Here is a 115,343-nt window from a genome sequence, read left to right on the forward strand (position 1 = left end):
CACCCTCTCTTTCGAAGGTAGTTCGATCTTTCAGTTACCGCCTTACTTTTTGTTTTTCTCCAAAATGGCATTCGCATCTTTGCGGAATTTGGCTGCCGCTTCTTCTACCGTTGTTTTCTTATACAAGATCTGCTCACTCGTCGCTTTTAACAGCTTCTCAATTTCGATGGAACCTACTGGATTTGGAGGATCCATTTGACTGCTGTTTTGTTCAGCCCACGCCACATAATCAAAGATTTTAACTTCATTCGGTGATAAGAGTGGCTTCAGCGCTTCCTTCACTTTGGAAGAAACAGGAACGCCGCGGTCACCTTTAATCAATTTGTTCGCTTCAATATCATTCACGAAAAAGCTGATGAATTTCGCTGCTTCTTCTTTTTGCTTGGAGTTATTCGTTACTGAGAAATACATACTTGGCTTCAAGAATAGACCTTTATTACCGTTACGGCCGGGAAGCGGAAATAATTCAAGCGGACGATCTTTAATCAAATTGGCGACGGCTAGGAATTGATTAGACCAACCGTTTCCAGTAATTGCGTTGCCCAGCAAGATTTCATCCTCTTCTGCTACGCCTTTCTTCTGTGATTCTTTGTCGAGTGAAAGGATATAGCCGGCATCGTACCATTTCTGATAACGCTTGAAGTAGTCGACAAGTGGCTTATCATCTGAGAAACCAAGAGCCGTTCCATCCGCATTGTACATTTTTTGATCGATCGTTCTGAGATAATACGGGAAAAACACTTCATGACGGACACCGAAACCGCCTATTTGTTTGCCAGCCGCTTTTGCTTTAGCAGCTATCGCATCATAATCTTCCCAAGTCCAATCTTTTCCTGGAACTGTGATTCCTAGACTTTTGAACGTATTCACATCTAACGTTGTATTTAGCGCGTTAACCCCTAAGTTCATAGCCACAAGTTTACCTCCGACTTCACCGCCGGATAGCGCATTAGGGCTGATTGAAGTAACATCGAGAAGGCCATTTTTCGTATACGGTGTGAGATCAGCTAACTGATTTTTTCCACCATACTGTGAAAGGTAAGAGATATCCATTTGGATAACATCAGGTAATTGGTTTGCCGAAGCCTGAGGCGCAAGCTTTTTCCAATAGTCGTCAAATGGTGCGTATTCCGCTTCAATTTTTACATTCGGGTGCTGTTTCTCATAAAGCTCGATAACTTTCAACGTGTAATCGTGACGTGCCTGCCCTCCCCACCAAGCAACGCGAAGCTTAACAGGATCTTTACTTGGTGCGGTACTCGGTGCTGTCGTTGCCGTTTTGGACGGTTCGCCGCTAGCTGCTGTTGTTGACGTTTTAGTGCCAGTAGAGCAAGCTACAGCTGTGAACATCATAGAAAGCGACAGAGCTAAGGTGAAAACTTTTTTCATCTCTATTCCTCCCCTAAATGAGTCGATCGAATTTGGGTAACGCTTACATATTTATTATCCAACTTTCGGAAGGAAAGATTAATGCAGAAAATAGTGGTGTTTGTTCAAAAAACAGTGAACATTGATTCCAATCTCAAAACGGGCTACCTTAACTGGCATTCGTCCATACATTTCATATGCCATTGAAATACAATAGTCTATCTTAATGCAGAAGGGAGCGATATGAAATGGGTTATGCTGCAGGAGGTTGTTGTTATGGTGGTGGTATAGGTACAAGTCAAGGTGTTGTCTTGGTACTCTTCATTCTATTGGTGATTATAACAAGCGCATTTGTATGGTAATTCGCAACACACCATAAATAGAATGCAACATTCAGAGAAAGTAAAATGAATGCCATTCAACCCAGTCTTCCCCCCAATCTCTCCACTTGTCTTTATTGATATATTGGCTAATGAGGAGTCCTCAAAAAACGATGAAAGGAGTGACTAAATATGGGATATCCAGCAGCAGCAACAACAGCAGGTTACGGCACTAGTTCAGCAGCAGTATTGGTTCTCTTTATTTTATTGGTTATTATTACAATGACTTTTGCATGGTAATACGACGTATTCTGTAAAAATAAAATTCAGATCCACAGCAATCGCTGTGGGTCTTTTTCTGTGATTATTTACATAAAAAAAAATAAAACCTATTCCACTTTTCTTACGTAATACTGTTTATGCATGACATTCTTTCAGGGTTAGGGAGGTTTCTTGCTTATGACAACGACACTCAATCTTCACCAAACCGCTTCGATCCGGGACGCTATCTCCATGTTGGTCTGGTATTTACGAAAGAAGCGAAGAGCGTAACATGACTCGTATCCCTACGAAATAAAATACATCCGGATAAACAATTATGACGCCCACAGCAGGACGCTAGTGTTTATCGAGGTTGATTGGAAAAAGGCTGCTCCTCTGAAGAATTTCTTCTAGAGATGCAGCCTTTTTACTGTATATAAGGAATGAGCAGCTATATCAAGTAAAAAGTGAACAAAAACCGTCCATGCCTGGACGGTCTATCTTCGTTAGCTTTTCAATTTACAGTGCTGCACCCTTACCGCCATCAATATTGACGGAAGTGCCTGTTACGTAGGAAGCTGCCTCCGAGGATAAGAAGGTGATCACATTAGCCGCTTCCTCCGCATTCCCAATCCGGCCGAGCGGAATGTCATGCTTTGGATCCGATGCATATTCCTCCCAAGTCTTTTCTGGCGCCTCCCGCTTCCAACCTCTCTCAATCTGGTCGCTGCGAATTTTCCCAATGCAGACAGTGTTCACACGAATTTGGGCGGAAGCCAGGTCTTTGCTCATCGCATTCGTTAATGCAAGACCTGCGGCACGGCTGACCGAAGTCGGCAGCGAAGAAGCGGGCGGTGTTTTGGCTGCAGAAGTCGTTAAATTCACGATAGAGCCGCCTCCTGCTTGACGCATGTAAGGAATCGCATAACGGGAGCAATGAATGGCTCCAAATAATTTCAACTCAAGATCTTGCCGCCATAATTCCGTGCCTACCTGTTCAAATGGCTGTGCAGCAGACGCACCTGCATTGTTCACCAGAATATGTAAACTTCCAAATCGCTGAACGGTTTGTTCCACGGCGCGCTGACAGTCGGCCTCCGAGGTCACATCGGCTTGAATCGTCAGCACCTCACCCTCTGTCAAATTAGCAATATGGACAGCGGCTTCTCGAAGCTGTTCCTCATTCCGCGCGAGTATCGCAACTTTGGCTCCCTCTCTCGATAAGGAAATCGCTGTTGCCAATCCAATACCTTTACTTCCCCCAGTAATCAAGGCTACCTTACCCTGCAGTCCCAAATGCATCGCACCCTCGCTTCCTTTCCTTCAATTCTTAGTTGGGTATTTCAATAATTCTAGCATACTCCTATTCCACTTATTTTTTCAAATTTCAATGGATTCAAGGATAAACGACTCCGTCGTCCTTCTGGGACGAGCGCGTTTGTCAAGGTAGATGCGAAGCAAAAGTATAAAACTTATACTTTCTTATCTGTTAAAAAAAGAGGAGCCTAGGCTCCTCCGATTAAACTGATAAGTTTGACGCACTATTCATTCAAATAAACAGCTTTGCCTGTACGTGCAGACTCATAAATCGCCTCAAGAATTTGTGAAACGACAAAAGCTTGCTCTGGCGTCACTACAGGATCTGTATCATTTTCAATGGCTTTAATCCATGTACGCATTTCCAGATCCGCATCGCTTTCCTTAGCGCCGTCATAGAAAGCAACACCGCCTGCTTTCAGGTCCACCTCTGTTGTAAATAAGCGGCTATGTTTCTCGCCGTTGATGCGAAGCCCGCCTTTCATATCGGCTCCGCCTTCTGTACCGCTTAATGAGCATTTGGCTTCGTCGACTTCAAGCGTATTCAGTGCCCAGCTGGATTCCAGCATAATCGTAGCGCCGTTTTCCATAACGATCATACCGAAGGCAGAATCCTCAACGGTGAATTTACTCGGATCCCAAGGCCCCCAAGCATTGGCGGCATTTTCTTTTTGGGACAACTCATGGTAAGACGTTCCAAGCACCACTTTCGGCTTGTAGTTATTCATCATCCAAAGCGTTAGATCCAAAGCATGTGTACCGATATCAATGAGCGGTCCTCCGCCTTGCTTCTCTTCATCCAGGAATACGCCCCATGTTGGAACTGCACGACGACGAATGGCATGCGCTTTCGCGAAATAAATCTCGCCAAGCTCCCCTTCCTCACATACGCGCTTCAAATGCTGACTATCAGGACGGAAACGGTTGTTGTATCCGATAGTTAGCTTCTTGCCTGTACGCTTAGCTGTTTCAACCATGCGCTTAGCATCCGCTGCTGTCTTAGCCATTGGCTTCTCACACATTACATGCTTGCCAGCTTCAAGCGCAGCAATGGCAATTTCGGCGTGTGAATCATTCGGAGTTAACACATGAACGATATCAATAGTAGCATCTAGCAAAAGCTCTTTGTAATCCTCATATACTTTAGCGGCTTTGGAGCCGTATTTCTCAGCAGCAGTTTCAGCCCGCTCTTGCACGATGTCACAGAATGCGACCAGTTCAACGTTCGAAAGCTTCTTCAAACTTGGCAAATGCTTGCCGTTTGCAATGCCTCCACAACCAATAATACCAATACGGAAAATACGTGACATGTGAAATACCTCCAGAGTAGTGTTTAGTTTTGAGTTAATTAGGAAGTTCGATAGCGACTTCGCGTTTAATGAGCGATGAGCGAATGATGCCATCAATGATTGCTTGATTGCGAACGATTTGCTCGCCAGGAATCGGGGCTGGTTTGCCATCCCGCACAGCCTCTACGAAATCGCGGACTTTCTCGTTAAACAAATTCAGCTTATGATCAATCAGCGGAATTTGGCTTTCCGTGTGATGTCCACGAACGTCGTGGAAATAGGCAATGGAACCCACATTTCCGTCGAACACCCCGCTCCATGGCCCTTTACCAGCTGGCGTTACTTTGAGTCCACCATCGGTACCAAGGAATAAAGTTGGTCCTAATGTATCCATATGCATCGCCCATGAAATTTTGAAATTCAGCACGAGATCGTCTTCAAAACGAATCATCGCAACGCCGAAATCTTCCACATCGAATCGACTAGCTTCGGTATGATATAACGGATTCGTTCCAAAATAGTTACTGCTGTAAGCGGATACGGTAAGCGGTTTTGGATAACCCATCGCATTCAGAGCCATATCGAGTGAGTAACAACCGATATCAGCCATTGCTCCGGCTCCAGCGATTTCCTTGCTAATAAATGTACCGCCAGGCATGCCTCTGCGGCGTCCTCCGCCTGTTTCTACATAATAGACCTTACCAAGTTGACCGGACTGAACCACGTCCTGAATAATCTTCATATTAGGATCATATCTCGGTTGGAAACCAACATTGAGCATGAAGCCCGTTTTCTTCGCCGTTTGCGCCATCTCGATTGCTTCTTCCAGCGTGACAGACATCGGCTTTTCCAACATAACGTTTTTCCCAGCCAGTAAAGAATCTACAGTCGTCCGATGGTGAGCCACATTAGGTGTGCAAATGCTTACCCCATCAAGATCTAATTCCAGCAGCTGCCGATAATCATCAAAGGCTTGTGCAGATGGAATTTTCCAAAAATCAATGAATTGTGCCGCTTTGCCTGGTACCGCATCCGCTACCGCTACAATCTCTACGTCAGCAAGCTCACGATATGCTCTTACATGGGCGCCAGCAATACCGCCGCCTCCAATAATGCCGATCTTCAACGTTTTGTTCATTGAGATTACCTCATCGCTATGTGATATTAAGACATCTATCATAAATGTAGCATAGGAATACCGATATTTTTAGTCTAACTTTAGGACAATCAGGTTAAGAAATTACGACATAAAAAAACCAGACGGTGTTAACCGCCTGGTTTAAATGTTTCTACGATGACAAGCTTCCTCCTGCTTTCCTTTGCGCATCCTCCAAATAACTTCTGTAGGTTTGCTCATCCGGATGATCACGGGTTAAATCCTCATAGTAACGAGTGACCTTCTGAAAATAATACGAATACACATCTTGTATGGGGACAAGTCTGTAAGGATCCCAACGATAGGTTTCAACATGGTAAGCCTGATCCCGTTCATGCACCCACAGCGCTATTTCGCAAAGGCCGTCTCTTCCATCTCGGCCAGGCATATCTTCAATTTCCAGATGGTTGTAGAAAGTTCCCGGAGGAATCAGACGCTGGAAACCGGTTTGTGTCCACTGCACGATATCGAGCTCGGAGGAGGATTCACGCTCATTTTGCCAGCCAATAACCAGATCCCAACCTTCTCTTCGTGAGACAGGGGCAGCCGCGAAATCCGTAATTGCTTGGGTTCTACCCGTAGCAGCAGAGGCGATTGGAAACCAGTTACCGGAATAGTTTTTCAACGAAAACAGATACTGATTGTCTAAATATCTATACAAGGCTGTGATTTCAGGGTGACCATCGCCATCTACATCCGCATAAATAATAGCCGCAGGGCTCCCCTCCCTCTGCAATACGACAACCTCGGCTTCCTGAGGTATACAGCTTCTGACGACGGAATGGAAATCAATTGGGGTCAAACTCATCGTTATCCCTCTTTTCGCATCATTCTCAACTAAAGTATATGCGGCAGAGAACTTGGCCCATGAGTGGCAGTCAACAACATATCGATTATTGAGGTGAGCCTCTGGCGGGTTTTTCTTACAAAATACTCTTACGCAGTGCAGAAGATAAAATATGCAGCTCTTCACGATATTTGGTTACCGTTCTACGTGAAATTCGAATGCCCTCTTCCGATAAGATTTCTACAACCTTTTGATCGGAATAAGGCTGTTTCTTATGTTCCTGTGAAATGAGTTCTTTGATTCTAATCTTGATTGTTTTGATAGACGTTAGTTCACCAACATCCGATTGCAGCCCCGAGGAAAAGAAATATTTTAGCTCAAGCACTCCATAGGGGGTACGAATGTATTTGTTTTGTACCGTCCTACTTATCGTAGATTCATGGAGGTCAAGTTTTTCGGAAATCATTTTTAAGGTTAAGGGCTTCATGCCACGTTCGCCGATCTCTAAAAATGTCAGCTGTTCTTCAAATATAGCCCGAATGACCCGGTACAGGGTCATCTTCCGCTGCTCCAAGCTGCGCACAATCCAATCGGCTGTTTTCCATTTTTCTTTCAGAAAGGAAACCGCTTCTTTACAACCAGCATGCTGGATTTGGCTATAATAGTCTGTATTAACTGAGGTCTTGGGGACTGCGCCCGCATTCATTTGGATCACGATGTTCCCGTGTTCTTTATAAATGGTAGCATCGGGAATGATATAAGATTCTTCGATCCAGCTGAAGGCCATACCAGGTCGGGGATTCAAACTACGAATGTAGGTGACAATCTCCTTCACTTGTACGAGTGTTACACCTAATTGCTGCGCAATCTTATCCAGCTTCATCTGAGCAAGCTGCTGCATATATTGGCTGACCACTTCAAAAGTACCGCGTGGCGCTTCCGGATCCCTAGAAAACTGCAGCAATAAGCATTCCTGTAAGTCTCTCGCTCCTACACCCGGCGGATCCAGCGATTGTAGACAAGCTAGCGCTTCTTCGACAACCTCTTTAGGCTTATTCAAAAACGAGCTTACCTCCGTAATAGAGAGGGGTAAATAACCTCTATCGTCTAAATTTCCTGCCAGATAGGCTGCTGTCTGATATAAAACATCGGAAACCCCTGCTATCCGCATTTGGCTGAGAAGCCACTGTTCCAAGGTTTCCTCCCTCGCCTTTGCCTTCCATAGTGGATCTGTCATTGACCCCGCCATTTGTGAAGATTTACTCGGTTTCAAATAAGAACTTGTGAAAGATTCGATGTCCAGTATGGGGTTTTCCAAGGCTTGCTCTTGGAGGTACTGCGACAACTCATAGCTTGATAATTGTAATATATGAATGGACTGTTGCAGTTCAGGAGTCATCGTTAGCTTTTGGCTCTGCACTTGCGTTAGACTATAGCCTGTTCTCATACCTAGTTCCTCCTTGAGTTTTGCCTTGGCAGCACTTTTCTTGATTCTATTTTGAAAACGCTTACGATTATTATAAATCTATTATAGCTCTATTTTAACCCATTTGGCTTATGGTAACATCCTACAGTTCAACGACTATCAAATAAATGTTGATCTATTGTAAAACACAAAGAAATCTCTCCTTCTACGAAAGAGAGATTTCTTTGCATGCGTTGATTATAGTCCTCTATATGTCTGCTCAGGCACTCCCGAGGTGGTACTCATGCATCTGATGCACGCATTGGATGAAACGAACCGTCTGAGTTTGCGCCCTCATAACGACCGAATGTGTCTCTGCACGACCGCCAAATAGAAATTTAACGCCAGTCAGGAAGTCTCCCGAGGTTACACCAGTTGCAGCGAAATAAATGTCAGATTCGCCAACTAACTCGCGCATTCCAAGCACTTTGGATGGATCAACAATCCCCATTTCCTTGCACCGCCCTATCTCATCTTCATTCTCTGGGAGAAGCCGTCCTTGAAATTCGCCTCCCATACAACGTAGTGCAGCGGCTGCGAGCACCCCTTCCGGCGCGCCCCCGGAACCCACGTGTAAATCAATGCCCGTCTCTGGGAAAGCTGCTGCCATAGCACCCGCGACATCACCATCATTCAGTAAATGAATTTTGACACCTAGCGTCCGTAAAACAAGAATTTTATCCGCATGTCTTTTGCGATCCAAGATGGAAACGGTCAGCTCTGTTATCTCTTTTTGTAACAAAAGAGCAGCCTTTCTAATCGTTAATTCGAGGGGGTCATCCAAATTCAATTTGCCAACCAAACGCGGCCCTACTGCCAGCTTCTCCATATACATATCCGGTGCATGCAGCAGGTTCCCTTTCTCAGCTATGGCTACCACGGAAAGGGCATTGCTCCTGCCACTAGCTACAATATCGGTACCTTCGAGCGGATCAACAGCCACATCATATTCGGGACCCAACCCATTTCCTAAAGACTCACCGATGAACAGCATCGGGGCTTCATCCATCTCACCTTCACCAATGACAACCGTTCCACGGAAAGGAATGGAGCTAAAAATAGAACGCATAGCAGAAGTTGCTGCCTCGTCAGCGCTGTGTTTATTCCCTTTTCCCGTCCAACGTGCGGACGCTAAAGCTGCAGATTCTGTTACTCGTACAATTTCCAGAGACAAATCTCTTTGCATACATCATTCACCCTTTCTATTAGGAAATGTGGCTTCCTGGCTATCTGTCTGCTAGAATCAGACCAGCCGTTTCTTCAATGGCTTTCTCACTTACATCGATGATCTTACAACCAAGCTCACGATATAATTTCATTGCGAATGCCAGCTCTTCTTCGACTCGCTCCCCTGTCGCATATTTAGCGCCAAAAGGAAGTCCGACCGCTTTCAGACGTTCCGTACGAATACGCACCAGATGTTCGGGACTCATCGTCAAACCAATCAATTTACTCGGGTCTAGCTCATATATAATTGCTGGCGGCTTTACCTCAGGAACAAGCGGGTAATTCGCCACCTTATAGCCTTTGTGCGCCAAATAAATACTGAGTGGCGTTTTAGAAGTTCGGGAAGGTCCAATTAAAACAATCTGCGCTTGCTTCATAGCGCTTGGGTCTTTGCCATCGTCACTGTTTACCGTGAACTCGACCGCTTCTACCCGTTGATAGTATTGTTCATCTAACTGATAAAGCAGACCGACTTTCCGCTTCGGGGAACCCTTAAAGGTATCTATGAAAGCCTGCATCATGGGTCCCATGATATCAATGGCATTTACACTTAAACGTATGGCTTCCTGCCGCATCATCTCTCTAAGCTCAGGTAATACTAGCGTATAAGCAATGAAACCATCCACTTTCGCTGCCTCTTCGACTAAAGCACGTACTTCATCTTCCGTTCGGATAGATCCGAAACGCCTGACTTGCACTTGGCTTGCATTAAATTGGCGGATCGTTGCTTGTACGACAGTATTTGCCGTTTCCCCCACTGAATCCGAACAAACGAAAATCGTATGGATCTTCTCTCCCACTTACACTCCCCCTGATTAAGTCCCCAGCGCTACATCAAGCAGCAATTTGGTCATTGTTGTTTTCGTAATTCGGCCAACCACTTCACCTGGCTCTTGATCAGCCTCACTCTTAACCACAGGCAGCCCATCCACTTGATGATGAATCATTTTCCGCGCTGCTTCTAATACACTGTCATCCGGGTTTACCGTCACAACATTCGGGTGCCTTGTCATGACTAGTGAAACTGGCATCGAATTTGCCGTCGCCTGCCCAAGCGTAACCTTTAGCAAGTCCTTCCGTGTAACAATACCAGCTAAAGCTCCCTGCATATTCACAATTATCAAGCTTCCTACATTTTCGAGAAATAGAGTTACAACAGCATCGCTTACGGTGACGGTTTCCCTAAGTACAATAGGGATTCCCATAACATCCTTTACTCTTACAGCTTCTATATGTTTGAATGGTGAATCTACTTCAAGAGCAGCCGTTCCTAGGAAATAACCAACCTTTGGTTTGGCATCGATATAGCGAAGCATAACCAAAACTGCAAGGTCGGAACGAATGGTTGGACGGCTAATTCCAAGCAATTCAGCAATTCGCTCCCCTGTAATAGGTGCATGCTTTTTGACGAGATCGATAATTTCCATCTGTCGGGATGTAAGCTCTATGATGTTTCCCTCCTTTCCTAATTCATATCGTACCTATTCTAACACATCTCAATTTCGTTTCAGACCTTTGGTCCAGCAGCGATGATACGTTCATCGACACCCGCGAATTTATTGAAGTTGTGGATAAAACGCTGCGCTAATTCCTTCGCCTTGACGTCATATTGACTTTGATCTTGCCAAGTGTTCCTTGGCAGCAAGAGCTCACTCGGAACCCCTGGTACCGCATCAGGACATAATAGACCGAAGAAGGGAGCTTCCGTGAACGTTGTCTTCTCCAAGCTGCCGTTTAAAGCAGCTGTAACCATCGCTCTTGTATACACTAAATTCATACGTTCGCCTTCGCCGTAAGAACCGCCAACCCAACCTGTATTAATGAGGTACACGTTGACCTTATGTTCTTCGATCTGACGACCCAGCATCTGTGCATAAACGTTAGGACGAAGCGGCAGGAATGGCGCCCCGAAACAAGTAGAGAATGTGGCTTCTGGTTCCGTAACTCCACGTTCCGTACCTGCAAGCTTGGACGTGTAGCCAGACAAGAAATGGTACATCGCTTGTTCTTTCGTCAGCTTGGATATTGGAGGCAGAACTCCGGAGGCATCAGCCGTCAAGAACATGATGACATCAGGGTGTCCGGCGGTTCCCGGAATCTTCACTCCAGGAATGTATTCTAAAGGATAAGCTGCACGTGTATTCTCCGTAATCTGCGTATTGCCGTATTCGGCAACGCCACTCGTAGGATCAAGCACCACATTCTCCAAAACAGTGCCAAATCGGATTGCCTGCCAAATCTGCGGTTCCTTCTCCTCGGTAAGGCCAGCACATTTTGCGTAGCATCCTCCCTCGAAATTAAACACACCCGTTTCCGACCAGCCGTGTTCATCATCGCCAATGAGACGGCGATTCGGATCAGCCGAAAGTGTCGTTTTCCCCGTGCCAGATAACCCGAAGAACAAGGCTACTTTTCCTTCTTCACTAACATTGGCCGAGCAATGCATGGGTAGAACATCTTGACCAGGCAAGATATAATTCATAACGCTGAAAATGGATTTCTTCATTTCACCCGCGTACTCCGTACCACCAATTAGTACGATCTTTTTCTCTAAAGAGAGGCAGATGAAAGTTTCTGACCGGGTACCGTCGACGAGTGGATCGGCTTTTAAGCCAGGTAACGCAATGACTGTGAACTCAGTCTTATGTGCCATCAGTTCAATCTCACTCGGACGAATAAACAGTTGTCGGGCGAACAAATTGTGCCAAGCATACTCATTGATAACTCGAATCGGCAGCCTGTACGCCAAATCTGCTCCTGCAAAGCCATCAAAGATGAACAATTCTTTCGTCGCCATGTAGTCTTGCGCTTTTTGATATAGCCGCTCGAACTGCTGCTCCGACATCGGCTGATTCACAGCTCCCCAATCGATATGATCAGTTACTGAAGCTTCATTTACAATGTATTTGTCCTTGGGAGAACGCCCTGTATACTTACCAGTGTTCACTTGAAGCGCTCCGGAGGACGCGAAAGTTCCTTCTTTACGCTCGATGCTCATTTTCGTTAGTTCTGACACTGACAAATTGTAGTGGGTAGCACTTGCTCTTAGCTGTTCAACCTTTAGTTCTATGCTCATTCTCCCATTCCTCTCATCCTTAAGGCTTTATATATAGTGTGTTCTATTTATTATATAGTGTACATTATATAACGAAAAAAGTGAATATAATATTGTTTATAGCACATAAAATAATTTTTTATCACTATTCGACACAAATAATACACAATAATATAAAAAACTCTCCTTTCACCCCAACGGAAGGAATGAAAAGAGAGCCCCATAATAAGATGCTTTATAAATTACTGAAAAAAGACAATGCCCATAACACCCGCAAATACGATGACCATAAATGGATGCAGCTTATATTTAATAATGGCCAGAAAGGCACCTACCGCAATAAGTACCGTCGCAATTTGGTCCCAAGATATTTGGTACTTCACTGGACCAAACCCCGACCACCCGAAGTGTATCGCTGCAAAAATGATAAAGCCCGTTACGACCGGTTTCAAACCATAGAAAGAAGATTTAAACCATTTATTCGTATGCCATTTATACAAAAAAGCGGCTAATAAGATGATAAGTATGAGTGAAGGTAACACCATTCCTAGTGTAGCTGCAATAGCACCAGGCACACCGGCTGTATGAAAACCGATTAAAGTGGCACTATTCGTTGCAATCGGTCCCGGTCCTGTACCTGCTAAGGATATAACGTTATTAAAATCATCTGAAGTAAGCCATTGATGCCTCTCGACCTCATGTTGAATAACAGGCATCATGGCGTAACCGCCACCGAATGAGATCATGCCAATTTTAAAGAAAGTAATAAATAAACTTAATAGCATATATCCACCTCATTCCTCAAATCCCGTCTGCAAAGTAATAGTCGGCAGCACGATTGCTTTTGTCCCTTGACATAGAGTCTTCTTGCCTCTTAATAGGATTCTTCATTCCCCAACGTTGTTTCAGGAAAACAACCACAATCCCGACCAATAGTCCGAAAATAATCATAATAATAGGTGATATCGGCATGAAAAGCAGCAGAAGAACGGTACTAACTGCGGCTATTAGCGTCATTTTATCTATAATAGAGGATTTCGCCATTTTGTAAGCAGCGGCAGCGATTAAACCTACGATAGCGGCATGAATACCTTCCATAATAGCTTGCATCTTAGGATAACTTTGAAGGAATGTGTAAATGATACTAAGCAGTATCACAATAAAAAAAGTAGGAAGCGTAATGCCGATGACGGCTGCTACTGCTCCTCTTATTCCTGCCAAATGATACCCTACTAAAGCTGATACATTAACGCCTACACCACCCGGAGCGGCTCCCGAAATAGCAAGCAGTTCCGACATCTCATCGTCTGTCATCCACTTGTTCGTAACGACAACTTCTCTTTGGATGGCAGGCAGCATGGCATAACCACCACCGAAAGTGAGTGGACTGATACGAAGAAACGTCCAAAAAATACGTAGTAAATGACGAAAGTTATTCATCGGCATGTTGGTTGACCTCCCCTGCACTTAGTTCTATTTTGAACTAAAGACAGTGAATTGTCCAATCAAAAGATTTAATATTTTCTGTAATTATCCCTTATAATGCAAGATTAACGTCTAATTTAATCCCGATCATCCCGATTAATACTGTAAGTTTAATTTATTTTGGTTGAAAGGTAGGCGTTCATCTGCTATCAGGGTAAGTTTTCTACAGGAACAACCTTATCATCACCTATTAAAAGGAGTGAATATTCATGAGCCGAATGATTCAAGCCTATTTTCACACTGAAAATCAAGCCGAAGATGCAAAGGTTCTACTGTTGAAGTATAGTCCGGAAATACTCGAAGTTGGCAGATTACCAGATGGCTTCAATGGCACCGGACGTGTACTGCTGCCGTTCGTAGACGGAGTTGGAACCGGTGGAGAAACCAATTTGAACAATGGTGTTGGAATTGTTGGTCTGATGCCAACAGTCGAGACTCATTCTTCGGAAGCCTATAGGGATGAGGATGAAGATGCTCTTCATTACGTACTTTCAGCCAAAGTCAGCGATGCCGATTATCCGGCAGTTGTTGATCTCCTTCGCCGCAATCATGCGCATATGGAGAAAATCGATTAAGACAAAAAAAATGCGTTTTCTACAGTTGTAGGGAACGCATTTTTTTGTCTATTCCACATAAATATTTCGGTCGCTTTTCATTTCATGGTACAAAGACTAGTCGCTATCCCGCCTGCTGTAATTGTAAGGATGGAAAGCAGGAAAGTTTCAGCCGAAAGCAGTAGTCCTCCAAGGCAAATAATCAAACCATCGATTATAAAAATAATTATTCCCACATTAATAGGAACCCATTTTGAAAAATATTGAGCCAACAAGTCCGTCCCTCCGGTACTAGTTTCATAACGCAACATGATTCCTATTCCTGTACCCACAATAAATCCACCGATCAAGGAACTGCTGAATGGTGTTAAATCCACATAATATAAGAAAAGATTCCGGTATGGCCCTAAAAAATCAATAACGAATGAAGAAAAAAATAACCCATAAATGCTGTTGTAAAACATATCACTGAAATGAAACCACACCAACATAAAAATAGGAATGCTGCACAAAAACATAATAAGTCCCACTTTGAGTCCAAATAAATAATTGATAATAAGAGCAATTCCAATGAGCCCGCCGTCTAGTATCTTAAAAGGCATCAGAAAAAAATTGATCCCCATTGAAATCAGTAAACCCCCCAAAATGATTGCTGCATTTTTTTGTAACGAAGGCAAACAAACCAGCTCCTGTAAAAGGCTTGTCTGATTCATATGCTGTTAACTGAAATAAAAGAATCTTTCGAAATAAAAAAAAACGGCTGACGCCGTTCTTGGACGAGTGTGTTTGTTAAGGTTGATGCAAAACATCTCACACGCGGGGGAATCGTTCCTGATAAGAAATTATTTGGCGGTAGGGAAAACTCTAGCTACGATCTCTTTAAACTGTTCAACAAAACCTGCAACAGGTCTTCCTTGTTGGACATCAAGTACATAAGTATTGAATCGGTCCGCCAATTCTGGACTTGTTGAGACGTAAACATTCTGAATATTCGGATCCGTTGCTCTGACTTTATTGGCAATTTGGTCTTCTATATCACGTGTTAATTGTTGCTCGTTTTTTAGCAAAGCTGCAACATAGGCTTTTCTTTTGGTTACAAGCACATTTGCTTGCTTTACGCTGTCTAGCTCAGTAATTTTAGCTGCCGCTTCCTTCGCTATTTGGATGCGATTATCCTCATTACCTGGTTGTTGTACTTGTTGCTGTTTGATTGAGGTATCTTGCTGTTTTTGGGTAATTGGTTTAGCTGTGCAGCCTGATAGTAAAATGGACATGGTCACAACAGTTAAAATCAAAACTTTGTGAGAACCTTTGGTTATAAACATCTTACACCCCTTATCTGTTTTATGCTTTATGTGTTTGTGTTTAGTATGCTTTACCAGTCATATTCATATTCATCATTTGGAGTAAATCGATTCAATGTAAAAAACCTAGCGGAATTCCGCTAGGTTTTTGCTATCCCTATTCTTGCGCTCTTCATTTGCTGTTTCTTAATTGCATAATTCGTGATATACACCCCAACCACGATCCAAATAGCCCCTAAAAGATGATACATCCTTAACGCTTCCCCCGTAAAAGCAGTTGCAAAAATGGCACTGAACATCGGAATCAGATTCAGAAAACCCGCACAACGCTGAGGTCCAGCTAGCTCAATGGCACGATTCCAGCTCAAGAAAGCTACAATTGAAGCAAACAAACCAATATAAATAAGTCCTGTTACAAGAGGTGGACTCCAATCAACGTGTGACGATTTCAGCGTCCATTCCACTGCCGAAAGCGGAAGCAGCAGCACCAAGGCCATAGTCATTTGAATCAGTAAAAAAGGACTGGATGGGAATCGTCCTGACATCTTCTTCATACCTACCGAATATAGAGCCCAACACAGAACGGCCACTAGCATGAACAGGTCGCCTTTGTTAAAGGAAAGACTTAACAGCGTGGACACACTCCCCCGACTAATAATCCAGCTCACACCAGCCATGGACACCAAAATTCCAGGCAAAGCCGACCAAGCGAAGCGCTCTTTCATAACTAACCAGGTTAAAAGTACAACCATGATAGGTGTGGCCGAATTCATTAATGATGCATTAATCGAACCCGTATATTGAACTGCCACATAGGTTAACGTATTGAATCCGGCCACACCGGTTGCGGACAAAAAAAGGATCATTTTCCAGCTGCGGAGAAATTCAGTTCTTAGCTGCCAAGCCTGCCTACCGAAGAAAGGAAGAAGACAAATAAAAGCAATACTCCAACGTAATGCAGCCAGTGTTATCGGTGGAATGTGAAGGACAAGCGCCTTGCCGGCAACAAAATTGCCTCCCCATATACATGTGGCGAGAACTAGCAGAATGTAGGGGGACTGTTTGATCATATAAACTCGAGCTCCTTTTTTTGTAAAACTGTTCGTTCAATCACTTATTCATTCATCATGATAACATATGATTCACCCCACATGGCGATGTATGGAAAATAAGACTCCTCATTGGGATAGTTTCCGTGAAGTCGAATAACGAATTCGAAAAAGAAACATAATAAAGAATGGAAATATTGGGCAATCCTGAATCACAGCGAGGAAGGAGATCGATAAGCATGAACGGAGACTTGAAGAGTGAAACTAGTCTGCTAGAGCAGACTTTGCAATTGCTCTGCGATTGCTCAGATTTATCTCATTTGCATCTCCCGCTGCAGCAAATCGATATCATTTATTTCGGTCACCTTGTCAGTTCAGAGGCCCTAAGAAAAGATGCCTTAGAGCCCTTTAATAATAAAGATGCTGATATGGTCGCTATCCTGAGCCAATCTTCCTATATAACGAAGCTGCAAGCAAGCGAACTTGTTACAGGCATTTTGACTGGAAATATCGCTATTTACTATAAAAATAGAGGTTACTTGCACGAAGCTTACGCGCCTGAATCTCGATCCATTCAAAATTCAGAGACAGAAGGCGTCATTAATGGTCCCATGGACTCATTCACCGAGTCGTTAAGTACGAATTTGTCTTTGATAAGGAGGCGTATCAAGGACCCTGGTTTAAAAGCAATTACCTACACGATCGGTACAAGAACAGGAACGACGATGGTTCTCCTCTATTTAGAGGATCTTGCAGAACCAGCGCATGTGGAGATGTTAAGTGAAATGATTGAAAACCTTGATATCCAAACAATCTATGATACGAATACACTTGTGCAGCATTTAACACCCAACAAACTTGCGATATTCCCTCAATTCCTAACAAGTGTTCGACCTGATCATATGGCAGACAAGCTGACAAGCGGCAAAATAGTGGGGTTGCTTGACGGGAGTCCAGTCGCATTCAGTGCACCAACCTCGTTTATTGAATTTTTCTCATCACCTGACGATTATTATCAGCCATGGGCTGTTGCCTCTGCGGTTCGTATTTTACGGTTCATTGCCTTATTCATCACACTTTGCTTCACTGCATTTTATGTATCTATAGTCACTTATCATTATGAAATGATTCCATCGTCCCTGCTGTTAAACTTAATGGAATCCCGCAATAAAGTGCCGTTCTCCCCTCTTATAGAGGCCATTGTTATGGAAATGACGATTGAGCTTCTTCGCGAAGCAGGTGCGCGTTTACCTACCAAAATCGGTCAGACCATTGGTACCGTCGGCGGGATCGTCATCGGACAAGCGGCCGTTCAGGCTGGCATTACAAGCAATATCCTCATTATCTCGATAGCTATTTCAGCTATCGCTTCCTTCGTCATACCCAGCTATATCATGAGTTCTTCCATCCGCTTGCTCCGATTTGTGATCATTATACTGGCCGGTCTCCTCGGAAATTTCGGCCTCGTGTTTGGACTCAGCTTGATTATGATTCAGCTTTCTGGGTTTAACATGTTCGGCATCTCTTATTTATACCCAATTGCACCGACAAAACCAAGTCGTTGGTTAGAACTCATTATCCGAGCACCCATTCAGATTTTGACCAAGCTTAAAAAGCCTACCTCCAATAATCCGAACGAATGAAGGAGACACTCATGCGTGCTAAGCTTCCATTTTATCAGACGACCATTATGGCAAACTTTGCTCAAACCGGTGTCGTCATTATCAGCCTTCCTCGGCTATTATCTGAGAATATCGGTACAAATGGGTGGGCAGCCTTACTTATCTGTTCGTCCGTTGCCGCTTTCAATCTTCTGCTCATTTCATTCGTTTATCGATTAGGTAAAGGAAAATCTATTTTCGAAATTTCACAATCGGCTTTACCGAAATTCATGTTAGTTCCTTTTTTCGGGATTTTAACTGGATTATGGGCAATTCTAGGCAGCTTGGTTGGTAAAGAATATATTTTAATCCTAAAATCGTTATCATTCCCCTCGCTCCATCCCGCTTATTTGTATATTTTGTTCGAAATTCTTGTTTTCTTGCTTTTAACTAAGGGTATTATGAGTATCTCCAGAATAGCGGTCCTTTCATTTTATATCATTATTTGGAATTTTTTACTTATGATTTATGCCTATGAAGATTTTGATTTATCACGAATGACTACCTTCTGGTTTAAGGATGCCACTCACTCCTTCAAAGGATGGCTTGACGTTTACATATCCTTTCTGGGTTATGAACTCTGCCTTTTGCTATTTCCATATTCCAATGAAAAAACACATTTAATCCGTGCTTTTCAAATTGCAAATCTGATCACCACATTTTCTTATACGTTAACTGCATTTGTTGCCTTTGGCTTTTTCAGCCTGCATCAACTTCAGCATATGAAGTTTCCAGTACTCAATTTGCTCTCGTATGTGGAACTCCCCTTTTTGAAACGAATCGATGATCTCGTGTTTAATATTACTTTGTTTCGAGTTCTCATGACGAGTGTCCTATACAGCTGGGCAGCTATTGAAACGATAAAATGGCTCCTGCCAACTTCAAACAAGCAATGGATCCCCTATGTTATTTTAGCGATTTTCCCATTAGCTTCCTTGATTATCATACCCTCAGAGCTTGAAAATACCGAACATTGGCTAGGTCTGTTTGGATTTACTGAAGCTGGGGTTGCTTTCTTACTGCCGATCTTCCTATTGGTAATCCTTTTAATTAACAAATATCGAGGGCGGAATTATGCGTAACTGGGTCTTGGTTGTCTTCCTATTGAGTCTCACCGGTTGTGTCGAACAAAATCGCATTGAGAAATTAGGCATGTCTGATACTGCTGCTTTGGACTCCGTGTATGAAGAGAATGGAAAACCTTCTGAGACCGACGTGTCAATAGCTATCTCCATCCCAAAAGTTGGAACTATAGACAATCTGCAATCAGAAATTCTACAAGACATAGCTGAATCCCCTAAAGATGGGCGGACCAAATTGTCCCGCAAAATTAACAAAGTTCTTGTTTCAGGGCAATTGAGAAGTATGCTGTTCGGGAAAGACTTGGCTAAACAGGGGATTTGGAACGAACTTGACTCCTATCGCCGCGATTATACCGTTGGAGAAAAGCTGAAAATCGTCATCGTTAACGGCAGTGCTGTAGACATGTTGACTCATAAATATGCACAAATACGATCCACCGGGAATCACATTGATCAGTTATTAACCCAAGAGGCCAAAATCCATGAGGTTCCTGAAGTATCTCTCTACAGTTTCGTACGCGATTATTATGACGATGGTACCGATCCAATCGCTCCTATGCTTATTGTGAAAGGTGATAATGTTGAAATCGACGGGATTGCCCTTTTCAAAAAAGATCGCTATATTAGCAAAATTAGTGCAGAACAAACCATCATGTTTGCTATTCTTAAAAAAAACTTAAAAATGGGTGAGTTCGATATTACTTTTATGGATCGTTCCTCTGGACGGAAAGAAAGGGTGATGATTAGTGCGATCGCAAGCAAAAGAAAAGTCATTGTTAACAAACAGGGGCGTGCAAGCACCGTCCCTCAAGTCTTTATCCGTATTCGCTTAAGCGGCAATATATTGGAATATTCAGGCAAATCTACATTCAAAAAAGCGGAAGAACAAAAAAATTTAAATCAGGATTTGTCAGAAGCTATTCGCGAACAATTTCAAGCAATAGTTAGCCATGTTCAGCGCAGCGGTGGGGATAACTTGGGGATCGGCACTTACGTCCGAAATAGTATGAGCTATGAGGAATGGAACAATTTGAATTGGAAATCCGTTTATCCACGTGCCGATATCCGTGTAGAAGTAGATACCACAATTCGTGACTACGGCATGATTCGATAGCTTTTCACCCTCGGAAGCTGCGTGTACCGTTCCCGACTCTTTTAACGTTAATGTTCCTGTGCTAGAATCAGAGGAATGGCTTAACGAGATAAGGTGCCCGGAGGTGAAAAGCCCAATGAACATAACACTGTCAACGGATATGGAATTATTCGCGGCTGCGATATCTCAAGTTACGGTAGCCGTCATTCAACATACAGCAGATGATATTCCTGTCTTCATTGCCGCAGGCGTAATCGAAAAGTATACAACTCATTACGTAAAGATTGGCGAAACGAATTATTTGCGGGATGAAAGCGAGTTCCGTATTGAGGAACGCTCCAATCCTTAGCCTTAATAAAAGGTCACTTCACAATAGGAGCCTAAGGGAATCAATTCTTGCAAATAATCATACATGGCCTTTTTTTCTTTATCATGGAGTAATCGAATTGCGTGGAAATCAAAATGAATGATACTATCCGCAGCTTGATATCTGTTAAATGTTAAACGACCATACGGAAATAATCGGTTTATCGCCTCTAGAATGCCATATTGATTCAAATTCCTTCGCATCGCTGTTTGGATGATAGCTGTCGGTATTTCTTGCAGTTGTGGAACTTTATCGGGTTGAACCGCGCTATATGCCTTTACTTGAAAGTTGACATAGGGATATAAGTAACCGCTTGCAAAATGCTGTAGGCTTTGAGCATCTTTTTCGGGTAAATACAAATCTCCATTCCAAGCGTAGATCGTCGCTTTATGCTTTTCAGGGGTATGAATTCTGATATATCTCAAATGCGGAAAACGTTTTCTCACAAGCTGCTCGGATAATAGACGAGTCCCCACCTTGATCACCTCTTCGGATTATGCCTTGCTCCCAATAGCATATGCCATAGAAAAAAGACAGCTATCCTTTTGTGTCGAAAAGGTAGCTGCCTCTCACTATTTCACTTCATTCCGGTATGGATAACCCAAGACCCTCTGCCACGCGGATCCCATATTCGGGATCTGCCTTATAGAAATGACCAATCTGTCTGAGCTTAATTTCATCCGACTCAACAGGTTTCATGGCACCAACAATCGTTTGAACAAGACGAGTACGTTCCTCTTCACTTAACAAGCGATATAAATCACCTGGTTGCGTGTAATGATCATGATGATCATAGGCAACACTATCCGCCGACCCAGACACCTCGTAGGGTGCCGGTTTATCTGCAGGCGTTTCCTTTGGTCCACCAAGGCTGTTCGGCTCGTAATAAACGGAACCCCCACCATTGTTATCCGCACGCATCTGACCATCACGCTGATAGTTATTTACTTCACTCCGCGGGCGATTAATTGGTAAAGTCTGATGATTAGCCCCTACCCGATAGCGATGTGCATCCCCATAAGCAAACAAACGACCTTGCAGCATTTTATCTGGTGATACATCGATTCCTGGTACTAGTGTCCCTGGTGAAAATGTGGCTTGTTCTACCTCAGCAAAATAATTTTCTGGATTACGATCCAGCACCATACGCCCAACTTCAATTAAAGGGTAATCTTTCTGTGACCAAACTTTCGTGACGTCGAATGGATCAAAACGGTACGTATTTGCATCCTCAAGCGGCATGATCTGTACACATAGCTTCCAAGCAGGGAAATCGCCTTTATCAATCGCGTTAAACAAGTCTTCCGTATGATAATCCGGATTGTCGGCTGCGAGCTGTGCAGCAACATCTGGAGCTAAGTTCTGAACGCCTTGTTCGGTTTTAAAATGATACTTCACCCACACACCTTCACCCTCGGCATTGACCCATTTAAACGTGTGACTGCCAAATCCATGCATATGCCTCAACGTTGCGGGAATCCCCCGATCGGACATTAGTATCGTGACCTGATGCAAAGATTCAGGAGATAATGACCAGAAATCCCAGACAGCATTTGGATTTTTCAAGTGAGTTTGGGGGTGTCTTTTCTGAGTATGAATAAAGTCAGGGAATTTAATCGCGTCGCGAATGAAAAATACAGGCGTATTATTGCCGACCAAGTCATAATTGCCTTCATCGGTATAAAATTTCACAGCGAACCCGCGCGGGTCCCGAACTGTGTCTGAAGAACCATTCTCACCCGCCACGGTCGAAAATCGAACGAACAAAGGTGTACGCTTGCCTACCTCTGAGAATAAGCTCGCTTTTGTATACTTCGTCAAATCTTGCGTAACTTCCAAATAGCCGTGCGCTCCGGCCCCTTTGGCATGAACGACTCGCTCAGGTACACGCTCTCGGTTAAAGTGTGCCAGTTTCTCTAAAAGGTGGACATCTTGAATCAACGTTGGACCCCGCGACCCCGCCGTTATCGAGTTTTGGTTGTCCCCAACTGGAGCTCCCCAGCTGGTCGTGAGCTTGTTTTTTTCCGTACTCATCCTACAATCACCTCTTTAGTAAAATGTTAAAACACTGTTCAAAGCGCTCTCATTGCTTACAGGATTATGTATGTGACAACCTTCCATTTCCCTAATTCATATGTATTCGAGAACCTGTCATGATATGATGCTGCGTCCATGTAAGCTCGGTTTTCGCGCTTTTTTCCCGCCTAAAATCAAAAAAGCATCCCTCACGGGATGCTCTCCTTCAATAGCTCATCATTCTGAGCTACTTATTAATAATCTTAAACAACGCTTGAGTACCGCTGTCTTCTTCACCGCTCGCCGCTAGCTGCTCATAAAGGGATTTCGCTAGCGAAAGTCCAGGCAGCTCCACCTTCATTTCCTCGGCAGATTGAAGAGCGATCTTCATATCTTTGATGAAGTGCTTTACATAAAAGCCAGGAGCAAAATTCCCAGCGATGATGCGCGGTGCCAGGTTACTTAAGGACCAGCTGCCCGCCGCGCCCGACTCAATACTTTTGAGCACAGTCGAAGGATCCAGTCCTGATTTCTTCGCATACACCAGCGCTTCAACAACGCCCATCATATTACTTGCAATTGCGATTTGGTTGCACATTTTCGTATGCTGGCCTGCACCCGCTTCTCCTTGATAGACGATGTTCGTGCCAATCTTCTCAAAAAGCGGCAGCATGGCATCAAAAGCTTCACGCGAGCCCCCAACCATAATCGAAAGTCTCGCTTCCTTAGCTCCAATATCTCCGCCTGAAACAGGAGCATCTAATGAATACACTTGACGCGCGAGTGCTTTTTCATAAATTTGTTTGGCAAGCATTGGACTAGATGTTGTCATATCAATTACGTAGCTGCCCGGCTTAGTGTTAGCAAGAATGCCATTTTCGTCTAAATAAATCTCTTCTACGTCCTTAGGGAAGCCTACCATGGTAATAATTACATTACATTGCTGCGCTAGTAGTCCTGGTGAATCCTGCCAGTGAGCACCCTGATCTAACAGCTCCTGAGCCTTGGATTTCGTTCGATTATATATATGTACCTCGTAGCCTGCTTGAATAAAATGGCCTGCCATACTTTTGCCCATGACACCTGTTCCTACTAAGCCTACAATCGTTTGTGCCGGATTGATTGCCACAATGAATGCCACCTCTCATTTTAACAGTAACTAATTTCGAATATGTTTCATTCTTAAGTTATCACCGTCTGTGCATCTGGTCAAACTGAGCTCATACCTATTTGTTAAAAGGGTTTAAAGCCAACTTAAGTCATGTTACTATCATTAAGTAACTCTTCCCATAGAAAAAATTAAATCGGGTTCAGAGAAAGTGAGGAAAATCAATCATTATGGTAGCGCAAAACAAAAACAAAGGGTTAGGCATCGTAATTGCCGGGCTGCTGCTGGGTATCCTAATGGCCGCCATGGACAATACCATTGTAGCCACAGCCATGGGCACCATCATCGGTGAATTAGGCGGATTGGATAAATTCGTTTGGGTCACTTCGGCTTATATGGTGGCGGAAATGGCCGGCATGCCGATATTCGGCAAACTTTCCGATATGTACGGACGCAAAAAGTTTTTCATCTTTGGTGTTATCGTGTTCATGCTTGGATCCATCCTATGTGGAACAGCAAGTTCGATAATAGAGCTCAGTGTCTATCGCGCTATTCAAGGTATCGGCGGCGGCGCCATGTTACCGGTTGCTTTCACGATTATGTTCGATGCCGTTCCCGCAGAAAGCCGCGGTAAACTAGGTGGATTGTTTGGCGCCGTGTTCGGCATGTCTAGCATTTTCGGACCACTGCTTGGTGCTTATATTACAGATTATGTGAATTGGAAATGGGTATTTTACATTAACCTCCCTCTTGGTTTGATCTCACTTGTTTTTGTGGCCTTCTTCTATCGTGAATCCGTTGAGCATTCTAAACAAAGAATCGACTGGTGGGGCGCATTTACACTTGTTGGTGCCATCGTCTCCCTCATGTTCGCTCTTGAATTAGGCGGCAAGGAATACGCTTGGGAATCAGCATTCATCCTTGGTTTATTCGCTCTATTTGCGGTGCTAACAATCATCTTCGTCTTCGTTGAGCGTCGCGCTGCTGAACCTATTATCTCTTTTGCGATGTTCAAAAATCGTTTGTATGCATCAAGCAATGCCGTTGCCATTTTTAGCGGCGCAGCTTTTATCACAGCATCCGTCTATATCCCGATTTTCATTCAAGGTGTATTAGGCGGGACCGCTACCAATTCGGGCTTAGTTCTTCTTCCTATGATGTTAGGCTCCGTTGTAACGGCAACAGGCGGCGGTTTCTTAATGAATAAAATGAGTTATCGTGCGATTATGATTCCAACAACCTTCCTCCTTATTGTCGGAACAGCTCTCTTGACGACATTATCGCCAGAATCCCCTCGTTGGCTTGTCACGATCTACATGATTATTATCGGACTTGGCATAGGTGCTTCCTTCTCTGTATTAAGTAATGCAGCCATTCATCTGTTCGAGCCACGGCAGCGTGGTTCAGCCTCATCAACACTGAACTTCCTCCGCTCCTTGGGGATGACGCTGGGAATCACCGTTTTCGGAATTGTTCAGAGTCATGCTTTAACGCGAAAATTGACGGATGTGTTTGCAGGTCAAGGTCAAACGGGAGCGGCAATACCAACCGGGGACTCGCATACGCTGCTTGATCCCGCGAAACGAATGGAGATTCCTGCACCTGTTCTCGAGAAAATCACAACCGCATTATCGTCTTCCATCGTTCTCACTTTCGCTTGGACTATACTTCCTGCTATTCTTGCTTTCGTTTGTGCCATCGCGATGAGCAAAGAGAAGCTGGATCCAGCCCAAGAAACCGAAGCAGCCATTTCTCATTAAAATAAAAAGAGTGCCACTACAACTACAGCAAGCCTGTAGATTGAAGTGGCACTTTTCATTTGAAATGAATCACTTAAATTCCTTTAAACGTGAAAGAGTACGCATAATTACGGTTTGCATACAGCGTGAACTCTGGGTGTGTTCTGGCTCCCCAACTGTCATCCCCGCCAACACCCATCTGCTTATAGTTCACCCGCAGCACGACTTTGTCGCTAGCCGGCAGCTTATACGTATGGTCATGAGCTTCCAACTCGGAAGGTAAATAAGGCAAAGCGTTCAATTCAACGGTAGGAAGTCCTGTAATGCGGAGTCCACGCCCGTTCGCATCTGTCAACGTCGCCCAGCGCACATCCGTTTTATTGCCGCATTCCTGCGGGCGTAAGTATGGAACGAACTGTTCCTCAACGGTACCGCTGTGCAAAGCCAGCTTGGCGGAGGTTGCACGGTCCCAATAGTTCTCATGTGGACCGCGACCGTACCAGTTCAATTGCTGGAAGGAGCTGTCTAATTGGAAGAGTACGCCAATCTCCGGAATTTCAGGTAAATGAGCTCCAGGCACGAGCTCCATACGTACTTCTACTTCCCCGCTAGGTGATACCGTGTAAACCAATTGCACCTCGGAAGTTGGTTTTGTCGCTAATTCGAAGCGAACCTGCACCTCGGCGCGGCCATCGCCAATCGATTTAGCTGTCAAAGATTGCAGCGTTCTTCCACTTCCCGCCTCTTGCCATGGCGCGCAGCGAATGTGATGCTGGTTGCCGCGATCGTTATCGGTATAAGCACGCCAGAAATTTGGTGCAGGACCTGTCAGGAACAGCTCGCTTCCCTCGTACATGTAGGAAATGAGATCACCCGTTGCAGCATTGAATTGAAGAGAGAAGCTGCCTCCCTTAAGGCTAAGTGTTTCCTTTGTTGATGAAATTTGTACAGCTTCTAGAGTGGACAAGGTCGCCGCGGATTCTAGGGCTGCCTGTTCAGAATGAGACCAAGCAGCTTTACGAACTGGAAGCAAGAATTGCTCCCAAGCGATTTCATGTCCTTTCTGCGCCCAAATCGTATCTTCTTTCAGCTGTAGACTGATCGTCAGAACGAACTCATCTTTCGGCAAAATGGTTTCCATACGATCTAGAGCCAACTCAATTACAGCTGTTTCTCCTGGCTTCACAGTGAATTGTCCACGATTGGCTTCACCTACAGGCTCACCATTACGTGCGATGGACCATGTCCAATCAAACTCACTCAGATCCGTAAATAAATACTGATTCGTCACTTTCACTTGGCCACTAGCAAGATCGACTGCTTCAAACTTCACATTCTGGTAGCATTTCTTCACTTCATAGATCTTCGGTGATGGCGTCCGATCAGCGAAAATTAATCCGTTACCACAGAAGTTGCCATCATTCGGTGTATCCCCGAAATCGCCGCCGTAAGCTTGGTAGGTAACACCCTCTGGTGTTGTTGTTCGGATCGATTGATCGATCCAGTCCCAAATAAAGCCACCTTGGAGAACCGGATACTTATCAAACAACTCCCAGTACTTAAATAAATTGCCGCATGAATTCCCCATCGCATGGCTGTATTCACACAGAATAAACGGTTTCTTCGGCTTATTTCTCGCGTATTCTTCGATTTTCTCAATTTTGGTGTACATTTGACTTTCAATGTCCGACGCCGCATCTGATGCGCGGAAGTGGAAAACTCCTTCGTAATGTACAACTCTTGAAGGATCGGCAACACGCAAGAAGTCGTGCATTTTAATAAAGTTATCGCCACCGAACGCCTCATTGCCTAGCGACCAAATCACAATTGAAGGATGGTTCTTATCTCTTTGCATCATCGAATTCGCCCGGTCCAGCACAGCTCCCGTCCATTCTGGCTTACTTCCCGGTACAGCGTCTCCTTCAACGTCAGATCCATAGGTCCATGAGCCATGTGTCTCGAGGTTCGTTTCATCAATGACATACAGCCCATATTGGTCACATAGTTCATACCAGTGCGGGTCGTTTGGATAGTGCGAAGTCCGTACAGCATTGATATTGTGTTGTTTCATGAGCAAAATATCAGCAAGCATGCTTGCCTTATCAACAGAACGGCCACGATCCGTATCGAATTCATGACGATTAACGCCTTTGAACACAATACGCTCACCATTGATCTTCATCAAACCATCTTGGATTTCGAATTTACGGAAACCCACCTTGCAGCTTTCCGTTTCCAGCAGCGAGCCATTTTCATCTCTTAAGCTCAAAACAAGTGTATATAGAGTTGGCTTCTCCGCGCTCCATTTTGCAGGCCGATCCACTTGGACGGAGAGCTCTACTTCCTGTTTAACAGCGCCACTTACATTTACTTCTACAGAAAGAGGCTCATTCCATAGCGGCTTCAACTCACTATCATAAAGAGAAGCTTCCACACGGCGTGTGCCGCTGCTAAGTCCATCGTAATTCGTGACTTTTGCTTGAATACGCAGCTCCGCATTCTCGAAGGAATCGTCCAGATTCGTCAGCACCTTGAAATCTGAAATATGCGTTGTTGGCGTACTATACATATACACATCGCGGAAAATACCGCTTAACCGCCAGAAATCTTGATCCTCCAGCCAGCTTGCATCACTCCAACGGTAAACCTCGACGGCAAGCTTATTCTCGCCTTCTACCAAGTAAGGTGTAATATCAAAATCCGCAGGTGTAAACGAATCCTGACTAAAGCCCGCCAAATCGCCGTTAACCCACACATAAAAAGCCGATTCAACCCCTTGAAAGCTCATGTATACGGGTTGATCTTTCCATGCTGCCGGGACCGTAAAGCTGCGGGAATATGAGCCCACAGGGTTATACTTTACCGGTGCAAATGGAGCCTTCAAATCTTCATGGCCTACCCAAGGATAGATGATATTCGTATACTGCGGATAGTCGAAGCCTTGCAGCTGCCAATGGGACGGTACGGCGATGTCCGCCCAACTGCTGCAATCGTAGTCGCTCTTGTAAAACTCTTGCGGACGGCCTTGCGCATTCTCAGCAAAATGAAACTTCCAAGTCCCATTCAATGATTGGTAAGAATCGGACGCTTCACGAACTCCCGTTAGTGCCTCGTCTTCGGATTTGTAAGGCATTAATGTGGCATGAGCTTCCATGCGGTTTAATTGAAAAATCTGAGGATTATTATTCCATTCCGGGTATCCGTTTACGGGCGGTGTATATACGAATTTTTTAGCCATCTCTTGAATTCCTCACTTCTATAGATTGTATAAATTTCTTCAACTATCTTATTATTGTACAAGACAATAATTTCTTTTAAAATATAAGATAATACGCATCACATATTAAAAAATGAAAGAGTTGAACCTCAGAGCGATGGCTACCGATTACAGGAAATTTTTCCTCATTACAGAAACGGATCGGAAGCTTCCTCTCATCCTGGAAACAGTCGGTTACGAAAATGAGCAGAAGTTCTACAAGCGAGAAGAAGGCTACCCCTGCTTCCATTGGCTCCAAACCATTGAAGGCAGCGGAGAGATCATCCTCGAAAGCGGATCCATCAAGCTGAATGAGAATCAAGGCATGCTTCTGCCTGCCGGCGTCCCGCATGAATATAACATCACTGCCGCCAAGTGGTCGACGTGGTATTTAACCTTCGATGGTGCGCTCGCTGCTTCCATTGTATATGCCTTAGAGATACCATTATCCACAGCAATTAGCTGGGGTATGGAAACCCCTCTCGCTAGTATTCATGAGTACTATTACGAAAAGTACCGCTACAGCCATGACTTTACAGGTATGAATGGTTCACTTGAAATTTATCAATTCCTTACTCTGCTTAAAAAGCACGGCAACGTAAATAAAAGCGCATCCTTTTCCCAAAGTCACGAGCGTTTGCTGCCGCTTTTGCTCGAGCTTGAGATTAGCTTCGCATCTTCCGAGGTAGGACTGGGATGGATGTCTCAGCTGCTTGGCATAAGCTCTCAACATGTCAATACATTGTTCCGCAAAGCGTTTGGCCTCTCTCCTTACCAATACTTACTACAGCTTCGCCTACAGAAATCCAAGGAATTGCTAATCGCTCAGCCTAATCAAACGGTGAAACAGATCGCCGAAGCGACCGGCTTCCTCGACGCTTCGCATTTCATCTCTACATTTCGCAAATCCGTCGGTTTGACGCCTGAAGTTTTCAGAAATCAATACAACAAAAAGAACCAATCGGAGGATTTCCGTTAGTTCGAACACCTAGCCCAAAGTCGTTTTCGTTTCAAAAAAAGCTTATGATGGTTATATATGGGTAAAATGATTGGGGGCTAATGATGAGCAGCTTACAACACGATAACCATCGTTTCTTCGAGCAGATGGTTCAGTTCTCTCCTCATGGGATTGCCTGTTTATCCTTAAACGGGTCCCTAATGAAAGTTAATCCAGCATATTGCTCGATTCTCGGATATTCGGAAGATGAGTTCGAGAAGCTTAACATGCGTGAAATCACCTTTCCTGATGATTGGCTGCCCTACACGGATCAAGTTCAAAACTTGTTAGCTCGTGTGTCTTCTTCTTTTACCATGGATATCCGTTATTTGCACAAAAATGGCGACACCATATGGACATCCGTCCAACTCACTTTCGTTTATGATACTCAAACCGGGCAGCCTCTCTATGGTATCGTTCATATGACAGATATTTCACAGCTCAAGTCTATTGAACAAAAGCTTCAAGAGTCCATTGATCGTTATACCCCTCTGAAAATGCATACACATGATGCCGTCATTTCGCTTGATTTGGACGGAACTATTGTCAACGGCAATACGCGGGCACAAGAGTTGTTAGGCTTCTACAACAATGAATTCGTAGGAATGCCTTTTTCCAGATTTGTAGGCAAAAACAATGTAAAACAAATCCTTACCGATTCCCTACATGATGCTTCCATGGAGAAGAAGATTGATCATATTCGTCAAATCAATGGTCATATTGTTGAAGTACTGACGACCATCGCTCCCATCATCATGAACGAAATGAATGTTGGGTACTATATCATTGCCAAGGACATGACAGAACAGAAGAAATTAATGATTGAGAAGGAAACCGCTGAGAATACGAATAAAGCGAAGAGTGAATTTCTGGCGATAATGAGCCATGAAATTCGGACGCCGATGAATGGCGTTATCGGAATGACAGATCTTTTGCTGCAAACGACAACGTTAGACGAAGAACAAAAAGAGTACGTAGAGATTATTCATAAGAGCGGTGAAACGCTACTTCGTATCATTAATGACATTTTAGACTTCTCCAAAATTGAATCCGGTAAAACAGAATTACATGAAATCCCTTTCGATATCCGAGACACGATATCTGAAACGTTTAATATTTTATCGACCAAAGCGGATGAAAAGCAGTTAATCACGACATTTACAGTAGCTCCAAACGTCCCTCGCTCAGTAGTGGGCGATTCAGAACGGTTGAAGCAGGTACTTATTAATTTGGTTGGCAATGCCATCAAGTTTACACCATTCGGTGGAATCTCCGTACATGTCAACAAACGCGTACAAGAAGATCACATCATACAACTCGAATTCATTGTAAAAGATAGCGGAATCGGCATTCCAGCTGATAAGCGAAGCTATATCTTCGAGCCTTTCAATCAAGTCGATCATGTCATGACACGCAAATACGAGGGTACAGGGCTTGGCTTAGCTATTTCGAAAAAGCTGGTCCGACTTATGGGCGGCGATATTTGGGTAGAACCTACCGACGATCCAGGCACTACGATCATCTTCACCATTTGTCTCAAAGAGGATCACCATTCATATGAATACCAAGGTAATACGAACGAAGGTATCGCGTATGCTTCCCTACACATACTTATCGCCGAAGACAATGCCATTAATCAATTTGTTTTAATTAAAATGCTAGAGAAGCAGGGGCATATCATTACAGTTGCTGCTAACGGCGAAGAAGCAGTGAAGTTCGCCTTAAGGGACCGCTTTGATATCATATTTATGGATCTCCAAATGCCGATCATTAACGGATTAGATGCAACCGCAATGATTAAACAAACACTCCCGCCAGAACGATGTCCCATGATCGTCGCCGTAACTGCGAATGCCTTAAAAGAAGATCGCGAAAGCTGCCTCACTGCGGGCATGGATGATTATTTGAGCAAACCGATCAAAAATAAGTCCCTTCTTGATATCATCGAGACCTATATGAAGAACAAACAACTTTTGGGCTAAAACGACGTGGTGAATCGAGGGGTTGACTTCTCATTGTTGTACGTTGTACAACTCCAAACGATAACAAAATAAGACATCTACGTTCCGTGAAAATCTAGTGATATCAAGTGCGGATTGAATTTCGGTTGCAAATAGAAGAACTAAGGGTGCGGCCTGCCTGTGATTGGGCCATGTGACGTGCTCTGTTATCGGAGTGTTTAGCAGAAAGTTTGGTGCGAGGGCAGGTAGATAGAAATCTGTTCAAATACAGATAAACATCTGGTCAAATCCATGGATTATAGGTCGGCTAGAAATCGAGACTCCGTGGAGTGATTTCGTTCGGCATATAAGCGGCTAATCTGAGGATCACGTGGAACGAGGAGCCGTTATTTCGGTGGTTATGCCGTTGCAGGGCCCGTACGCGGAACGAGGTGGCGTTATTTTGGTGTTTTACCGGTTTTTACACCTCGAAAGCGGGAAATAGAGGCTCCTCGTTCCGCGAAAACGTGATATAGGCGTTTTTGAGCAAAATAAGGCTTCTACGTTCCGCGAAAATCTGGTGAGACCGTACGCGGGTTGAATTTGGGATGCTGATAGAAGAACTAAGGGTGCGGCCTGCCTGTGATTGGGTGGACAAAAAAACCGCCGCGGCGGTTTGAAGTGTTCCCCTTATAATAGACATTGGAAAAACCCCTGGGTTAAACCAATGCTCTCACAGAATCCGTTTCACTTTGTTTTAAAAACCTTGAGATATTGGCAGATGCACACGAAAAGTTGATCTTTCACCGAGAATACTTTCCACTTCCATGAGGCCATCATGTCTTTCAATGATTTTCTGCACCGTGGCAAGCCCTAGACCGGTACCCTCGTAGGCTTTGGCATTGTCCAGCCGTTTGAAGGGAGTGAAAATCGATGGGATGTCCTCATTTTTCATACCAATGCCATTATCTTGGATTTGAATGACAAAGGTATCCGGTTCATTTCCTTCCAATAAGGAAATCTGAATAATCGGCGATTGTTCCTTCCTACGATACTTCAGCCCGTTTGCGATAATATTTTGAAATAGTTGATACATTTGTGTTGCATCCGCTTGAATAATTGGAAGCCTGTCTTGAATGATAACCTGTCCTTCATTATGTTCAATCGTGCTGCTTAGGTCCGATATCACATTCATCACGACTTCATTCAAATCAACATTTCCGAAAGTAACCGATTTCGCGTTTAATTGGGCATAAGAGAGCAAATCGGTGATTAAGTGGTTCATCCGATCAGCAGTCGCTGAAATTTGGTTCATATATTCTTTACCTTTTGGCGTCATATCCGCACTATGTCTTGCTATAAGAAGCTCGCTCAACCCTGTAATTACATTCAGCGGATTTTTCAAATCATGCGAAACGACCTGGGCGAACTCCCTTAAGCTCTCGTTACTGCGCTCAAGCTCCGATTGAATGGCCTCTAGCTCTTTATTTCTTCGATTGAGTTCTAGAAATATTTTTACTTTGCTGAGCAGAATATCGGCATTGACAGGCTTGAACAAATAATCCACAGCGCCGCTCTCATACCCTTTGAATACGCTCTGGTCCTCTTTATTACTGGCTGTTACAAAAATGATGGGAATATGCTTCGTTTCCTCGTTACTTCGCAGCAGCTCCGCAAGCTCAAAGCCATCCATTTCCGGCATATTCACATCAAGTAAAATAAGCGCAAAATCATGGCGCAGGGTATAGGATAAGGCTTCGTTGCCTGATTGGACGACATACACTTCACAATGAAGCACTTGTAAAATTTTCTGCATAGCGAATAAATTTTCTTTCCGATCATCAACGACTAAAATTTTTGGCGCCTGATGCCTATTTTTCTGAGTATCCATATAGGCCCTCCTAACTCTTAGAATGATGGATTCGTTCGAGATCATGTAATTGTCTCAGAAACTTTCCTATGTCTTCTAAGGACAAAATATAATCAACCTTTACAGTGTCAATTGCTGCTTGTGGCATGACAGGGAACTCCGCCGTTTCAGGTTCCTGCACAATCGTTAAGCCGCCACTCTCCTTGATCGTCCTGAGTCCAGCACTTCCATCTCGATTAGCTCCCGTTAAGACAACGCCTACACACCCCTCTTGGAAGACAAACGCTGCACTATCAAACAAAACGTCAATCGAAGGCCGAGAATAATTGACTTTAGGATCAATGGATAGGCTTAACGATCGATCATCTTCAATGAGCAAATGATATCCAGGTGGAGCGAGATAAACGTGATGAGGTCGAATGGTCTCTTTATCTATCGCTTCTTTGACGTGTATAGCAACTTGTGTATTTAAATATTCAGCTAAATAGCTGTCACTGCTCTCCAAAATATGCTGAACGATGATAATCAGTAATCTGTAGTCCGACGGGAGATAAGATAACAGACGCGAGAGTGCCTTAAGCCCGCCTGCCGATACCCCCACAACAACGGCTTCCAATGGGCGCATGGGCTCACTCCCTCTCTATAACCTGTCTTACAATGGCAGCTGCTTCCTAAAAATTCTCCACTTAGAGGAGAGTGCTTCATACTGCGACTGGATCTCTGAAAACTCGATAGATTCCTTACTTCCGAGACACAGGAAACCGCGTGGAACAAGACTTTGATTGAAAAGCTGATAGACTTGATTTTGCAATTGCTTATCAAAGTAAATGAGCACATTCCTACAAATAATGAGATGCATCTCACCAAAGGCATTGTCCGTTGCCAAATTATGCTGTGAGAACACGATGTTTCTTTTCAAATCTTCCTTCATTTTGCCCATCTGATATTTAGCATGATAGTAATCCGAGAAGGAGGCCTTGCCTCCGCTTTTTTGATAATTCTTAGTGAAATTCCGGATACTTTCTAACGGGTAAATGCCTTCTTCCGCAGTAGATAGTGACTCTTGATTCATATCCGTCGCGTAAATCTGAACACGATCATAGAAGCCTTCTTCTTCCAGTAAAACAGCCATCGAGTAAACTTCTTCCCCAGTTGCACAACCGGCATGCCATATTTTCACAAATGGATACGTCTTCAGCATAGGAATCACGATACTGCGCAGCTCAACAAAAAACTCAGGGTCCCGAAACATTTCGGTTACGGTTACCGATATATCCAGCAGTAATTGATTGGCAAACGCTTCATCATAGAGTACCAATGGAATCATATCAGACAGTCGTCCAAGACTTGATTTCTGCCTGACATAGTGTAATCTTCTCATTAAAGAGGAACGGGCATAGTTACGAAAATCATACCCATGCCGCTTATAAATAGCTTCCAATACAAGATCGACTTCAATCTTTTCTGCTAGTTTTTCTGGCATTTTTTATCGTAAGAGCCAAACCCTGATTAATGATAATAATTTATCGGTATCCACCGGTTTCGTCATATAATCATTGGCTCCCCTCTCTATACATTTTTCACGGTCACCTGTCATGGCCTTTGCGGTTAAGGCGATAATCGGGAGGGACTGGAACTTCGGCATGGTGCGAATATGACTTATGGCTTCATAACCGTCCATCACCGGCATCATAATATCCATAATAACCAGCTCGATCCCGGTTTCACTTTCCATTTTATCCAAAGCCAGCTTCCCATTATCCGCCATCACGACATCCAAGCCATGTTTTCTTAATATTTTGGATAAAGCAAACGTGTTGCGAAGGTCATCATCCACCAGCAAAATTTTGCGTCCCTTCAAGGTTTCATCGGAATCACGCACCATACGAATCATTTCTTTCTGCGCTTGTGGAAGGGATTTATGTACGCTATGAAGGAAGAGAGAAACCTCATCCAGCAAGCGATCCGGTGAATTCGCTCCTTTAATCACAATGCTGTCCGTAAACTGGTTTAATTCCTTATACTCTTCCTGTGTGAGCTCTTTTCCTGTATTAATAATGATCGGCGGTATGGAGCCCTCTGAATCAACAACTAACTGCTGCAGCAGTTCAAAGCCAGTCATATCCGGCAATGTTAGATCCAGAATCACACAATCAAAGGGTTGTGATCGCATAAGCTGCAGACCTTCTTTACCCGTAGAAACACTATGGATGTCAACCTTCTTATGCTTGAGCAGTTCATGAATAGCCTTTTGATTATTCAAATCATCCTCAACCACTAAGACCTGTTGGATGCGCTCTTGCAGCTTATGCTCAATTTTGTTAAAAACAGCTTCGATGTCTTCCGCTAGAATCGGTTTGGACAAATAGCCGATGGCCCCGCGCTGTAAGGAGTCTGAGCTTCTATCTCGACCTGAAATGATGTGCACAGGAATGTGACGTGTTTCATTATGATATTTCAAATGATCCAGGACCTTCAGGCCGTCCATATCCGGAAGCCCCAAATCCAAAAGAATTGCGCTTGGAATATACTGCTTGGCTAATTGAAGGGCACTGAAGCCATCTCCTGCCGCAAGGCACTTGAATCCCTTTTTGTAAGACATGTCCATAAGAATTTTGGCGAACGCCGGATCATCTTCCACGATCAAAATAACTTTGTCTTGCACGCTATTCTTTAGGTTTTCGCGATCATCAGGCAAGAACGTTTTCGATGGCTGTGTCGCTAAAAGATGATCCTCCATAGTGCTTGCAATCAATAATTCGCTTGAAATCTGTAGAGAATCGGCTGCTGCAGCAACTTTTATCGATGCTATTTTTGGCTCCATCATTTCGACGTTAGCTGCTCCTCCGAGCGGGAGATAAAGCGTAAAGCTGCTTCCTTTCCCATCGGTACTTCGCATATGAATCTCGCCGCCCAATAGCTTAGCTAACTCTCTAGAAATGGTTAAACCAAGTCCCGTTCCTCCATATTTACGACTCGTCGTGCCATCCGCCTGCTGAAAAGCTTCGAATATAGCTTGCTGTTTGCTAGCAGGAATACCTATCCCCGTATCGGTTACAGTCAAAGCTATAGCTCCATTTTCTTCCAGATGGTTATTTTGATAAGCCGTTCCTGTTCCAGCACGCGCGATCTCAACCGTAACGCTTCCAGAAGCCGTAAACTTAAATGCATTGGATAAAAGGTTTTTCAGGATTTGTTCGGTACGCTGACCATCAGTCGTCACGATTTCCGGGATTTGATCATCAAGTTTTAAAATAAACGAAAGGCCCTTTTCTTTGGCAACTGGATTAAATTGGTAACGAAGTGACTGAAGTAAATCGTCCAGCCTCACTTCTTCCATTTGGATGTCCAATTTGCCCGCTTCCACTTTGGATAAATCCAAAATATCGTTAATTAAAGTCAATAGATCTAAGCCGCCGCTATGGATAATTTTAGCCGACTCGATTTGATCTTCTGTTAAATTACCATCTTCATTCGAGGATAATGATTTAGATAAAATCAGCAAGCTGTTAAGCGGCGTCCGGAGTTCATGCGACATATTGGCCAAAAACTCTGATTTGTACTGACTCGCTTGCTCCAACTCTGTGGCTTTTTCTTCTAAGTCCTGCTTCGATAATTGAATAAAGGCATTTTGCTTTTCGATGTCGGCTTTTTGCACTTCCAAATAGTTAGTTTTCTCTTCAAGCTCCTCATTAATTGCCTGAAGTTCCTCACTTTGGATTCGCATCTTTTCTTCGGATTTCTTTAGCATCAGCGTCTGCTCTTCCAATTCTTCATTGGCCGTGCGCAATTCTTCCTGCTGTGTTTGAAGCTCTTCCGTTAATAGTTGTGATTCACGCAATAAAGCTTCCGTTTTCTGACGGCTGTTAGCGGCTTGAATGACAACGCCCAATGTATCGGATAATTGCTCCAATAAATCATGCTCTATGCCAGTAAATGGTTTAAAAACGGCAAGCTCTATAACGGCCAACACTTCCTCCTCGAAGAGGATAGGAAGAACGACGATTTGGAACGGTTTCGATTCCCCAAGACCTGATTGTATGTGTATATAATCGCCAGGCACATTCGATAACAAGATAGACTTTTTCTCAAGAATACATTGACCCACTAGACCTTCCCCAGGTCGAACCCGATTGGCTACGTTCTTTCTTTCTTTAAAAGCATAACTGCCCAAGAGTACAAATTCATTGGACTGATTCTGACTGGAATGAGTGTCTTTCAAATACATAATACCTTGACCTGCTCCGACAAGACGCGAAATTTCAGATATAAGCATACCCACTAGCTGCTGTACACTTGCAACGCCTTGTGCAAGCCCCGTCAGACGAGCTAACTGCGTCTTCAACCAGAATTGCCGCTCATTTTCAGCGGTTGTTTCTTTTAAAGAGGTCAGCATTCGAATTAATGCCACACTCAGCTGATCTCGATCTGAACGAGGAACAATCGTCTGCTCATATTCTCCTAATGAGATGCGATCTGCCTGGGTAATGACCTCTTTAAAGCTAGCTACCATGTGATTGAAAGCTTCCATCAGCTCGCCAAATTCATCCTTCGATTGAACATCCAGATGAATATCTGTAACGCCTGTCAGAATGAGTTCCGTAGATCTCTTAAGCAGTCGGATTTGAGATAAAAGCATTCTGGATATCAAAACGATGACCAAAAATGAGAGGATTAGAATAACGACGTTAAATATGGCCACACCAATCAATGATTGTGTATTACTCTTTTTGATTGATTCCATGCTTTGAATTAATTCTGACGAAAGTCCATCCTCAACCTCTTTAAGAAGATCTACTTCTTGTGTCGCCACGTTGTACCATAACTGAGAATCCACTCCTAGGGCTTTCCCAGGTTCCGCTTTTAGGACTAGTTGTACGAGACGATCGACCTCGGTAACATCTTGTCCTTTCATCGTCTTCTGATAGAGTTGTTGCGCTGCCTCTGTTGCGAGTAATTTGGATTCTTTATAATAAAGCAATTGTTCGTTCTCTAACACACCGATCTGTTCAATATCATTGAAATCAGCACGATTCGCGGAAAAAACATGAAATAATACTGCGCGCTCCCTACTTACTGCAACCTTACTTTTGGAAAACAAAATATAGGAAGTAAGCATGTTTGAAATTTGTTTATTCGAGCTTATTTCGTTCGTGTTTTGCATCATATCAAAGAGACTGTTTATCGTTTCCAAATAAAAGGAAAGTGTGTCATTCTCATTGGCTTTCCCCTGATCAAGTTGTGTCCTAAGAATCACCATTTGGTCTAGCTTGCTTACAGCAGTATTTGCATCTTTCTTAAACTTATCACCCAAAACGGATGTGTTCAGTGACTTTAATTGCTCACGAAAAGCATTTGTCTTATCTTCAGTAAACTTACGTTGATCAACTAGTTGACGGGTAACCGTTTTATCTTCAAAGTAACCTGATAATAGGCTCCGCTCTTTCTGAACCTCATGAATCAGATCATTGATGTAGATTTCCGTTGTAACCAGTGACTGCAACCTGTTCAGTTCTGACAGCTCTTTCACTTTTTCATAGATGGCATTGGAGGAGAAATATAACAACCCCAACATAGGCAGTACAATCATAAGTATCAGCTTGTAATTTATTTTAGCGTTCCGAATCCATTGCATGTGGCAAGCCCTCTCTTTGGTTGAGACTGTGTATCAAGTTTAAGTATACATATTCAACAAATTACGACAAACTCCCTCTTTTTCGAGCGAAAAAGGAACAATAGTGTGCTTGCAAAAGCATATACAAAAAGGACAGAACGATTGGGATCGTCTGTCCTTGGTAGATTCAACTATTACCGAAGAAACTAGTGGTTCGGAATAAATTCACTATGAATTTCGATCAGCTTTTGGACGAATATCTCAAAATCATTTTTACTAGAAGAAAATTTGAAATCGGTTACACCAGTGTTGAAATCAATAACCGTTAAAGCTACACGATTGAGTGGATATTCTGGAATAGGCTCTGAGGCAAGAGAAATATTTTTGAAAGGGTAAATGGATGTTTCACCGTAGAAACGAAGCACAGTTAAATGATCATCTCTTAACTCTAACGAAATTTGTTGATCTGAATCAGTGAAACTCTTCAGTGTACTCATCATTTATCAATCCTCCTCTTGTCCTCTATTTTACTATCAAATGAGAAGATAAAGAAGCCCAAAACGAAAAATTTTCCTAACTCCACCCTGTTTCAATGCACAATTTATCGGGTAAATGAGTACTAGGGCTGAAAGCCGCTCTACAAATGCTACGGAGGTGCAACACATGTCTACAACGATTTTACTATCCGAAAGATCAGGTCCTGTAAAGAAGCTGCGAGCTGGGGGGCATATTCCTGCTGTGGTCTATAGCTCTCGTATGGATTCCGAACATGTTACTGTCCCTGAAAAAGAAATCCGCGCATCACTGAAACGCAATCCTCATGCCATCCTGAATGTTACCCTGCCGTCCAAAACCAAACACCCTGTAATCGTCCATCAAGTCCAGAAGGATTGCTTGACGGGTCAATTGCTGCATATTGATTTTCTTCAAATTAATATGAAAGAACAGCTTGATACATCGATTGCCGTCCATTTCACGGGAGAAGCTAAGGGCACCAAGGAAGGCGGTATTCTCCAAATAGAAACTCATGAGGTCATGATCCGCTGTATGCCGAACAAGCTCCCGGAACATCTCGCCGTTGATATTAGTAAGCTAAGTATCGGCGAACATATAACCATCGCTGATCTTAAGGTTCCCAAGCATGTTGAAGTGTTAAGTGATCCAGAAACCATTCTGGTCACTATACTTGGCATGCAGAAACTTGACGAGGCGGTTGAACCAGTTGCAGAACAGGCAGAGGAAGCTGTCGAGTCTAAAGCTTAAAGTGTTTGCCACAATGACACAGGAATAAGAAAACCGGCTCTTTACGCAGCTTATGCGGAAGAGTCGGTTTTTAGTTTATTAATTAAATGGAATTAGCTCTTTTAGCCCTATTTATTAAAAGGTAATTCGATTTCCACCGTAGTACCCTCATTAATTTTGCTTTGAATTAACAATTTGCCTCCGTGCCCTTCGATTATCCGTTTACAAACCATAAGCCCTAAACCGGTGCCATTCACTTTTGTCGTATAAAACGGCTCCCCTAACTGGGATAACCTCTCGCCAGAAATGCCTACACCTTGATCTTCGATGCGGATCACCACACCTTGATGGATTGGATTTCGGATAGCGATTTGAATAATTCCCCCATTAGGCATAGACTCGATGGCATTCTTTAAAATATTAATTAACACCTGTTTGATTTGATCTGGGTTACAATAAATGGCGGGTATATCTGGATCCATATCTATATGTATTTGAACGTTGTAGAGATGGGCATGAGGCTGCAGAAAACCAACCACACTTTTGACAAGTCCTAGGGACGTACTCTCCATGTAACAATTCAGATGTGGTTTTGCCAGAGTCATAAATTCATTAACAACATAATTAATATGCTCTAATTCTTCCAACATGACATCAACGTAGTCTGCATTTTTCGCCTTTAGTAATTTCACAAAACCTTTCAAAGACGTTAAAGGATTACGTATATCATGTGCGATCCCAGCTGCCAATTGACCAATGAGCGACAGTTTTTCTGATCTAATAATGGCTTCTTCAGACTTTTTGCGCTCAGTGAGATCACGTATCACGGTCTGTACGACAGGAAACCCCATGTTTTTGTGGACATAAATGGAGGATATTTCGGCATCAAAAAAAGTTCCATCTAATTTTTGCAGCTTTATCTCCATAAACTCCGTATAAGAATCCGACTGCATCACATACTGAAGCCGCTCCAAAATGAACTCCTTGTCACTTATACAGAAAAAATCATAGATTGATTTCCCCTTGAAGTCATCTGAAGCAACACCACCAAACAGCATACAACAGGCATCATTCACAAACTGGATGATACCATCGTTATGCAGAGCAATGGGTTCTGGATTAAGTTTAATCAACCTTCTAAATTGTTTTTCTCTTTCTAAAAGCTCCTCATCGGCTCTTTTCTTTTCACTAATATCCCTTTCCACACCAATAAACCCAATAACAACTCCTTCGTTATCTTTCATTGGTGAGACCGTAACATTCGCATAAAAGGTAGATCCATCTTTTCTTAGTTTTAACGCTTCGAAATCCGAACTTTGCCCCCCATTTATTAAAGACTGGTATAGCCGAAGAGCATCTCCCTTATATTTATCTGGAGTCATCGGCAATACTTTCCCGATCACTTCTTCTCTTGTCCAGCCATGTAATTCTTCAAACTTCTTATTCACCTCTAACACTTTTCCATTAACATCAACGACGACAATGCCGTCTGAGGTTAAATTCATAAAGGAATCGATTAGATGTTCTTTCAATTTCAAGAGTAAACATCCCCTTACTTCAAACAAGTGATTGTAGGCTAATTCGTCTCTAATGGAAAAAAACCTTTATTACAGTTAGGATTTTCAAAAAATTATTAATAATATGATTCACTGCCGCCTTAACATGGTTACACGGAGTCACTTATACTCACTTCTGTTTTTTTCTAGCTTCAATTGTTACAAAAATGTCTCCTAAATGTTTATTTATTTCAATTATCTCTATCTCTTCTTCTTTCAGTAAATGAATCGTATCTCTATTCAAATGACAACCATCACAAGCTCTCTTCCATACCGGTGACAGGAGATCTTGTAACTTCCCCAATATGGCATTTTCATGTCGAACATGCTCAAATAATAGAATTGTTCCCGTAGGCTTACACACTCTACTAATTTCTCTAATCGCTTTTACTGGGTTTGGTATTGTACATAAAACTAGCGTCCCAACCACAGTATCAAATGAATGATCTGAAAATGACAATTGCTCAGCATTACCTTCAATTACATGGATAGGGGTTTTAGCTTCGGAAGCTCGCTCATACGAGGTCTTCCTTAGAACTGGATTCGGTTCAATTGCTGTTACAGTTACGTCCTTATAGAAGCTGAAATTAATCCCTGTTCCGCATCCGATTTCCAAAACTTCTCCCTTTGCTTTATTAATTAAGTTGGAGCGAATATCTATAAATCTTTTAGTCTCCAAGGGTTTCATTAATCTATCATAATTATTAACGAACCAATTACTGCGGATAGGTATCTACTCCTTTTTTTGAGAACCCACTCTCATTTTGATATTCTTGTTGGAGCCAATATCCTGGGAGAATTCCACTATCTCCAACTAGCTCCTAGTCATAGGCATAGATTGACAGAAAAAAAATTCAGTAATACTATAATAGGATTGAAGAAATTACTCATTTTTCATACATAAAAAACATTCTATGACCATCCCATAGCCTTGCTGATTAAAATAGACAAGTATGAGAATATGGTGTAGCGGAAGGAGGACAACATTGTCTGAGAATCACGAATATGCAGAAACTTTAAACGGCAGGAATCCTCTCAGTTTACAATCTGACTGCGAGAATTGCTTCGGCTTGTGCTGTGTCGCACTGCCTTACGCAGCTTCATCTGACTTCGCGATCGACAAAGACGCCGGCCAGCCCTGCCCTAACCTGCAATCGGACTTCCGCTGCGGCGTTCACACTAACCTCAGGCAGCTGGGCTTTCGAGGTTGTACGGTTTATGACTGCTTCGGCGCGGGGCAAAAGGTTTCCCATGTCACCTTCGGCGGAAACGACTGGCGTCAAGTCCCAAGTTCCGCTAAGCAAATGTTCGAGGTGTTCCCGATCATGCGTCAACTCCATGAGCTGCTCTGGTATCTGACCGAAGCACTAACATTGCAGCCGGCCAGTCCTATCCACGGTGAACTGAGCTTAGCGCTCGACGAAACGGAACGCCTCACTCACCTTAGTGCCGACTCTCTCATGGAACTAGACGTGGCAGTACACCGAGCCGATGTCAATGTTCTGCTTCTGCGGACGAGCGAACTCGTGCGAGCCGAAGCCCTGCGCAAGCAGAAGAAACCCGCTGGGCGCCAGAAGACCTACGGTCGTGGAGCCGACCTTATCGGAGCTAATCTCAAAGGTGCCGATCTCAGAGGAGCTAATTTGAGAGGGGCCTACCTTATTGCAGCTAACCTCAGAGGTGCCGACCTGAGAGTGGCTGACCTTATCGGGGCTGATTTCCGGGATGCTGATCTTAGTGGTGCCAACCTCACTGACAGTATCTTTCTCACCCAAGCCCAACTCAACGCGGCGAAAGGCGATGGCGACACCAAGTTGCCACCATCGCTCACTCGACCTACTCACTGGTCCAAAATCAAAGCATAGAGCATCGTATTAAGAGGTCAGCCAATTTTTACTGGTTGACCTTTTTATTTAGCCATAAAGTATGGCAATCGTTAGCCCATTTCCTTGCCCATCTTACAATATGTTCTATTTCGGTATAACCAGTTGAAATACCTTTTTCATAACTAATCTCCCGCTACTTCAATTATAGTCAACAGCCCGCCGCAGCAGCCTGATCAATAAGTACACTCTTGTATTCCGTTATGCTATAATTTCAGAAAAATAAGATAAGGGAGATCTGGATGACTACAATAATTGATAAGATTGCATGGATATATGTTGTTAATGGTCAAATATTAAGCGCTCGTTCCAAAGGAAAAGACACCTATTATTTACCGGGAGGAAAAAGGGAGCCCGATGAAACCGATATCGAAACTCTTTTACGAGAAATAGAAGAGGAATTATCCGTTCATATAAATCCAGAAACCGTCTTGCATTTTGGAACATTCGAAGCTCAAGCCCATGGTAAATCGGAAGGTACGCAAGTAAAAATGACATGTTATACGGCGGATTTTGATGGAGATCTGAGTCCAGCTTCTGAGATAGATGAATTAGTTTGGTTAAACTATACTGACCGGGATCGCGTATCTCCTGTTTGCCAAATCATTTTCGACAAATTAAAAGAGATGAAGTTGCTTTCATAATCCACTTAATCAAAGTTGATTTAACTCGGTAACATGTAAAATGAAAGGGTGCCGACCGAGATGGTATACGAATTGTTCAAGAACGGACCCTCGGCGAAACAATTATTGATCGTACCCGGTGCCGGACATGGCCTGGCTCGACATTCTGATCAGGTAAGGTATGACCGCGAAGTAGCTCAATTTATCCGTACGTATGTGAAGGAATAACGGGAATTATCCAATTGGATAAATCAATAAGCAATACTGCCACATGTTCGTGAAAAAGTAAGGAGCTGCCCGCGGCAGCTCCTTACTCGTTTATATCGTACTTTATTCAACTAAATTCCCTGTTTGACTTATCTCATCAGTGCACTATCTTTTTTAAAAGATCTTCTACTTTTGCTTGCATGGATTGTATGGTTGTTTTCCTATATTGAATACCAAGCCGGAGTACCTTCAATTGCTGTCTTCGAGAAAGCCTTCGAAAGCGGGGCTCCCTTTTCAGAAAAGTACGAATGATAGACCAGCTGTTAACTGCAATCTTATCTGGTGTAATGTAAGGAACCTCATAAGGTAGTTGTCGTTTCCTGAAACGATTAATAAGTGTACCTACACTTGCAGAAATCTTTCCTTCATCTACAAGACATACAGCAGAACTTTTTTTTGTATGCTTTTTGAGGAAATCGAAATGATGATGTCCGCCCAGGATGACGTAACCACCTTCTTTTCTGCTTTTTCGCACAATCAACAGATGCATTAGATCTTGTGCAACTTTTTTAAACTCCTTATTTCTTAGTGAGGTCTTAGCAGCGATACTTTCCGGCTTAATCTTACTTAGAGGTAGATATTGCACTGTATATCTCAACTGTACCCCTCCTCGTCACACCGTTGTTAAATTTAATCTAATCTAAGTGTATTCCGTTAGTGCTGGAGTGTGAACTCCCGCTCATAAATGTCGCTCACTTTATCTAGGACCTTACGTCCTTGATCGAGAATTTCAGCTCTCTTACTTAAACCTCTATCGAGGCCATTCAAAAATGAGTGACCTAGTAAGAAAGCGGTTGGTTTTCGGGAACCAAAACTTATACTTTCTAAAGTGGCTACAAAAAAACAGCTCTCCTTCGGAGTAGCTGCCCTTCCTTCACTGCTGATCGTGATAAGCTTCTGTCAATCCGTTTTGTGACCGTAAATTTGCAGATCATGAATGGACCAATAATTCCCTGCTTTCACTGTCTGGACAATCTTGACGTATCGCGCATTTTGTGGATTGAAGTTGATTTCTAGTACGCTTGTGCCAACACCCGATGCGACTGAAGTTCCCCAATTGAAGCCGTCAGTAGATACATATACTTCATACTTCCTTGGAAAATCATTCGGCGAGTTCTCACTTCTCAGCACAATTTTGTTGATTGTGAACGAGTTCTTCATATCAATTTGATAAAATTGCCCGGGTACTTGAGCTATCCCTGTATCCCAGCGCGTATAGGGACTGCCATCAATCGCACCTTGAGGTTTGCCAGAACTGCTGGTTACTCCCCATTCTGCCCGGTTCAGGGCAACTACATCGGTAGTCGTCGCCGTTGCCGCTTGCGAAACCTCTTCTGAGCCTGAAACTCTGATCTGATACGTGTATTTGTTTCCAACCAACGTATCCGTATCGGCAAAACTAGTTTCTGGCACTTGTTCAGCGATCACTTCGTAACTGCCCTCACCCGTACCTATTTTTCGTAAAACATCATAACTATGTGCTCCTTCTGATTCTTTCCAGCTAAGCTCAATCGCATGATTCTCTATAGGCTTTGCCTGAATCCACGCAGGTGCAATAGGTTTTACCCCATCAGTCCGTGTCAAGATATACTGCACAGCTTCACCCGGAAGCAGCGTTTCCTTGAATTCAAGCTCAGGGGCTGCTTGCAGTCCTGTCAAATACGTACGAGCTGTTTCATAGGTATCACCCGCTCCGAATCTTTCTCCTTCATACAAAGCAGCTTCGGGCATAGTTACTTTGGCGTGTATTGTTTGCGTACTCGTCCCAAAATTTACAAAGTTAAGCAGAATTTTGTCCGACTTTGCTCCTGATCCTGGGAGTGCAGGCAATGTCGATGTATCCACGCCGCGAAAATAAACAAGCTTATCAGCTAACTCAGACTTGTTGGTAAGTTCGTAAACTAGCGGTTTCCCATGCGTGGCATAGGCTAGATTCAACCTGCGCATAACCCCAACCCGCGTATCTTTGTCCGTTAAGTTCTTATGAATCTTCATTTGCGCTGGGTTTTGATTATTCAAATCAATCCCCGACTCAAACAAGGCATATTGCGGATAAAAGGCTGCATGCTGCATAAATATATCGGCATATCCGATATGAGCCCTCATAATGCGATCGAAGACCGCCGATTGGGGCTGCGTAGCACCGAATTCTTTGGGATCCATATGGCTATCTGAAGTTCCATACTCCGTATTCAACATTAGTTTCTTAAGGCCATCCTCTGCCCCTCCGAATGTTTGCAGATTTTCTAAGAAGCTTCCATCCTTATTATCGGAATACGAATTTCCGTAAGCATGCCCATTCGTTAAATCTGTCAACTCTTCTAGCTCCATTCGCTGCTCCGAATCGTCTTCCCACCCGTCGGGTTCTCCACATTTAAACATGCCAGACGAGGTTTGATTTCTACATGATCTAATGTTGTACTTAGGTGCATATGCCCAACCGGGAGCCACTGTTTTCACATGAGGAGCAAGCTCAGGTAGATGGGTTTTTAACCACTTCGCAATGGCTAGATTCACCCCTTTGGAGCGATTGAACAGGCCTGGTTCATTATCAATCTCATAGTATTGAAACATGGACCCATACTGCTTCACATAATCCAATAATTTATTCTCTGCATCTGCAGGCAGTGTGCCATCTTCTTTCAGCTTAATATTTCCTGTATGCAGATGAAGAGCTACCGCTCCAGTATTGTAATCACGCAGGGTTTCGTAATAAGATTTGATCGACGAACACCCCATCTTCACATCTGTCGCACAATCTACCCTCATCACATTGCCGCTGTAGGCGATTCCTAACCATTTCAAAACATAAGGAAGGTGCCTTACTGCTCCCTGATCATAGTAGAATGACAGATTGCTTACCTTCGTACCAGATTCCACATATCTCCCATGAATCGGTTCTGCTGCAGGTGAGGACAGCGCATCAAGTGCTAGGTAATCCCATTTCCACCAGAGAAATTTATTCTCCTCTGCCGTACAATACAAACAGCCTAAGGCTGACAGCTTCAATTCGTTATTTCCCAGCTGCAGCTGCTCCTTAGGGATATATAGCTCATATAATTTCTTGTACGGGTAAGTACTTGTTGTCCCCCCAACTCCAGCAATCTGGATGATGCCAGAAAGCATCTTGTTAGAGAAAACCGCCATCTGAGGAATGGCTTTGTGAGCATCCAGAATTCGAACTCGGAAATGAACACCATATTCAGGTATTTCAGTGAGCGGGAAGTTGATCGCAAAGGTAGGATTCAAGGATTTATTAAGACCTTGAGGCACCGTGTCCCAAGCATCCGTCTGCTTCAAGTCGGGCGTTACGGTGTAGCTGCTCTGTCCCGCGCTTTCGTTTCCAAACTCCAAATAGGAATCGTTCTGATTGCCCAACATCCATATTTGATTGCCAATCTGATTGGAAACTGCCATCACGTTTACAAAATCTGTTTTTGCCGATGCATTGTAGTTATTCGAAGCCGAGGTCAGGATCAGTAAGATCAATAAGGCAGTTGGTACAATCACATATCTCATCATGTTAGATACCTCTCAACCATCAAGGAAGTAATAGGACACTCGCGGGAATAATTTCTTTCACTTGGGACGGGCTCGTCCACATGACTTTAGCAACAGCACCATTCGTATTATCATAATATTCGACTTTCAAATCAACAGGCACGCCAGCGGTTAGTGCAATGCTTCCGGATCGTTCCACCCAGCTTTGATTAAACCAACTATCAATAACCAACACGCCATTCACCCAAACTCGGATGCCATCGTCACTTAAGGTAGAAATCTTATAGGTTTCCGTATATTTGGGCTTAAGTTTACCCGTCCATCTCACGGAAAACGTATCTGCTTGCATAGAAGGGAAGGGCGCCGCTGTGGACCAATTGAAATCAATCTTGGCATCTTCCTTCGTTTCCTTCAGCGCGGTCAAATCCTTATTATCGTAATATTCCGCTCGCAACCCGTATCTCTCATCCTGTAAGACAGGTTGTTGTGAGATAGGTGCTTTAATAGCTTGAAGAGACTCTCTTGTCAGTAATTTGGTATTCGTATAGAAGGATTCAATTTCTTGTAGGTTATTATTTTCAGCCAGCATTTTGCCCCATGTCATCAAATAGGCCCATTTGGGCTGTTCATTCAAAATAGTGCCGCTAGGCAGCTCACCATTTTCTCCCACGGCTACAGGCTTACCATTAGCCAATTCCACAATTTTGGTGTAATAATCCGAATGGTAATCATTGTCATAGATATCAACGGCGAGTACATCCACCTTATTTTCTCCAGGATAAGTGGCTGTATACGAGTCAGACCATGCATTCGGTGCATTCGGACTCCACACCCAAAGCAAATTGTTCAACTTATGCACATTAACGAAGCGGTCGTACATGATATTCCATAAGGCAGGAAAGTTGCTCTTCTTGCCCCACCAGAACCAATTACCATTCATTTCATGATAGGGGCGCCATAAGACAGGAACACCTGCATCTCTAAGTTTCCCTAAGTACAGGGCAGCTTTATCGAGATCTGCAAGCAATTGCGCGTACTGGGGAGTACCTGGCGTAACGTACTTATCAAAATCGGCTTGGTTCATTTCCTTCTTTACATTTGACCAGCAGAGGCACGTTCCCGGAATACTTTCATGAAATGATATCGTTACCAGACCGCCAGCCTGATTCCACGCAATCGCACTATTAACCACCTTTTGTCTTTGATCTGCCAATTGACTTTCTGATTGATCCGCAATAGCACCGAATTCATAACCATGAAGACCCGGATATTTACCAGTCAAGCCTTTGACTTGATTCGTCCATTCATCCGGGCTTTCTAGGTAATCATGCTGTCCGCTAATAATACTTACACCCGAAATGGCGTACAAATGCTGCAGTACTGCCTTAGCCTCGTACGTAGCTTGTGAGTTGATAGGAACAACTGACGCATTCGTTACGTTCGGGTGAAGCAAGAAATTCGGTGCTAGCAAAGAGAGTAGAAACAATAAGGAAACCACCTTCTTACGCACACCCACCTTTCCAAAAAAATCGATCATCATCTTTCCTCCAGTATCGTAGATTGACACAATGAACCCCGATTTACGCTTCTAACACACGTGTTCATCCTGCTTAATCTACCATACAGGTCATATATTAGATTTGTATAAGCATTATATAAATGTTTTGAAAGTTTTTCCAATTTCAGTTATGCTTTCAAACAAGGAATCGCCTTCCATTCGCCAAAGTCGAATAGAAGGCGGTTCGTTGTTTCAAAACAAATCTTAAATAAATTGGTGAAGGGGGATATCCTTCCATGCCATACAAATACGAACCGTGTCTTCTTCAACTAATTCGGATCCGCTTTGGACCTCGATAAATTCAACATCCGTTATGGCTCGAATGCTGTGCCTAGTTCCATCTGGAATTCGAACGACATCACCAGGCTTCACTTGATAGAGCTTGTCATTAATGACAATATCCGCAACGCCGCTTACGATCGTCCACACTTCACTGCGTTTATAATGCAGCTGATAGCTTATATTTTTACCTGCATGAACGAGAATCCGTTTGGTCAGCACCTCATTATCTTCCGCATATTTGACATAGTCAATCACGCGATAACGTCCCCACCTGCGCTCCTCATACATCGGACGATGTTCAATTTTATTCATAACTTCCTTAATGCGAGGACTTTCCGACTTGCTCGTTACTAGAATACCGTCAGGACTGACAGCAATGACGGCGTCCTTAATCCCAATCACCGTAACTGGAATATCTAGCTCATTAATCAAATGGGTATTCTCGGAATCCTCAGTCACGATGCCCGTTCCGATTTGGGATCGACTCATTTCCTCTGTCAGTGTATTCCAGGTGCCAAGGTCTTTCCAATAGCCGTCGTAAGGTACGACAACACAGCTAGCTTCCTTCTCTACGACTTCGTAGTCAAAGCTAATTTTCGTTAATCTATGATAGTTTTTAAGCATTTCTTCATACTGAATCGGGATGCCCTTCTCCACCATGACTTCAATGAGATAGCCTAGTCGGAAAGCGAAGACACCGCAGTTCCAAAGCGCCTTCTGCTCAATCAAGGCCGCCGCTTGTTCACGATTCGGCTTTTCAGCAAAATGGTTGACATGAAGAGCTTCTGACCCTTCTCTGCGTTTGTCAGAGGGAACGATATACCCGTATTTCTCAGACGGAACCGTTGGAACAACGCCCATTAGTGCCAAATTCGCATCCGTTTCGTGCAGAACATACTCAAGCTGCTTAATTTTCTGAAAGAAAGCCTCATCGACATACGGATCTACCGGTAACACCGTAATCACTGTGTTCAGGGGCAAACTTTCGACATCATACATATAAGCAGCAGCAAGCGCGATTGCAGGGAAGGTATCTCTTCTCTCAGGCTCGACTATAAGCGGGGCATCGCCACCCAATTGACTTATGATCATTTCTACCTGGGAGCGGTTCGTTGCTAAGTAAGCATCATCGCCGAGGCCCGTATTCTGCAGTTGTCTCCATACACGTTGAACCATGGATTCGCTTCTGCCTTCAGCATCTTCAAGTACCCTTAAGAATTGCTTAGATCTGGAATCATTGGACAATGGCCACAGTCGTTTACCCGACCCGCCGGAAAGAAGAACCAATTTCATGAATACCACGCTCCACTCGGTTTATTTGACAATTATCTAGCCAGCGCTTTTGGACGGGATGCTCCGATCAAGTCAGGTCTCCCGACGGAATAATATTTGAGCCCAGTTCCCTGAACCTGCTCTTTGCTAAACACATTGCGACCATCAATAAGAATTGGCTGCTCCATGACAAAAATGAGCTGTGACAATGGAACCACTTTGAATTCTTCCCAATCCGTAAGTAAACAAATGGCGTCGGACCCCGTGGCTGCCTCCAGGGCATTCTCACACCACTGAATCGCCGGATGGTCGATACGTTCCCTAAATTTCTCCATTGCAATGGGATCATACAGCTTCAGCCGTGCTCCCGCACGAATCAGGGTTTCAACGATTTCGATGGATGGCGCATAACGAATGTCATCCGTATTCGGTTTAAAAGACAATCCCCAGATGCCAATGGATTTGCCGCTTAGTGGACCGAGGGACGCCTCCAGCTTGGAAATCACTTTATAACGCTGCGATTTATTCACCTCGACAACCGACTTTAACAATTGAAACTCATAGTCGACATTGCCAGCAATTTGAATCAACGCGTCTGTATCCTTGGGAAAACAAGAACCCCCGTAGCCGATACCCGCACTCAGGAAGGAAGAGCCAATTCGCTTATCTTGCCCCATTCCTTTGGCAACCTCGGTGACATCTGCGCCAACTTTCTCGCAAATGTTGGATATTTCATTAATAAAAGAAATTTTGGTCGCCAGAAAAGCATTAGAAGCATACTTGATCATCTCTGCGCTGCGAATACTTGTAACGAAAATTTGATCAGTAAATGAACGGTGCAGCTCAGTGAGAGGTGCGGCTAAGCTTGGATTCTCAATCCCGAGGACAATCCGATCCGGATGAAGGGTATCGTCGATCGCCGAGCCTTCCCGAAGAAACTCTGGAATCGATACGACGTCGAAAGACTGCAACGTATTCATGGCAATAATCATTTGAATATGCTCGTTCGTACCAACAGGAACAGTGCTTTTCGTTGCAATGATTTTATAGCTGTTCATCGCCTTCCCGATTTCCATGGCCGCTTGCTCGATATACGCCAGATTAGCCTCTCCATTTGGTAAAGAAGGTGTGCCTACCGCAATGATAATGAGTTCGGATTGGCTGATGGCTTGTGCCAAATCAGAGGTAAAGGCCAACCGACCGGCATTGAGATTCTTCTCCATCAGTTGTTCAATACCAGGTTCATAGATCGGAGATATCAGGTTTTGCAGCTTTTCAATTTTCTGTTCATCGTAATCCACACAGATTACGTTATTGCCCACTTCAGCGAAGCATACCCCGGAAACTAACCCCACATACCCCGTCCCGATTACTGCAATATCCATACGATTAATGCCCCTCTCTGAATTGTTGGTAAGCCTTACCCATGTAGTCTTTTAGTTTATCCATGAATGTTTTCTCATCAAATTTCTGCGCGTGCTGCACGATTTGCCTTACATCCCATGCATGGTTTTCCACTTCCTGAATCGCAAGCAGCAGATCTTCTACCTCTTGCCGTTTGAAGAACACACCATTCACATGAGGCACAATCGTATCTAGCGCACCTCCTGCCTGATAGGCAACAACGGGTCTTCCGGCAGCATTCGCTTCCAGCGGAGTAATGCCGAAGTCCTCCTCACCAGGAAAGATTAATGCTCGGCACTGCGCCATCATTTGTGTGACCGAACCGTCATCCAGCCTTCCCAGGAAACGGATATTCCCTTTGGCCATTGCCTTAAGCCTCACCATGTCGGGTCCTTCTCCAACGATGTATAAAGGCAGTCCATTTCGATTAAATGCTTCTACCGCCAGATCAATTCGCTTGTACGAAACAAGTCTCGATACAATTAAATAATAATCATCAATGGAAGATGAGCTGTGAAATCGCGACGTATTAATCGGAGGAAAAATAACATCGGAATCGCGTTGGTAATAATTTCGAATGCGATTTTTTACGACGGAGGAATTAGCGATAAATTGATTCACATTAGCCGACGTTTTTTGATCCCATTGCTTAAGCCTATCGATATAAATCTTCAAAAGCCGCTTCATCACACTTGAATTGCTTTGTCGCTCCATATACGTGTCATAATCCCAAGCGAATCGCATCGGTGTATGGCAGTAACAGAGGTGAAACGTATCCTTTGGAACCTGAATACTTTTCATGAAAGCGCTGCTTGAGCTAAGCACGATATCGAATTCTCGGAAATCAAAATCCTTAATCGCAAACGGGTATAGGGGGAGCATTTCTTTAAAATGGCTTTTACCACCTGGCATTTTTTGCAACCAGGAAGCCCGTATATCCGCATCTCTTAGCTCGTCGAGCAGGCGATTATTGCTAAACATGGTCGTATAGATGGGAGCACTCGGGTACATTTGGTGAAAGACCTCAACCACTCTTTCGGCCCCGCCCATTTGAACCAAATAATCATGCGCGATTGCTATTTTCATTTGATCCATCCTTTATTTACTAGCGGATAATTACGAGTTAGCAATTAAACCTGCATAGTAATGAGTGATTTGGGTAACAGTTCGTTCGATGACAAAATGTTGTTCCACGCGTTTTATACCATTCTCACTCATTCTGCGCCGCATCTCTGGATTCTCCAGCAGGTAGCGTATGGAATTGGCAAGCAAAGCGGGATCACCGGGCGTAATGAGAAGTCCCGTTTCGCCATTTACAACCGTTTCAGTCGGACCGCCTTCATTAGAAGCAATTACGGGTAATCCAGCCGCCATACCTTCTACAATGACCTGACCAAATGGCTCAGGAGTTATAGAAGTATGCACCAGAAGGTCCGCTTGCTGCATTAATGTTTGAATGTCATCCACATGTCCCAATAAGGTGACATTGTACAGCTTGTCATCGGCCATTTGCTGAAGCAGCTGCTGCTTATACGCGTCTTCCCCGAACAAGGCATCCCCGGCTAACCAGAACTGAACCTGCTGATCGGGTAGAAACGATTTGGCAGCTTCGAGTAAAATATGTTGGCCTTTCCACTCCGCCAGCCTGCCAACTAGCAAAACAACGTAGGGCTTCATCCATTTTTTCTCTACAGCAATCCCTGAATTCTTCGTTTTTGCGAAAGCTGAGTAAACAACTAACGTTTTTTTCGATTTCGGCAAATGCAGAGCATTCAAGGTTGAATTAGAATTCGCTATGACGCCGTTTGGCAGCAAGCGGGACATCAATCGTATCGCCTGAGCGACGATCGGTTTCAAGTACGGAACTCCGATATGGTCCCGGATATGCCAGATAAGAGGAATGCCTGCCAATTTAGCAGCTACAGCTCCATAAAAAGCAGATTTTAACGAATTGGTATGTACACAGACGACTTGTTCTGCTTTCAATAATTTGGAAAGCCTCTTCCCATAGGTGAGAAGCTCAAAAGCGGCCGATACTGCTTGCAAATTCAACGCATTCCGGTTGCGATTGCGTACCTTATCACTTAATGGCAGAACGCGAACGTCGATACCTTTTTCTCTTAAGCGATCTACAAGCGCTCCCTCTTCAGCCACGATAACTAATGGGTCTACTTCGTTTCCGAGATGGGTAATAATGTTATAAAGTGCGACTTCTCCCCCGCTCCATCTAGCGGTATGATCCAAATAAGCTACCCTCATCCTGTTCACGTCCTCCTTTCTTCCCAGCGCTTACCTGACGATTGCCGCCGTAAGCAATCAAATGCTGATCGATTACGTGATTAAATACACTATCTACCTGTTTGGATACACGATCCCAGGTGTAATTCTCCAACACATGGCTTCTGCATTGCTCTGCAGTTGGCCACATTTCACGATGCCGCAATAAGCGAATTAATCCAGAAGCCATATCTTGGCTGCTTTTACCTGCAAACAGCATATCTGGTCGGTATTTCTGAAGAATTTCACGATTGCCTCCAATCGGTGTTGCCATGACTGGTACCCCGGCGGCCATTGCTTCTACGGTAATTAATCCGAAGCCTTCCAACGCTTGAGAAGGTACAACGAACAGATCAGCAGCCTGATAATAATCAGCAAGCTCGCCATCGGGGATGTAGCCCAGCATTCGAACGCGAGACTGGAGACCATATTCAGCAATTCGGCTTTCCAGTTCTCCTTGCAGCGGCCCTTTGCCACCGATGAACAGCACGGCATCCGGAATCGTTCTCGCAACCTCTTTCCAAGCTTCCAGTAATTGAAGAAGACCCATTCGGTTGACTAATCTTCTTAAGGTCAACACCGCTGTCGTCCCTTCCTCCAGCTGCAATTTCTTTCTTATCGCTGTGCGATTCACAGCCGGCTTGAACCGGGCAACATCAGCTCCGCCTGGTATGATGTGAATCTTTGAAAGCGGGACACCGTATTGGTGATGAAGAATATCTCGGAAGGTTTCACTTAATACAATGAATGCATCTGCCAGCCGATAAGCTTTCATCTCCCAGCTCTTGGCGATCATTGTTTTGATTCGATGCTTAAGTCCCTTGCCTTCGAGCCTAATTTCCTCACTCCAAGGACCATGAAACGTCATCACCACCGGTATATTTCGCGCTTTGGCTTCCATGGCAACTCCTATACTATAGGGAGCAAAGTGGGAATAAACGATATCGATGTCCTGCCCATTCATCAGTTCAGCTGCGTGCTTCCGAAACGCATCTCGTCTTTTACTTAACTTCAAATCGGTGACGGCTACGTTCGTGACGCGGAGGTCATCTTGAACGACCGGCTTATTCGCACTGCATACCAGCGCCTCCAGCTCATGACGGGTAGCTAAGCTTTCGCAAATATGTTTGAAATAAGTGTTTAGTCCTCCAGGCTGTGCAGATGGCCAACCCATTCCGGTACACAGGATCCGCAAACTATTGCAGTGTAGCATAAGCTTTCCCCTCCTTAATTGGCTCTTGGGACTGTTTCACTCTTTTCCGAGCAAGCCCAAGCTCATACTGTTTCATACATACTAGGAATTCGTATATTCCCCAGAAGAGGGCTACCGCAAGTCCCGGAATACCCTTCCTATACAGGCCATGAACGATATATTTCTGTACAAATCGCAAGGGAGGGCGAACGATCATTCGCAGCAAGCTAAATCGTTTCCCCGCAGCAACAGCGCCTTCGGCTTCCAGATCGGTATACTTATTAAACCGCTGAATATGATCATGAATACTGCGGAAACCATAATGCCATAGAACACCTGGCACATACTCGATATTCTCACTTGCGACATCCGGTGTTTCATGAACAAGACTTTCCCGGTACTGAATTTCGGTACGGTTATATAGACGGACAAGCTTCTCGCCCTTGCCCATCCAGCGTCCTAGAAAGTCACCAATACGCAAGACAGCATAGGCTTTGCTCGGATCGGACAAGTCACTTTTCAACTTCACGATCGAAGCTGCTAGAGGTTCACTAACAACCTCATCCGTATCAATAACGAAAATCCAATCATAGGTAGCTTGATCACTGCCATAAATACGCTGCTTTGCATAACCAGGCCAAGCGTTCACATATACCTTGCAGCCCAACTGCTCAGATACACGGACTGTTCCGTCTTTGCTCCCGCCATCAATTACAACAATTTCGTCTGCAAAAGGCTTGCAGGAGGCAATCGCACTCGCTATTCTCGTTTCATCGTCTTGCGCAATGATGACAACAGAAATCCGATTCTCTCCCACAGCGTCACTATAGTGACTCATTTCGTTCGCCCCTCCCCCAGTTTCAAACAAATTATTTGGCTTTATATGCTGATATTGCTGAAAGTAACCAACGCACATCATCTTTATTAATCAATAATTTAGGAAGCTTCGTCTTCAAGGTGAATTTGACATTAAGTAGAATAAAGACGAATCGCAGTAAACCCGATGATAATATGGCCATTCCCGCACCGAACAATCCGAACTTCGGAATCAGTACCGTTAGTAACGGGATGACGATTAGCAGCCCAATCCCTTGCAGAATCGTAACAATCTTGGGCTTGCCTAATGCCATGAACGCTTGAGCCAAAACCATGGTTCCACCAGAGATGGAAACTTCGAGGAGCAGCATTCGAAAAACACTGATCGCTTCCTTAAAATCAGGGCCATACAGTAAAGGCATTACAAAAGGTGCAACCAGCATAATCATCATGGAGCAAAGTAAAGCGACACAAGTGCTGATCCTGTAAACACGGAATGTCATCTCAACAACTTTATCCTTAGGTAAACCCGAAGCTTTCGGGAACAACACCACGATAATGGATGTAGAGAAAATGTTGACTACACGGGAAAGGCTTACCGCCACCGCATACAGTCCAAGCTCCGTTGGATTAAGGAGACCGATAATAACAATTTGATCGATATAATAGGAGACATTACCCATTAAATCATTGCCGTAAGATCCAATACCGTACCGGATTAATGTCTTAAAGGATTGAAAAGCATCCTTTATCACGAATTTGTATTGATTAAGTAAGCGCACTGTCGTCCATATGTAAAAGGGAACCGCCGGAGCGAGATAAGCCACGGCTGACGTGTAAGGATTCATTGTTCTTGTTAGGATTAGCAGCCCTAAGCCGATGAGCGTACTAAGCGGAACAAGAAAGCGCAGACGGTTGAACAGCTTATATTCGCCTCTCACCTGCATCATCGCATTATTAATCTGAGACAATACGATGAGAGGTACGAGCACCATGGACCATTGGGAGAAAAGGACCACGCTGTCTGAATACGTACGGAGCCAATAGGGTAAAACCAGTATCCCCAAGCTCATCGCAAGCATGCCTGCTGTCAAACCCATGAGAACAGCGGTCGAATAAAGCTTGGCGGAATCCTTCATGTTCTTTTTCACGTTGTAAATAATGGCGGAAGGCAGACCGAAAGTGAAACTAAAGGCTAGAAACTGAGACCATAAGACCATAGCCGCTTGCTCTCCACGGCCGGATGGTCCTAGAAATCGTGCTGTTAAAATACCTGTAAGCATATTAATCACTAAGATTAGTACACTGAAAAACATCGTTCTGATGGAAGCCGAGATATGACTCTTGCTTGAAAAGAATGCTTTAATGAAGCCGAATAGAGGCTTTATGCGGACTATTTTCAAGTTGACTGGTTGCTGCATCCGAAACTTGCCTCCTCTCTTGAACGATCGTTTGATGCGCCATAATTCCAACTCCTACGACCATCCATAGTAGAAAGCCTTTCAAACCTGTATACCCATTTTCGAAAACTAGACAAATAATACTTCCTAGCAAAGCGGACAGCGCGATTTTACTGTAAAGATTCAAACCGTCCGTTTCATTTTTTTGAGATAAGAGGAATCGAGTGACAACCCATAGCGCCCAGAAGAACAGCAAGCCTCCGAGGATACCAAAGGTTAGAAACACAGCAACAAATCCATTATCGAAGATGCCATATTCGCCAAGTGCTCCCCCGTTACTCAGCTTGGTGCCGACACCGATACTGCCTAGACCTAACCCTAGCGGTTTAGCAAATAACATGGGGAAAACCGTATGGAAGAAATCAAGTCTTTCATTATACGAATGATCGTCTTGTATAGCTGTCATTGTGCCCAAACGATCCACAAGCCCTTGTGCACCGGGAAGCTTTGGAATAATGACATACATGGCTCCAATTACAGCTGTTAATTGAGCAATTAATTTCCATTTTTGTCTACCAGCTGAAACGGCTGTGTAAATGACAATATCAATGAACAACATAACCCAGGCAGAGCGCACTAATGTGATAAGCAGTCCCACCGTTACGAGAATAACACCAAGCCAACCCAGCGAACCCCGCCACCTCTTATCCAGAATCATCGGTGCAAGTGCAGATGCCAGATACGTCCCTGCCGGTCCTGGGGAATTCAGCGTAGAGAACACTCGGATCTCCAAGGGAAGCGGTTTTCCAATGGAAGTCATCTCCACATGATTCATCCAGAAAGCATCCCATGGCGGCACCATCACATATTGGATAATGCCATAAACAGCAATCAAGATCGCGGTATCAGACAATGCTATAAGTAAGCGATCTAGAGCTTTACTATCAAATTTAGACAAGGCTGCATAAGGGATTAACAGTATTGGAATAAAATAATTAGCTAAATCGTATAAAGCTCCGCTGCCATTTTTCGCTATACCATATAAACTTCCGTATAACAGCACAATCGCTAGATAAATCAGCGCTTTGTTAATTCGAGAATCCATTTGATGTAACTTGGAGATGACCGGTATTATCACTACCGCACTCGTTAGCAGTGGCGCAATACTCAACAAGGAGACAGAATGGTACGTACCTTCCATCCAATCCTGGATTCTCCGGATCTCCGGGCATATGACCCAAACGAGCAGAATATAAGGAATCAATCGACGCGAGTCTATCAGAGCCATCACAAAAGCAGGAAACAGCAGCATCAACAAGATTGTGATCTGTATACTAAGTTCAGGATCCAGGGTTGCACTAGAATAACCGATGAGTAAAGAGACAAACAAAGCCATTCCAACCAACAGGATTGTCATCCGACTAGCCTGCGTCGTGATAAAAGGGGGCTTAATCATTTTGCTTATTTCATCCACTGTTGATTCCCGTCCCCTCCCGTTTCATCTTGAATTGCTTAACAACTTCCCGCCATAGCAAGACAGCAAACATAGCATCGTGAACCAAGTAACGCTTCCATAACCTTCGCGGTTCTTGGGCAAGACGCCAGAACCATTCGAATCCTGTTTTCTGCATAATGTTCGGAGCTCTCTTCACTGTGCCCGAAATGAAATCGAATGTTGCGCCTACGCCAATAGAGATCGGGACTTTGTACTGAAGATAGTTCTGGTAAATCCACTTCTCCTGCTTCGGAGCGCCAACGCCAACAAACACAATGTCAGGCTGCGTATCAATTAGCATCTGAATAATTTGCTCATTCTCCTCTTTTTTCTTCTCGAAACCATAGGAGGGTGAATAACAGCCAACGATATTCAGATTTGGAAATACGAGCTTCAGATTCTTTACCGCTTGCTCCGGAATACCGACAGCTGATCCTAAGAAAAAAAGCTTGTATTGTCTGCTTGCAAAAGCTTCACCTAACTTTGTGAACAAGTCGGATCCGGATACCTTCTGCTTGAGCGGTTTACGGAGCATCTTCGATGCCCATATGATCGGCATACCATCTGCAACAATGGCACCTGCACCTGAATACACCTTCTGAAACTCAGCATCCTTTCTGAGCTTGATTAAATGATCGACATTACAGGTCAAAATGTAAGAATGACTTTTCTGGCGTATGACCTCATCCATATAGGCAAGCAAGTCCAGAAAATCATAATTATCAAAATTAACATCGAACATAGTCACTCTACTCATCAGATCACTTCTTCTTTTTTCGAATTTGTCGTTGACAGAATATACAAGCTATTCAAATACCAGCAAAAAGGAATGATGAATTGAACAGTAGATAAGGTGTTATCCGACAAGGAATATAGAAAGAACGCCAGGATGAACGCCACGTAGTAAATCTTAATTCTCTGCGGGATTACTCGATAGATCATTCCAAATAAGACTAGTAACGATAGAAACAACAGGCTGCATCCGATATAACCAGCATCATAATAAAAGCGGATGTACTCGTTATGGGGAACCACAAAACCTTCATATAAACTCCCGTCATTCGCAACGGTAACCGCACCTAGCCCTCTACCTGTCAGGGGGGAATCTTTCACCCCTTTTAAGAAGTAGCTCCATGCTTCTGTTCTTCCAGACAAGTCAATTCCTGTACCTGTCTGGCGTTCGAACGAACGCTTTGTCATATTGTCCCACTGCACATAGACAGCTCCACCGATCAAGGCCAAGGAACATAGTAGCGGGATTATTAAGATTAGCTTCCCTTTGATATACTGCTTAACCATATCGAAGAAATAGTAAGCAGCCATGGCCAGCATGGCGAGGATAGGTCCTCTAGTTCCCGTAGCGATCAGAATCGCAAAGTTAGCAGCCAATGTACAATAAAAAAACCTGGCTTGCAGTGGATTGCGTTTGGTCTCTATTAAGGCAACCGTAATGCCTAGAAAAGCTAGCATCGCCAAATGGGGTGCGATATTCGCCCCTTGTACCCGAATCGCTCCCGTGAACTCCACATTGAGAAACGAATACAGATGAGCCAATTGAAGGAGCACCCCAGTTCCAACACTTACCAATGGCAATAAACAAATAATCCGGATATGCCTTTGCGCTGTCCCTTTATTCCATTTAATCATGAGAAAAAAGAAGGGAAGCGCCAGTCCGATAAATGCTTTCAAGGTGAGTGATAACGTCAGCCTTGGATGCCAATCTGAGAAGAAGATGGTAAGGAATAACATGCTGGCGATAGCTGCTATGGGATAGATGAACTTCCATCGAAGTCCGTTTTGCAGCATGCTGGGAACTAACAGAATTAAAATCCCAAGTTTATAAAGAGAAATAATCTCTAGCCCAGGCATATTCGCTTCGACGATGTAGTTAATCGATATGGCGGTTGAGAGCAGGACTAGATAACTCATTTTCTCCGGCTGGTAAATGGCATAAACGAATGAGAAAAGCACGCCTAGCCCTAAGATACTGAACAGAGGCTGATAAGCAGCCGCTACGCCCACCATGACTGCAAGAAGTACATAGACCGCACCGTAATACATTGGCTTTTTCTGAATTGAAAGATCTGGCGTCATCAGTATCCTCACCCTATTAAGCGCATTTTTCCACGTCTACTGAGCGTGTCTAACGTGCCTTTTATGCTTTGCATTCGGCATGTAATCAGCAGTTTTCTTCCTTCGGTACGCGCGAACAAGGCATCTACGGCAATATAGAGCACCTTGCTGGCAACTTTACCGAGAAGAACAATCTTGCTGATTTGACTCTTATGCATCGAGCCATTCGTAACACCTTGATAATAATAGCGCTTCTTGATCCAATCTTTCGTCAAGCGGCTATCTGGGATGAAGTGATCGACCACCATGGAAGGCTGATAAAGAATAGCCTTCCCTTCTTTCTTCATCTGCTCAAATATCCAGGATTCCTCTCCAGACAGCAGCAGTGTCCCCTTCCTCCCTAAGTCAGTTGGGAACAAGTACTTGTCATGAAAGGATTTGCGAATCGCCATATTCGCGCCAAAGGGATGCCTGTTCATCGGATATTCATGCACAGTTGCTCCCATGTCAACAATCGTATAGGGCAGCTCCAGCTCTTCGATCAGCCATTTCGGCCGTTCACTTTCGAAACGAGGTCGAATCACACCTCCCATCGCATATACATCTTGCCGAGTATCCAAGGTGTCTATGATGGTGCGAATCCATTCCATGCAAGGAACTGCATCATCATCGAGAAAGGCGACAATATCACCCTTAGCTTCTTGAATACCTCTATTTCGCGCAGCTGAAAGCCCTTGGGTTTGTTCAAATAGATAATGAACATCCGTACCCCCTGCTTGACGCTTAATAAACGATTGTGAGATCTCTCGCGTATGATCTGTGGAATTGTTATCCACAATGAGAATCTCAGCTTTGTCTATAGCCTTTAAAGCAGGTAACGAGTTCAAGGTGATTTGAAGCAAATCCGCACGATTATAGGTACAAATGACAATGGATACCCTTGGTTTAGGATGAATTAGCACGATGGTGTTACTCCTTTCCCTTCTGATCTCTAAAAGGCATCTTTGGAGCCAAGAAGGACCGAAACTGTTTTCAAGATGATTTTCAAATCATAGAAAATGCTTCGTTCTCTGATGTAAGTCAAATCGAGTTCAACCATTTGTTCGAAGCTTAAATTACTTCGTCCGCTGACTTGCCATAAACCCGTGCAACCAGGTGTAACGGCCAAACGCTTCTTCTCGTATGGTGTATACTCACTAACTTCATTCGGCAAAGCTGGTCTTGGTCCGACCAAGCTCATGTCACCGACGAGTACGTTCCACAATTGTGGTAACTCATCTATACTTGTTTTGCGCAGTAATCGTCCTACACGTGTAACGCGAGGATCATTCTTCATCTTAAACATCGCGCCTTCAACTTCATTCTGACTCATCAACTGCTGCTTCAGCTCTTCCGCATTGGACACCATCGAGCGAAACTTATACATCGGGAACAGTATTTCGTCTTTACCTACTCGATTTTGTTTGAAGAAAACAGAGCCTTTAGGATCTTCCACCTTAATCCAGATAGCAATGATGATAAATAACGGTGTCAGGAAGAGAATGCCCATGATGGACAGCATAATATCGAGCATCCGCTTTACAAACAAATAGGAAGCAGCGCTTTTCGCTTCTTGCGGTCTAGGAGTAGTAGCCGTGTAGTAGCTCTTCTGGGGAATTTTCTGAGGTCCCAGATACTCATAATCCTCCTGCAGTTCGCGCAAGCTCATGGTCTCCACCTCCCAGATGCTCTAAAATTGGTGCATACTGCTCCTTGATAAGGATAGCAGCCATCGCTTCAAGTACATCGGGCCGAAGATCTTTACTCTCCAAGGCGAACGCCATTGTCGTTAGAATGTAACCAAGACGTTCACCCACATCATAACGGATTCCGTCAAAATGATACGCTAGCACTCGTTCTATTTGATTAAGCTTCTGAATCGCGTCTGTCAGCTGAATTTCTCCGCCAGCGCCTTTCTCCTGAAGCTCCAAAAATTCAAAGATTTTAGGGGAGAACACATATCTACCCATAATGGCAAGATTGGAAGGGGCTGTGCCTAATTTTGGTTTTTCAACCAAGTCTTTCACTTGATACAGGCGGTTATTTTGCTCACCTGGATCAATGACGCCGTAACGATTGGTAAGCTCTGGCGGTACGGTTTGTACGCCAATGACTGAATTTTCTGATAATTCATATTGCTGAATGAGCTGTTTTAAGCAGGGCACTTTCCCTGTGACAATATCATCGCCTAGCAGCACAGCGAATGGTTCATTCCCGATGAACCTTCTTGCACACCAGACTGCATGTCCAAGACCTTTGGGTTCTTTTTGACGAATGTAATGAATCTCTACCTTGGATGAGCGCTGAACTTCCTTGAGAAGCTCCAGTTTCCCTGTTTCCAACAGCTTGTTTTCTAACTCGAAAGCATTATCGAAGTGATCTTCGATTGCCCTCTTCCCTTTGCCGGTAACAATAATAATATCTTCGATTCCGGATTCGATGGCTTCTTCCACGATGTATTGAATAGTCGGCTTGTTGATGATTGGGAGCATCTCTTTGGGCATTGCTTTCGTAGCTGGCAGGAATCTCGTTCCTAGTCCTGCGGCCGGAATAATTGCTTTTTTCACCTTTTTCATCTCTCTCATCCTCCTACCGATTATGGAAAGTCTATCCGTCAACATATGCAATTATTGGTTGAAAACAATGCCAAGCATTCTGGCTCCAGACTGCTCTAACTGTGTTCTCGCTTGTTTCGCCCATTCTCGCTTCGTCTTGCCATTTTTGGCAACTAGCATCACGCCGTCACTATACTCAGAAAGTAAACAAGCATCTGTATAGTCAAGCGTTGATGGCGAATCGATAAGAATGACTTCATACCTCATCTTGAGCTCGTTCATCAAAGCATTCATTTGGGCGGATCCTAACAACTCGGATGGATTCAGCGGTTGACCACCGCTGGCGATGAGATCAAGCCCGATGATTCCTGTCGGTGTAATGACTTCTTGGGCGGTTAGCCCCTTAGTTAAAAAGTGGACCAGGCCTTTCGAATTCTTAGCACCAAACATCTCATGCAGGGCTGGTTGCCGTAAATTACAATCAAGGACCACGACAGACTTGCCTTCCTGAGCATAGGTAATAGCCAGATTAGCTAGGGTTGTCGTCTTGCCTTCTTGCGTCTTGGGAGATGCAACCATGAGCACCATTCCTTGACCTGCTGGTACAACCTTTTTGTAGCGTACCGCTGTACGCAAGGAACGATAAGCTTCGGAGACCGACGAAATCGGATCCAATTCCGCCACAAGAACATTACTTAGCTGTGACATATGCCTTTTCCCCTACCTCTCTGCTTCTTGCACGCGAAGGTTTAGCTGCTTTACCCTTTTTAATCGTTCCGATGGAAGAGAGTACTGGCAGGCCAACGATATGCTCGGCTTCTTTTTCAGAACGAATCGTGTCATTGATATTTTCAAAGAAGAAGAATACACCAATAGCTGCCATCGCCGATAAAATGAAGCTCAAAGCAAGATTGATTACAACACTGGAATTCACAGGCAACGGCTTCACAGCAACATCAGAACTAGAAAGAATCTTAACATTATTCATATTCATCAAGCTTGGCACTTCACTAATGAACGTATCTGCAAGTGTCTTAGTAATCACAACCGCTTTTTCATAGCTATGATCCTCAAGCTCAATTTTGATAATTTGTGTTTTATCTGTGGAGCTCACCTTCAGATTCTTCAGCAGTTCCTTTTGGGTCATACCAAATTCAGGGTGACTCTGCAGCATCATTTGAATCGTATGATCCGACTTGATGATTTCCTTGTAGCTCTCAATTAAATTCAAGTTCATCGACACATCGTTAAGATCTATCGCCTCTTCACTCTTGAACGTGCTGCTAACCAGCACTTGTGTGTTCGCCTTGTAAACAGGCTCGACGAATGTCTTGCTGACATAGAACGTTGTCAGACACGAGAGAAGAACGAACAGCGCAATCATCCACAGCTTTTTGCGAATGAGTACAAAGTAATCTAAGATCGATTTCTCCATGGTACCCTCCCGAAAAAAATAGTTAAAAATCGTTGAATACAGTCTTGCTTTTCCTAAAAATTTAAGCTATGATATTTGCAATGAAAGCGTTTTATTTACCTGTACCCCCACTAATTAAACCGACATTCAATCACTCCTTTAGCCAGAGCATTCAACAATCTCTTTTCGACAGAGTTAGCTAGTCAATAGCCTAGGTGAAGCACTCTACGATCAAAAGGAATGAAGAATGCCGCTTTTTGTCAGTTAGTTGGTTATACACAAATACTATATGAATTCCCAGAATTATGATATTACCCGATATTATAATTTTTTGGGTCTATTTCGTGTATCCACCAATGGCTATATGTAATAAAGCGATGGTATACTTTCGGACCATGCATGCTTAAATGGCTTACTGAAAACTGCTGACTAGTCCTTTGGATTGCGCTAACAAAGCCGCTTGCGTACGATCGTTGACGCATAGCTTGTTTAGAATTTGGCTTACATGCTTCTTGACTGTGAACTCGGTTACCATCAGTTTCTTGGCCATTCCTTGATTGGACAAGCCCTCTCCAAGACCAATTAACACTTCCCGCTCCTTCGGCGTAAGCTTACTGAAGCTGTCTTCTTCCTCTTTCTTGAACAACATTTCCATTAATCCTGGATCGTAATACTTTTTCCCTTTAAAAATCAATTTAATGGCAAGCAGCAATTCTTCTGGCAGCGCTTCTTTGAGTACATAACCATCCGCACCCACAGCCTCAGCCCTTCTTACATCTTGCTCCATGGTCGATGAAGTCAGAATGATACTTCGGCATGGCGAATCTTTAATCATCTCAACCACTTCGAGTCCAGAACGATTCCCCAGCTTCAGATCCACGATAGCCAGATCCGGTTTCGTTTCCTTAATTAGCTCCAATGCGTGCTCCACCGTTTCCGATTCGCCAGAAATTTCGATGTTAGCTTCAAGCTTTAGCACAGCTGACAATCCTTTTCGCACCAACGGATGATCATCTACGATAATAACTTTCAAAGTACCACCAGCTTTCGTTAGAATGGGAATAGCTTTCATGACCTTGTTTAGCCCATCATCTGAAGTTCATTCAGTTCCTTTTTATCCTGATGCCCGGATGGGAGGGTCACTTGAATATGTGTACCTTTTCCTTTCGTGCTCTGAATGTTAATCGTTCCGCCAAAAGACTGAACAAGCAGCTCCATGTTGTTCACGCCAAGGCCAGATACCTTAGGATCCGACAGACGTTCTGCTACACTGAATCCACTTCCGTTATCCAAGACCGAAAGCTTCACCTCATCTGACTTCATACTGAGATCTACCTTAATGTGACTGCTTCGGCCATGACGAATGGCGTTTCCAGTTGCTTCCGATATGATTCTGAACAAAGCCTTTTGATAATTGACCTGTAGACCATGATCATCACCAGTCACATTTAAGGTTACTTTCACAGCGTGCAGCTTGGACAAGCTGTCTAGATGAGATTTGACGGTTGTGATCCAAAAAGCACCGCCGTTTTTCCGAGAGCTAAGACTATAAATGGTTGAACGAAGCTCTTGAGATGCCGCTACAGATGACTCTTGGATAATTTGCAGCTGCTCCTTGATCTGATCTGTTGAAATGTCTTTCCATTTGCGACTAAGCGAATGTACAGCATATACAATTCCGAAAATGTACTGCGAGACGCTGTCGTGCATCTCATCGGCAATCCGATTCTGCTCCTCGATAATCATCAGCTGGTTCTCGATACGCTCGAGCTGGTGCCTCTCCAAAATGACGGCGCACAGCTCAGATAGAAAATACAGCTGTTTTACGAACCAATGTCTACCCTCCTCATAGCTGGAGCGTTCAACCTTAACCCCCATCACTCCCCAGAATCGGGTCGACGACTTGATGGGAATCACAAGAAAATCACCATGCTCAGGAAGACTCATCACCATACAACTATCTAGCTGTCGCAGTTCGGCCGCATGAACTTCAATAGCTGTTGACAGGGCAGCTTCTACACCAACGGGCGTGACACCCTGGGTAATCAGATGATCGCGCCCGCCATTCCCACTCCCATTGACATCCCAGAAGAAGGACATCCTGAGCTTGGTCAGCTTTAGAGCAAATTCAGCAAAAATAATTTTCAAATTCTCTGATTCGCTATGCGTAGCTGCTTCCACGATTTGATACAGCGACTTCATATGCTCCATCGTCTCCGTGGTTCGAGCGTTCGCAATCTCAAGCCTACTTTTGACACCAGCTAATAGTTGAATAGAGAGGGTCATGAATAATAGCATCAGGTAAAAGCGATTTTCATTTAGTAACATAGTGGCTAGTGTTTGCGTCTGGTCATTGGTAAAAAAGTAGGAAAATGCGGTGACGAATAAGAAGTAACTCAGCATCATGAACCAGCAGTAGACAGAGGAGAGGTAGCTGGCAGCCATCCATGCGGGATTGAATACGCACCAGAGGAACGGACTGTCCATACCGCCGCTTAGAAGATGCAGGATCATCATCCCGGTCATTTCCAAGCCTACGGTTATTTTAATTGTGCGAGAGGCTTGGCCACTTTGGGTATACATGTCCGTAATCCACTTGGCAAAGATGAATAACACCAAGATGATGCCTATTTTTAAACTTAACGGGGGGCCACGATCCTCAATGGCATACACTAACGAAGTTCCTGCAAGCGAAATATACCGGTACAAGTAAAAGACTTTACTTTCACCAGAGAATATCTTCCTCATCTGTGTAATCATCCTTTAACCGATATTTGTATTTGGTTCCTTAAACAATACCCAAGTTTACCATTATCATAACAGTTAAATTTTTACAGTCAAAAGGGCTTAATATGACTATATACTTCGTATTATTTGTAGTTTTGTGTCTCATTAATTGGAAAAAAGCGAATTTCAGGAGTAAAGGTCTAGACGTTTTGATTACATAGACCTAACCTATTGGCGAATAAAAAACTGAAAGGGATTCCAATGCTACAAAAAAATTCATCCTTTTGTACCATAAATTTCCTACAAAAAATTCTACTTTAGTGCACATAAACTCGTTTCGAGCTCACTTTGAGAAGCTTTGAAACAGGGATTGACATAATTCCGGCTTTAGCACGGTTTTCGATTAGAGTTAGGCTCGGATTTCGAGCTTAACTCGGTCAGGGCGGAGGTAAGCTCGGTTTTACGAGATTATCTCGTTCAACTCCATGCAACACGTCTCCGACCACACTTCTAAAGGAACAAATAAGCGCGAAAAACGCGCTTACAGTGTGAGCTTTGCGAGCAGAAGCTCTTCGGTAGAGCCTGAGAAGCCAGAAAACAACTTCTCGTCATACTGTCCTGCGCATGCGATCTGAATAAGCGCAGAAAACGCACTTATTCAGGAGCGCCCGAACAAATAAGCGTGAAAAACGCACTTACAGCGAGAGCTCCGCGAGCAGAAGCTCGCTGACAGAGTCTGAGAAGCCGAAAATCGACTTCTCAGCAGACCATCCTGCGCGTTCGTTCTGAATAAGCGCAGAAAACGTACTTATTCAGGAGCGCCCGAACAAATAAGCGCGAAAACCGCGCTTACAGCAAGAGCTCCGCGAGCAGAAGCTCGCCGACTGAGTCTGAGAAGCCGAATATCGACTTCTCAGCAGACCATCCTGCGCATGCAATCTGAATAAGCGCAGAAAACGCGCTTATTCAGGAGCGCCCGAACAAATAAGCGCGAAAAACGCGCTTACAGACCGGTATTCAGACCGAGATTTATACTTCCATTGGATTTTTCCAATGGAATCGACTTTCAGGCTTCGAAATTCTCTCATCTATTGGAATAAATCCAATAGAATTGACTTTTAAGCCGCCAAATCCTTACTTCCATTGGATTAATCCAATGGGAGCAGTTGGTAGACTGCGACAGTCACAAAGCGGGAGCTGAATTTTTCAAATATGACTTTTGAGACAGCCCCACCCAAAATATATAATGATATGTAAAAAAAGAACCCGCAAAATTGCGAAGTTCTTTTCATTTCTGATGATTGTCAGATGATTTCCTGATAATTTTCAGTTAATTTCCTGATAATTTCCTGATAATTTCCTGATAAGTTCCATTGATCTACTGATATTTCTTAATAAACGCGATCGCGTTGGCAATGTCTACCTCAGGTTTTTCCCCAACTTCACGCTCAATTGTTAAATAACCCGTGTATCCAATGTCACGAAGCGCTTGAAAGTAGCGATCGAAATCGACATGACCTTCACCTAGCGCTAGCTCTCGATAGTAAGGTCCTGATGTCGCTGCCTCGGCGATAAGCTCGTGACTCATCGGTTGATACCCCAGTGAACCGTAGACTTCACGAGGGTCTGTCTGACGCAGCCGGACACCGTCCTTCACATGCGTGTGGACAATATAATCCTTCAATGTGATAACCCCTTGAACAGGATCATCGCCAGTCACCATCACCATATTCGCTGGATCAAAGTTAACAGAAACGCCTTTGGTGGACAACGAATCTAGAAAGCTTTTCAAGTGAACAGCTGTTTCTGGACCGGTTTCCACGGCAAAATAAGCGCCTAAGCTGCTTGCATACACGCCTAATTCCTCACACGCATGCAGCATCGTTTCATAGATGGGACCATTGGCCTGCTCAGGCACGACACCGATGTGAGTGGTTACGACCTTAGTACCCAGCTCAACCGCAAGGTCGAGAATACGCTTTGATTTCTCAATTTTTTCTGCATTCACAGACTGATCTTGGAAGCCATGACCGCCCAAATCCCCACACAAAGCAGAGATGTTAAGGCCCAATGACTCGATGTAAGCTTTCAATTCCTTACGTGCTTGAGGTGATAAGTTCGCTGGGTCCATCTCACCTGAAACTGCATATATTTGTACTCCGTCTGCTCCGAGCTCTTTGGCTTTCTTCAAACCATCGCGCAAACCTAGACGCAGACTGTCAACCATTATGCCAATCGGATTCCCCATATTTCATCAACACACCTTTCGTATCTCTGAATTTTATTGCCTATACCACATCTTCCCATAGCCTTCTAATGTTTTGCAACCCAATCAGCGTACCCATTTTGCATTCCTCCATGCCTTCGAATTCCAAGGAAATGAATCCGTCATAGCCGGAGCTTTTAATAACGCGCAATACTTCTTTCATATCAATATCACCATGGCCCACAATAGCGCCGCGCAAATGATTCCCTTGCAGGGTCTGAAACCAACCCTTACCTGGATTTTGATACGAAGGACGAAGGTAAAAATCTTTCACATGGACCATCGAAGCGAAGGGCAGATTATTTTTCACCGCAGCAACGGAATCTTCATCTACACACATGAAATTGCCTACATCCAGCGTAGTGCGGAAATTGGGACGGTCTACGGCTTGAATTAACGTTTGAACACGGTCACTATGCTGCACAAAGTATCCGTGATTCTCCACGCTAGTTATGATGCCATATTGCGAAGCATAGTCAGCAATTTGTCGGCAGGCTTCCGCCATACGTTCAAGCTCTTTATTGAAGTTCCCGATAGATCGATCCTCACTTGATGCGACATCATGGCGCATTCTTTGTACACCAAGCCTTGCAGCGAGATCAACTTCCCCTTTGACCCGTTTAATTTCCTTTTCATAGGCCTCTTGAGAATCTGTTAGAAAGTTTGCTCCAATCGCATAATTAGATATTTCGATACCCCGTGACTGAGCCTTAAGGCGAATCTCATCTGCAAGCTCCAAATTACCAGTTAAATCATAGCCAAGGGGTACAATCTCAACATGTTCGCCACCCTGATCAGCAATCCAGTCAATAACACCAAAAATGTCCATTTCTCCAGACTTCAGAGCCTGAAATAAACTATACGTACTAACGCCAAGTTTCATATCCGTTCCTCCATATCTGTTCCTAGATTGCTATAATCTGATTTCCTGACCTTTGGCAGCTGATTCATAAATACCACATAGGATTTTCATCATTGTAAGCCCATCTTCTACAGGACTAATCGGTGAATTCCCAGTTCGACAACAAGTTAGAAAATGACTGATCTCCTGATTAAAAGCTTCTGTTATGTTAATAGATTTGCTATCTGTCTGCGGCGCTACATTCAAAATGGTATCCAGCATTTCCGTGACGAGGACAAGCTCAGGCTCCAATTCCACTCCGCCCTTATCTCCGTACAGCTTGACCGCGATTTCATCCTTTTTGGCATGAAGAGTAAAGCTTACATCAACCATGAGGGAAGCCCCATTTTCAAACCGAATTAAAGCATTAGCCATATCTTCAACCGTATTCAAATCAACATTATAATCGGCAGCTTTATAAAAGGAAAGGTTGCGTACATTCGCCCGATTCCCAAGCTTGTTATACGTATGACCACTGACAGATACAGGCTTCGGTCTCCCCATTAAGTACCAGCATAAGTCAATCACATGTACACCAATATCGATTAAAGGTCCTCCGCCGGAACGTTCAGAGTCAGCAAACCAACCTCCTGGATTACCTAATCGACGAAGACACGAAGCTTTGGCATAGTACAATTCTCCCAAATCGCCATTATCGATAAAGCGCTTAACGAGTTGAGCATTAGTATCATATCTTCGCACAAAACCAACCTGCAGAATTTTCCCTGTTTCACGAACGGCGTCTTGAATACGCTCAGCCTCTTCCACTGTTTTACAAAGTGGTTTCTCTACAAGAACATGCTTGCCAGCACGCAAAGCTGCAATGCTAATCTCAGCATGGGTATTATTCCATGTACAAATACTTACGGCTTCCACCTCTGGATTGGCCAGAAGCTCCCGATAATCGGTGTAAATATGCTCAACATTATACTTGGCGGCTTTATCCTCTGCTCTTTGACGATTCAAATCACATACGGCAACCAATTCTGCGTCTGCTTGCTTCGCATAGGACTCAAAGTGCATATCGGATATCGATCCTGCTCCGATTACACCAATTTTCATTTTGTTTATGCTCATTTTGAATACTTGCCTCCTTCGTGTCATATGCAATCAGGATAGCATGATTTTAGCTGAGGTAGAATGCATAGGATGAGCATATCCATGGATTATATGGTCAAAAAAAGGCTTTCATTTTGAAGATGACCTTTGTTCTTTGAGCATAAACCAAATATTAACTAGCCCAACTATGAAGAAGCTAATCCAAGGTAGAGCACCCCAACCGAGCATGCTCCCCAAGTCGTACAAATAACCCCCGCCAACATTACCAATCATAGCGCCGATAGATAAAGCAAAACTATTAAAGCCAAAATAACTAGCTATACTTCCTGCCCCAGCAAATTCAGACACCATTGTATTCATCATTGGCTGCCAAAACACTTGCCCTAGCATTAATGAAATAACTCCCGCATATATCCCCCACATCGAGCCCGACATCCCAATTGTAAACAGCCCCGCCGAAATGAGTAACGTACCTACTGATAACACGCCAAAGGGCTGCATTTTAGTCTGACTTAATTTAGAAAAAGGAACCTGCAATACTACCATCACAATGGCTCCGCAGCTATAAATAATCCCGATATTGGCTCCTGCAGCAATCTGATTCACTCGAAATGGAACGGCAATGTATAGCTGTGCTACAAGCGACCAAGATATCATCGTAAACACCATGAATCGTAGAAAGCTGCGGTTCTGCAGCACTTTTCTCAGCTGTGGTAACATACCTTCGTAATCGGCTTTTGTTTGTTTAGTTTTTATCTGTGGCAAAAAGAAAAGACTTAACAAGAACGAAAACACAAAAATCAGCGTAGCCGTTATACTGACATATTGAAAATGAAAACCCATTAAAAAGGCGCCCATTATCGGTCCCACCACGAATCCCAAATTACTTAACATTTCACGTATCGAGTAAACCGTAATCCGGTTTTCAGGTGTAGAAAGCGCTGCGTAATAAGCATAACTAGCTGGTTGGAATAAAGCTGCGCCTAAACCCGAGAAGAAGCATGCTAGGATTAAACCCGGGATATGATCCACGAATCCGAATAGTCCGAAACCGAAAGAACGGATAAACAAACCAATCAATATCGTACGCTTGTACCCAAGTCTGTCAGCCAATGTTCCGCAGAAAACGGACAACCCTTGTTGACTGAAGCTGCGGATAGCCGATATGACGCCAACCATAGTGACAGTAAGCAATAGATCATGCAGTAAATACGAAGCAAGCAACGGAATCATCATATAAAACCCGACCGCCATACTGAATGTATTCATAAACATAACCCAAAAAGGAAGTTTAATAACGGTTAGCCTATTCATAGCTGTTAACAAGAGCATTTCCTCATTTCCTTGTACGATGCGATGTGTCAATTTTTACAAGATACATGATCCAGCAAGGATTGTATATGGACTTTCTTTATGTAGGCTTGGGTATATTATTGCTTTTTATAGTCAGGATCAAATTAGCCCAAAAAGGCGGCACAATACGTTAAATACCGCATTGTGCCGCCTTTTCCCCTGTTAAGGGATTAATAAGATTTTCCCTGTGCTTTTCCTGCTCTCTAAGAGTCTGTGGGCTTCCGCGCCCTCCCTCAAAGGAAAGCATGTAAGGCTCTCTATTTGAATAGTCCCTCGCCGCAGCGCATCAAAAAGTTCGTTTGAACGCCCGATTCGATTCTGCAAGGTGGTCACATGGTTCCACAAGTCGCCTCCCGTCAGCGTCTTTGATGTATCCATGAGCATTCGTGGGTCAATAGATGGCGGATCTCCTCCAGCCATGCCATAGAAAATGACCGTCCCCTTCGTTTTGGCAGCAGTGAAACTATCCATTAACGTGGACCCAACTGAATCGTAAACAGCATCTACGCCTTGATGGTCGCTGGACCAATCTTTGACCCCATTTACCCAATCGCTGTCGTAACTTAGCACTTCATCTGCACCAGCCTTTAAGACGATTTCCCTTTTGGCATCGGAAGATGTCAAACCGATGACTCGTGCGCCTTTACTTTTACATAGCTGCGTCAAAATCTGTCCAACGCCCCCTGCTGCGGCATGTACGACGATTTCGTCGCCCGATTTTACACGATAGCTGTCATTCACTAGATAATGCGCCGTCATACCCTGAAGCAAAATACCCGCGGCGTGTTCGAACGTGATATCCACAGGCAAAGGTATAGCTCGATCTATAGGCACAGCAACCAATTCCGCATTGGCAAAAGGAACATCCACGAAAGCAACTCGATCTCCAGCCTTGATTTGCTCCACATTCGAAGCTACTCTCTCGACAATGCCGGCGCCCTCATACCCTAGAATGAAGGGGGGCTTCCCAGCCAGATGATAATTGCCTCGTCTCCTATATATGTCGGCGAAATTTAAGCCGATGGCTTCCGTTTTCACTAGGATATGTCCTGGTTCTAAGCTGGGCTCAGGAATGTCCACATATTGCAGGACCTCTGGCCCACCAAACTGCTCAAAAATTAGTGCTTTCATGGACTACCTCCAACAGGCTAATCTTACTAAAAAATTGTATCATATTCACCATTTAAAGCAAAAAAAAAGTCAACATCACAGCGAGTACACTGGACGTTGACCTCTCATCTACTTTGAAACAACCACCTGTTTGGGTAAAGAGGCAAATTGAGCAGGCTTGTTGATATAATAACCTTGTACTCCCCAACAATTCATTTCCTTTAACATCCTATATTGTTCATACGTCTCGATGCCTTCTGCGATTACTTGTAGGTTCAGTGCATGGGCCATGGCTAAAATCGCTGAAATTAGAGAGACATTCATTTCCCAAATGAAAGACCTATCAATCTTTAACTTATCTATCGGAAGCAAGGTTAACATACTTAAAGAGGAATAGCCGGTACCGAAATCATCTAAAGCAATGGTAAATCCTTCAGCGCGTAATCTACGCAGCGTTTGTTGGACATCTTCCATCGAGTGAATCGTCGTGCTTTCCGTTATTTCTAATTCCACTACACGTGGGTCCACATGCTCATCTTTCAATATTTGAAGCATTTGATCAACGAAAAGATGTTCGTTTAGTTGAATCCTTGAAATGTTGACCGAAATTTTAAATTGAGGACCATATTCTGCTTTTAAAAGATGCCAATCCTTACAAGCTTGCCTGATGACCCAGTATCCAATCGGAATAATCAATCCCGTTTCTTCAGCGACCGGAATAAAGTCACTAGGTTGGATCATTCCCATATTGGCGGAGTTCCATCTAAGCAGAGCTTCGGCTCCAATGACTTCCTCCCGGACCGGATTGTAAATAAGCTGATAATGCAAATGCAATTCTTCTTTCTCAACCGCTACTGAAAGCGCAAGCTCATGAATGAAATTCTCAACATGGTCGTATTTAGATGAAGCTTCGAAAATATGAAATCTCTTTCTTCCCGCCCCTTTGGCCTTATACAAGGCAATATCCGCTTGCTTCAAAAGGGTTTGGATGGTTTCACTATTCACACTTTGAGCCACACCAATACTTACGCTTAATTTCATTGGATGATCATTTACCGTAAAGGGAGCCACAAAAAGTTGATTAATTTGGTCGGCAGTCTCCTCAGCTGATCCAGGTTGCCCCATTGCTACGACAACAAATTCATCTCCACCTAATCTTACAAGTATATAATCCTTACCAAATTTCTCAACAAGACGATTAGCGACCTCTACGAGTACGGTATCACCTACATCATGTCCGAAAATATCATTTATATTTTTGAAATAGTCCAAATCAAGCAAATAAATGTTCGCTGGATTGTGCACATGCTCAAGCAGGAATCTTCGATTATAAAGCTTGCTAAGATCGTCATGATAGGCGTAATGATATAGCAGATTTTCTTGTTTTTTACGTTCAGTAATATCACGAGTAACAGTGACGATGAACTCCATGTCACCGCTTTCATTGAAAATAGGCGTAAGTATGCTTTCTCCGCTTAACATACCATTGGGTAGAATAACGCCATCTTCATACTTAATGGTTCGCCGTTCGTTAACCACTCTCGTGTATTTCTTATGTAAATAGTTCGCCATCTGGCTTGTGTTTATATCAAAAAATGTTAGTCCGACAGCATCCATCGTTATTCCGCTGAATTTGGTAGCAGCATGATTTACATAATAGTATTTGATATCAGATCCATCAACACTCATGATGTAAATCGAGTCTTCCATATTATCCATCATGCTTAGGAGTGTCTTAACATCAAGTAATCTATTCGCAGGATTTATCATATAAACGACTCCTCTATACTCACAACAACCTTATAACTGTCTCTAAGTTGACTGGAATATAGCATTCGACAGAAAACTTCATTTTCCTTCCATCGAGGATATCAGTTCATCTTAATCTGTTTTCCGATTCACTTTTCTCAAAAATTGCAGGGTCCGCTCGTTCGTTGAAGCATCAAAAATGTCGGCTGGCGTTCCTCGCTCAATAATTGCGCCTTGATCCATAATGACAACTTGGTCCGCCACTTCTTTGGCAAAGCCCATTTCATGTGTCACAATGACCATCGTCATTCCTTCGAAAGCTAGATCCTTCATCACCTTTAGCACTTCGCCTACCAATTCCGGGTCAAGCGCAGACGTTGGTTCATCGAATAATAGTACCTCAGGATTCATCGCCATGGCCCGAGCAATCCCTACCCGTTGTTGTTGTCCACCAGACAGTTGATGAGGATAATAATCGGCACGATCACGAAGTCCAACCTTATCTAAGATGGATAAAGCCTTATCCTTAGCGGTTTTCGAAGATTGCTTAAGGACAATAACAGGACCTTCCATAATATTTTGCAAGACGGTTAAATGGGGAAATAAGTTATAGTTTTGGAACACCATACCGGTGTGTTTACGGATGGAACGGATGTCAGTCTTATTCAATTTAACTTCACCTGAGAATGTCATCGTCGCTTTGGCTATCGAGAGGGTCCCCTGATCTGGAAAGTCCAATAATTTCAGACATCTTAATAGGGTCGTTTTGCCGGAACCGGAAGGTCCGATAACAACGGTCGTGCTCCCTTTTTCAACATCCAAATCAATATGGTTCAAGACGTGGAGGTCATGAAAATGTTTATGTATGCCTTCCATTCTAATCATGCTGGGCCCCCCTTACTTGGCAATGTTTCGTTCGTAGTGGATCTCAAGTTTGGATTGGAAATAGGAAAGAACGGTACTGAAAACTAAATAAACAAACGCAACCTCGATATAAAGCCATAATGGCTCATAAGTAACAGCCGCAATCTGCTGCCCTTTCTGAAACATTTCCGTAACCGTAATCGTGGCGGCCAAAGATGTGTCTTTGATTAAACTTATGAAGGAATTTCCTAATGGTGGAATAGCGACTCGCACAGCCTGGGGTAAAATGATTCGCCTCATTGCCTGCCATTTCGTCATATTGATCGAATAAGCTGCCTCACTTTGACCTTTTGGAATCGACAATATCGCGGCGCGAATGATTTCGGAGCTATAAGCTCCTTTATTTAACGTAAACCCGATAATGGCTGTCGGAAAAGGATCCAGCGTTATTCCCAAACTTGGAAAACCATAAAATAGAATAAACAACTGGACAAGCAATGGCGTGCCGCGGAAAACCCAAACATAAAATCTCGCTATCGTCCGTAGTATGGCAAAATCCGATAAGCGAGCAAGCGCGGTGATGAATGCCAAGCTAAGTCCTAGTGCAAATGTGATTAAAGTAAGCGGAACTGTGTACGTAAGTCCCGCCTTTATAATAGGAAAGAAGGAATCGGACAGGATCCCTATGATTCGCTCAAGACGTTCATTTGTCATTAGATTAGGTCCTTACTTCGTTACATCGGCATTGAACCATTTTTGCGAAATTTGAACCAATGTACCGTCGGATTTCATGTCAGCCAGGGCTTTGTTTACTTTACTAACTAAATCCGTGCTTCCTTTGCGGAATAAAAAGGCGTTGCTCGTTGCGGACGGCTCCTCATAAACCGTTTTGATTGGGAGCTCAGGACGCTGCTTTTTTAAATCCAAATAGGATAAACTATCATTAAGCGTCGCATCGATCCTGCCCGAAGTCAAAAGATCAATCGCTTGATTAAAACCCTCCACAACTGTAGTTACCGCACCGTGCTCTTCCGCTATTTTCCGATAATTACTATCGAGGGATTGCCCAACCTTCTTGCCTTTAAGGTCATCTAACGTTTTAATATTGGTATTATCCGCTTTCACCACAAGAACTGCGCGTGAAACAATATAAGGCGTCGACATATCATACTTCTCCAAACGATCCGGGCGTACAGCCACTTCGTTGGCCACCATGTCATACCGCTTCGCATCGAGTCCGGCAATCATGCCATCCCACTTGGTTTCAACAAAACGCGGCGTCATGCCAATCCGTTTACATACCTCTTCTGCCGTCTCAACATCAAATCCCGTAAGCTTGCCAGCCTTATCATGAAAAGTGAAAGGTGCATAAGTACCTTCTGTACCGATCGTAATTTCTGCCTTACTCGGCGAAGATGCTGACGGTGTTGCGTTTGGCTTAGTCGAACTACAACCTATCGAAGTTAGTAGCAATGCAGTAGCTGCTGTTGTTGCGAGTAATTTTTTCATCCTAATAACCCCCTGTGAAATAACCCTTTTTGAGTTTAAGGTATTATTCCCCATGTGAAGGAATTTTAAGAAAAAAAATGTAGTGTGTGAAAATGTGCAGTATGAATTAGAAAAGAGTTATAATCTAACAAGCCGATTGACTCAAGACAAATAATGAAACAGAATAGCTAACGAAACGCAGACAGCCCCCTCTATTTGTAATTGTTAAATTTTGCATTATATGCTACAATCGATAAAAATTAATATCAAACGGTTGTGAAGCACACGCCGCTTTTCCAGATCAGCATCAGCTGTCCGGAGGAGCGGTTTATTTATTTTCTGGAGGTGGCCTAAACATTTATGAATGAATTTGAAATTGCACATGAAGCCTTTTTAACTAAACACATTTCGATGAGAGGCGGAGAACGTTTAAAGCGGCTTAAAGAGGGTCATGGACATGCGGAAAAATTGTTTCTAGAGCAGATTTGGTGGAATGCATTTGGACATTTTCAAGACTTGCATCCGGAATATGAGATCAAAGATTTTCGCGATGGTACGCGTTTTTTGGATTTCGCTTTTCTTCGCCACTCACTCAGACTAGCCATTGAAATTGATGGTTTTGGTCCCCATTTCGCTAATATCAGTCGATCCCAATTCTCAGACCAATTAATTCGACAAAACCACCTTATTTTATATGGTTGGAAAATTTTTCGTTACCTTATGATGACGTGAAAAATCGACCTCGTATGTGTGAACAATTAATCCAATAATGCATTGGCAGACACTTCGGGGATGTATTTAACCACGTTATAGAGCTAAATTATATAGAAAAAGAAGTTATCCGTTTTGCCCATGCGTTAGGAAGAGCAATTAAACCTGTTGATGTTCAAAAACAATTTCAGTTCGGACAAAGTAAAGCACAACAGACTCTTAAAGGGATGTATCAAAAATCACTTCTTGAACCAGCTGGGGAAGGTCATATTCGTGTGCGTTGCTACAGAGTAGCACAGCACGTGCTTGCAAGTTGGGAAGGTTTGGCGGTTTGGGGTTGAGAACTTCTAACCGACCACTGGACTTCTGATGCTGAGAAGTCGATTTTCGACTTCTCAGCCACCGCTGGCGAGCTTTGGCTTGCGGAGCTCTCGCAAAAGCACGGTTTTGCGCTTATTGTTCGGGAGCGTTTGAATAAGCGCGGTTTACGAGCTTATACAGCACAGACGCGCGGGATGTGGTCTGCTGAGAAGTCGATTTTCGGCTTCTCAGACTCTGTCGACGAGCTTCGGCTCGAGGAGCTCTCGCTGTAAGCGCGGTTTTCGCGCTTATTTGTTCGAGTGCGTTTGAATAAGCACGTTTTACGAGCTTATACAGCACAGACGCGCGGGACGGGATACTGAGAAGTCGATTTCCGGCTTCTCAGACTCAGTCGACGAGCTTCGGCTCGCAGAGCTCTCGCTGTAAGCGCGGTTTCTGCGCTTATTTGTGCGGGGGCACCTGAATAAGCGCGGTTTCCGAGCTTATTCAGCACGGACGCGCGGGATGGGTCTGCTCAGAAGTCGATTTTTGGCTTCTCAGACTCTGTCGACGTGCTTCGGCTTGCGGAGCTCTCGCTGTAAGCGCGGTTTTCGCGCTTATTTGTGCGGGGGCGCCTAAATAAGCGCGTTTTACGAGCTTATTCAGCACGGACGCGCGGCACAGTCAGCTGAGAAGTTGTTTTCCGACTTCTCAGACTCTACCGACGAGCTTCGGCTCGCGGAGCTCTCTCTCTAAGCTCGGTTTCCGCGCTTATTTGTTCGACAGCTCTCGATTAAGCGCGTTTTACGAGCTTAATCAGCACAGACGCGCGGCACAGTCAGCTGAGAAGTTATTAGGTAAAAAAAGACGGCCATATCCCCCGTCTTCTGCGACTTATTATTTAATCGATAACTTACGTATCACTTCGTCAGTTAATGCTTCATTAAATACAGCAAGTCCACCCAGTAGTCCGGCATAGAAATTGCCCATCTCCCCTGAACGATTCACACCACCAACGGTGAAGTCAGCACCCGTATGCCCCCCATCGAACAGACCTTTTTCATATAAGTAAGGGTTGTAGGTTTCCCTCTCGTCCAGCACGCCGTCCACATACACCTTGGCATAGGTGCCATCATAAGTAAACGCTAGCGCATACCACTCATCCTTCGCCAGCGGTGTTGCTCCTATCGCCGTTGTCATACACCACGGATATCCCTGTGTCGGACCTCCTTCAACAGAGACGTGTCCTCCCACTTGATCCCCGCTTCCCCAAATCCTCAGATTAAGAAACATGGCATATTGGCGCTTCTTCTCTGTTTCGTTCCACATGCCGGCTATCGCTTCGCACTGCCCGTTTACTCTGTTTTCGCGTTTTAGCCAAGCGAAGATGGTTAGCTTTGCCTCCGGTCCGTGGAAATCAAGTGCTGGGCAATCTTTACGGGGCAAGTTGAACCATTGGCCGTATTCTAATTTTGCCGCATAGGTCCCTAACACGCCTTCCTCAACTCTTTTAATCGGTCCAGACATTTCATCCAAAACATAAGGAAAAGGCCCTTTTGCCACTCGAGACTGGCCCTCAGCTTCTTGAAAGTCCCAGAAGGATACGAGAGAATCCTGCTGAAGAATCAATGCAGATTTACTTGTCATCCGCTCCACCTCCGATTACAATCTACCACCAAAGGCAGATATCTTTGATTTACCTACAGAAAATGATAGCTGGAAGTGTCCTTACCTTTTAAATTATAGCGTTGATAATGTTGGTAATGCGCTTTATATAGATTTCCATTCTTACTAGGCGTGTACGTCAAATACAACTGTTTGCGGCTTACGTCGGACAAGTTAGCCCCACTTTGATGAGGTGTAAACGAATGGAAGATGATTACATCACCTGGATTTGTTTCAACGATAACACCTTTTTGGGGATCAATCTCAGCAATTTCTTCAGCATTCATGTTGCGCAGCTCACCTGGCGTGGAACGCAATCTTTCATGATATCCTGGGAACAATTCCAAGCCGCCGTTTGCCGTTGTCGCACCATCAATTGCCACCATCACCGAGATCAGACCTTCAATGGGAAAGCCCTGCCACCAAGAAGCATCCTGATGCATCGAGTAGCCATTTGCGCCTGGGAGTTTAAAGATGAGTTTATCCTTGAAAAGTAGCGGTTCGTCCAAATAAATATCACGCAGCGGTGATAAAATACGCTCATCCTCCACTAAATCAGCAAACACCGCGGAAATGTCATGAACCGGGTCCAGACGTTCAATCGCAACTCGGCCATCCGCGTAGACTTTGTGACCCGCACGAATGTTAAACTTATCGGTATAATCGCCTAATGTAAGCAATTGATCGCATTCCGTTTGGATGACTTTCGCTTCATATTCTGTAAATACGCCCCGCAGTACTAAGTACCCCTGCTCGTTATATGTTTGAAGCAGCTCTTCTGTTAAAATACTCAAAGATTTCTTTCTCATTGAAATCTCCACCTCTCATTTGTTTTTTTGCCTCTCACATTGTGTGATTGACTTTCTTATAACCTTATATTACAGCCATGTATTCCCTTAATCCATGCACTAGGTTATACTATTTCATATACTTTTTTGCATGACATAGGAGTGTGAGTACATGATTGGAAAGCTCCAAATTAAGCGGTACTATTTTGGTAAACAAAGAGAGCAATTTTCTCTATCCGAAGACACTTATGATGGCTGGGGGATGCTCGCTGCCCAATCCGGTCGATTCTCCTTTAGTTTAGAGGGTGCTGAACAAGGTGAACAGATTGCCGAATTCGGGGAGCTTGTTTTTTGCCAGCCCGGCCAAACGCTCAGGCGTCTTGCTCTTGAACCGATCTCTTTTCATTTCGCTGAATTCATGTTAGATAGCAGTTGGACGCTGCCAAGTAAAATCCGCATCAAGGATGTCGGTAGGCTCAGCTCCACCTTTCAATATTTGCAAGAATGGCAGGAAGAAGTGGATCATGGCGATCATCAGTGGAAGGTCGTTCATCATCTCATTGAAGACCTGCTTTTCATGGCAAATCGGGAGCAGCTCACAGCACAGCGCAACCGATCTGGTACTTCTGATCCCTTAATGAATCAAGCGGCTGCTTATATAGAAATGCAGGCTTTCGAACATGAATTGTCCTTGCAAGGGCTAGCTGTCACACTTGGTATTGGCGCATCTCAGCTTACTCGGCGTTTTCAAACTGCTTACGGTATGTCACCAATTCGGTATGCAACAAAGGTTCGACTATCCCGAGCACGCTTGCTGCTGGCCGAAACGCCAGACACACTCGATGCCATTGCTGAACAGTGCGGTTTTCAGAATGCCTTCTACTTCAGCCGTGTCTTCTCGCAGCAAATGCAAATAAGCCCTTCCGCCTATCGAAGGACATTCCGTGTATGAAAAAGGGCCGTTGATCGTTAGTTCGAACGGATCAGCGGCCAGATTAATCGCAACAGCTTAGACAATGGAATAGTTAACCCAATCCCCTTGAACCCCGCCCATTTTCTCAAAAAAATGTTGAGCTCGTTTATTATCAGGAGCCGTTATCCAAGACATATACGCATATCCTTGATCTTTTGAGTAACCTTGACATTCTAAAAACAGTTCCGATTCCACTTCTGTACCTCTAAATGGCTCAACGACATAAAGGTCGTTCATGATGGTAATTTTCTCTGCTTTCATCGTACTAAATGCGAAGTATAAGGTAGCAAAGCCGACTAGCTTTCCGTCTTGTTCTGCGACAAACTGTATACCTAATTGTTTCTCTAATAGGGTTTGAATCAACTTATGTATTTTCCCATCGGCTGGCCTAGGTTTCTGATAAAATCCTACGATGTATTCATACATTAATTCGGTCAAGCTGTTTTCATCATCAGGTTCTGCGTCTCTCACGATAAGTGGCATTAATAATTCCCTCCAATTTCATTATTGCATAATTATACATAAATGTGCATATATATTCAACACTATTCTTACACATTATTCAAAATAAAAAAGAGAAGCCGCCACGAAAGCGAGCTCCTCCATCAATTTGAAACTTTGATTCCATTTAGGAAGCATCTGTTTGAAAGACTGTCCTTTTACATTTGGAATACTACCGTTGGATTGGTTGTTATGTTATTTACAATTTCTCTGTACGCTCCGCCATAAGTCATGCCAAAGGTATAAGAACCAGGCAATAATTCTTTGCTGATCTCTCCACCGATTGTTTGACCAAATGTCAGCCAGCCTCCCGCATAGTATTTCACGCTGCCGCTGTCCATCAGATTTCCCTGGCTGTCTTTCAGTTGTACTTTGACCCTAACTGTCTGGAAAATGACCACTGGATCAGTTCCTATATTCTGTACTTTCTCCCTATACGCACCCTCGTTTGTCATTCCGAAAGTATAAGAACCAGGCAATAGCTCCTTGCTGATCTCTCCACCGGTTGTTTGGCCGAACGTCAACCAGCCTCCCGCATAGTACTTCACGCTGCCACTGTCCATCAGATTTCCTTGACTGTCTTTCAATTGTACTTTTACCTTAACTGTCTGGAAAATGATCACTGGATCAGTTCCTATATTCTGTACTTTCTCCTTATACGCACCCTCGTTTGTCATGCCGAAGGTATAAGAACCAGGCAATAACTCCTTACTGATCTCACCACCAGTTGTATTACCAAACGCCAGCCAGCCGCCAGCATAGTATTTCACTCTGCCGCTGTCCATCAGATTTCCTAGGCTGTCTTTCAGCTGAACCTTGGCCTTTACCGTCTGGAATACAACCACCGCATCAGTTCCGGTATTTTGCACCTTCTCCTTATAGGTTCCCTCATACGTAATGCCGAAGGTGTAGCTTTTGTCTGCTATGGATTTACTTACCCTACCACTAGCATCCGTCACACCAAAATCCTTCCATCCTCCGTCGTAGTATTTCACTACTCCGCCGCTGAGTGGATTTCCATTACTGTCTTTTAACTCAACTTTTACTGCAGTTGTGGTAAGAGAAAAACTTAGTTGATGTGCAGACTCAACATTCCCTGCTTGATCCGTTGACTTATAGATCAAAATATATTGACCTTTTTTTTCCAACGTAACAGGGGATGTATATGGCTGAAATGTAGTCCCATTATCCAGACTGTATGCAGTATTCTTCACACCTGACTGGCCATCCACTGCACTTAGACTGAATGTAACCGGCCCAGCGTAAGCACCATTAGGTCCGTCTGGTTGTGCCGGGTTCAAACTGGCAGTTGTACTCGGAGCTACTTTGTCAATGTTGTTCACCGTATAGCTGGTAACATTCGACGCATGGCCTGCCGCATCTGTTCCTCTTGCAAAGATCATGCCATTTTCGGAAACGACTACTGGCGTTGTGTATGCTGTCCATGTGCCGCTAACACCTACTTTATATTCTTTCACCACTGCATCAGCCGGATAGCTAATCGTTACGGTGACATCAGTGTTGGTCGGTGCCGTGATATCTGCAGAAAGGTTTGCATCTGCCGGTGGTTGCGCAACTTGACTTGATCTGTACGTCAGCGGGATCCTAAATGATGCACCACCTGCTATATCATAGATAAATCCTTTACTGAAATCATTCGGATCTTTATAGGACCGGACAAGCGTAATGTCCCCAATATCGAGCTTCAAGCGAGTTCCTTCCATAACGGATACATTTTTGATGCGGTAAGACGCATAACGGACACCGTCGTTTTGAATGGTGATGCTCTTTCCGATCAAATCGGCAGGGGTGCCGAAAAGCCCGGACGCTTCGATAATAATCTCGTTATGCGGCGACAACTCTTTCGTAAAGTCAACGACTGTTCCGGTAACGGCTCCAACCCGATCCTGCCGGACTTCATTGCTCTTTCCGATATACGAGCCGTCGTGCAAATAGGTGCTCGCACTACCATCCTCCTGCACCGAATATACGCCAAAGAAGCCTTTAAACTCTAAGGAGTATGCGGTATCAGGTAGTTCAACCGTGTAAGCTTTACTTGAATCCAAGCTGCTAACGATATAATCAGTTCTGCCGTTTTTCAATTTCACACGAACCGCTCGTACACCGCTGTCATCCACGTTCTGTCCGTTCAACTTAACGATCAACGGCGTAATGGAGCTGATATAACTTTCTCCCTTATAAGGCTCAATGATCGAAGTAAACAAACTATCTATGCTGGTGCCGCTGCGATGAGCGATCAAATACCGGAGATCTTTCGGATTACCCACTTTATTGCGTGGAGGCACTCCATCGGCCAGGGCTACGTCATCCACATTGCCTAACATCGTCAACCTGAGGTGAACGTCTGTTGCTGCTCCGCTGCCTTGACCGTACATATTCCAAGTATCCTTCACATTCCAGTCGACGCTGAATTTATTCGCCGGAGATCCATCACGTTCCACATTTTTCAAATAATGAAACCCGCTGCCCATGTAGCCGACCCCTGCGACATCATCGACCCTTTCTCCGAAAGGCACGTCAGCTCCCGCATACGTCCCCGTTGCCTGCGGAACCAGGTTTAACCCTTCCGTCGCAACCGTTCCTTCAGCTCCATGGAAGCTAAAATAATGATCATTGCCTCCCTTTATCCGAAACAGATCCACGGTATAGGAGTTCTTGTCATCTGCCTTGATCATGGCCGTGGTCCGCTTATAAAGCGTCGTCTGCGGATATACCTTAGGCGCTTCCACATCAATGAGCTTCACCAAATCTGTATCATCAAAATGCTTTGCATCCGCAGCCCATAAATTCGTGTTCTGTTTTCGTTTATCCACGACTACCGTGTTATGGCTGATTGTATTGACGCCCCACTGCGCTCGATGCATATCGACGCTGTCCGCGAATTCGGGGTAGCCCAAATCTGGCGACAAATCGAGACCAAATGCGTGAAATCCAACATTTAACGTGTCCCCATGACCGTGGCTTACGTTGCGGCCGTAGAACATCCATTCATCCCGAAGCGTGTTAATCGCGTCCAACTGAGCATCCCGCTTGGCGCGCGCCTGCTCATTTAGCAGATTCAAAACTCGGACGTCCAAATTAAAGGCGCTGGATGACGGATGCTTCCCGATACCCTCGAAGGAAATGGTATGCAGTCCTTGCGTAAGGTTCATCTGGCTGATGATCTCGTATGCATTCGTATCCGTCCCGTAAAAATCCATCTCTTTAACGGGTTGCCCATCGATGGAAATTCGATAAATGCCATTAGACTGCGCTTTTACGGGGAGTACATCCAACTCATAGTCGTCTGTAGCTGGAACATTAAATTCAAATGTTGCCGTCTCCCCGCTTTGGGCTGCCGCAAGCTGGATGGAACTGGAAGCATCAACAAACTTCGTCGGTACACTTTGTGCAGACACGTTCATGCCGCTAAAGCCAATCCTCGTTCCATAATCAACTTTCGGGTTATCACCGTCCCGCAGCGCGGCAAATCCATATCCGCTCTCATTTACACTTTCCATATTCAGCGGGCCTTTGACGTTAATTACCTCTTGAATTTGACTTGCGATCGAATTAGGATTGGCGGAAAATACGTCCTTATGAATCCCATCGGTCGTATTGTTATTCAGAAAATAGGCCAGCTGCCCATAAATCGGATCGCCAAATTTTTCAAACGCTTTGACGGAATCCGTCATTCGCTCAATGATAAATGGATTTCCGGTTCGCCCTGTATCTCCAATGTTTGCTGTGAATTTTTCGCTCAAAATGAGCGTACTCATAGCGGAAAACATTTTTCTAAACTTCACGTTGTTGTACAGATCGGCCTGCGGGTATAAATCGTAGCCCTCCAAAATATCAGCAGTCAACCGATGATTGACCAGCCACAAAGCATTGTAACCTGGCGCGCTTTCATTCCCGTTTCCATCTCGGTCGACGTCCGAAACAAGTGAATTCAGAATATTCCCACCTGTTAAGCGGATCGGATTGGCAAGGACTCCTCCAGTCTGAAAAATGAAGTCCAGCCACTCTTTCGTTTCAGGCATCGTATCGTAGACAACCGCAGCCATCGCCAGCGCACTTTGATGCATGCCGTCATTGCCGAGTATTTGGGTCTTTTTTATTGCCGGAAATACTTGCTTAATTATACCGTCTTCGATATTGCGACGAATGTTTGCTCCGGTATTTTTCGTATTGACAAATCCAAATTGCGTCGACTTCGCACTCAGAAACTGAACGATTTCAGGGTCTTCAAGTGCCGGGAATAGAGCATCGTAAGCACTAATAAACGATTTCACTAATTCGGTTTCCCAGATGCCGCCTAATACTTTGCCATTACCAACAGATTTGCCCGATGAATTTAGAAACACCGTTCTGTCAAACTTGCTTATATCCATTTCCGGATAAACATCGGACACCCGATCTAGTAAAATCGAACCGGCACGGCCATACTTGATGTCCCCTGTATATAAATATGCATCGCGGAATGCATTCAGCGAGCGCTGAATCAGAGAATCTCTCCCGTACCATGACCAGTGGACATAGTAGGCGATGAATGTATACCGTTTTCCTTGTTCATCTACCCAGCCATAGCCGTCGTCAACTCCCCAGGTGGGTCCCTTTTCGGGGTAGAGCGTGTTTACGAGCAGACTCCGATCCGCGAGCTCCGGAAGGAATATGCCATGCTCATCCAAACCGCTGCGGTAATAGGCTCCAAAGTCGTTTGTCGGAAACTTGTACCCGCTTGAGGGATCCACAATTTTCCATGGGTCGTTCAATGGATCCATACGATACGGATAATTCCCGTATTTATCGATTTCCTTGCCGGTTATCGGACTTCCCAACGACTGATTAACGGCATAACTGCGAGGAAGCTTTTGACTGGGAACCGCGTTCCACAAAAAGTCCAATCCATTAGCCAAAAATTTATCCGCGTTTGAAACCGCCGCATCCTTCAAGCTTTTTGCCCATTGCAGCTGCTGTATATTTTGCCGGGCGGCCGTGACCTTCTCCTGGTTGTACAGTGTCGTCCTCGTTTTGCTATTCATCAGTTCACCCGACCTTACGAATGTCGCGTTATCGAAATATACAGTTCCTCCGGCTGGCGGCGAGGTGCCTAATCGCAAACTAATATAGGCAGTCTGAGCCGGAAAAACGCTCTTCAGCGTTATGGGCTTCCAAGTATTACTGGTCGACCCCGACTGGGACACCGATGAAAGGAAGACCTTGTCCGCATCCCATAATTCGACCTTCAGCTCAGCGGTCCCGGAGCTCGTGAAAGCAAACACATTTGCCGTATACTCAACGCTGGGTGAAACGGGAATGAGATGGCTGCGCAGTCCTGGCGACTGATCCACGGCATTGGTTATTTTGATGCTGCGTACTCCGTCATAGGCCCTCTCGCCAGATACCTCCGCAAAGCCATCGACCCCACGCCAATCACTTGGCTTGCCATTATCCAACAGCTCGAATCGGCCGTTATTCAAATTGGGACTTGGATCCGGAGTGGCTTCCCCAAATTTAGCATCGTCAAAATAAGTCGTACCGATGTTAGCGGCCCCCAGATACAATCTTATCGTCGCGTAAGCTGCTCCAGCAGGCGCAGCACCGACAGCACGGATCGGCTTCCATTTATTCTGAGTAGTGCTAGCCGCAATCACGTTCGTTAAATTTGTATTGGCGGCATCCCAAAACTCCAGAAAAATGGTAGAAGCGCCGGATTCGTCATAAGCAAATACTTCCGCTTCATATTTTACCCCTACTGAAACTGGCATTTTCTGACTTCGGACTCCAATGCCAGCGGTTGCGCTCGTATCCACCATTTTTACACTGCGATCTCCCGAACGCTTCCTCTCCAAGGAGGACATAATATTACCGCCGAAGATAGAATCCCAGTAGCGAGGCATTCCATCAATCGTACTCTCCATTCCACCGTTCCTCAGTGGCGTGCTCGGATCCTTCACCAACTCCCGAAAATCCGCGTCATCAAAATAGGACGTACCGATGTTCCCTAGTCCTGAATAGACTCTCAGGCTTGCGAAAACAGCTCCTGTCGGCGCGGTTTGAGTGATTCCAAGCTGCTTCCACTGATTTAACGTATTATTAGTGGCAGTTGGAAAAAGGATGAGCGTGTTACTCGCATCCCAAAACTCCAAATATAAGGACGAGCTGCCCTGTGCATTGTAAGAATATACGGAAGCCTCATAATCTTTGCCAGGCGTAACCGAGATCTTCTGACTGCGCAGACCAACGGATGCCGTACTGCTATTATCCGTTAACTGCACGCTGTATACTGCGCTGTGTACGGTGTATGTTGAAGATGTCACCGTCCCGCTCATAACGGACCAGTTAAGTGGCTTTCCACCGGAAACCTGCTCGAATCCACTGTTAGGAAGAATCGGCAGCGTGTCCGCTTTTGCTTTTCCGGGGAATACCGTAAATACCGAAAATGCCATTAAAAAAGATAGGAAAACAGATAGAAACTGCGAACCTCTAATTCGACTCATTAATAATCCTTCCTTTCCAAATTTGGTTAACCGCCCATAAATAAAGCGTTTTCATTTCGTGCTAACCTAAATTATAAAGTCCAGAGTAGCCTTGAGGATATACATGCAATTCAACAAAGTGTCTACAAATTCCAGAAAACAAAAGGGGTTATTTCCCAGGTCTGAGAAGACCTTGAAAACAACCCTTTTTTTCGAGTTTTGATGTTAGTTAACCGCCAAAAGGGCTGGTCAATTGTTCATTCAACCTGCTCTTTCATGATCCAAATTCCTGATCAACAAACTGTTCCAAACCTGTTTCTGCAGAACGGTATACAGCCTCCAGTGCAGCTATGACGCCTCGCGCATACGCTGGAGAGCAGCTGGTTTCCGAATGGTCCCGTATGGCCGTGAGCAGGTCGGAATATTGCAATTCGAATGGAGCAGCTGTGTTTGGTGTGTCAAGCTTCTCATACTGACCGCCCCGACTTATCCATAAGCTTTCACCGGTTACTAGCTTCAGCATACCACCCGTAAACATAATCTCCGTTTCATTGCGCGATGCCCCTAAGTAACCCGATTGAACAATTGTCGCAGGAATTCCTGAAGTAAGTTCCAGATAAATCATACCGCTGCCTTCTACATTGCCCCTGCTTCCATGATAACTCACAGATGACCTTAATTTACGCACCGTACGATCTGTCAGCCACTGAATTTTATCGATAGAGTGCGTACCCAGATTGGCCAGAATACCACCGCCTGATTTCTCTTTTTCGAGAAACCACTGTGGACGCGAGTCTTGGAAGTAATTCGTATGTCTGACATCATGAATCATGACGAGCTTTCCTAATTCTTCACTTTGGATGATCCTTTTGGCCTGTATATTTTCAGCAATATAGTGCTGAGTATGTCCGACCAAGATGCGAATATCCGCTTTACGTCCAGCCTGGATAATCTCATCGCATTCCGATACGGATAAAGCCATAGGTTTCTCCAGCATCAAATGACATCCATGTTCCGCAGCAAACACGGCTGTCTCTTTATGCAAATAATGAGGCAATGCGATGACCACCACGTCCGGGCATTCCTGTTTGATCATTTCCCGGTAATCGTTATAGGCCGTTATTTCATAGAGCTGGGCGATTTCATTTGCTTTATCGAGATTGATATCTACAACCGCGCAAGCTGCAAATCCCGTCGTTGATTGGATAGCATCAAAATGTGCTTTGGCTATAATACCCGCACCAAGCACCGCTACTCTTAATTCTGCTTTTTGCATGGCCGTTTCATCCTTTCCCGATTCTACAGATATACCTCTAAACCGGATTCACGACTTTCATTGGCGGCTTCCAAGAATCGCATGATCTGCAGCGTCTCTTCCATGTCGATATCAGGTGTTCCTGTTACAAACATGCTCATAATTTTCTCCATTAAGCTGGCATAATACGGTTTCGGATGTCGATACACATCGATAAACTGCGTTTTGGTTTCCTTATGCAGCAGTGCGCCAAATTCTGAGTTGCCTTTGCGATTACCGCGAATCGTACCGATGATACCATTTTCCCAGACGCCGGTAATGAGATCATGCTCATCATTTGTAACAGCCGAAACCTTCACACAACCTTTACCCAGCGTTTTAAAAAGCATCTCAGCCGTATGCACGCCATACCAGTATAGCCCCGGCTGTGTAGGCTGCATGGCTAGCGGACCATAACAATCCATGCCGATAATGCTGCCGCTTTCTGATTCCAGTAACGCCTCCGTCATTGCTTCAGCATAACGAAGTGAAGAACAGCTCATGATCGGTATGCCATGCAGCTGTGCTAGTTCCACGATTGCCTTCGCATCGGAAGAAGAAAGAGCCATTGGCTTATCGATGAAAATCGGTTTGCGATAAGCCGCGATGCGACGAAACAGCTCGAGATGAACCCGAGCGTCGACCGACACCATCAGAATGGCATCGCAAGCATCAGCCACTTCCTCCGGCGAATCAACAATTTTCACACCATACTTGTCGCGAACTTGCTCCGTAAACCCTTCCACTCGCGAATAACTCATCTCGAAATCGGCTGAACCTCCTGGATAAGCAACCGTCACTTCCCCACCAGGCACATGATAAGCATGGTTCTTATCGTTTAGCAATTGCGTAAAAACGGGAGCATGCGATGAATCGAGACCTATAATACCAATTCGAATCGTTTTCCCGGACATCATCTGTAAATCCTCCCATTCACAATCAATCTGCTAACCATTCGGATAAATGCCTCTTAACAAATTCATCGTCGTTCAAATTCGGATAATCCCGATAGACACGGTCAATTTCCTCCATTTGTCCGTTAGACAGCTCTTCTTCGGGATTCAAACACCAACGCCCTTCAAGAAGACCTTGTCTCCTAAGCACCTCATGAATTCCGGCTATACAGCCTGCAAATCCATTCGCTGTATCAAAAAATGCCGCATTGGAGTCCGTGACTTCTATATTGCGAGTCAACCAGTGGGAATTTAGACTTTCATCGTTTCGTACAAGTTTAATGGCCTCCAAGAGTTCAACAGCCTTTTGCGTCCAAACAGACCAATGACCCAACAAACCGCCCACTATTTTTTTCTCAACCTTGATTCCATTAACGACAAAATGGTAGTTGGTCAGCAAATCGTTCACAATATTATCGTCATTGCCTGTATACAAAGCGATTTCATCTCTCCGCTCGGAATTACATACGGCACGCACGACATCGATCGTTTGATAACGGTTAAACGGTGCCATTTTGATACCAGCCACGCCAGAGATGTTCGCAAACTCTTTCCAGAAATCGTAGCTCAATACTCTTCCACCGACAGAAGGCTGTAGATAAAAGCCGAATACCGGAATGATCTCCGCGATTTTGGCAATTCGCTTCAGTAAGTCCTTCTCTGTTAAGCTTTGAAGTCCTCCCATGCTGACTAAACCGAGATCATATCCGAGGCCCGCTGCTGTTTCCGCTTCGTAAACGGCTTGCTCTGTTGGGCCGCAGATACCGGCTATCTGAAGGAAGGGCTTGGTTAGCTTGGCATTCTTGACTTCTTCGGATGCTAATCTTAGCACCTTTTCGAACAGATTATGCTCCTTGTCCCTGATCTCAAACTGTGTCGTATGCACAGCAACTGCGATACCGCCCGCACCCGAAGACATGTAATAACGTGTCAGAGCTCTTTGTCTGCGTTCATCCATCTCTCTTGCAGCATTTAAAGCCAGCGGATGTGCGGGAATAACCAATCCCTCATGCAGCGCCTTGTTTTTTTCCGCGCTTAGTGGTTTTATAAGGCTCATTTTTAATATTTCCCCTCCCTCTCTTGAAAATGTGTTGGTTTATTCCAAGTGTGACCATCGGCCAAACACCACTCCGCGGTCCATTCAATCATTTGCTGCAGGGAAACCTGCGGATAACCGAACAGCTGATGGGCTTTTGCTGAATTGCTCAATAAAGCAGTCGGCGATTCTTCTCCAACAAAGATAGGTTCCACACCGAATCTTTGGCCAAACATATTTGCCGCCCAACGCATCGATAAAGTTTCAGGTCCGGAAACATTCAAGAATGTAGGTGGGGAATTGGAAATATTCAAGGAACGAATAGCCATTTCATTCGCATCCCCTTGCCAGATACAGTTGACATTTCCCATGGTGATGTTGATAGGTTTTCCTGCTTTAACCGATTTAGCTATTTCCAAAAGCACGCCATAGCGCAAATCCACCGCATAATTAAGTCTGAAAATGGTCAATGGCGTATTATATTTACGAGAAAAATGCTCAAAAATCCGCTCACGTCCCAAACAAGATTGGCCATATTCTCCGATCGGCCCTGTCGCCGTATCTTCAGTAGCTCCTCCATGAGCAACCGGTGTGAATGGGTACACATTCCCAGTGGAAAAAGCGACAATACGAGAGTTTCTATATTTTTCCGCAACACGTCCAGGGAGGTAAGCATTCATTGCCCATGTAAAATGTTCATTCCCCATTGTGCCAAATTTATTTCCCGCCATATAAATAACATTTTTCACATCAGGCAGCTGCTGAAGCTGTTGATCGTTCAATAAATCAACGGAGATCGTTTCAACACCGTCTGCTTCCAGCTCCTGTTTTAACCCTTCGGAAGAGAACCTCGAAGCGCCAATCACCTTTTTATTTACACCAGCTTCTTTGATAGCGTTCATGGCTAACCTAGCCAAACTAGGTCCCATCTTACCGCCAATACCAAGTAACAGTATATCCCCATCAAGTGCAGCAATATCATTGATTAAAGCGGACGAAGGCTGAGCTAGCTTTGTTTCTAATTCTTGGATTGTTTTCATGTCGTTCTCCTCTCGATTTTCAAGTCTACATCCCTATTTTAATGAGCCAACACATTAAAAGACAAGTCTTTTAAATGTCTATATATAAACAGAAGGATAGGACAAATCCCTTCCATCTCACCTTAGCTCTTCATACTTTCATCCAGGAACGCAAACTCAAAAATTTGCCGTGGACGGCCTTTCGGCATTTTCTCCATACCGCTAGTACGGACTAATCCTGTATCCGACCATTCCAACAGCAATCGATGGGTGCTTCTAACGGTAATATTGAGCAGCAAAGCTAATTCTTGAACGTTATACTCTTTCTTGCCGGTACGGGCATAGGTTACAAGTAACCTGCTTAAGTAGGGGGAGGTCATATTGGCGTTCTCTGCTTTTTTAATAAAGTCAGGATTCACCAATTCCAAATCTTTCACCTGAGCATCCACCATCTCCAAAGGTCCAAGTATGCCTCTGTCCTCTCTAACAATAAAGCATGAGTTGCCGCTCGCCTCCTTTGATTTCCGTAAAGCCGATCTCGCATTTGAACCCGCTTCATTGGCCGTTCTGCCAAATCCAACACCGATACTTAACGTTAACTGATAGGATCTATAGATTTCTGATGCTAGAGGAACTCTTTTGTATCCCGCCGTCTCTTGTTCAAATATCCCCCTGGTTGTAAAAAATAAATATTCATCGCCTCCCAGGTGCGTAAGATGACCTCGTAAAGAATCCACATAATCCAGCAAAATTCGGTGAATATTGAGCTTCAGTTTTTGAATTTCATGCTCCGAGTTATGGCGATCGACGATTTTGCCAAAACCATCCACATTGATCAAACCCACAACGATCTGGGATTCCTTACTTTTCCTCGCATCTGTCGATAGAAGCGCTCTCTCCAGAGCTACAACGATGTCCTGTGTGGTTGGGACCATCCATTCATTCGGGATACCTAAATCATTTAACTCAGCTGAAATTGAATTGATTCCAGTAAGCACTCCTGACACCAAACCCTTGTTAAAACAATCTTTATGGAATTCTAACAGTTGTTCTCTTGTGGGATTGCTTGCCTCATCATAGCAAATGATTTTCAAATCTTGTTCATCGATTTCTTCCAAAAATCGTTTTACCATGACTGGAGTTACCGTATCTACACTTATTGCTTTTCCAACCATATTCGATTTAACATTTACGTTTGCAAGCTTTTTTTGGATGTTGTAAAAAGCCTTATATAATCCAGTTTCGTTATATCGGACGTAATGAACAGGTACGACTGATTTCACTTTTTCCAGAACTTTTCGGTAGGGGACAGGACCGCATAATAACAGGACTTCCACTTCATTCTTTATTTCATCGGATAAATTTGGAGTTTCCAATTCATTCTTTGAATACCTGACAACGGGTTCAAAGGTGGGGAAGTTTTTGATGACTTTGACGATCCTTGACACCATATCCTTGGGTCCGACAATGCCAATCTTAACCCCAGCACTGCTACTACTGTGACCTATTATTTTTCCTAAAGTATCAATGGGAGATCCCTCGCTTTGATTTTCAATTGTTTCAACCTATTTTAAAGGAGACTGTCGATCCCTACATTATGCCCTCTAACCACTGGTAGGCATGACTCTAAAAATTAGATTTTAGAGTCTTTTAGCAGCTTTTATAGTGGATGCCAATGTTGTATTTACTACAACAATTCACACGCCAAAAGGCTATTTTGCAACTTGAAGTTGTAGTTCGTACAACATTTCGAGCCCCTTTGCTGCGAAAACGCCCTTTTTAGGCCCAATTGTTGTACAGTATGCAACAATGTAGAGAGAGAGGCAAGAAACAGGCAGCGATTGTTGTACTTTCTACAACATCATTCAAATAGGGATTCATGTTTAACCCAAAACAACCTTGCGCGAAAGCTCTGTGCGCAAGGCCGAAGGATGATCTGAATCGGATTGCCAAGGCAAGAGCAGATCCACATCACAGTAATTTTCCGAATACTGCGCAAACTCAACTTAAATATAACGCAGATAGGCCTCTGCCTTCAAGCAAGGTAACGTTGCCGTATGAGTTAGGCAGCTTACATCTCTTTCCCGAATACTTTCACTACATAAAAGCTGGGTAGCCCTTTGGATACATCGGTCATAACAATGCGTACATACCTGATCCCTGCTTCATGAAATTCATCCATGCCCATTTCTTGTCCCGTTTGTCTTTGAAAAGCCACTGCTTTCCAATGGATATCACCAGATGAAACTTCAACTTGATATTCATACTCCGTATTATCACTTTCCCAATAGATCTTACAGCCATCCAACTCGTAGAATCCTTCAAGATCTACCTTCCACCATTGCGGTAGTTCATTATTCCCAGCACTCCAACGCTCGCTCCACCGATCAGCAATGATATTGCTAGTTGCTTGACTAGCGCTGCATCCAGGAAGCTCAGAGCTGGCTTTCGCCGGTTTATTGATCGCAACATCCGTCCAGTGTTCCCAATATCTAGATGATGGTGGCGAAAAGAAAGCAATCTGATCTACCTCATATTCCGGTTTTCGATCAGGTGGTACTTGTGATTTTCCTGGTACAAATGGCTTAGAAATAGGCTGCGATATGATTTCTACAGTCGCCGATTTCAATCCATCTGACTCCGCAAGCAGTGTGATAAGGCCTGGTTCCTTCGTCGCACGAATGAGAACCCCGATGGCTCCCGCTTCCGCTTCTACGGGGTTTGACCCCACTCTACTGTCTCCATCACCGACAATTTCTGCCGGTCCTGTCAACTGGAATTCTATCTTATTGTATGCATCCGGAACTACGGTTCCATTGGCGTCTCTCACATAAACATGAACCATGATTAAATCAGAACCATCCGCTTTCAGATCAACACCGCAATCATCTACAGATAATGTTAAATAATCCGGAGTCCCCGGCGTCATGACGGAATGTGTGGCTACGATAACATCATCAACAATAGCTTCAGCCATTAATTTTCCCGGCTCCCATTCTACCCCTTCGAAGATGAATGGTGCATGCGGCATACTTCCATAGCTTGCGTCTGGTTTCTTAACACCGAGAAGCCTTCCGTTCAGATAAAGTCTGATTCGTTCACAGTTGCAATAAACCGTAATGTCCCTTGTTGAAGCCAGTGTCCAATCATTAGCAATGAATACCATTGGTGTTGTACGAATACCCGATATTTGTAAATCAGGTTCACTTTGGCTTTGGAATAGATAATAGCTATATTTGGGTAAACGATATAAATCCAGTGCACCACAGGCAGCTATATTATCATAATATCCCCTGTTCGTATCAATCCCGGTCCACAGCGCTCCGCCGCTAAGTCCTTTTGTAGCTAGAATATTATTTAAAATGTCGGTGCGCTCTTTCGAAGACTGCAGCATACCAGACTCGCCGCCTGGGTAGAAATCTCTTGTCCCTCTTGAACATCTGAGGTGCGTATGCCTTGGACCCGCCTGCTCCAGATAATGGTCTCCCCACTCCCTGATGAAAGATCCCTGATGATCACGAAGTGCTGCTCCATAAACGACATCATAGTGGGTAGCAGCAATCCTATAATTGTCACAGGCCGCATAACATTGATCACCTGGATATTCGGCATGTGTGACCTCTAGGGCTGTTCGTGTATATTGTTCACTGTAATCGGTTTCGTTCAAAATAGGCTCCCACAATACAATACTAGGGCGATTCCTATGATAACGAATCATCTCTCGAATATCTTGATAGGATCTTTCTTTAAACGTATCGTTATCCCTGAACCACTGCCATCCAGGTGTCGGCACAATACACATCAGGCCTAATTCGTCACAGGCATCCATGAAAGCCGGAGATTGCGGATAGTGTCCGGTACGAATGATCGTAAATCCGCCTTCTCTAAGCTTGATTGCATCCCTCCTATGCAGGGAATCAGATAGGGCATCTCCCACATATACATATTCCTGATGTCGGTTGGCTCCAATTAATTTCATTAATGTCCCGTTTATATGAAAGCCTTCACCATCAAATCGGATGTGCCTAATCCCAATTCTTGTTTCATAGGTATCTACAACTACATCGCTATCATAAAGAACCGTGTATACAGTATATAGGTAGGGGTGATTAGGGTGCCAAAGCTTGGGTTCTGATACTGTAACACTCTGAGTAAAAGTATGATCCTTCCGTTGATCTATGTTGTGTAAACTGGAAGATACCTTACTAACAACTTCATTATTGTCATTTACAATATAATGGGTCACTGAGCAAGCCTTTGGGATTTCATATTCATTACTAATATGTGTTTGTATATTGACTTGAGCTTTAAGTGAACTTACATCCGAGTACGTGATGAATAGGCCGCCACCTGCTTGTTGATTCGCATAAACGGCATCTGTGATATGCAATTTATCCGTCGTATGCAGCCATACATTCCGATATAGTCCTCCATAATAGCAAAAATCCAATTCTCCCTGAGGTTTACCTGGAGGAACATCCGGCATATCGGAGTTGTCTAGCTTCACCACAATAACATGATCCGTTTCTCCATCCGCCGTAACGTGATCCGTAATATCTAAAGTAAAAGGCAGGTAACCGCCGTAATGTGTCGAGAGATGCTTCCCGTTAATCCATACATCTGCCGTATGCTTCGCACCTTCGAATTCTACAAATATTTTTTGACCGTTGTAAGCCTTATCCACATAAAAATGTCTCCGATACCAAGAGATACCCAGATAGTTCAGGCCTCCACTGCAGTGGGCCGGTTCTACCCTCACTGTGTGAGGAAGGTGAACAATCTCCCAAGCTGAATCATCAAATTTAGCCTCTTCTGAACCTTGTATATCCCCCCGAAAAAAACGCCAATTCTGATTAAAACTTAATTTATTGCGATGAACCTTTGTTTCAAATTCCTGTGAGATACCCAATTCATCTAATGTATTCATGCCATACTCCTCTCAACTAACATGTCTATAAGCTTATATTAGTGAGAACACCCTTTAAAGACAAGTCTTTAAAGAGTCTTTATATGAGTTGAGGAAAAATGCGAATCCATGAAGAAAAGTCCCGCTTCAAAAGGAAATTGGAAGCAGGACTTTTGTCGTTAATTACCGTATTATTTATAAATTCAAGAATCAATTATCACCTTACGGAACTCGCCTGGCGGGATGCCAGTAAACTTTTTGAATTTGCGAATAAATGCGTTGACACTGTAATAACCGACCATAGAGGCGATGTCCAGCACTTTGAGATCGGTCGTTTCCAATAACTCCTGCGCTTTTCTCATACGTACGTTGTTGATATATTCACTGAAGTTGATTCCTTTCTTTTGCTTAAAGTAAGTAGACAAATAAGTCCCTGTAATACTCAGTTTATCTGCAAGCAAATCCAGTGTAATGTCATCACCAAGATGAGCGTTAATATAATCCGTAACAACATCGATTATGGGGTCTGTTTCTTCATTTTTTCTGCGAATGAGGGTAACCTCAACGTTTAGGAACCATTCCAAATATCGTTCCAATTGATTCAGTGTGTAACATTCACGAACGTTTTCGAACGGTGGCATCAGAATCATTGCATTTTCGGCTGTATGCCGTAAACTTGTATCCCTGCCAGTCGCCTTGTTTACCTTACGAATGACTTCTGTGGCATATTCATGCATTTGACGCAGAGTAGCTCTTTTCCTATCCAAATAATTCAGTCTGCGTTTCACAATTTGAAACAGTTCGGAAGCGTTGCCCATCTCCAAATTAGCATAAAACACATGATCTTCGTCGCTATCGAAATAGGTAGGATCTTTCGAACCAGCCTCCGTGATAATTTGCGTTTCATCTCCTGGACGCCGACCATCTAATAATTGCAAAATATGCTTGTAGGCATCAGGAAATTTGGCAGTGTGGTAATAAGTCTCGCTGACTGCGATCGAAACTAGGCAGTATTCCCGGTCCAAATCAAAAACCCGTTTCCACCGCTGAAGATATTCCTCCAATTTCGGGCTATTATCCTTTTCTATGAATACTAGAGATAAAATGATGTCATTTTCAATCTGAAACGTTAACGTTTCTGCGAAAGCTCCGGTCAAATCCGCATTAATATACTCCTTGAAGAAATTAGCCGCCTTGTCCTGCTCAATATCCATGTCCCGTTTCAATCGAGAATTGAACAAAAGTTGAAAGCCGATTAGCATAAACGGTTTATCGATGTCCAGCGGGATGTTCACTCCCTTGGCATAACCATGAATATTTTTAAATTTGTTCGTGTAAGCGTAATATTTCAACAGTGAATTCTGATGGTCTAAATCTTGATGGATGACCAGATTAGCTCTAATCAAATCGCTGATTTTTTCGCTGATCAAATTGAATTCTTTGATTTGGCTTTGCGGCGGAACGGAAAAATTCAATTGCCGGATGGATTCAACGATTTTTCGCAGCGGGTTGTTGAGACGGACGCTAAAAAAAATCGAGGCCGCAATACTTAATAGAAGTGATAAGATGAGAATCGAGGCAAGAATCAGATTTAACCTTGAAATCTGCGAAGAGATCTGAGAAGTTGGGATTACATTGACATAAGTAAACCCGCTAATTGTCCCCTTCTGATAAAAAATGTAATCTGTACCTACCTTCACATACCCTTTTAACAGGTCCATTGCAGGAAATTCCATAGATTTGAAACGACTATCGGAAGCAAAAAGCATGTCGTTCTTTTCATCCAAAATATAAAGCCTACTTCCCGAGACGGGTTGATAGAACTCCGCTGACATCTTGTCGTTATCCAATAAGGCGATAATAGCGATATTCTTGTTACTGCTGCTGCTGAATAATACGGGCATAAGACTGCCGCTGTTTTTCTGTGCACCCATTGTTTTGAGGGAAAATTCCGAGGAAGCGTACACTTTGAAGCCATTAACCCCGCTTATTTCCTTCTGCCAGAAATCATAATTATACGTATCGTTGTAATAAAATTTATCGAACATATCGTGAAGAGGAGCCGATCCGTCTTTATCGAACGCAAGATCGAGATTGTTTAATACAAACATCATATTGTACAAATAAAGAGATGGATTCGTTAAATAAGATTGCAACTCATTGCGTAACTGGGTTACAACCGCATAATCGATTCCACCGACTTTTTCCCGGTTCAGATTGCTTGTATTTGCTTTTAGGAATTGTGTAAATTCGAAATTCTTAATCATTCTAATATGATCTTCATAATGTTTTACTGTGGTATCTGTGACTAGGCTGTTGTTCTCGATCAATTTATCCTCTAAATTCGTACGAAAAAACGCATACGAAACAAAGTTGAAGGAGACCGGCAAGAGAATAATTACAATAAAGCTAATCAACAGTTTGAAGAACAGTGAGCCTACCTTCTTTTGAAAAGGTCGTATACTTACCAATACAAACGTCCCCTCTCTAGTTGCACCAAAATTATATCATCTCACCTATTAGTTTAATACAATGAGATTGGCTAAGGACATGTGTAGTTATTTGGAAAGTTAGCAGATCTTCAGATCGCAGGGAAAAAACCAAAAAATCACTGCCTCGAGGAACAACCTCAGGCGGCGATTTTTTGGTAATCAAATACTACTTTTGAAAAACCACTGTCGGATTCACACTTGTATTCTGAATTTTCTCTTGATAGGTTCCCATGTAGGACATGCTAAAGGTGTAGTTGCCAGACAATAGCTCCTTGCTTGCTGTTCCTCCAACTGTAGACCCTAAGTCCTTCCATCCATTAGCATAATATTTCACTGTTCCTCCATCCAACGGATTTCCCAAGCTATCCTTCAGTTGTACCTGCGTTTTCACAGTCTGGAACACAACTGTTGGATTCACACCCGTATTTTGCACTTTCTCTTGATAAGTACCCAAGTAGGACGTGCTGAAGGTGTAGCTGCCTGGCAATAATTCCTTGCTTGCTGTTCCTCCAACTGTAGACCCTAAGTCCTTCCACCCATTGGCATAGTATTTCACTGTTCCTCCATCCAACGAATTTCCCAAACTATCCTTCAGTTGTACCTGCGTTTTCACAGTCTGGAACACAACGGTTGGATTCACACCCGTATTCTGCACTTTCTCTTGATAAGTACCCAAGTAGGACGTGCTGAAGGTATAGCTGCCTGGCAATAATTCCTTGCTTGCTGTTCCTCCAACCGTAGACCCTAAGTCCTTCCACCCATTGGCATAGTATTTCACTGTTCCTCCATCCAACGGATTTCCCAAGCTATCCTTCAGTTGTACTTCCGATTTCACTGTTTGGAACACAACAGCAGGTGCAGATCCTGTGTTCTGAGATATTTCCTTGTATGTGCCTCCATAGTTCATGCTGAACGTATAGGGTTTATCCAACAAATTCTTAACTGCATTACCCGATGCATCCGTTAGCCCGAAGTCTTTCCAGCCGCCATCATAATATTTGACTGCACCGCCGCTAATCGGGTTTCCATTGCTGTCTTTCAGCATGACATTAACTGTAGGCCCGTATACATTCACTTCTTTGATGCTGGTATAGATGCCCTTGTTCGTTCCATGCCCTACGATTCGTACATATTTCACATTAACATCAGAGACGGTATACGTTTCGAACTCAGCTGTTGTTCCGCTGCTTGTTCCGGAATATACGTTACTCCATACACTTCCGTCGATTGAGGTTTGAATGTCAAATGTTTCTTGCCTTTGATGCCCTAAGTACCAGGCGATATCAACCCGATTTACCTTTTTCACATCAGTAAAATTAACCTTGAGCCATGGATACCCTGAAGGATTAACAGCCGTAATCAACGAAGTATCCGTCTTTGCAGACCATATGGTTGACATGTCGTCGTCTACGCTTTTATTAGGATCAAAGTCCGTATTGATTGCGTTACTTTCAGCACCCGCAACCGTAAGCAAAGGCGAATCCGTGACCGCTACCGTGTATGTGTTGGTTACATTTCCATTGGCAGAAGTCACTTGTATGACCGTTGTTCCTGTCTCACTTCCGTTCCAGTCAATATGGACTGTGGCGTTCTTGTCATGCTTGATAGCAGACACTAGCGTCTGTACCTTTTTCGAGGATTTAGGGACCATGTAGTTAAATATGTTGGAATTAAATCCTTGAATGAATTTCCCATTCAGGGCAATAGCATCTAGTGTAGCATCGTTTACGGTGCTCCCTCCACCGGTCACTTGTGCAGGTTGAACTGTATCATTCGTAAGATTTAGAGATACCGCCTTTCCATCTGCCTCAAACGTCCAACTATCACCCTGCCGAGTCAAAGTTACGTTACTAGGAATGGCCGTCGATCCCGACCATGAAAATGCTGAAGCATTTAGCCAGTGGGTTTGCGATGTATTGATCAAGCGGAATGCCTGTCTGTCTAAACTTGACTCGTCGTTTACATAGGGCACTGCTTCCACCCTCGCATCTACACCCGTTCCAGTCAACTCTTTATACCTCAAGTTTGCAGTCGTACCGGATGTAAGATAGCTACCATCTCCGAGCAGCTGTATGTTCTGACTCTCTGGGAAAAACCTGAGCTCCAGATTTTTCGGACTATCTACCTCTATATCGTCTACTATGACCAGGATATCAGGCTTCATGTAGATTAAATGCCTTTTATACTTCTTGAGTCCGAGCCCACTGTCATAAGCTTGTGTTGCATCTCCCAACATATAATCATAACTGACGTTCGACTCCGCCTTAACGATTGTCGGTTCTGACTTCACGCTTTGCATAGGAATGTTCTTTAAGAATTGAGCTCCCTCCCCTAATTGCCCCACGCCGTTTATGGTCAGAGTATTATGGTTGGATGTCCTTTTGTCCGCATATCCGTCATCCCTGATCAGCCACTCACCATTGCCAAATATCATAAAATGGTTTGCGTCTGGATGAGCATGAGCTACTCCCCAGTCTTCTATGGGCTCCGAATTGTTAAGATGAAGTGCTTTGTGCCCGATCGAAGGCCCGCTTTTAAATGCTACCATTGATTCATTCCCTGACCAGTCTGACCTTGCTGAGACGATGCCAAGGTCATCAAAAAGATGCAGTGTAGGCAGCGTGCTATTTGACGTTTCGGGTACAGACGGGTCATACCACAACATATTTGCGTACCTGACATTATCAGATTCTATATTGGCGGTATCGATCTGCCCGGCGAGCCATTGTGCCAATCCATCCGAATATTTTCCGGCAAGCAGCCTTAAAGACATGTCAGGCCCATACCAATTAGCTTTGGCATCATCTGCAAAATTAATGTGATTCAAATCCGATTTCCAGCTATTCTTAGGAAGTGACATATAAGCAGCATATTGTGAGGCATTCTTAAGCCACATATTGTTTTGATAAATATTGATTCCAAAAAACTTTTGTGCGATTTCTCCATAATTTAATAAATACTCAACACCATATTGCCAATAGGGGTAACCTTCCTGGCTTGCGCCGTCCTCAGGCAAATATTGAAGTACTTTATCAAATTTACCAATGGCATATTCAAGCCAAGGTTGCGTATTAATGCCCTCATCGAATATCGCCACTGCTGCTGCAGTGAGTCCTCCCAGACTGACCCACAAATGGTTTTGCAAGTAACCCTCCGTCCAATAAACTTTGGTATAATTTGTTTTTCCTTCAAAAGGCTGTCCAGATGCTTTAAGATACATTTCGTTTCCATGGGCTTCTAATGTATGTTTTATATTATCACGCGTAACTGCATCAAGATCGTTATACAGCCAATCGTATACAATCGCAAGACTAAGCAATTGATGTGCTGCCGCAAGATCCGTGTTTTTGAGCGGTTCCCTTCCCCAAGTTGGATAGCTCATAGAGGCAAGGGCATAAGCTTTAGCTGCGTTAAAATATTTTACTTCTCCACTTAATACATAAGCCATTGCAAGATTTACCGTGCGATCTGCCGTATCTCTTTCCCACGAATCACCAGGGTAAGGGTCTATATAATATGCAGGAGGAGGGGTATTAACAAGTACATCAGCCTGGGCTTTTATTTGATTCCAAATGCTTGCATGGGTTCCGCCAGGAAGAATAGCCGCTTTTAGCTGGTTGATTTTATTCTGATCAAGGAACAGCCTTGGATGTACATCCATGTAAGGAGCCATAGCAGCCGACAAGGGTTGAATCGTAACCGTTATGGTCGAATACGTTGAGCCTCCGTTATGGTCATTCACCCCGACATAAAAGAGATCAGAAGTGTTGTTCCCTGGATTAGGTTTGTATGTCCATGTACCATCGCTTTTTACGCTAAGCGTTCCATGACCAGGTTCAGCTAGTTTGGTGTAGGATAAGGCATGGCCAGCCGCATCACTAGCAACGACATGTCCGCTTACAGATGCGCCGAAGGTTGTTGTCGCGGTATAGTTAGGCACTGTAATGTCTAAGTTGCCTCCAACTTGTACGATACTCGCCGCTTGATAACCGCCATCCTGTGATGTCGCGGTTATCCCGGCAATCCCTTGATTTACCGCAGTAACCAAGCCATTATTTACCGTGGCTACACTAGCATCGGAGGATGTCCATGTCATGTTTGTATTCGTAGCATTTGTTGGCGTGATTGACACATTGAGCATAACACTGTCAGATACATTTAAAGTTAGATTACTTGGGTTTATCGCAAGGCTCTGTACGAAATACCAAGGTATTACACTTTCATTGTCATACCAGGTTATGCCTGTTCCCGCATCCGGCATATTCTCTATCCCCATTTTCACAGCGCCGTTAGGGGCTTGAACCATTTTCTCCACATAGCTCCAGTCGTTGGTGCCTTTCAAACCTGTTGTGTATATCATCGTGCCTACAACTGCATTCGCGCTGTCATAGAACCCTATTCTTACCCGAGCTCCCTCAACGGATTGTACATTCTCTGTCTTTATCCAGCTTGTAAACTTATAGAAATTTCCCGGTACCACAGGACTAACTTGCCTGGATACTCTGATCCTACCGCTGGTTGAAGCGTCAATCTTGAGAGATTTGCCGCCTTCCTTAAATACCGTGTTGTCCACACTTGCCACAGGACCCGCAGCAAAATTGGTAACCGACCAACCGTCGGGTATAACACCTGATGAGACCATTTCGAAACGTGCATTTTTCAAAAGATTACTCGCATCTATGATAGATGATGCCGTTTTATTACCATCTACAGTCGTAACTGTTATTATTGCAGTCCCCTGACCAACTACCATTACGTGGCCATCAGTAACTGTTGCTACTGAGCTGTCAGAGGATGTCCATGTAATTCTCTTGTCAAGCGCATTCTGCGGTGATATGACAGCCGATAGCTCAATCGTATCGTAAACAGCAGCAGTCACCTTACTGGCACTGATGGCTATACTATCTACACTCACTCCTATATTACCTACAGATACATAACATTCAGCACGATATCCCCCCTCACTGGTTGTTGAAGTAATGACAGCTGTTCCATAACCCAGGGCAGTCACCGTTCCACCGCTTACGGTCGCAACAGTGGGATTGGATGACGCCCAGACGACATTTTTGTTAGTCGCATTTGCAGGAGTGATCAAAGCATTCAGCGTAATACTTTGCCCTACTTGAAGATTTGCGTGTGTATTGTCCAATGTTATTCCCTGAACTGGATATATCGGTATCACGCTTTCGCTGTCGTACCAAGTTATTCCAGTACCCACATCCGGCATATTCTCGATCGCCATTTTTACTGCGCCAGCAGGGGCTTGAACGATTTTCTCCACATAGCTCCAATCGTTGGTGCCTTTCAACCCCGTCGTGTACACCAACGAACCTATTAGTGCATTCACGTTATCATAGAACCCTATTCGTACCCGAGCTCCCTCCACGGATTGAACATTCTGCGTTTTAATCCATGATGATAGGCTGTATGTTTGTCCAGCAGTTATTGATGGTACGGTTTGAGCAAGACTAACCCTTCCTCCAGCAGTAGCATCGATCTTCACGGAATGCGTACCCTCGCGATAAACCGCAGAATCCACGGTAACTACAGGTCCCGCTGTATATACTTTGATCGTCCAATCAGATGGATTGCTATTTGCCAATTGTGTCTCAAACCCTGAATTCACCAGCATGTTATTGCTAGCTGCCTGTGCTGAATTGTTTGCCGGAACGACCATCAATGTAATGAACATGATGATTAGACAACAGATGGACAATGTATACATTCTTTTATAAACTCGACTAATTCCCATTTCAATCAGCTCTCCTCACATATAAGAACTAGAAAACCCGCATCCTTGGCGTGCGAGGTAAATCATGAATCGCAAGTCGTGGATGCGGGTTAGGGTAAAAGTTATATTACTTTGTTTTGGACACCCGGTCAAAAGAAGCCTGATAGACATCAAGCGCTTTCTGAAGTCCTAATTTTTTGAGCTCCGCCACGTATTGATCCCATTCATCGAGACTTCTTTGGCCAATAATAAATTTCGATATGTTCTCAGAGTAGGCATCAGTGACCGCTTTGCCGGTTATCGACAAAACATCTAATTCAGACTGTGTATTTTTCGGAAGGGGACTGTAAACATCCATATATTTATCAGCATCATCGTAAGCCGATTGCAGACTTTTGGATATGATCGACTTATAGGCATCGAAATCAAACCAGGTGTACGTGCCCAGTGTCGTCAATCCAAATTTATTGGCTAGTTCTGAAGCATTATTAAATAAGCCCGGAATGAATTTCTTTTTCCCATTTTCAATGGTATAGGTTGCACCTTCCTTCCCCCAGCTGGCCATTGTCTTTCCTTCTTCGCTATAAAAGAAGTCCATGGTCTTCATGATTTCTTTGATTTTTTTGGACTTGGCGGAAACCATCAACCCACCGTCGACGGATTGCGTGTTAAGAAGCAAAGGCTTAGCACCGGGTAATCCTGCTGCTGGAGGCATAAAGGCTATTGTGGAATCCGGATTTTCCTTGCGCATCGGTGTGTTAAAGAAATCTATGCGAACGATGTAATCATTCGTTACAAATCCTTTGTTCGTTGAGATCATATCCTGCCAACGTTTAGTATCGACCGTCAAAAAGTCGGCTGGAATAAGGCCATCCACATAAAATTTATGGAGATATTCAACCATCTTCTTGAAGTTGGGTTCAATTGGACCAAATTGAGCTTTATTCGTTTTTTTATCCAGATAAAAGCCCCCATTTGCTTCAAAAGATGGAGCCATACTATTCAGGATGTTCAATCCATTGCGGAAGACAAACGGACTTGAATCCGGATAAATCTGCTTAAGCTTTTTCAAAACGTTATAGAACTCGTCGTAATTGGTAGGAGGCGTAAGATTATTCTTTTGGAAAATATCTTGACGATACAACCAGCTCATGCCATTCGCTTTCCCGTAACCCTCATTTGGAAAAACGTACATCTTCCCGTCTGACGCCAAAGCCGCTTTGACATAGGTCGGATACTTCTCCATCCATTTTTTAAAATTCGGCATGATATCCGTATAATCGAGAATATTGGCAAATACTCCTTGAATGCCATACGTATTCGCCATCGGCGTGTAGCCAAAAGTGAGATCCGGCAGTGATCCCGATGCCACATTGAGGGTGACCGTATCTTGCAAATTCCCTGATGGGAGCTGTACATTTAAAGTGGTTCCTGTATTTTCCTCAATATATTTCCAAATAGGCCAATCTTTGTTATACGGCCAACTTGCATTCGTCTCCAGGAGTGCTGTAAATGTGTTCTTCTCAATCCCTTTATTTACTGTTGCAACAGCCTCAGGGATTTTTGGATTCCCACTAACACTAGGAGCCGTGCTATCCGGGCTTGTTTTATTCGTGCATCCAGCAAGTACAGTAAGTACCAAGGCTACGTTCAATGCAATCAACCCAACTTTTCTCACACGCAATTTCCCCTTTGTTTTTATAAAATGTCTCTAGCAAGGTTTGTCTTCCAGATTCAACCTTTGACTGAACCTACCCAAACCCCTTTGTCAAAATATTTCTGCATGAACGGATACAGCAGCAGGATAGGCAGCGTAGATACCATAAGTACTGCGTATTTCAAGGATTCCGAGACGATAACGTCGCCTTGACCACTGGTCGCTTCGGAAGACATTTGTCCGGCAAGCATAATGTTACGCAAAACAACGGAAAGCGGAAATAAATTCACATCCCTCAAGTACAACAACGGCGTGAAGAAATCGTTCCACAAACCGACTGCAGTGAATAATCCGATGGCGGCAAACACAGCTTTTGACATCGGAAACACAATACGCAAGGCGATACCAAAGTCATTACAACCATCCATTCTGCCGGATTCTTCAAGTTCCGGAGGAATACCTCTAAAAAACGTGCACATCACTAACATATTCCAAGAGTTAACAGCGCCCGGAAGCACCATAGCCCACACCGTATCTAACAGGCCGTAGGATTTGATGATGAGAAAAGTCGGAATCATGCCTCCACTGAAAAATAACGTGATCACAACCATCAAGGTGAACCCTTTAGAGAAAATCATTTCTTTTTTCGTTAAAGCATAAGCTCCGAATGCCGTTATGGTTAAGGAAATAAGAGTACCAAGTGCCGTATACATCATTGTATTGAGAAAACCCTTCATGATACGGGTATCCTTGAACACTAGCTTATACATGTCAAGATTAAAGCCTTTCGGATACCACGTGATTGCCCCTTTCATCACAAACGTGTTCCCACTCAAGGAAACAGAGAGCATGTAAAGAAAAGGGTAGAGGGTAATCATGACAACACAAAGCATAAGAAATAGATTGATTAGGGAAAACAGACTGAATTTTTGCTTCATGAAGATATCCCTTCTACCATAGGCTAGTTTCCGTAAATTTGCGACTAATATAATTCGTGCCCATCAGAAACACCAGACTGATGATTGAAGCAAACAATCCAATCGCTGAGGCGTAACTGAATTGACCCCCAATTAGTCCCATCCTGTAAACGTTTGTGCTTAGAATATCCGCGGTTTTCAAATTGACCGGGTTCGTCAGCAAATACACTTTTTCGAAGCCAATTTGCGTGATATTTCCTACGTTGAGAATGAGTAAAATGACGATCGCAGAAGCTATGCCTGGCAGAGTAACATGCCACATCTTGCCCAAGCGCGAAGCCCCATCGATTTCCGCAGCTTCATATAACGTCGGGTCTATGGACGATAGCGCAGCAAGATAGATGATGGATCCCCAACCGAAACTCTGCCAGATGCCGGATGCCACATAAATCGAGCGAAACAACGCTGGCTCCATCATGAAATTCACAGGTTTAGAGCCAAACGATTGGATGATTTCATTAATCAACCCGCCCGATGGTGAAAGGAAAGTGACGATCATCCCAACCACAACCACGTTGGAAATAAAATGCGGCAAATAGCTGACTGTTTGAACAAACCTTTTGAACAGGGCGTTCTTCAATTCATTCAGCAGCAGCGCCAAAATGATCGGTGGTGCAAAACCAAACAGTAATGAATAAATCCCAAGCAAAAATGTGTTCTTTATCAATCTTAATGAGTTCGGGTCTTGAAAAAACATCGCATAATATTTCAGGCCTACCCAATCACTCGACCAAATGCCTTTAACCAAATTGTAGTTTTTGAAACTTATGACGATGCCAAGCATAGGAGCGTATTGAAAAAGTAGATAATACAACAAACAGGGCAGGAACATCACGAACAGATATTTTCCTCTAGTTAGTCTTTTTAAAAAGGAGATTTCTCCTTTACGATCGCGTTTTATCGTGTTCGTTGTCTCATTGACAGAAGCCTGTTCGTTTGCCATACTGATTTCTCCTCCCTTCTTATGTACGACATTAAGCCATTCATTTGTCATGCAGGTTTCCCTCTTTTCTTATGTGCTGCCTGAACAATGTGATCTTAACAAGTCATTTAGTCCTTGGAAATGGCTTATTCTTTGACAAGTTACCTGATCTCTTGCCTATTTAAAGATCTGTTAATTTTCTAAATATCTGCACATATCCGAATGCAAAAAAACCGTCATGTAAAACTCAACATGACGGCTCGTAACCTTACACTTGTTTATTTTTATATTGTGTAGGCGTAATTCCCGTGTAGCTCTTGAATAGTTTGCAGAAATAACGATAGTCGGAGATGCCTACAGCCCCGGATACCTCATAAATTTTCATCGTCGTCCGTTCCAACAATTCGCTCGCCTTTTCCATACGTACTCGGTTCAAATAATCCGAGAAGTTCTCGCCGACCTCCTGCTTGAACATTTGACCTGCGTAAGATGGGTGCATTTGAACAAGCTTAGCAAGCTCGGCCACCTGCACATCCTCCTTGTAATGCTCTCGGATATAGCGAATCATCAGTTGAACTTCCTTGCGCATCGACGCTGACGGATGAATGCGATTGTTCATCCATTCGTATACGGCGTGAATCATTTTTTCCCACCATCCGCAGTAATCCGTCCACGTCTCTAATCGATCGATCCCACTTAATCGCTCGACAACCGAGGCTGGAAGCTTTACGAACCCGGGGTGAAACATTTGTCGCGTCATCCGAAGCAGATCCGCTGGATGAATCGGTGGGTTATAAAGCTTGGTTATGACAGACACACTTTCCTGGAATGCTTCGGCATCCTCCCGCAGCATCGCTTTCACCACAGCTGCAATCCATTCTCGGATCTGCTCCTCATCGAAGCGCCGGAATGTTGGCGCATGTTTGCTTACAACAGCCGAATCCGACTTATAGAAATAAGCGGCTAGCCCATCAAGTCCTTCGCGCAACCCATCGGCAATATGCTTTATCGTCAAAGGTTGCTTGCCTAATTCCCGTACCGGGCCGACATGAATAAAGCTCTTAACCGGGGCGAAATCTCTTAAAGCTTCCAGTGCCGCCAAAGCTAGCTGGTTCATCTTGAAGCTTTCCAGAAGCTGTCTGGATCCGATCAGCAGGCACAACCGGCTTTGTCGTATCGGCAGCATCACCATCCGGTTGCCTTCACCGAGCATACGCGAGTCCAGCCTCTCCTCCAATACTTCGCCTACTTGTTTCTGGAGCTGAACAAGCTCCTCTTCCGTTAGCTCAGTTTGCTCGGGTCCCGCGGGGACTCTCCAGCCTATGGTCAATCCCGCCAAATAACTGGCTTGGGCCACCTCTTCGAACCACTCTTCAGGCATCGTTCGGGCTTGGATACTTCCATCATCGTCCACCAATCGCTCCGTCCACTGGCGCTTCCTAGTCCATTCCTTTTCCCATTCCAACTTACGGCGCATCTCCAGCTTCTGATCCACATCCATCTCCTGCTCAATCTCTTCAGCCACCTTGCGGCAAGCGTCGAGAATTTGCTCGGGCGTCTGCGCCAGCTTGATCAAATAGTTATCCACACCCAACTCGATGGCTTGGCGCGCGTATTCGAACTCGCCATAAGCCGTCAGGATAACAATCCGGATTCGCGGCCACCGCTTGCGAACATAGGCAGCTAGTTCTAATCCGCTCATATTCGGCATCGTAATATCCGTCAGCAGCAGATGCGGCATATCCCGTTCTATCATTCGGATCGCTTCCTCAGCTCCCGATGCGGCTCCCATAAACGTAAACCCTGCATCCGACCAAGGAATCCGTTCGGAAAAGCGTTCACGTACCCATTGTTCATCATCCACCATCAGCAGCTTCAGCATGGCACTTTCCCCTTCCGCTACATTTATTTCTCTCGAAGTTCTCCTATCGGTAGACGAATCGTCACCGTTAGCCCCTCATCCGGCTCATTATGAAAATGCAGACCATACGGATAACCGAACGTCATACTAAGCCGTTCTTGCACATTGCGCAGCCCCAAATTGTTCAAACCTTTATAAGGATTAGGCGTCCCCGTCTCTTCCGTCAGCAAGGCAAGCTTCTCCGGAGTAATTCCTGGTCCTGTATCCGAAACCTCAAGCAGTACACTATTAGCCTCCGTATTCTTCCCCGAGACAATGATATGATTAACCTCTTTTTTAGTGAGCCCATAGAAAATACTGTTCTCCACCAATGTTATCAACGTTAGCTTCGGGATTGCCGTGTTAAAGTAGATCTCCGGAACGGCAATGTCCATCTCGAATACATCCCCATACCTGAGGTTCATAATCTGAACATAGTTTTCCAATTGCCGAAGTTCATCCTCAACCGTCACAATATCTCCGACCTTGTCCGTTGAATATTGCAGCAGCCCCATCAGCGACCTAATCATCTCACACATTTCATCCGTTTGTCCGGTTTCACCCAAGCAGTATATAGCATTAAGTGTATTATTAAGAAAATGGGGGTGAATCTGCGATTGCAGCACCTTCAGCTCATGATGCCGCTTCTTCTCCTCCGCTAACCTCAAGTCATCAAACAAGGACTTGATATTGCCCATCATGCTGTTAAAACCATCAGCAATATGCGTGAACTCATCGTTGCGTTTCAGTTTGATCCGAGCTTCCAATTCGCCGCGCGCAGCTGCCTTGAATTGTCGGGTTATGGCTGTCACGGGCTTGCGGATGTAGTTCGTAATCCACACGGAAACGATCACTGCCAGAATAATGGCGATTAGCAGCACCAGCACCAGCTGTTTCTTGAGCGAGTCCAGCAAAGGAAACGCCTGCGATTCCTCGATGACCGAGAAAACAAACCAATCCCAGCGATTTTGATTACTGCTAAGCACCGTATAGTTTCCAAAAGAGGTGTGAACGGTGTTGAAAGCCGTCCCGCTCGTCAGAGTTAAGGCTTGCAAGGCATCCTTCATTTCCAAATGATCCTGAAACGTCTTCGGGTAGGCGAGATACGTGTTCGTTGACAAATAATCGCCTTGGCCCGAAAACAGATAAATTCGCCGCTGCTCGCCTTGAATGATCTGCGGACCGGTTAGCGCATTCAAATTCAAATCCAGCGCAACAACGCGGTTACTGTCGATTTGCTTTGAAACGGTAATTACTGCACGCTCGTTGATTGAATACGGGGGACTCCAC

89 protein-coding genes (1 of these 89 running past the window's edge) are annotated in these 115,343 nt (G+C 44.1%); 17 read left to right on the plus strand and 72 right to left on the minus strand.

The features are described from left to right. Positions 1-42 precede the first annotated feature (42 nt). On the minus strand, positions 43-1,389 hold the full coding sequence (locus GC102_RS12495) for an ABC transporter substrate-binding protein (RefSeq protein ID WP_171689838.1): 1,347 nt from the start codon (positions 1,387-1,389) through the stop codon (positions 43-45). A gap of 227 nt (positions 1,390-1,616) precedes the next feature. Here GC102_RS12495 and GC102_RS39440 point away from each other — a divergent pair, with 227 nt between their 5' ends. Together GC102_RS39440 and GC102_RS12500 are read left to right on the plus strand one after the other, a co-directional pair. Further along, positions 1,617-1,730, plus strand: coding sequence for a YjcZ family sporulation protein (locus tag GC102_RS39440; protein WP_246320889.1), 114 nt, complete (start codon positions 1,617-1,619; stop codon positions 1,728-1,730). Positions 1,731-1,880: 150 nt separating this feature from the next. Next, positions 1,881-1,988: a YjcZ family sporulation protein gene (locus tag GC102_RS12500; protein WP_171689839.1), complete on the plus strand. Its 108-nt coding sequence runs from the start codon at positions 1,881-1,883 to the stop codon at positions 1,986-1,988. Positions 1,989-2,468: 480 nt separating this feature from the next. Here the strand turns inward: GC102_RS12500 and GC102_RS12505 are convergent, their stop codons facing one another. The 11 genes from GC102_RS12505 to GC102_RS12555 all read right to left on the minus strand — a co-directional run bounded on the left by GC102_RS12505 (position 2,469) and on the right by GC102_RS12555 (position 13,691). Then, complete coding sequence (locus GC102_RS12505) at positions 2,469-3,251, minus strand: SDR family NAD(P)-dependent oxidoreductase (RefSeq protein WP_171689840.1); 783 nt, start codon at positions 3,249-3,251, stop codon at positions 2,469-2,471. A 239-nt stretch (positions 3,252-3,490) separates the two neighbouring features. Further along, a complete protein-coding gene (locus tag GC102_RS12510; RefSeq protein ID WP_171689841.1) occupies positions 3,491-4,576 on the minus strand; it encodes a Gfo/Idh/MocA family protein in 1,086 nt (361 codons plus the stop codon). A gap of 34 nt (positions 4,577-4,610) precedes the next feature. After that, positions 4,611-5,693 (minus strand): Gfo/Idh/MocA family protein, encoded by a 1,083-nt coding sequence (locus tag GC102_RS12515; RefSeq protein WP_171689842.1) that lies wholly within the window; start codon positions 5,691-5,693, stop codon positions 4,611-4,613. A 151-nt stretch (positions 5,694-5,844) separates the two neighbouring features. After that, positions 5,845-6,519 carry a hypothetical protein gene (locus GC102_RS12520; protein ID WP_171689843.1) on the minus strand — a complete coding sequence of 225 codons (675 nt, stop codon included), beginning with the start codon at positions 6,517-6,519 and terminating at the stop codon, positions 5,845-5,847. A 115-nt stretch (positions 6,520-6,634) separates the two neighbouring features. Then, positions 6,635-7,945 carry an RNA polymerase factor sigma-54 gene (rpoN, locus tag GC102_RS12525; protein WP_171689844.1) on the minus strand — a complete coding sequence of 437 codons (1,311 nt, stop codon included), beginning with the start codon at positions 7,943-7,945 and terminating at the stop codon, positions 6,635-6,637. Positions 7,946-8,183: 238 nt separating this feature from the next. Then, positions 8,184-9,149: a class II fructose-bisphosphatase gene (glpX, locus tag GC102_RS12530; RefSeq protein ID WP_171689845.1), complete on the minus strand. Its 966-nt coding sequence runs from the start codon at positions 9,147-9,149 to the stop codon at positions 8,184-8,186. Between the two features lie 40 nt (positions 9,150-9,189). Continuing rightward, the gene (locus GC102_RS12535) at positions 9,190-9,990 is read right to left on the minus strand and encodes a pyruvate, water dikinase regulatory protein (RefSeq protein WP_171645183.1); all 801 of its coding nucleotides are present in this window, start codon (positions 9,988-9,990) and stop codon (positions 9,190-9,192) included. Between the two features lie 15 nt (positions 9,991-10,005). Then, the gene (locus GC102_RS12540) at positions 10,006-10,617 is read right to left on the minus strand and encodes a helix-turn-helix transcriptional regulator (protein WP_171689846.1); all 612 of its coding nucleotides are present in this window, start codon (positions 10,615-10,617) and stop codon (positions 10,006-10,008) included. A gap of 80 nt (positions 10,618-10,697) precedes the next feature. Further along, positions 10,698-12,266, minus strand: coding sequence for a phosphoenolpyruvate carboxykinase (ATP) (gene pckA, locus GC102_RS12545; RefSeq protein ID WP_171689847.1), 1,569 nt, complete (start codon positions 12,264-12,266; stop codon positions 10,698-10,700). 221 nt (positions 12,267-12,487) lie between these two features. Further along, positions 12,488-13,030: a chromate transporter gene (locus GC102_RS12550; RefSeq protein ID WP_171689848.1), complete on the minus strand. Its 543-nt coding sequence runs from the start codon at positions 13,028-13,030 to the stop codon at positions 12,488-12,490. 16 nt (positions 13,031-13,046) lie between these two features. Next, positions 13,047-13,691, minus strand: coding sequence for a chromate transporter (locus GC102_RS12555; RefSeq protein ID WP_171689849.1), 645 nt, complete (start codon positions 13,689-13,691; stop codon positions 13,047-13,049). A 248-nt stretch (positions 13,692-13,939) separates the two neighbouring features. Between GC102_RS12555 and GC102_RS12560 the strand changes: the two genes are divergently transcribed. After that, on the plus strand, positions 13,940-14,305 hold the full coding sequence (locus tag GC102_RS12560; protein ID WP_171689850.1) for a hypothetical protein: 366 nt from the start codon (positions 13,940-13,942) through the stop codon (positions 14,303-14,305). Between the two features lie 77 nt (positions 14,306-14,382). Here the strand turns inward: GC102_RS12560 and GC102_RS12565 are convergent, their stop codons facing one another. From GC102_RS12565 to GC102_RS12575, 3 genes are all read right to left on the minus strand, one after another. Next, positions 14,383-14,961 carry a YitT family protein gene (locus GC102_RS12565; RefSeq protein ID WP_246320890.1) on the minus strand — a complete coding sequence of 193 codons (579 nt, stop codon included), beginning with the start codon at positions 14,959-14,961 and terminating at the stop codon, positions 14,383-14,385. 165 nt (positions 14,962-15,126) lie between these two features. Continuing rightward, complete coding sequence (locus GC102_RS12570; protein WP_171689852.1) at positions 15,127-15,609, minus strand: YhcN/YlaJ family sporulation lipoprotein; 483 nt, start codon at positions 15,607-15,609, stop codon at positions 15,127-15,129. 119 nt (positions 15,610-15,728) lie between these two features. Beyond that, on the minus strand, positions 15,729-16,658 hold the full coding sequence (locus tag GC102_RS12575; protein WP_171689853.1) for a DMT family transporter: 930 nt from the start codon (positions 16,656-16,658) through the stop codon (positions 15,729-15,731). 218 nt (positions 16,659-16,876) lie between these two features. Between GC102_RS12575 and GC102_RS12580 the strand changes: the two genes are divergently transcribed. From GC102_RS12580 to GC102_RS12595, 4 genes are all read left to right on the plus strand, one after another. Beyond that, entirely contained in the window at positions 16,877-18,280 is a 1,404-nt protein-coding gene (locus GC102_RS12580; protein WP_171689854.1) for a spore germination protein, read from the plus strand. Between the two features lie 11 nt (positions 18,281-18,291). Continuing rightward, positions 18,292-19,380, plus strand: a complete 1,089-nt coding sequence (locus tag GC102_RS12585) for a GerAB/ArcD/ProY family transporter (protein ID WP_171689855.1) — start codon at positions 18,292-18,294, stop codon at positions 19,378-19,380. Then, complete coding sequence (locus GC102_RS12590; protein ID WP_171689856.1) at positions 19,373-20,494, plus strand: Ger(x)C family spore germination protein; 1,122 nt, start codon at positions 19,373-19,375, stop codon at positions 20,492-20,494. Before GC102_RS12585 ends, GC102_RS12590 begins: the two co-directional genes overlap by 8 nt. A gap of 115 nt (positions 20,495-20,609) precedes the next feature. Further along, a complete protein-coding gene (locus tag GC102_RS12595; protein WP_171689857.1) occupies positions 20,610-20,822 on the plus strand; it encodes a hypothetical protein in 213 nt (70 codons plus the stop codon). Between the two features lie 2 nt (positions 20,823-20,824). On the opposite strand, the gene GC102_RS12600 is transcribed toward GC102_RS12595, so the two are convergent. The 3 genes from GC102_RS12600 to GC102_RS12610 all read right to left on the minus strand — a co-directional run bounded on the left by GC102_RS12600 (position 20,825) and on the right by GC102_RS12610 (position 23,985). After that, positions 20,825-21,316: a hypothetical protein gene (locus GC102_RS12600; protein ID WP_171689858.1), complete on the minus strand. Its 492-nt coding sequence runs from the start codon at positions 21,314-21,316 to the stop codon at positions 20,825-20,827. A 106-nt stretch (positions 21,317-21,422) separates the two neighbouring features. Continuing rightward, positions 21,423-22,874 carry a catalase KatA gene (gene katA, locus GC102_RS12605; RefSeq protein ID WP_171689859.1) on the minus strand — a complete coding sequence of 484 codons (1,452 nt, stop codon included), beginning with the start codon at positions 22,872-22,874 and terminating at the stop codon, positions 21,423-21,425. A gap of 229 nt (positions 22,875-23,103) precedes the next feature. Beyond that, a complete protein-coding gene (locus GC102_RS12610) occupies positions 23,104-23,985 on the minus strand; it encodes an NAD(P)-dependent oxidoreductase (RefSeq protein WP_171689860.1) in 882 nt (293 codons plus the stop codon). Positions 23,986-24,194: 209 nt separating this feature from the next. Here GC102_RS12610 and GC102_RS12615 point away from each other — a divergent pair, with 209 nt between their 5' ends. Beyond that, a complete protein-coding gene (locus tag GC102_RS12615) occupies positions 24,195-25,724 on the plus strand; it encodes an MDR family MFS transporter (protein ID WP_171689861.1) in 1,530 nt (509 codons plus the stop codon). Between the two features lie 73 nt (positions 25,725-25,797). Here the strand turns inward: GC102_RS12615 and lacZ are convergent, their stop codons facing one another. After that, on the minus strand, positions 25,798-28,941 hold the full coding sequence (lacZ, locus tag GC102_RS12620) for a beta-galactosidase, LacZ type (protein WP_171689862.1): 3,144 nt from the start codon (positions 28,939-28,941) through the stop codon (positions 25,798-25,800). A 136-nt stretch (positions 28,942-29,077) separates the two neighbouring features. Between lacZ and GC102_RS12625 the strand changes: the two genes are divergently transcribed. Both GC102_RS12625 and GC102_RS12630 read left to right on the plus strand, forming a co-directional pair. Further along, a complete protein-coding gene (locus tag GC102_RS12625; protein WP_171689863.1) occupies positions 29,078-29,938 on the plus strand; it encodes an AraC family transcriptional regulator in 861 nt (286 codons plus the stop codon). A gap of 83 nt (positions 29,939-30,021) precedes the next feature. Beyond that, the gene (locus tag GC102_RS12630; protein WP_171689864.1) at positions 30,022-31,938 is read left to right on the plus strand and encodes a PAS domain S-box protein; all 1,917 of its coding nucleotides are present in this window, start codon (positions 30,022-30,024) and stop codon (positions 31,936-31,938) included. A gap of 715 nt (positions 31,939-32,653) precedes the next feature. Here the strand turns inward: GC102_RS12630 and GC102_RS12635 are convergent. From GC102_RS12635 to GC102_RS12655, 5 genes are all read right to left on the minus strand, one after another. Continuing rightward, positions 32,654-33,787, minus strand: a complete 1,134-nt coding sequence (locus GC102_RS12635; RefSeq protein ID WP_171689865.1) for a response regulator — start codon at positions 33,785-33,787, stop codon at positions 32,654-32,656. A gap of 10 nt (positions 33,788-33,797) precedes the next feature. Then, the gene (locus tag GC102_RS12640; RefSeq protein WP_171689866.1) at positions 33,798-34,391 is read right to left on the minus strand and encodes a chemotaxis protein CheB; all 594 of its coding nucleotides are present in this window, start codon (positions 34,389-34,391) and stop codon (positions 33,798-33,800) included. 27 nt (positions 34,392-34,418) lie between these two features. Further along, the gene (locus tag GC102_RS12645; protein WP_171689867.1) at positions 34,419-35,249 is read right to left on the minus strand and encodes a CheR family methyltransferase; all 831 of its coding nucleotides are present in this window, start codon (positions 35,247-35,249) and stop codon (positions 34,419-34,421) included. Between the two features lie 3 nt (positions 35,250-35,252). Continuing rightward, positions 35,253-39,401 carry a response regulator gene (locus GC102_RS12650; RefSeq protein ID WP_171689868.1) on the minus strand — a complete coding sequence of 1,383 codons (4,149 nt, stop codon included), beginning with the start codon at positions 39,399-39,401 and terminating at the stop codon, positions 35,253-35,255. A 185-nt stretch (positions 39,402-39,586) separates the two neighbouring features. After that, positions 39,587-39,880 carry a hypothetical protein gene (locus tag GC102_RS12655; protein ID WP_047673785.1) on the minus strand — a complete coding sequence of 98 codons (294 nt, stop codon included), beginning with the start codon at positions 39,878-39,880 and terminating at the stop codon, positions 39,587-39,589. 163 nt (positions 39,881-40,043) lie between these two features. On the opposite strand from GC102_RS12655, the gene GC102_RS12660 reads away from it, so the two are divergent. Continuing rightward, complete coding sequence (locus GC102_RS12660) at positions 40,044-40,643, plus strand: 50S ribosomal protein L25 (protein WP_171689869.1); 600 nt, start codon at positions 40,044-40,046, stop codon at positions 40,641-40,643. Positions 40,644-40,750: 107 nt separating this feature from the next. Here the strand turns inward: GC102_RS12660 and GC102_RS12665 are convergent, their stop codons facing one another. Further along, positions 40,751-42,160: a PAS domain-containing sensor histidine kinase gene (locus GC102_RS12665; RefSeq protein WP_171689870.1), complete on the minus strand. Its 1,410-nt coding sequence runs from the start codon at positions 42,158-42,160 to the stop codon at positions 40,751-40,753. 148 nt (positions 42,161-42,308) lie between these two features. Further along, on the minus strand, positions 42,309-42,866 hold the full coding sequence (locus GC102_RS12670) for a class I SAM-dependent methyltransferase (RefSeq protein ID WP_171689871.1): 558 nt from the start codon (positions 42,864-42,866) through the stop codon (positions 42,309-42,311). Between the two features lie 298 nt (positions 42,867-43,164). On the opposite strand from GC102_RS12670, the gene GC102_RS12675 reads away from it, so the two are divergent. From GC102_RS12675 to GC102_RS12685, 3 genes are all read left to right on the plus strand, one after another. Then, entirely contained in the window at positions 43,165-44,043 is an 879-nt protein-coding gene (locus GC102_RS12675; protein WP_246320891.1) for a pentapeptide repeat-containing protein, read from the plus strand. A gap of 260 nt (positions 44,044-44,303) precedes the next feature. Beyond that, positions 44,304-44,705 (plus strand): NUDIX hydrolase, encoded by a 402-nt coding sequence (locus GC102_RS12680; RefSeq protein ID WP_171689873.1) that lies wholly within the window; start codon positions 44,304-44,306, stop codon positions 44,703-44,705. Between the two features lie 60 nt (positions 44,706-44,765). Next, positions 44,766-44,912: a hypothetical protein gene (locus GC102_RS12685; protein WP_216628037.1), complete on the plus strand. Its 147-nt coding sequence runs from the start codon at positions 44,766-44,768 to the stop codon at positions 44,910-44,912. A 136-nt stretch (positions 44,913-45,048) separates the two neighbouring features. On the opposite strand, the gene GC102_RS12690 is transcribed toward GC102_RS12685, so the two are convergent. The 29 genes from GC102_RS12690 to GC102_RS12830 all read right to left on the minus strand — a co-directional run bounded on the left by GC102_RS12690 (position 45,049) and on the right by GC102_RS12830 (position 79,767). After that, the gene (locus GC102_RS12690) at positions 45,049-45,549 is read right to left on the minus strand and encodes a hypothetical protein (RefSeq protein ID WP_171645214.1); all 501 of its coding nucleotides are present in this window, start codon (positions 45,547-45,549) and stop codon (positions 45,049-45,051) included. 302 nt (positions 45,550-45,851) lie between these two features. Continuing rightward, positions 45,852-48,473 (minus strand): discoidin domain-containing protein, encoded by a 2,622-nt coding sequence (locus GC102_RS12695; protein ID WP_171689874.1) that lies wholly within the window; start codon positions 48,471-48,473, stop codon positions 45,852-45,854. Positions 48,474-48,492: 19 nt separating this feature from the next. After that, positions 48,493-49,992, minus strand: coding sequence for a glycosyl hydrolase (locus GC102_RS12700; RefSeq protein ID WP_246320892.1), 1,500 nt, complete (start codon positions 49,990-49,992; stop codon positions 48,493-48,495). Positions 49,993-50,214: 222 nt separating this feature from the next. Continuing rightward, positions 50,215-51,585 (minus strand): sugar phosphate nucleotidyltransferase, encoded by a 1,371-nt coding sequence (locus GC102_RS12705; protein WP_057306545.1) that lies wholly within the window; start codon positions 51,583-51,585, stop codon positions 50,215-50,217. Positions 51,586-51,617: 32 nt separating this feature from the next. Then, complete coding sequence (locus GC102_RS12710) at positions 51,618-52,949, minus strand: UDP-glucose dehydrogenase family protein (protein WP_171645219.1); 1,332 nt, start codon at positions 52,947-52,949, stop codon at positions 51,618-51,620. Positions 52,950-52,953: 4 nt separating this feature from the next. Continuing rightward, complete coding sequence (locus GC102_RS12715; protein ID WP_171689875.1) at positions 52,954-54,054, minus strand: glycosyltransferase; 1,101 nt, start codon at positions 54,052-54,054, stop codon at positions 52,954-52,956. 30 nt (positions 54,055-54,084) lie between these two features. After that, positions 54,085-55,227 (minus strand): glycosyltransferase family 4 protein, encoded by a 1,143-nt coding sequence (locus GC102_RS12720; protein WP_171689876.1) that lies wholly within the window; start codon positions 55,225-55,227, stop codon positions 54,085-54,087. Then, on the minus strand, positions 55,196-56,458 hold the full coding sequence (locus GC102_RS12725; protein ID WP_171689877.1) for a glycosyltransferase family 4 protein: 1,263 nt from the start codon (positions 56,456-56,458) through the stop codon (positions 55,196-55,198). The genes GC102_RS12720 and GC102_RS12725 overlap by 32 nt, the downstream gene beginning before the upstream one ends. After that, the gene (locus GC102_RS12730; RefSeq protein ID WP_171689878.1) at positions 56,442-57,275 is read right to left on the minus strand and encodes a glycosyltransferase family 2 protein; all 834 of its coding nucleotides are present in this window, start codon (positions 57,273-57,275) and stop codon (positions 56,442-56,444) included. Before GC102_RS12730 ends, GC102_RS12725 begins: the two co-directional genes overlap by 17 nt. A 31-nt stretch (positions 57,276-57,306) precedes the next feature. Then, positions 57,307-58,674 (minus strand): lipopolysaccharide biosynthesis protein, encoded by a 1,368-nt coding sequence (locus GC102_RS12735; RefSeq protein WP_171689879.1) that lies wholly within the window; start codon positions 58,672-58,674, stop codon positions 57,307-57,309. After that, the gene (locus GC102_RS12740; RefSeq protein ID WP_312883245.1) at positions 58,616-60,127 is read right to left on the minus strand and encodes an O-antigen ligase family protein; all 1,512 of its coding nucleotides are present in this window, start codon (positions 60,125-60,127) and stop codon (positions 58,616-58,618) included. Before GC102_RS12740 ends, GC102_RS12735 begins: the two co-directional genes overlap by 59 nt. Next, positions 60,120-60,905 (minus strand): WecB/TagA/CpsF family glycosyltransferase, encoded by a 786-nt coding sequence (locus GC102_RS12745; protein ID WP_171645225.1) that lies wholly within the window; start codon positions 60,903-60,905, stop codon positions 60,120-60,122. Before GC102_RS12745 ends, GC102_RS12740 begins: the two co-directional genes overlap by 8 nt. Further along, positions 60,905-62,242 carry an O-antigen ligase family protein gene (locus tag GC102_RS12750; protein ID WP_171689880.1) on the minus strand — a complete coding sequence of 446 codons (1,338 nt, stop codon included), beginning with the start codon at positions 62,240-62,242 and terminating at the stop codon, positions 60,905-60,907. The genes GC102_RS12745 and GC102_RS12750 overlap by 1 nt, the downstream gene beginning before the upstream one ends. Before the next feature lie 8 nt (positions 62,243-62,250). Continuing rightward, the gene (locus GC102_RS12755; protein WP_312883246.1) at positions 62,251-63,183 is read right to left on the minus strand and encodes a glycosyltransferase; all 933 of its coding nucleotides are present in this window, start codon (positions 63,181-63,183) and stop codon (positions 62,251-62,253) included. 29 nt (positions 63,184-63,212) lie between these two features. Next, positions 63,213-63,929: a sugar transferase gene (locus GC102_RS12760; protein ID WP_171689881.1), complete on the minus strand. Its 717-nt coding sequence runs from the start codon at positions 63,927-63,929 to the stop codon at positions 63,213-63,215. Then, the gene (gene galU / locus GC102_RS12765; protein ID WP_171689882.1) at positions 63,898-64,836 is read right to left on the minus strand and encodes a UTP--glucose-1-phosphate uridylyltransferase GalU; all 939 of its coding nucleotides are present in this window, start codon (positions 64,834-64,836) and stop codon (positions 63,898-63,900) included. The genes GC102_RS12760 and galU overlap by 32 nt, the downstream gene beginning before the upstream one ends. Positions 64,837-64,887: 51 nt before the next feature. Beyond that, complete coding sequence (locus tag GC102_RS12770) at positions 64,888-65,523, minus strand: CpsD/CapB family tyrosine-protein kinase (RefSeq protein WP_171689883.1); 636 nt, start codon at positions 65,521-65,523, stop codon at positions 64,888-64,890. Further along, on the minus strand, positions 65,507-66,250 hold the full coding sequence (locus GC102_RS12775; protein ID WP_171689884.1) for a YveK family protein: 744 nt from the start codon (positions 66,248-66,250) through the stop codon (positions 65,507-65,509). The genes GC102_RS12770 and GC102_RS12775 overlap by 17 nt, the downstream gene beginning before the upstream one ends. Positions 66,251-66,641: 391 nt before the next feature. After that, on the minus strand, positions 66,642-67,301 hold the full coding sequence (locus GC102_RS12780; protein WP_312883247.1) for a response regulator: 660 nt from the start codon (positions 67,299-67,301) through the stop codon (positions 66,642-66,644). A gap of 8 nt (positions 67,302-67,309) precedes the next feature. After that, positions 67,310-68,977: a sensor histidine kinase gene (locus GC102_RS12785; RefSeq protein ID WP_171689885.1), complete on the minus strand. Its 1,668-nt coding sequence runs from the start codon at positions 68,975-68,977 to the stop codon at positions 67,310-67,312. Between the two features lie 1,357 nt (positions 68,978-70,334). Then, positions 70,335-71,204: a sugar phosphate isomerase/epimerase family protein gene (locus GC102_RS12790; RefSeq protein WP_171689886.1), complete on the minus strand. Its 870-nt coding sequence runs from the start codon at positions 71,202-71,204 to the stop codon at positions 70,335-70,337. A gap of 40 nt (positions 71,205-71,244) precedes the next feature. Next, positions 71,245-72,105 carry a sugar phosphate isomerase/epimerase family protein gene (locus tag GC102_RS12795; RefSeq protein ID WP_171689887.1) on the minus strand — a complete coding sequence of 287 codons (861 nt, stop codon included), beginning with the start codon at positions 72,103-72,105 and terminating at the stop codon, positions 71,245-71,247. Positions 72,106-72,135: 30 nt separating this feature from the next. Beyond that, positions 72,136-73,200, minus strand: coding sequence for a Gfo/Idh/MocA family protein (locus GC102_RS12800; RefSeq protein ID WP_216628038.1), 1,065 nt, complete (start codon positions 73,198-73,200; stop codon positions 72,136-72,138). A gap of 111 nt (positions 73,201-73,311) precedes the next feature. Further along, positions 73,312-74,514: an MDR family MFS transporter gene (locus tag GC102_RS12805; protein ID WP_171689888.1), complete on the minus strand. Its 1,203-nt coding sequence runs from the start codon at positions 74,512-74,514 to the stop codon at positions 73,312-73,314. Between the two features lie 183 nt (positions 74,515-74,697). Next, on the minus strand, positions 74,698-75,666 hold the full coding sequence (locus tag GC102_RS12810) for a quinone oxidoreductase family protein (RefSeq protein WP_171689889.1): 969 nt from the start codon (positions 75,664-75,666) through the stop codon (positions 74,698-74,700). A 108-nt stretch (positions 75,667-75,774) separates the two neighbouring features. Then, a complete protein-coding gene (locus GC102_RS12815) occupies positions 75,775-77,415 on the minus strand; it encodes a putative bifunctional diguanylate cyclase/phosphodiesterase (RefSeq protein WP_171689890.1) in 1,641 nt (546 codons plus the stop codon). Positions 77,416-77,526: 111 nt separating this feature from the next. Further along, positions 77,527-78,279 carry an amino acid ABC transporter ATP-binding protein gene (locus GC102_RS12820; protein WP_171689891.1) on the minus strand — a complete coding sequence of 251 codons (753 nt, stop codon included), beginning with the start codon at positions 78,277-78,279 and terminating at the stop codon, positions 77,527-77,529. Positions 78,280-78,291: 12 nt separating this feature from the next. Then, on the minus strand, positions 78,292-78,972 hold the full coding sequence (locus tag GC102_RS12825; RefSeq protein ID WP_057306567.1) for an amino acid ABC transporter permease: 681 nt from the start codon (positions 78,970-78,972) through the stop codon (positions 78,292-78,294). Positions 78,973-78,984: 12 nt separating this feature from the next. Then, entirely contained in the window at positions 78,985-79,767 is a 783-nt protein-coding gene (locus GC102_RS12830; RefSeq protein WP_171689892.1) for an amino acid ABC transporter substrate-binding protein, read from the minus strand. A 339-nt stretch (positions 79,768-80,106) separates the two neighbouring features. On the opposite strand from GC102_RS12830, the gene GC102_RS12835 reads away from it, so the two are divergent. Both GC102_RS12835 and GC102_RS40040 read left to right on the plus strand, forming a co-directional pair. Next, a complete protein-coding gene (locus GC102_RS12835) occupies positions 80,107-80,478 on the plus strand; it encodes a putative endonuclease domain-containing protein (RefSeq protein WP_171689893.1) in 372 nt (123 codons plus the stop codon). Between the two features lie 449 nt (positions 80,479-80,927). Then, positions 80,928-81,050, plus strand: coding sequence for a hypothetical protein (locus tag GC102_RS40040; RefSeq protein ID WP_281367659.1), 123 nt, complete (start codon positions 80,928-80,930; stop codon positions 81,048-81,050). A 604-nt stretch (positions 81,051-81,654) separates the two neighbouring features. Here the strand turns inward: GC102_RS40040 and GC102_RS12840 are convergent. Then, positions 81,655-82,404 (minus strand): LamG domain-containing protein, encoded by a 750-nt coding sequence (locus GC102_RS12840; protein WP_171689894.1) that lies wholly within the window; start codon positions 82,402-82,404, stop codon positions 81,655-81,657. 53 nt (positions 82,405-82,457) lie between these two features. After that, positions 82,458-83,231, minus strand: a complete 774-nt coding sequence (locus GC102_RS12845; RefSeq protein WP_171689895.1) for a phytanoyl-CoA dioxygenase family protein — start codon at positions 83,229-83,231, stop codon at positions 82,458-82,460. A 151-nt stretch (positions 83,232-83,382) separates the two neighbouring features. On the opposite strand from GC102_RS12845, the gene GC102_RS12850 reads away from it, so the two are divergent. Next, entirely contained in the window at positions 83,383-84,162 is a 780-nt protein-coding gene (locus GC102_RS12850) for a helix-turn-helix domain-containing protein (protein WP_171689896.1), read from the plus strand. 57 nt (positions 84,163-84,219) lie between these two features. Here GC102_RS12850 and GC102_RS12855 read toward each other — a convergent pair whose 3' ends face one another. The 15 genes from GC102_RS12855 to GC102_RS12925 form a co-directional block, all read right to left on the minus strand. Further along, on the minus strand, positions 84,220-84,666 hold the full coding sequence (locus GC102_RS12855) for a GNAT family N-acetyltransferase (protein ID WP_171689897.1): 447 nt from the start codon (positions 84,664-84,666) through the stop codon (positions 84,220-84,222). A 176-nt stretch (positions 84,667-84,842) separates the two neighbouring features. After that, complete coding sequence (locus GC102_RS12860) at positions 84,843-91,187, minus strand: OmpL47-type beta-barrel domain-containing protein (RefSeq protein WP_171689898.1); 6,345 nt, start codon at positions 91,185-91,187, stop codon at positions 84,843-84,845. A gap of 253 nt (positions 91,188-91,440) precedes the next feature. Next, entirely contained in the window at positions 91,441-92,442 is a 1,002-nt protein-coding gene (locus tag GC102_RS12865) for a Gfo/Idh/MocA family protein (RefSeq protein ID WP_171689899.1), read from the minus strand. 23 nt (positions 92,443-92,465) lie between these two features. Continuing rightward, positions 92,466-93,377, minus strand: coding sequence for a Gfo/Idh/MocA family protein (locus GC102_RS12870; protein ID WP_312883251.1), 912 nt, complete (start codon positions 93,375-93,377; stop codon positions 92,466-92,468). A gap of 22 nt (positions 93,378-93,399) precedes the next feature. Beyond that, positions 93,400-94,470 carry a dihydrodipicolinate synthase family protein gene (locus tag GC102_RS12875; protein ID WP_171689900.1) on the minus strand — a complete coding sequence of 357 codons (1,071 nt, stop codon included), beginning with the start codon at positions 94,468-94,470 and terminating at the stop codon, positions 93,400-93,402. Between the two features lie 2 nt (positions 94,471-94,472). After that, a complete protein-coding gene (locus GC102_RS12880) occupies positions 94,473-95,489 on the minus strand; it encodes an NAD-dependent epimerase/dehydratase family protein (RefSeq protein ID WP_171689901.1) in 1,017 nt (338 codons plus the stop codon). Positions 95,490-95,611: 122 nt separating this feature from the next. Continuing rightward, complete coding sequence (locus GC102_RS12885; RefSeq protein WP_216628039.1) at positions 95,612-96,919, minus strand: GTP cyclohydrolase IIa; 1,308 nt, start codon at positions 96,917-96,919, stop codon at positions 95,612-95,614. A 620-nt stretch (positions 96,920-97,539) separates the two neighbouring features. Further along, the gene (locus GC102_RS12890; RefSeq protein ID WP_171689902.1) at positions 97,540-100,395 is read right to left on the minus strand and encodes a glycoside hydrolase family 2 TIM barrel-domain containing protein; all 2,856 of its coding nucleotides are present in this window, start codon (positions 100,393-100,395) and stop codon (positions 97,540-97,542) included. A 182-nt stretch (positions 100,396-100,577) separates the two neighbouring features. Continuing rightward, positions 100,578-102,845, minus strand: a complete 2,268-nt coding sequence (locus GC102_RS12895; protein WP_171689903.1) for a helix-turn-helix transcriptional regulator — start codon at positions 102,843-102,845, stop codon at positions 100,578-100,580. Positions 102,846-103,032: 187 nt separating this feature from the next. Beyond that, positions 103,033-108,618 carry an Ig-like domain-containing protein gene (locus GC102_RS12900; RefSeq protein ID WP_171689904.1) on the minus strand — a complete coding sequence of 1,862 codons (5,586 nt, stop codon included), beginning with the start codon at positions 108,616-108,618 and terminating at the stop codon, positions 103,033-103,035. A gap of 106 nt (positions 108,619-108,724) precedes the next feature. Further along, positions 108,725-110,275, minus strand: a complete 1,551-nt coding sequence (locus tag GC102_RS12905) for a type 2 periplasmic-binding domain-containing protein (protein WP_171689905.1) — start codon at positions 110,273-110,275, stop codon at positions 108,725-108,727. A 56-nt stretch (positions 110,276-110,331) separates the two neighbouring features. Further along, positions 110,332-111,192, minus strand: a complete 861-nt coding sequence (locus GC102_RS12910; RefSeq protein WP_171689906.1) for a carbohydrate ABC transporter permease — start codon at positions 111,190-111,192, stop codon at positions 110,332-110,334. A gap of 13 nt (positions 111,193-111,205) precedes the next feature. After that, a complete protein-coding gene (locus GC102_RS12915; RefSeq protein ID WP_246320899.1) occupies positions 111,206-112,063 on the minus strand; it encodes an ABC transporter permease in 858 nt (285 codons plus the stop codon). A 358-nt stretch (positions 112,064-112,421) separates the two neighbouring features. Beyond that, positions 112,422-114,035 carry a response regulator transcription factor gene (locus tag GC102_RS12920; RefSeq protein WP_171689907.1) on the minus strand — a complete coding sequence of 538 codons (1,614 nt, stop codon included), beginning with the start codon at positions 114,033-114,035 and terminating at the stop codon, positions 112,422-112,424. A gap of 23 nt (positions 114,036-114,058) precedes the next feature. Further along, positions 114,059-115,343, minus strand: partial view of a sensor histidine kinase gene (locus GC102_RS12925; RefSeq protein ID WP_171689908.1) — the 3' portion only. 443 nt of this gene lie beyond the right edge of the window; only the last 1,285 of its 1,728 coding nucleotides appear in the window; its start codon lies off the right edge, out of view; the stop codon is at positions 114,059-114,061.

Origin of the sequence: Paenibacillus germinis, assembly GCF_013141785.1 — a bacterium.
Taxonomy (GTDB): Bacteria; Bacillota; Bacilli; order Paenibacillales; family NBRC-103111; genus Paenibacillus_E; species Paenibacillus_E phytorum.

What these genes read in the sequence shown, in the direction of transcription:
- GC102_RS12495 (WP_171689838.1), bottom strand. Translation starts at nt 1,389, where the DNA reads ATGAAAAAAGTTTTCACCTTAGCTCTGTCGCTTTCTATGATGTTCACA.
- GC102_RS39440 (WP_246320889.1), top strand. Translation starts at nt 1,617, where the DNA reads ATGGGTTATGCTGCAGGAGGTTGTTGTTATGGTGGTGGTATAGGTACA.
- GC102_RS12500 (WP_171689839.1), top strand. Translation starts at nt 1,881, where the DNA reads ATGGGATATCCAGCAGCAGCAACAACAGCAGGTTACGGCACTAGTTCA.
- GC102_RS12505 (WP_171689840.1), bottom strand. Translation starts at nt 3,251, where the DNA reads ATGCATTTGGGACTGCAGGGTAAGGTAGCCTTGATTACTGGGGGAAGT.
- GC102_RS12510 (WP_171689841.1), bottom strand. Translation starts at nt 4,576, where the DNA reads ATGTCACGTATTTTCCGTATTGGTATTATTGGTTGTGGAGGCATTGCA.
- GC102_RS12515 (WP_171689842.1), bottom strand. Translation starts at nt 5,693, where the DNA reads ATGAACAAAACGTTGAAGATCGGCATTATTGGAGGCGGCGGTATTGCT.
- GC102_RS12520 (WP_171689843.1), bottom strand. Translation starts at nt 6,519, where the DNA reads ATGAGTTTGACCCCAATTGATTTCCATTCCGTCGTCAGAAGCTGTATA.
- rpoN (WP_171689844.1), bottom strand. Translation starts at nt 7,945, where the DNA reads ATGAGAACAGGCTATAGTCTAACGCAAGTGCAGAGCCAAAAGCTAACG.
- glpX (WP_171689845.1), bottom strand. Translation starts at nt 9,149, where the DNA reads ATGCAAAGAGATTTGTCTCTGGAAATTGTACGAGTAACAGAATCTGCA.
- GC102_RS12540 (WP_171689846.1), bottom strand. Translation starts at nt 10,617, where the DNA reads ATGGAAATTATCGATCTCGTCAAAAAGCATGCACCTATTACAGGGGAG.
- pckA (WP_171689847.1), bottom strand. Translation starts at nt 12,266, where the DNA reads ATGAGCATAGAACTAAAGGTTGAACAGCTAAGAGCAAGTGCTACCCAC.
- GC102_RS12550 (WP_171689848.1), bottom strand. Translation starts at nt 13,030, where the DNA reads ATGCTATTAAGTTTATTTATTACTTTCTTTAAAATTGGCATGATCTCA.
- GC102_RS12555 (WP_171689849.1), bottom strand. Translation starts at nt 13,691, where the DNA reads ATGCCGATGAATAACTTTCGTCATTTACTACGTATTTTTTGGACGTTT.
- GC102_RS12560 (WP_171689850.1), top strand. Translation starts at nt 13,940, where the DNA reads ATGAGCCGAATGATTCAAGCCTATTTTCACACTGAAAATCAAGCCGAA.
- GC102_RS12570 (WP_171689852.1), bottom strand. Translation starts at nt 15,609, where the DNA reads ATGTTTATAACCAAAGGTTCTCACAAAGTTTTGATTTTAACTGTTGTG.
- GC102_RS12575 (WP_171689853.1), bottom strand. Translation starts at nt 16,658, where the DNA reads ATGATCAAACAGTCCCCCTACATTCTGCTAGTTCTCGCCACATGTATA.
- GC102_RS12580 (WP_171689854.1), top strand. Translation starts at nt 16,877, where the DNA reads ATGAACGGAGACTTGAAGAGTGAAACTAGTCTGCTAGAGCAGACTTTG.
- GC102_RS12585 (WP_171689855.1), top strand. Translation starts at nt 18,292, where the DNA reads ATGCGTGCTAAGCTTCCATTTTATCAGACGACCATTATGGCAAACTTT.
- GC102_RS12590 (WP_171689856.1), top strand. Translation starts at nt 19,373, where the DNA reads ATGCGTAACTGGGTCTTGGTTGTCTTCCTATTGAGTCTCACCGGTTGT.
- GC102_RS12595 (WP_171689857.1), top strand. Translation starts at nt 20,610, where the DNA reads ATGAACATAACACTGTCAACGGATATGGAATTATTCGCGGCTGCGATA.
- katA (WP_171689859.1), bottom strand. Translation starts at nt 22,874, where the DNA reads ATGAGTACGGAAAAAAACAAGCTCACGACCAGCTGGGGAGCTCCAGTT.
- GC102_RS12615 (WP_171689861.1), top strand. Translation starts at nt 24,195, where the DNA reads ATGGTAGCGCAAAACAAAAACAAAGGGTTAGGCATCGTAATTGCCGGG.
- lacZ (WP_171689862.1), bottom strand. Translation starts at nt 28,941, where the DNA reads ATGGCTAAAAAATTCGTATATACACCGCCCGTAAACGGATACCCGGAA.
- GC102_RS12625 (WP_171689863.1), top strand. Translation starts at nt 29,078, where the DNA reads ATGGCTACCGATTACAGGAAATTTTTCCTCATTACAGAAACGGATCGG.
- GC102_RS12630 (WP_171689864.1), top strand. Translation starts at nt 30,022, where the DNA reads ATGAGCAGCTTACAACACGATAACCATCGTTTCTTCGAGCAGATGGTT.
- GC102_RS12635 (WP_171689865.1), bottom strand. Translation starts at nt 33,787, where the DNA reads ATGGATACTCAGAAAAATAGGCATCAGGCGCCAAAAATTTTAGTCGTT.
- GC102_RS12640 (WP_171689866.1), bottom strand. Translation starts at nt 34,391, where the DNA reads ATGCGCCCATTGGAAGCCGTTGTTGTGGGGGTATCGGCAGGCGGGCTT.
- GC102_RS12645 (WP_171689867.1), bottom strand. Translation starts at nt 35,249, where the DNA reads ATGCCAGAAAAACTAGCAGAAAAGATTGAAGTCGATCTTGTATTGGAA.
- GC102_RS12650 (WP_171689868.1), bottom strand. Translation starts at nt 39,401, where the DNA reads ATGCAATGGATTCGGAACGCTAAAATAAATTACAAGCTGATACTTATG.
- GC102_RS12655 (WP_047673785.1), bottom strand. Translation starts at nt 39,880, where the DNA reads ATGATGAGTACACTGAAGAGTTTCACTGATTCAGATCAACAAATTTCG.
- GC102_RS12660 (WP_171689869.1), top strand. Translation starts at nt 40,044, where the DNA reads ATGTCTACAACGATTTTACTATCCGAAAGATCAGGTCCTGTAAAGAAG.
- GC102_RS12670 (WP_171689871.1), bottom strand. Translation starts at nt 42,866, where the DNA reads ATGAAACCCTTGGAGACTAAAAGATTTATAGATATTCGCTCCAACTTA.
- GC102_RS12680 (WP_171689873.1), top strand. Translation starts at nt 44,304, where the DNA reads ATGACTACAATAATTGATAAGATTGCATGGATATATGTTGTTAATGGT.
- GC102_RS12685 (WP_216628037.1), top strand. Translation starts at nt 44,766, where the DNA reads ATGGTATACGAATTGTTCAAGAACGGACCCTCGGCGAAACAATTATTG.
- GC102_RS12695 (WP_171689874.1), bottom strand. Translation starts at nt 48,473, where the DNA reads ATGATGAGATATGTGATTGTACCAACTGCCTTATTGATCTTACTGATC.
- GC102_RS12700 (WP_246320892.1), bottom strand. Translation starts at nt 49,992, where the DNA reads ATGATGATCGATTTTTTTGGAAAGGTGGGTGTGCGTAAGAAGGTGGTT.
- GC102_RS12705 (WP_057306545.1), bottom strand. Translation starts at nt 51,585, where the DNA reads ATGAAATTGGTTCTTCTTTCCGGCGGGTCGGGTAAACGACTGTGGCCA.
- GC102_RS12710 (WP_171645219.1), bottom strand. Translation starts at nt 52,949, where the DNA reads ATGGATATTGCAGTAATCGGGACGGGGTATGTGGGGTTAGTTTCCGGG.
- GC102_RS12715 (WP_171689875.1), bottom strand. Translation starts at nt 54,054, where the DNA reads ATGAAAATAGCAATCGCGCATGATTATTTGGTTCAAATGGGCGGGGCC.
- GC102_RS12720 (WP_171689876.1), bottom strand. Translation starts at nt 55,227, where the DNA reads ATGAGGGTAGCTTATTTGGATCATACCGCTAGATGGAGCGGGGGAGAA.
- GC102_RS12725 (WP_171689877.1), bottom strand. Translation starts at nt 56,458, where the DNA reads ATGCTACACTGCAATAGTTTGCGGATCCTGTGTACCGGAATGGGTTGG.
- GC102_RS12730 (WP_171689878.1), bottom strand. Translation starts at nt 57,275, where the DNA reads ATGAGTCACTATAGTGACGCTGTGGGAGAGAATCGGATTTCTGTTGTC.
- GC102_RS12735 (WP_171689879.1), bottom strand. Translation starts at nt 58,674, where the DNA reads ATGCAGCAACCAGTCAACTTGAAAATAGTCCGCATAAAGCCTCTATTC.
- GC102_RS12745 (WP_171645225.1), bottom strand. Translation starts at nt 60,905, where the DNA reads ATGAGTAGAGTGACTATGTTCGATGTTAATTTTGATAATTATGATTTT.
- GC102_RS12750 (WP_171689880.1), bottom strand. Translation starts at nt 62,242, where the DNA reads ATGACGCCAGATCTTTCAATTCAGAAAAAGCCAATGTATTACGGTGCG.
- GC102_RS12760 (WP_171689881.1), bottom strand. Translation starts at nt 63,929, where the DNA reads ATGAGCTTGCGCGAACTGCAGGAGGATTATGAGTATCTGGGACCTCAG.
- galU (WP_171689882.1), bottom strand. Translation starts at nt 64,836, where the DNA reads ATGAAAAAGGTGAAAAAAGCAATTATTCCGGCCGCAGGACTAGGAACG.
- GC102_RS12770 (WP_171689883.1), bottom strand. Translation starts at nt 65,523, where the DNA reads ATGTCACAGCTAAGTAATGTTCTTGTGGCGGAATTGGATCCGATTTCG.
- GC102_RS12775 (WP_171689884.1), bottom strand. Translation starts at nt 66,250, where the DNA reads ATGGAGAAATCGATCTTAGATTACTTTGTACTCATTCGCAAAAAGCTG.
- GC102_RS12780 (WP_312883247.1), bottom strand. Translation starts at nt 67,301, where the DNA reads ATGAAAGCTATTCCCATTCTAACGAAAGCTGGTGGTACTTTGAAAGTT.
- GC102_RS12785 (WP_171689885.1), bottom strand. Translation starts at nt 68,977, where the DNA reads ATGAGGAAGATATTCTCTGGTGAAAGTAAAGTCTTTTACTTGTACCGG.
- GC102_RS12790 (WP_171689886.1), bottom strand. Translation starts at nt 71,204, where the DNA reads ATGGGGAATCCGATTGGCATAATGGTTGACAGTCTGCGTCTAGGTTTG.
- GC102_RS12795 (WP_171689887.1), bottom strand. Translation starts at nt 72,105, where the DNA reads ATGAAACTTGGCGTTAGTACGTATAGTTTATTTCAGGCTCTGAAGTCT.
- GC102_RS12800 (WP_216628038.1), bottom strand. Translation starts at nt 73,200, where the DNA reads ATGAGCATAAACAAAATGAAAATTGGTGTAATCGGAGCAGGATCGATA.
- GC102_RS12805 (WP_171689888.1), bottom strand. Translation starts at nt 74,514, where the DNA reads ATGCTCTTGTTAACAGCTATGAATAGGCTAACCGTTATTAAACTTCCT.
- GC102_RS12810 (WP_171689889.1), bottom strand. Translation starts at nt 75,666, where the DNA reads ATGAAAGCACTAATTTTTGAGCAGTTTGGTGGGCCAGAGGTCCTGCAA.
- GC102_RS12815 (WP_171689890.1), bottom strand. Translation starts at nt 77,415, where the DNA reads ATGATAAATCCTGCGAATAGATTACTTGATGTTAAGACACTCCTAAGC.
- GC102_RS12820 (WP_171689891.1), bottom strand. Translation starts at nt 78,279, where the DNA reads ATGATTAGAATGGAAGGCATACATAAACATTTTCATGACCTCCACGTC.
- GC102_RS12825 (WP_057306567.1), bottom strand. Translation starts at nt 78,972, where the DNA reads ATGACAAATGAACGTCTTGAGCGAATCATAGGGATCCTGTCCGATTCC.
- GC102_RS12830 (WP_171689892.1), bottom strand. Translation starts at nt 79,767, where the DNA reads ATGAAAAAATTACTCGCAACAACAGCAGCTACTGCATTGCTACTAACT.
- GC102_RS12835 (WP_171689893.1), top strand. Translation starts at nt 80,107, where the DNA reads ATGAATGAATTTGAAATTGCACATGAAGCCTTTTTAACTAAACACATT.
- GC102_RS12840 (WP_171689894.1), bottom strand. Translation starts at nt 82,404, where the DNA reads ATGACAAGTAAATCTGCATTGATTCTTCAGCAGGATTCTCTCGTATCC.
- GC102_RS12845 (WP_171689895.1), bottom strand. Translation starts at nt 83,231, where the DNA reads ATGAGAAAGAAATCTTTGAGTATTTTAACAGAAGAGCTGCTTCAAACA.
- GC102_RS12850 (WP_171689896.1), top strand. Translation starts at nt 83,383, where the DNA reads ATGATTGGAAAGCTCCAAATTAAGCGGTACTATTTTGGTAAACAAAGA.
- GC102_RS12855 (WP_171689897.1), bottom strand. Translation starts at nt 84,666, where the DNA reads ATGCCACTTATCGTGAGAGACGCAGAACCTGATGATGAAAACAGCTTG.
- GC102_RS12860 (WP_171689898.1), bottom strand. Translation starts at nt 91,187, where the DNA reads ATGAGTCGAATTAGAGGTTCGCAGTTTCTATCTGTTTTCCTATCTTTT.
- GC102_RS12865 (WP_171689899.1), bottom strand. Translation starts at nt 92,442, where the DNA reads ATGCAAAAAGCAGAATTAAGAGTAGCGGTGCTTGGTGCGGGTATTATA.
- GC102_RS12870 (WP_312883251.1), bottom strand. Translation starts at nt 93,377, where the DNA reads ATGATGTCCGGGAAAACGATTCGAATTGGTATTATAGGTCTCGATTCA.
- GC102_RS12875 (WP_171689900.1), bottom strand. Translation starts at nt 94,470, where the DNA reads ATGAGCCTTATAAAACCACTAAGCGCGGAAAAAAACAAGGCGCTGCAT.
- GC102_RS12880 (WP_171689901.1), bottom strand. Translation starts at nt 95,489, where the DNA reads ATGAAAACAATCCAAGAATTAGAAACAAAGCTAGCTCAGCCTTCGTCC.
- GC102_RS12885 (WP_216628039.1), bottom strand. Translation starts at nt 96,919, where the DNA reads ATGGTGTCAAGGATCGTCAAAGTCATCAAAAACTTCCCCACCTTTGAA.
- GC102_RS12890 (WP_171689902.1), bottom strand. Translation starts at nt 100,395, where the DNA reads ATGAATACATTAGATGAATTGGGTATCTCACAGGAATTTGAAACAAAG.
- GC102_RS12900 (WP_171689904.1), bottom strand. Translation starts at nt 108,618, where the DNA reads ATGGGAATTAGTCGAGTTTATAAAAGAATGTATACATTGTCCATCTGT.
- GC102_RS12910 (WP_171689906.1), bottom strand. Translation starts at nt 111,192, where the DNA reads ATGAAGCAAAAATTCAGTCTGTTTTCCCTAATCAATCTATTTCTTATG.
- GC102_RS12915 (WP_246320899.1), bottom strand. Translation starts at nt 112,063, where the DNA reads ATGTTCCTGCCCTGTTTGTTGTATTATCTACTTTTTCAATACGCTCCT.
- GC102_RS12920 (WP_171689907.1), bottom strand. Translation starts at nt 114,035, where the DNA reads ATGCTGAAGCTGCTGATGGTGGATGATGAACAATGGGTACGTGAACGC.